Genomic DNA, 115,343 nt, shown 5'->3' on the forward strand with positions numbered 1-115,343 from the left:
ACTTTGTCCGAATAATTACCAATTGGAATTTTATTATGTAAGAAAGGGGTAGTACTATGAAAATAAAATGGGCTCTATTAACTATACTTTTTACTATTGCCACTGTGCTAACCGGTTGCGATAACCCATTAATGGTCTTGGACCCTAAAGGGCCAGTAGCTGCAACACAAGCAGATGTTATTATGATTTCGATATGGACAATGGCCTTTGTCGTCCTTGTCGTTATGGTACTGTATATCTTCATGATAATGAAATATCGTGCTTCCAAACAACGTGATGATTATGAACCGCCTCATATTGAAGGAAGTAAGGTTCTTGAAATAATTTGGGTTGCGATCCCAATTATAATCGTCGCTTTCCTATCCGTTGTTACTGTTAAAACAACAAATGAAGTTGAGGCAACACCTAAAGGATACGGAGATCAAGAACCTTTAGTTATTTACGCTTCATCTTCCAACTGGAAGTGGCATTTTAGTTATCCGGAAGAAGATATCGAAACGGTCAACTATCTGTTTATACCGACTAACCGACCAATCGAATTTAAACTTTACTCATTCGGTCCAATCTCAAGTTTCTGGATTCCGCAACTTGGAGGACAAAAATACGCGATGTCGGACATGGTTAATACGTTGCACTTAGCAGCTGATGTACCAGGTGAGTATATGGGTCGAAATTCAAACTTCAGTGGTTCAGGTTTTGCTCAGCAAACGTTCAACGTTAATGCATTGTCAGCAAAAGATTACGATAAGTGGGTAGATGAAATTAAAGCTACTGCTAAACCGATTACTGAGGAAAAATTCAATGAATTATTAAAACCTGGTCATGTGGGACAATCCACATACACTGGAACTCACTTAGAGTTTTCACCAGCTCCTGAAGGGGAAAATGCTGGTCATGACCACGGATCTTCTGATACTGAAGAACATGATTCCAAGGATTCACACGAGGAACATTCAGAACACAGCAACATGAATCACTAAGAATTAATTTCGTTCGATAAAACAACTAGGTTTACAAGATAAGGAATATTTTCCTGAAAGGAGTCACAAAAGTATGGATTACTTTGATCGATTTGCCGTACCTCATCCAAGTCCTGCGATTTATGCATCCATGGTTGCCATTGGTTTAACCATGATTGCGGTTGTTGCCGGAATTACCTATTTTAAAAAATGGGGTTACTTATGGCGTGAATGGTTAACAACGGTTGACCATAAACGTATTGGTATCATGTACATCTTGGCAGCACTGCTTATGCTTTTCCGCGGTGGCGTCGATGCTCTTATGATGCGTGCTCAAACGGCTATTCCAGATAACGGTCTTTTGGATGGACAGCATTATAATGAGGTATTTACAACACACGGGGTCGTCATGATCCTGTTCATGGCTATGCCATTTATCATTGGGTTAATGAACATTGTTACACCATTACAAATTGGAGCGCGTGACGTAGCATTCCCACGTCTGAACGCAGTAAGCTTCTGGTTATTCTTCATGGGGGCAATGCTGTTTAACATCTCTTTCGTAGTCGGTGGTTCTCCTGATGCAGGTTGGACATCTTACTTCCCGCTGGCAAGTAACGATTTCAGTGAATCAGTCGGTTCGAACTATTACGCGATTTCACTTCAAATCGCAGGTATTGGTACATTAATGACTGGTATCAACTTTATCGTAACCATCTTGAAAATGAGAGCACCTGGCCTGAACTTAATGAAAATGCCAATGTTCACATGGTCTATCTTGATTACAAACTTTATTATCGTTTTCGCTTTCCCTGTATTGACAGTGGCACTTGCGTTGATGACAATGGATCGTCTATTCGGAACTCAATTCTTTACGATGGCCAATGGCGGTAGCGATATGCTTTGGGCAAACTTGTTCTGGGTTTGGGGACATCCTGAAGTTTATATAGTTATTCTTCCAGCTTTCGGTATTTACAGTGAAATCATTTCGACATTTGCACGTCGTAACCTGTACGGGTATAATTCGATGGTTATCTCCATGGTAGCTATTTCTACACTATCTTTCATTGTATGGGCTCACCATTTCTATACAATGGGCCACGGTGCAATGGTTAACGGAATTTTCTCGATTACCACGATGGCAATTGCCGTGCCGACTGGTGTTAAGATCTTCAACTGGTTGTTCACACTTTGGAAAGGTAAAATCGTGTTTACCGTTCCAATGCTATACTCTTTAGCTTTCATTCCGATTTTCACGCTCGGTGGGGTAACAGGGGTTATGCTTGCCATGGCAAGTGCTGACTACCAATACCATAATACAATGTTCCTAGTAGCTCACTTCCATTACGTTTTAATCCCTGGTACTGTATTTGCCGTACTTGCCGGTTTCACGTACTGGTGGCCAAAAATGTTCGGTTTCATGTTGAGCGAAAAAATTGGAAAATGGTCGTTCTGGTTCATTATAGTCGGCTTTAATGTAACATTCTTCCCGATGTTCATCACTGGTTTAGATGGGCAGGCACGTCGTATGTATACGTACTCTGAATCAACAGGATATGGTCCATTGAATATGCTCTCTTTCGTTGGAGCGATTGGTTTAGCAATAGGTTTTGCACTTATTGTGTACAATATCTATTGGAGTACTCGTTATGCATCAAGAAATATCTCAAACGATCCATGGGATGCACGTTCTCTAGAGTGGGCTACACATACACCAATCCCTGAATATAACTTTGCAATTGTGCCAACAGTTGCTTCTACAGAAGCATTCTGGGATGCAAAGAAAAAAGGCTTTAAATTATTTGGCGGTAAAGTAGAAAAGATTCATATGCCAAATAACAGTGGCGTGCCGTTTATCATGAGCTGTATCTTCTTCGTTTGGGGCTTTGCATTGGTATTCAGCATGTGGATCATTGCAATCATTGCAACGATCGGTATCTTTGCTTGTATGATTCACCGTTCATTCGAAAAAGATCACGGACGTTATATCTCTGTTGAAGAGATCGAAGAAACTGAAAATAAATTGCGAGGTGCTAAGTAATGAAAATAGATAACTCGCTGCCACTTGAATATAGCACGGAAGAAAATCGCTTAAAGATTTTTGGATTCTGGATTTTCCTGGGAGCAGAAATAGCTCTTTTCGCTACACTGTTCGCCACTTATTTTGTCTTAGTTGGTGGTACTGGAAATGGTCCAACAGGGGAACATCTTTTTAAAGTCCCAACACTAATGTTTCAAACAATCTTTCTTTTAACTAGTAGTTTTACCATAGGTCTTGGAATCAATGCGATGAGACTTGGCAGGCAGAAAGCGACGATCGGTTTCTTCATTATCACCCTTATTCTTGGTTTAGGCTTTTTAGGAGTCGAAATTTATGAATTCGTGGAGTATGTACATGAAGGAGCAACGATTCAAACAAGTGCTTTCTTATCTAGTTTGTTCACACTACTAGGTACGCATGGAGCTCACGTTACACTTGGTTTATTCTGGGGAACCTTCATCACCATGCAGATTAAAAAACGCGGTATGACTCCACAGACAACAAACAAGGCTTTCATCTTTTCACTTTACTGGCATTTCTTGGACGTTGTCTGGATTTTCATCTTCAGTTTCGTCTACCTGAAAGGAATGATGTAATATGAAAGAATTATTCCCACGGGGCCAAGTTATGGGATTTGCTTTTTCGCTAGTTCTGACTTTGGTCGCATTATCAGTTATTATGTTTGATCTCTCACTTAAAATGGCTATGATCATCCTACTTGTTACAGCTTTCATGCAAGCAGCACTTCAATTTGTTATGTTCATGCATGCAGGAGAGTCTGAAGATAAAGCATCGATTTACACAAACGTTTATTACGGATTGTTCGTTGCATTGGTTACAATTTTCGGTACAATGCTAACAATGATTTGGGGATACCAATAATCGATTCTGGAAAAGCTGGGCGTCTTGATGACGTCCAGTTTTTTTGTATGTTAATTCTTATACCGGCCTATCCATTTCATTCATGGAAGTTTGGTTAACAAGGATGTGGCTATCCATTTGTTTAGTATAACCATTTCACAACATTATATTTATAAATGGGGATTTTCACTTTTGAAGCATTCCCGTGTGTTTAAGTGCAATGTGTTACTGGGGTAAAACGTTAATAGAACGGACACATCAACTAAGAAAACGATCAGCCACTTTTTATATAAAAAGTTATATAAGAATTAATTAATTAATAAATGTAGCGGAGATAATAGTGGGACTCCATTGGTCATTGATACTAGAAGAGGCAAAAAGGATGTTAGGTTATTTGTATATATTTACAGCGACCGCGTGGATGTAGTTAAACGGTACAAGAAGAAGCTCATTTCTTATAGTCTGTTTTCCGATAGCCTCCAAGAACGTTCCATGCCATTAATAAGAAATTTAGTTTAATAGAACATTAAAAAGACGGTCCTTAAAAGACCGTCTTTGAGTTTGTAAACAAAAGGGTTAAAACATAGTTGATTGGAACGGGTGTGCGAGACTCCTGCGGGAAAAGTGAGTCCAAGGGAGACAACGCGCGGGCGCAAAGGCACCGGGGAGACTCCCGGACCGCCCGCGGAAAGCGAGTGCCTGGAGTGGAAATTAACGGTTAAATTGTCTACAGCTGAGACGGGCCTTAAAAATACCTTCTTTTTTATAAGGCTTTTTATATAATTCCATTTCAAAGATATTTTTTCATTATAAAAATTCTGGTACACAAACTGGCATCTTGATTTTAGTGCCTTTTGAAAAAAACAATTAAAAGTGTTATTAAGTAGGAGGGGATTGCAAGAGGGTCGTTAATCGTGCATATGAAAAGTATTTGGGATAGTATTTAAGGGAATAAAAAAGCAGGTATCTATTGCGATGCCTGCTTTTTTATGCTTTCCATTGTTTTTCAACTTGATGAAGGGCTTGTTGTAAAATTACTTCATGATCAGTACCCGGTTTAGCAAGGACGTTAGTTTGATAAGATTTTCCTTGGAAATCAACTGTTACTGTAACTTTTACCATTATGCATCTTTCCTTTCCTAATTCAGAATTAAATGAGGTGGTTGTACCTATTTCTTTTATACCCGTAGCAGAAGGATAATCAAACATTTCAAAAGCTAAAATCGTGAGAGTTAATATTCAAAATTATCTGATATTTTAAGTGAAGTGTCAACACTTTTTTTTTTGACATGCCCCATTTTCAGGTTTTTTAAAAAACGACCTGGCTTGTATACATGACAGCCAGGTTGTTTTTTTAAAAGGAACTATATTCATATTTTAGTTAAAATAATACCGATTAATGCTGCAAGGACACCAGCAATTTGATAGTTTTTTAGTCTTTCCTTGAATATATAACATCCAGCGAATACGACAACCAAACAGTTCAGGCTGACGACAGGGAAAATGATGCTTGCGATGCCAGTGTTCAACGCAAAGAAATAACATCCATAGCCTATCATGCTTAAAAAGCCTACTAAGGAACCGATTTTGACTTCCTTTAGCTTGATTTTTTCTTTTTTAAAGGCTAGAGCCGAAAGAAGATAAAGCATTCCGCCTCCATACATTGATACAAGGATATCAAGGGAGTTTAATTGAAGACGTGTTGATGTCGTCATAAGAATGCCGAGCACACCAAAAGATAAGATGGAGAGTAATGTGTGCATCATCCATGGGACATATTGATGATTACCTTTTGCATTAGGTGTATATTGGATGACTAATGTAGCGATAAACATGCAGGCGATTCCACTCCACTGCAAGGAAGAAATATGTTCGTGAAAAATTAAAGCTGCACAGAGAATGGGGAATATGGCATTCGCTGCGATTAATGGAGATGTCAAGCTTGCCGGACCTTTTTCAAAGGCGCTTGCCATCTGGATGTTACCATTGGCGTTCAGTACACCAATTGCTGCACCAAGCATGATGGACAGCCAGTTCAGCTGCAAACCATCCATTAATACTCCATAAACAATGGACAAAATAAAAGCTGAAAAATAAAAGAAAAATTGGATATGTATCTTGGAATACCCTTTTCCGCTGCTCCATTTAAAAATGCTGTTATTGATTCCGAAACATAAACTCGTGATGAGTGCTGCAAAAATCCACATTGACTTAATCTCTTCCTTCATGTAGGATAAACTTCTTCTACATTTTAAGCTGAATGCCCTTAGGAATCAAACCAAATTTAAAATGTATGATTGACAGATTAGATATTTTTTTCTATATTTACTATGACAATTTTAAAATATTTCCCGATAAACGGGAGAGGTTCATAGCATCACCCTCTTAAAAAAACTATGGCTTTGATATTTTTCGCGAATCAACCATATCTTTGAGGAGATATGGTTTTTGTTATATAGAGGCCCATTTTATGAATCTCCCTGAAATGTGGGATTAGGAGGACTTTTCATGTCTGGAAGAAAAGAAGAAGAATTAAAAAAAGATATCACACTGCTTGGGAATCAAGGAACAAAATATACATTCGACTATGCTCCTGAAATCCTTGAGTCATTCGATAACAAGCATCCGAACCGGGACTATTTCGTCAAATTCAATTGCCCGGAATTCACTAGTTTATGTCCAATCACGGGCCAGCCGGACTTTGCTACCATTTACATCAGCTATATTCCCAGTGTGAAAATGGTGGAAAGTAAGTCTTTGAAACTCTACTTATTCAGCTTCCGTAATCATGGTGATTTCCATGAAGACTGCATGAACATCATCATGAATGATTTAATCGAATTGATGGACCCTAAATATATTGAAGTATGGGGCAAGTTTACACCAAGAGGCGGAATTTCCATCGACCCTTACACGAATTATGGGAAACCAGGTACGAAGTATGAGGAAATGGCGAATTACCGCTTGATGAATCATGACTTATACCCGGAAACCGTGGATAATCGCTAAAGAATAGGAGGGACAATGGGCATATGCCCGTTGTCTTTTTTTAGTTTATAGCTAATTTCGATCAGTGGTTCTGTCATTCTGTCCTTTTTAAAAGTACAAATGTCCTCCTATAATGGAATTTCCACTTGATTGTTTCGAGAAAAAGCGTAATAATAGGGAGAGTTAATTTTGACAGAATATTTACGAAAATAGGGGATGTCGAGATGAAAGTTGCAAAGTTTGGTGGAAGTTCACTTGCGTCAGGTGATCAGTTGAGGAAGGTATTCGAAATTGTTGTTTCTGATCCAGAGAGGAAGATTGTGGTCGTTTCCGCTCCAGGAAAACGCAATTCTGATGATATAAAGGTGACGGATTTATTGATTGAAGCTGCGGAACAGCAGCTGCGCGGGGATAACGGAGAGCATTTGATAGAAGATGTTGTATCCCGCTATGCGAGCATTGCTGAAGAGTTGGATATATCCGAGAGTGTCATCACAGGGATTCATGAAAATTTAATGGCGCTGCTGCATGCAAATCAAACTAACCCAAAGCGCTATCTGGATGCCTTGAAGGCAGGTGGCGAGGATAATAATGCGAAGCTGGTCGCAGGTTATTTCCAAAGCCTTGGAGTGGAGGCACAGTATATCAATCCGAAGAAGGCAGGCTTGATCGTAACGGATGAAGGTGGATTTACCAGGGTGCTGCCAGAGTCTTATGATCGGTTATATGCTCTGCGTGATGAGCCGGGAATCGTTGTATTCCCAGGATTCTTCGGATATACGTTAGATGGTGATGTGTTAACCTTCTCAAGAAGCGGTTCCGATATTACGGGTTCGATTCTTGCTAATGGGGTCAAAGCTGATTTGTATGAGAACTTTACGGACGTGGATGCCGTTTATGCGGTGAATCCAAATGTGGTTTCCAATCCGAAGGGAATCCGGGAACTAACCTATCGTGAGATGCGTGAGCTTTCTTATGCAGGTTTCTCGGTATTTCATGATGAGGCGCTGATTCCTGCATTCCGGGCGGGAATACCTGTCCATATCCAAAATACGAACAATCCGGCGGCACAAGGGACCCGCATTGTGAATACACGGGATAATACGAACGGGCCTGTTATTGGGATTGCAAGTGATAAAGGATTTTGCAGTATTTACATTAGCAAATATTTGATGAACCGGGAAGTTGGTTTTGGCCGGAAACTGCTGCACATCCTCGAGGATTATGGAGTTTCATATGAGCATATTCCATCAGGCATCGATGATGTGACGCTTATTCTAAGGCAGGACCAGATGAAAGGGGATGCCGAAAAGAAAATCATTTCCCGAATCAAGAAAGAGCTTCATGCCGATGAAGTGAATGTGGAACATGATCTTGCCTTGATCATGGTTGTAGGGGAAGGAATGCGCCATAATGTCGGTACAACGGCAAGAGCGTCAAAAGCCTTGGCTGAAGCAAAGGTGAATATTGAGATGATCAATCAAGGCTCTTCGGAGGTAAGCATGATGTTCGGTGTGAAAGGGCACAACGAAGAGACGGCAATTCAGGCATTATATCACGAGTTCTTTTGAGTATGAGCGTTTAGGGACCTCCTTTTAGAAGGGGGTTTTTTGTGATTGATCTTTTAATCACTATACATACGCTGGATTTTTTTCATCTGGTTCTTTATGGTAGTGGCGATGACCGTGGGGATAATCATTCCAAGCTAACAGACGCGCTGTAGGGTTCACAGCGTCTGTTTTCAGGTGGCTAAAGCAATTGGAGGAGAACGGAGTTGACGCTCTTGAAACGGATAAAAAGGGACGTCCAACCCCATACATATCTTACACCAAATTATAAATGAAATAGATGTCAATGGCACATCAAGCTTACGAGCTAAATGATTCACTGGCACCAATTGATTTAAGTAATTACTTCAAGTTGATCTTGCTGAATAGAATCATGTTTAAAAAGCATCCTTATCAGCTGGTTAAATACCTCTATATAATACAAAAAAATGTAGGAATAAGTTCTATCTATATGTGATTGGAGTGTAAGGCACGAGACTCCTGCGGGAAAAACGAGTGCCTGGAGCGGAAATCAACATTCAAATTGTAAAAAGCCATAAAAAAACTGTAGAAAACCCGGTTTTCATCGAGTTTGTCTACAGTCTGAGCCTCCAACTCGAAGATTGGAGGCATTCCTTTTATGTTAGTCCATGACGGTCAGGAGTTGATCGATCGCGTTCCTTGGACGAGGGGCAGGAATCATATCGGGATAGCCAACGTGAAGGCTGCCGACAATCTTCTCGCCTGGTTTCACGCCCAAAGCTTCACGAAACTCCATGCTGTGTATCATGCCGTATGTTTCCCATATCATCCCGATTCCCTGTTCCCAGGCAAGCAGGCTGAAATTCTGGATCAAGGCACTTGTAGCCGCATAATCTTCTTCACGTGTCATGGGATTCGGGTTCTCTTCCATGATCACTGCGACAAACATCGGTACACCTATGAGTTTATTATATCCTCGCTGTCCGGCTGCTTTTTTCTTTTCAGGGTCCTTCTCTTTGCCTTCCATGAATGCACGTGTTGCTTCTGCGAGTTTTAAACGGCTATCACCATGCACCACGACGAAGCGCCATGGCTGGGTCATTTTATGGTTCGGTGCCCATGTCGAAGTTTCCAATAATGATTGGATGGTATCAATAGGAACAGGGATGTCCTTAAATCGTTTGATGCTGCGCCGTTCTTTAATGATATCTTCTAGTTTCATGATCATCCTGCTCCTTTAATCATATATGTAAGTTTAATAGTTGAAAAAAATAATCCCCGGCTGCCTAATATGCTTCCAATGTGAATAAATTACTTGAATAAAGAGGGGGCAATATTCTAGTGACTTGCATTCGCTAATGAGCATATAATTTTACTAGGCACAGAGAAGCCGGGGCGACATTGTATCTATGTACAATATCAAAAGGGTACGATAAGAGAATATCGTAATTGCTTATCAAATTTCAGAGATCGATAATGAAATTGAAAATCATTATCAATTAGAATTTTCGCTTATTTCCTGTTATTTGTCAAGGGTATTTATAAAAAAAATTCAAGATATTTACCAATGCTTTAAAACAGTTAAAATCTTTTAAAAAATCTGTATAAAAATGTATAATGAGAGGATAAAAAAATGCTATTTACATACGGAGAATCGAAGGTGTCATAGATGAAAAAATTGTCCTCATTTCTTAAGCCGTACTGGCTTTTGATCATTCTTGCTTTATCCTTAATGATTGTCGAGCTCGGGGTAGAGCTATTACAACCTCTATTTATAGCAAAAATCATTGATGATGGCATTTTGCAGAAAGATTTATCGGTGGTGATTAAATGGGGAAGTGTCATGGTTGGACTTTCCGTTTTTTCATTTCTTGGCGGGATCGTTAATTCATTTACGGCATCACATGTAAGTCAAAGCTTTGGACATGATGTCAGGACAAGCCTTTTTGGTAAAATACAGGCGTTTTCTTTTGCGAACTTGAATAATATCCCGACTTCCTCGTTGATCACAAGGATGACGAATGATGTGACCCAACTTCAAAATACGGTTTTTATGGGCTTGCGTATCATGGCAAGGGCGCCGTTGATCGTAATCGGCGGAGCCATCATGGCTATTGCGGTCGATTTGAAATTATCCCTTGTATTGGTCATTTCAATTCCGGTTCTTGTTTTCTTCTTGGGATGGGTTATGAAACGGGCGGCTAAGCTGTTTAAGCTCGTCCAGAAAAAACTCGATAATGTCAATGGAGTCATGAGGGAAAACCTGATAGGCATGCGCTTGATCAAAGCTTTTCTTCGTAAGGAGCATGAAATCGGCCGATTTGACGATGCGAATGAAGAGTTGAAAAGAAAGACTGTGTCTTCCCTTCGTTTAATTGAAACGACGATGCCTGTGCTGATGCTTGTCATGAATGTGGCGATTCTGATCATTCTCTGGCTTGGAAGTGAATTTATAACGACGGGAGATATACAGGTAGGGGAAGTTGTGGCGATTGTCAACTATGCCACGAGGATTGCGGCATCCCTTTCCGTTTTTTCATGGCTGATCATGGTCATTTCCCGTGCAAAGGCTTCAGCGGAACGTGTGACGGAAATATTTGAAACCCCGATAGATATTGATGAAGGTAAAGCGGAAAGCAAGAGTGGGGCCGTCAATGGGGGAGGCATTAAGTTTCTGGATGTATCTTTCCGCTATCCTGGAACCGAAACCCCGATATTGAAAAACCTGACCTTCTCCATCGATCCGGGAGAATCGCTTGCCATCATAGGAGCGACAGGATCAGGGAAGACATCACTGTTTCAGCTGATTCCGAGATTATATGAAGTTGAAAGCGGCTCCATTCAAATTGATGGCCAAGATCTGAAAGATATTCCCTTGAATTCGCTGCGGAACAGGATCGGCTATGTACCGCAAGAGGCCCTGCTTTTTTCGGGGACCATAAAAAATAATGTCGCTTGGGGAAAAGAGGGTGCCTCGATGGAGGAAATCATGGTTGCGGCCATGCATGCTCAGGTCCATGAGACCGTAATGAAACTTCCGAAGCAATATGAAACCCAGTTAGGGCAAAAAGGAGTGAATCTGTCTGGAGGGCAAAAACAGCGCTTATCGATTGCAAGAGCATTGGTGCGCAAACCGAGGATTCTCCTTCTGGATGATAGTACAAGTGCGCTGGATTTGAAGACGGAAAGTAAATTGCTTGCCGCTTTAAAGGACTATACATGCACAACGCTCATCATTACACAAAAAATCAGTACAGCCATGGAGGCTGACAAAATCTTGTTGCTGGAAAGCGGTCAAGTCCTTGCGCTGGGGAAACATCAGGATTTGATGCAAACAAGCGATCTTTATCGAAAAATCGTTCGCTCACAGTTTGGGGAGGAGGGGATTTCGCTTGAGTCGAAGAATATCTCCCGATAAGGCAAAGTCTAAACCGGTCAACTCCTGGAATACGGTAAAAAGGATCATTCCCTACTTGGCAACGAATAAAAGCCTGCTATTATGTGTCCTTTTCATGGTACTGATAAGCTCGGTTTTGGGATTGCTTGGCCCCTTTCTTGTTGGGATGGCCATTGATGATTATATTGTCACAAGAGATAGCGGGGGGCTGATCAGCCTTCTTTTAGGGCTTCTCGGAGTCTACATATTTTATTCCCTATCCATGTGGCTTCAGAATTATTGGATGATCGGAATTGCACAGGATACGGTTTATGCGATGCGCAATCAACTATTCAAAAAGCTTCACCAGTTGTCCATTCCCTTTTTTGATCGGCGTCAGCACGGGGAGTTGATGAGCAGGGTCACGAATGATATTGAAAATGTCAGTTCCACTTTGAATAGTTCCGTCATCCAGATCTTTTCAAGTGTGCTGACACTTGTCGGGACGATCGGAGTCATGCTGTATTTGAGCCCTTTATTAACTATTCTAACCTTATTCATCGTTCCTCTCATGTTCTTCGGTCTGAGGTGGATAACGAACAGGACGGGAAAGCTGTTTAAAGCACAGCAGAAGAACCTTGGAGAACTGAATGGGTTTATAGAAGAAACGATTTCCGGACAACGGATCGTAAAGGCTTTTTCACAGGAAGATAAAGTGATCCGTGATTTTATCATCCGGAGTGAAAATTTAAAGAAAGCCGGATTCCTATCACAATCATACTCAGGGCTGATTCCAAAACTGATGAATTTACTGAACAACTTAAGTTTCACGGTAATAGCCGCTGTCGGAGGGTTTTTGGCGCTGAATGGCATAGGTACGGTTTCCATCGGGGTCATTGTCATTTTCACCGAGTACTCAAGGCAATTCACCCGTCCGCTCAATGACCTGGCTAACCAATTCAATACACTTCTCTCAGCTGTTGCCGGTGCTGAAAGGGTTTTCGCCATACTTGATGAAAAAGAAGAAGAAGTGGATGAGAAACAGGCTTCTGAACTTCGTGAAGTCCGCGGTGAGGTGGACTTTGAGGGTGTTTCCTTTTCGTATAATGATGAAGAGCAAACGATATATGATGTTAGTTTCCATGCAAAAAAAGGGGAGACCATCGCGCTTGTAGGTCCCACGGGGGCAGGTAAGACCACGATCATTAATCTTCTTGCCCGTTTTTACGAGCCGAACAGCGGCCGGATATTGATTGACGGCCAGGATATCCAACAGGTGACGAGGTCCAGCCTCCGTAAGCATATGGGCTTCGTTTTACAGGATTCCTTCTTGTTTCAAGGTACGATTCGTGAAAATATCCGCTACGGCCGGCTGGAGGCAGAAGATGAAGAAGTGGTGAATGCAGCCAAGCTTGCCAATGCCCATTCCTTTATCATGAAACTGCCAGATCGATACGATACCATCTTGAATCAAGATGGCAGTGGAATAAGTCAGGGGCAACGCCAGCTATTATCGATTGCCAGGGCTATTTTGGCGGATCCCGTATTATTGATTTTGGATGAAGCGACAAGTAGCATAGATACGATAACCGAGCTTAAAATTCAGGAAGCATTACACCGCTTGATGGAGGGAAGGACAAGTTTTGTCATTGCCCACAGATTGAATACAATTCAGCAAAGTGATCAAATCCTCGTACTTGATGAAGGAAGGATCATTGAAAAAGGATCCCATGATGAATTGTTGAGGCAGAGGGGTTTTTATTACGATCTAAACCGCAGCTCATTAAGGGAAAATCAGATAGGATAAAGAAAAAATGTGTGCCATCCGGCGCACATTTTTTGTGTTGGTCCCATAATGAGCATCATAAACTTGGGGATTGCATCCCGTTCATTTGATGAACCTTATAAAAATGCGTTCACACAATACGATTTTTATAAAGCATTGAAATCATTGATTCCACCAAAGTGGGAAAAGAGGGAATTATCGACAAAATAATGGAAAATACTTTACAAATTGACTAAATTGCTATTGCTAAAAAACCTTACGGTAACATATAATTCAGAATATATATAAAATTCTTTAAATTTAATGGGTACGGGGGGAAATATAGCCCTGGCCCCTAATAAATGAAGGTTTTTTATAGTTGTACACTAGATCGATAGAGAGGAGATGGAAAAAAATGAAAGCGCTTAAGTCTGTTATTCTTTGGGGGATCATATCTGCATTGGGTGCGGTGAGTTTTGGTTTCGTCGCGCTAAACCGGGGGGAAAGCATAAATGCCATGTGGATTGTTACTGCGGCACTCTGTGTTTATTCAATTGCATACCGCTTTTATAGTAAATTCATTGCACGGAAAGTGTTTGAGCTAGATGACAATCGCCAGACTCCATCGGAAGCGAATAATGATGGGAAAGATTATGTACCTACAAACAAATGGGTGTTGTTTGGCCACCACTTTGCAGCAATTGCCGGAGCTGGACCTCTCGTAGGCCCCATCCTTGCAGCTCAGATGGGATATTTGCCAGGGACGCTATGGCTTGTAGTCGGAGTTGTTTTGGCTGGTGCCGTACAGGATTTCATCATTCTTTTCGGTTCGATGCGCCGTAACGGCAAATCTTTGGGAGAAATGATCAAAGAGGAGATTGGACCGATTACAGGCTTGATAGCGATGGTCGGTATCCTCGGTATCATGATCATTTTACTGGCGGTACTTGCCCTGGTTGTCGTAAAAGCGCTGGTGGGCAGTCCGTGGGGAATGTTCACGATTGCCTCTACCATACCGATTGCAGTCCTTATGGGCATTTACATGCGTTATATAAGGCCGGGACGGGTTGGTGAAGGGTCGATTATCGGAATCATACTTTTGATGCTCGCGTTATATTTCGGCCGCTTTGTAGCCGAGAGCGCAACATTGGCGCCGATGTTCACTTTCGACGGGGAAACGATTGCCATCATGTTGATTGTCTATGGTTTCGTTGCTTCCGTTTTGCCAGTATGGATGTTATTGGCACCGCGTGATTATTTAAGTACATTCTTGAAAATCGGTACGATCATCGGACTTGCACTAGGCATCTTTATTGTCATGCCGAGCCTTGAAATGCCTGCCGTCACTCAATTCATCGATGGAACGGGACCTGTATTTTCCGGAAATTTATTCCCGTTCCTATTCATTACAATCGCTTGTGGAGCGGTATCGGGATTCCATGCACTCGTTTCCTCAGGTACGACTCCTAAAATGATTGAACGCGAATCGCATGCACGTCCAATCGGATACGGGGCGATGTTGACTGAATCCTTTGTAGCCATCATGGCGATGATTGCCGCCTGTGTATTGACGCCAGGTATCTATTTTGCCATTAACAGCCCGGGGGCCGTTGTGGGAACGGAACCAGCGCAAGTGGCTGCTACGATATCAGATTGGGGTTTCCTTGTGACACCTGAGATGATTACCGGCCTTGCAGACGATGTTGGGGAAGAGACCATTATATCCCGTACTGGAGGAGCTCCAACATTTGCAATCGGCATGGCCCATATCTTCTCGCAAGTGATTGGGGGGGCGTCCCTGATGGCGTTCTGGTATCATTTCGCGATACTGTTCGAGGCATTGTTCATATTGACCACCATTGATGCAGGAACCAGGGTGGGACGTTTTATGATACAGGATATCATCGGCACCTTTTACAAACCATTTGCCGAAACGAATAGATGGCTGCCCAATATAATTGCGACTGCCATTTGTGTAATCGGTTGGGGCTACTTCCTTTATCAAGGGGTCATTGATCCTCTTGGCGGAATCAATACCCTTTGGCCATTGTTTGGAATCGCGAATCAGATGCTTTCCGCCATTGCGTTGCTGCTTGGGACGACGGTCCTTTTCAAAATGGGCAAAAAAGCGTACACATGGGTCACTCTTGTGCCCACTACATTCTTGTTGATAGTGACCATGACGGCAGGGTGGCAAAAGCTGTTCCACGAAAACCCGGCAATTGGCTTTTTAGCACATAAGGATAAATTTAAAGCGGCTTATGATAGTGGGGAAGTTCTTGCTCCGGCAGCCAATCTGGCCGAGATGAAGCGGGTCATCGTCAATGATTATGTGGATGCTGCCCTATGTGCCATCTTCATGATCGTGGTGATCACGGTCCTGATTTCTGCCATTAGGTTATGGATAAAAGTCTTGAAGAACCAGAAAATAGATTTACATGAAACGCCTTATGTATCAAGGTCGTCATAAGGGAGGGAAAGCGATGTTGAAAAGAATAATGACAATTCTCAGCTACAGAAAGCAATTCGTCAGTTTGCTCGTCGGCGTGCCAAGTTATGATACGTATGTGGCACATATGAAAAAGCATCATCCTGAAGATCCCGTGAAAACCAGGAAAGAATTTTTCTGCGAAGCCCAGGATGAACGGTATAACGCAAAGGGTGGGAAAGTGTCTCGTTGCTGTTAATGAATATTTATTGAAGGGCCCTCAATAGGAGGGCCCTTTTTTTAATGGTTTTTTCGAGGGTGAATAAGTGGAGGGTAAAATGTGACAGACGTGGAGTCGTGAAGATGGAAAAGTAACTATTAAACCAAAAAAATCACATTTGCTGGTTCTTTATTCTTATTGATGTTATTTAATCTAACATTTTTTTCTGAAAAACACAAAAATTAAGTTGAATTATTAGAAAATTAAGTATATGATAAAAAATATAACATAATAGTGTTAATAAACATAACATATATATAAAGGGGGAAAAAACAGTATGCAAATGGCAGATTCGGTATTCATGTTTTTGGCGACGATGATGGTTTGGCTAATGACACCAGGGATTGCCCTATTTTATGGAGGGATGGTAAAAAGTAAAAATGTCTTGAATACGGCAATGCATAGTTATATGCCTCTGGCTGTCATTTCTATTCTTTGGGTGCTGATTGGGTATTCATTATCATTTTCACCTGGTAATTCACTTCTGGGCGGTCTGGACTGGGTTGGTTTAAAGGATGTGGGTTTTGCACCTGGACCTTACAGCAAAACAATTCCCCATAGTTTGTTCATGTTATTCCAAATGACTTTTGCCGTTTTAACGGTCTCGATCATTGCTGGTGGCATTGCCGAGCGGATGAGGTTTTCAGCATTCCTGATTTTTACGATCCTATGGTCTTTATTCGTATATGCTCCCGTTGCACACTGGGTATGGGGTGGAGGCTGGTTAGCGGAACTGGGTACACTTGACTTTGCAGGTGGCAACGTTGTTCATATATCTTCAGGGGTTGCAGGTTTGGTATTGGCAATCATGTTAGGTAAAAGGAAAGAGTCGGGGGACAGTGCGCCGCATAATCTTCCTTTAACATTTCTTGGAGGATCATTAATTTGGTTCGGTTGGTACGGCTTCAACGTCGGAAGCGCACTGACAATCAATGGAGTGGCGATGAATGTATTCGTTAATACAGCTGTTGCAGCAGCTGCTGGTATCATTGGATGGCTGATCGTCGAGTATATGGCTAATAAAAAGGCAACATTGCTGGGTGCAGTATCCGGAGCCATTTCTGGTTTGGTGGCCATTACACCCGCTTGCGGATTCGTAACGCCCGCATCATCAATCATCATCGGTGTCATCGGCGGTGCCGTTTGTTTCTGGGGCGTATTCTTCCTGAAAAATAAACTGGGTTACGACGATGCGCTTGATGCTTTCGGATTACATGGGATCGGCGGGACTTGGGGGGGCATAGCTACAGGTTTGTTCGCGACAACTTCCGTAAACGAAAGCGGTGCAAATGGTTTATTCTATGGAGATTTCAACTTGTTGTGGAAGCAGCTTGTAGCGATCATTGCGACCTATATCTTCGTTGCCGTGGTCACTTATATCGTTGCTAAAGCCATTAACCTTTTCGTACCGTTGCGTGTCAGTGAAGAAGATGAGTCAATGGGGCTTGATCTTACACTTCATGGAGAAAAAGCTTATCACGAATCAATCTAAAAGGGGGTGCCCATATGTCCGAGATTTTAACGAAAATAGAAATCATTACACGTCCTATCCAATTTGAACAATTCAAAGCGGAACTTGCGAAAATAGGGGTAAGCGGAATGACAGTATCGGAAGTAAAAGGAACGGGTCTTCAGAAAAGTTATGTGGAAACATATAGGGGCAGAAATCGTGAAATGTCATTGCATGATCGAATGAAAATCGAAATCGTCGTGTGTGAAGTGCCAGTTCAGGATGTTGTGGATGTAGCAAGGAAATTCTTGAGTACCGGTAAACCGGGTGACGGTAAAATCTTTATATATGAATTGGCGAATGTTGTGAATATCCGTACCGGTAAAGAAGGTCATGATGCGCTAAAGAATGACATCTGATGCTGTGATCAATTCCGCCGGATACAGAAGATTAAAGAAAGGGAGCTGAAAATGGGGAGACTGGTCCGAATTGTTAATGCAAAAAAACAGAAGATCGTTAATACGCTCATTTCAGAGGATGTATATCAACCTGATGACCGACCCTTTTTATTGGAATTGCCACTGAAAAATTTAGAAGAGATGTTATCACTCCGATTAAAATCCCCGTTTCAAAATCCCCCTTCAAAAAAATGACCTTTCAGCCGTTATCCTAGGAGAGCGGCTTTTTTGTTTGATGTCCGCTGGATTTTGATATTTAAATGTTTGTATAATAAGGAAACTTTTTTCTTGAATCCCCCATGGAAATCGGGGAGCATTCCAACTATAATGAATAAGGACATAAATTTAAATACGATTTTTTTGCTTTTTTCGACGCTTTTCGCTTAGTTACTTCAATTTTTCTTTAATTTTCCGAAAAGTGAATTCAAAAAAATGTAAGTTTACCAAAAAACTATGAATTACTTCATGAATGCCCTGCTTAAAAATGGGGGAATTATTAATATGTTCTTTTAAGAGGTGAAAGGAAATGGATCAATTTACGGTCGAATCCGTTTTAAATATCATCAGGGAGTTTGTACCGAAGGATGCTTCAATTTCTGTGGCTGATTCCGAAAAATACATTTATTATCAACCGAGCAAACAAGTGGACTTAAGAATAAAACCAGGTGATTTAATCAGTGAAAATACGGCGACATATAAAGCGCTGAGCATCCGTAAAAAAATAGGGGTGCAAGTTGAAAGTAATGTATTTGGCGTACCTTACTATGGGCTGAGTGTCCCTATCATGGACGAGGGCAACCCTTTAGGGGCGGTAACGGCCATCTTGCCGTCAAAGCCATTGATTTTACCGACATCATTCCTGACCATTAAAACAGATGATCGCTGGATACCGCTTCCATACGATGAAATTATGTATTTGGAAGCTCAAAATAGGAAAACTAAAATTCAGTCCGAACGTGTGAGTGGATTTCATAAAATGAATTTAAGTGAATTGGAATTCATTTTACCTAGTGATTTATTCATTCGTGTGCACCGTTCGTACATCGTCAATATCAACTATATACAAGAGATCCTCCCTGATTTCCATTCTACATTTTTATTGATAATGAAAGACAACTCCAAAATCCAGGTCAGTCAAACATATGCAAGTCAATTCAGGAGGGCTTTGGGGTTTTAGTGATTCTCCTTTGTGTGAAAGAAATGCTGGTTTATGCCCAATTTAAGGCTTTTCATTCGAAAATGAATGTGACGATTACACAGGATTGGTAAAATTAAGTGTAAGAAAAGCGAAAAATGGGGGTCTTTTGTATGAACGAAAGCGTTTTCAAAAAAATTCGCAACGAACAATTTAAGGGGAAAGTAGTTACAGCGGAAGAAGCAGCATCATGGATTAAAAATGGGATGAAACTCGGTATGAGTGGATTTACCCGTGCTGGTGATGCTAAAGTTATTCCGATGGCTCTAGTTGAAAGAGCTAAAACTGAAAAGTTCAAAGTTGACGTTTATACTGGTGCCTCATTAGGACCGGAAGTCGACCAACATATGGCGGAAGCGGGTATCATAAATAAACGTTTGCCATTCCAAGCGGATAAAGGCATTCGCAATAAAATCAATGCTGATGAAGTAACTTATGTGGATCAGCATTTGTCTCATACGGCTGAACAAGTTCGTCAAGGCATTGTCGGACCAATTGATTTTGCAATCATCGAAGCATTGGCGATTACGGAAGATGGATTGATCATCCCGACAACTTCTGTAGGCAACTCAGCCATATTCGTTCAAGAAGCTAAACATGTGATCATTGAATTGAACGTATCCCATCCAGAAGGATTGGAAGGGATGCATGATATATATACACCGGCTAAACAAGGGGAACGCGAACCGATTCCTATGACTAAAGCAAGTGATCGCCTAGGATCGATCGGCATTGCGGTTGATCCCGAAAAAGTAATGGGAATCGTCGTTTCTACAGATCTTGATGCACCTTCCACAATCGTGCCGCCGGATGAAGAAACTGCAACAATCGCCAACCACCTCATTAACTTCCTTCGTGGAGAAATAAAGGCTGGCCGTTTAACTGAAAGCCTTGCTCCGCTTCAGTCGGGTGTAGGTTCAGTGGCAAATGCAGTATTCGCTGGCTTCCTTGATTCTGAATTCAAAGATTTGGAGGTTTATTCAGAAGTGCTGCAAGATGCGGTATTTGATCTGATCGATGCTGGAAAGGTTAAATTCGCTTCAGGGTGTTCGATTACATTAGCTGAAGAAAAAGGGAAACAAGTTTACGGTGAGCTTGAAAAATACCGTGATAAGCTAGTTCTTCGTCCACAAGAAATATCTAATCATCCTGAAATCATCCGTCGTTTGGGCTTGATTTCAATCAATACAGCGTTAGAGTGTGATATCTATGGTAACGTAAACTCGACACATGTTTCTGGGACAAGAATGATGAATGGAATTGGCGGATCAGGAGATTTTGCCCGTAATTCACGCCTAGGAATTTTCGTAACGAAATCATATGCAAAAGGCGGAAAAATTTCCAGTATCGTTCCTTTCGTTTCTCATGTGGATCATACTGAACATGATGTGGACGTATTAGTGACAGAGCAAGGGATCGCTGATTTACGTGGCTTGGCACCAAAAGAGCGCGTAGAGTTAATCATAGAAAACTGTGCTCATCCTGATTACCGACCACAGCTACGTGCATACTTCACTGAAGCTGTTGCGCAAACGGGCGGGCATCAAACTCCGCACATTCTTGAAAAAGCATTTTCATGGCATACGAACCTAGCTAAAAACGGTACGATGCTTGAAGCGGTTCTTCAAGATCAAAAATAAGACTCAAAACCCCGCTGATAAAAAGCGGGGTTTTTTATTGGGTCCGTGTCCGATATAGGTGAAAACCAATGAATCTTTCGTCACATCAATGGAATATTGAAAGGTAAATAGATTATTTCTCCTAAGTAATTTGTATGGTGTTTCCTATTGGGATTCTTTTTCCTGCGACAAATAACAGATTTAAAGTGTAAAATGATGCTTAACCATCAAAAAGTTAGGGAACTGTATCTTTAGGCTTTTTTCTATTATTTTTATATATAATTATTCATCCAAGTTATAGAAATATGGTAAACTGCTAACAATGAATGATTACATACATAGGATTTTTCGCATTTATGATGTTGTTTCCTTAGAAATAGGGAGTTAAATAGAATTGCTTATAGTGGAGGAGATAATTTGTTCAAGCAAAAACTGCATTTTTGGACGTTAGAGTTATTACTATTGTCTTTACTTTTTTATGTTGGTACAAAGATTTCTTTTCTTTTTGAACCAATAGTCATTTTTACATCTACATTGTTCTTTCCAATCTTGATTTCGGGTTTTCTCTACTTCCTGTTCAATCCCACTGTTGATTTCCTCGTTAAAAGGAGAGTGCCTAGGGGATTGGCGATTTTATTGCTTTACGTATTTTTCCTTGGGTTGATTAGTTTACTTGTCGGTCTGGTTGGCCCGTCACTTTCCAAACAGGTTACGGATTTACTCAATAACCTTCCGGATTATTTCAATCAAACAAGGAAGTTCATTGAAGATTCAGCGGAGTCAAAATGGTTTTTATGGACGGTGGAACAAGATTATGTACCTCTGCAAGAAGTAGGGGATTCACTGCAAAAATATTTGACGAACTTACCTAGTAATATAACGAACAGTTTAACTTCCGTTTTCAGCGTGGTGACGAATATCACTTTAGTTGTCGTAACGGTTCCTTTCATCCTGTTTTATATGTTGAAGGATGGGGATAAGCTTCCGGCCGCCATTATGAAATTCGTACCGGTTCGTTATAGAAAACCAGCTTTAACAGTACTTCAGGAAACTGGCGGGACGCTTACTACATACATACAAGGGCAGATGCTTGTTTGCATGTTTGTCGGGATCGGAACGTTCATCGGATATCTAATCATTGGGTTGCCTTATGCGTTCTTATTCGCGCTGATTGGCGCCGTAACCAATATCATTCCATATGTAGGTCCGTTTATCGGAGCCGCTCCTGCCGTCATTGTGGCGTTGATCCATTCACCGACAGAGGCATTATTGGTCATTCTGGTTGTAACGGTCATTCAGCAATTGGATGGTAATTTCATTTCACCGTTAGTCATCGGGAAGAAATTGAACACACATCCGCTTACCATCATCATCCTATTGCTTGTCGCCGGAAACATTGCCGGTATCATCGGCATGATTTTGGCGGTTCCGACTTACTCTGTTGTTAAAACGATCGTATTGAATATCGTAAAATTCATCAGGATCCGAAAAGAGGAAAAGCTTGGAGAAGATATATTGGAATGAAAAAACGGGTCAGACTCAATTGAGTCGGGCCCGTTTTCTTATTGGGGTAAATAGGTCACAAACCTAAGGAAATATATTTTACTTCCAGGAATTCTTCGATGCCCTGGTGTCCGCCTTCACGGCCGAGTCCGCTTTGCTTGAATCCGCCGAATGGAGCTTGCGGAACGGAAGGAAGTCCATCGTTCAAGCCAACAATACCGAATTCAAGTGCCTCGGTGAATTTGATGCCCTTTGTGATGTTTTCAGTGAAGACGTAAGCTGCCAAACCGAAGATGGAGTCATTTGCCCTCTTGATTGCCTCTTCATCAGTCTTAAAGGAGGCAATGGGAGCTAGTGGACCAAATGTTTCTTCCTTCATGCAGAGCATGCTGTCATCAATGTTGGACAATACGGTCGGTTCAAGAAAAAGGCCGCTTATTGATTTACCGCCAGCTTCGAGCTTAGCGCCGCTGCTGATTGCTTCATCAATTTGTTTTTGAACCTTATCCACTGCATTTTGATCGATAAGCGGACCGATATCGACGCCATCTTCCAGTCCATTTCCTACCTTTAGTTCCTTGACCTTGGCAACGAGCTTTTCGATGAAGGCCTCTTGAATGGCTTCGTGGACATAAATGCGATTTGAACAGACGCATGTTTGTCCTGCGTTACGGAATTTTGAACTGATGATGCCATCAACCGCTTTATTAAGGTCGGCATCCTCAAGAACGATTGCTGGTGCGTGACCTCCGAGTTCTAGCGAGATTTTCTTTACCGTGTCTGCGGAGCCCCTCATCAGGGTTTTGCCGACTTCTGTAGAACCGGTAAACGTCAATTTACGAACCCTCGTATCTTGAAGCCAAGTTTCGCCGATTTCTGAGGATTTTCCTGTCACGACGTTGATGACCCCTTTTGGAATGCCAGCTTCTTCGGCTAATTCAGCCATTTTTAAAGCTGTTATGGGAGTCAGGTTTGCCGGTTTAATGACGACTGTGCAGCCGACGGCAAGCGCTGGTGCCACTTTTCTTGTAATCATGGCTGCAGGAAAGTTCCAAGGCGTAATGACAGCTACAACTCCGACAGGCTGTTTAGTAACGAAAAGCCGCTTATTGGACACGGAAGCAGGAATCGTTTCGCCGTACACCCTTTTTCCTTCTTCGGCAAACCAAGATAAAAAGCCATTGGCATATGTCATTTCACCAAGAGCTTCTTTAAGGGGCTTTCCTTGCTCTTCAGTCATGATTTTTGCCAGTTCTTCTTTATGATCATCAATCAATCGATGCCATTTCCAAATTAGTTCAGCACGTTCGTAGACTGAGAGTGCAGCCCAGCCCGTAAAGGCTTCATATGCGGCATCTGCAGCCTTCGCCGCTTCAGTTGCACCGCCTTTAGGAACGGTGGCAACTACTTCATCCGTTGCCGGGTTTCTCACTTCAATTTTATCCAATCCAAAATCCGACCACTCACCGTTAATAAATAATCCGTAATCCTTCATGATAAAACCTCCTAATTTGGTTAAATCCATCAAACTACTAAACTTCTAACTTTATACTTTTACCTGTTACATAAAAGTATAAACACTTTTCAGTGATTCTGAAATTTATTTGTTTGGCTATTTATAGAAAATTGGCTATTCATTGCTAGAAAGGGAGGAATACACACAAAAAAAAGAGGTGCAAGCTGCACACCTCTTCATTCAAGGTTCGATTATTTTTCCGATGAAACAGCCACTTCATTCATATCATCTGAGATGGCTTGGTTTGGATTGAATTCACCTTCTGATTTAGAAATGACCACCGTAGCGACACTGTTACCGATTAGATTGGTGATGGCGCGTGCTTCTGACATGAAGCGGTCGACTCCAAGCAGTAATGCCATTCCTTCAACTGGAATCATTGGGAAGGCAGCTAATGTTGCAGCAAGTGTGATGAAACCGGATCCCGTTACACCGGCAGCACCTTTGGATGTTAACATCAAGATTCCTAGAAGGGTCAATTCCTGCCAGATGCTTAAATCGACACCATAGGCTTGGGCGATGAAAATCGCAGCCATGGATAAGTAGATGGAAGTGCCATCAAGGTTGAAAGAATAACCGGTTGGGACAACCAAACCGACTACCGATTTTGAGCAACCGTATTTTTCGAGTTTTTTCATCACGCTTGGCAGGGCGGATTCCGATGAAGAGGTTCCTAAAACTAAGAGGATCTCTTCTTTTATATAGGCAATGAACTTGAAAATATTAAAGCCATACATTTTTGCAATCGAGCCAAGGATAAGAACGATGAAAAGTGCCATTGTGATATAAACACTGCCCATTAATTGTCCTAACGAGGATAAAGAACCAAGGCCAAACTTACCGATTGTATAAGCCATTGCTCCAAATGCGGCCAATGGAGAAACTTTCATGATCATACCGACGATGCCGAAGAAAATGTCGGCAATATGCTGAAAGAAAGAAACGACTGGCTGCACTCTCGGTCCCATTGCTGCCATCGATAATCCGAATAATACGGCAAAGAATAGAATAGGTAGTAAGTCTCCGCCAGCCAGTGCGGCAACGGCATTATCAGGAATGATATTAGAAATGAAAGCAACGGCGCCATGTTCCGTTTCGGAAGCGGCTGTCGTATATTGTGATACATCTCCGCCCTCGACTGAATCGATGTTAAAGCCTTTACCAGGTCCCAGCAGATTGACCACGATGATTCCGATGGCAAGTGCGAAAGTGGTAACGATTTCAAAATAAAGCAAGGCCTTTCCGCCGATGCGGCCAACCTTTTTCATATCACCCATACCGCCGATTCCGATTACGACGGTTAAGAAGATGATTGGTGCGATGACCATTTTAATCATTTTAATAAATAAATCAGCCAATATCTTTAGTTGTTCACCGAAAGCAGGGAAGAAGAAACCGACTGTTATACCCAGAATGATACCGATGATGACCTGAACTGTTAAATTTTTTAATATTTTCAAGGGGCATTCTCCTTTGTTATATGATAGCGCTTTCTTAACTTGATAATAGTGTAACAGAAGAAAGAATCAGAATATTCTTTTGGTGATATTGTTTTCTTTTTGTTCTTTTTGGTCTTGGGGATTCTGAATAACTGAAGAGGAATTAAAAGTGAAGATTAGGATATAAAGAGATTACTAAGCCGTAAAAAAAAATACCGGTGGAGCACCGGTATTGGCGAAAATCAATTTTCAAATGGTTTTATTAGTGCATATAGGGTTCCGATCACAGGAAGTTTCAAACCGACCTTGTCGGCTAGGCGCAGTGCACCGCCCTGTAAATGTTCCACTTCGAGGGTTAGGCCCTTCCGGCGGTCCTGGTGCATCGAAGAGGTGGATTCATCAGGTAAGCCTGCCATGTTTTCCAACGCTTGAGCAATATTCTCCACAGTAATTCCGACGTCATAAGCATTTGCAAGCTCCTTCATTTCAACAAGGACCTTTTCTAGCAATCCATTGGTTTCCGGGTATCTCCGTATCGTGCCGATAGGGAGGTTCGATGCTGTTGTCACACCGGAAAACGCGGTGATGAACATGTATTTGATCCACATCCTGATCAATATGTTTCCCGTTCTGCTTACCTTCATGATAGCTGATCCCGCCGCCTGTTCGAATTCATCACATATCTTTTTTTGTGACGGATGAAGCGGGCCATAGATTAAATCGTGATTTTCATTGGAGTGAATGACATGCCCTTTTTCATCAAGGGTGGCGATGATGAAGGCACTTCCCCCCAAGACGGCTTCATCGCCCAACGCCTCCTGTAAAATGGATATATGCTCCAATCCATTCAGAAGCGGGAGAACCTTTGCGCCCTTTTCAACAAGCACCTTTAAATCTGTAAGGGTGCCTTGCAGATGCTGGCCTTTTACGGCGAGAATCACGAGGTCGACCTTTTCGATGTCATTTACATTCTCTGTGATATGAAGGTCGTTGAATTGGTAGTTTCCATGTGGGCTGGTTATGCTGATCCCGTTTTCCTTCAATTGTTTGGCGCGGTTTTTTCGGACAAGGTATTGAACCTCCTGTCCGGCCTGCTGCAACCTGCCCCCAAAGTAGGAGCCCAGTGCCCCGGCCCCTATAATGACAATATTCAAAGCGCACACCTCTCTTTTGATTAAGATGTACTAATCATAACATTGACTGAAATTTCAGTAAATATTTCCGTTTGAAGGTCAACTGGTTGTTTAGATGTTTGTAAGAATGGGAAAAACAAAAGACCAGCCTGAAAGGTTTCAGGCTGGTGCTTATCATTATTTATAGATTTTTACTTTAACGGTTTTTCTGCCCCAATTGATAGCTTTTGAATGAGAAGAGTAGAAGACGTCAATTTTATTCCCTTTGATTGCGCCGCCTTTATCTGCCGCAATGGCATCCCCGTATCCTTCTACATGAACTTTTGTTCCTAGTGGAATGACCTTAGGGTCGACCGAGATGGCTTTTACGTTAGGGTTTTTCTTTAAGTTAAGACCAGATGCTGTAATCCCGCTGCAGCCTTTGCAGTTCGCAGTGTAAGCTGTTGCCTTCACCGTGATCGTTTTATATTTCTTGGATGATGATGATGTTTTTGCTTTAGCTTTAGGTTTAGCAGAGGTCGATGTTTTCTTGACCTTTAAAACTTGTTTTGGATGGATGTTATCTTTTTTCAGGTTATTCCAACTTTTGAGTTGATTGACTGTTATATTATGTTTATTGGCGATACCCCATAGTGTGTCGCCGCTTTTAACTTTGTATGTAGTAGTAGCAGCCGATGAAACTCCGGAAAAACTAAATACCAAAAAGAAAGCAGTGAATAGTGGAAGTAGTATTTTTTTCAAAATGAATAGTCTCCTTTGTTTTAAATCGTAGACTTAGAATAACAGGTCTTTATGACAATAATGTTTCGGTGGAATAGTAATTGTGTTACAAAAAGGTTTCCCTTGATAAATAAATGTAATATAAACTAGGTCAAAAGTACTTATCTGTTAAATGTAAATATATTATTTATTATGTCAGTATAAGCGTATTTTTGTTAAATAGTGTTGCTGTAATGGCGTATCCTGTTTAATGAGGTAATATATGGATGTGAAATCCCTGGTTTTAAAGTCCTGTATATTTTGTAAAAAAACAACGTAATATTAGACGATTGAATGCTGTTTATTTTAGTAGGAGAGGATATGCGGAACATGGAAAAAGCCGACATCTATGTGATGCCGGCACAAACTGTAGACAAAATCGATGAAAATCGAGTTTGTCTAATTTTTTTTGAGAGCTTGTTAAAATTCGAACATTGATTTCCATTCCAGGCACTCGCTTTCCGCGGGCGGTCCGGGAGCCTCCGCGGCGCCTTTGCGCCTGTGCGGTCTCCCTTGGATGCGCTTTTCCCGCAGGAGTCTCGCACCTTTTGTTTCAATCAACTTTGTTTTTAAAATGTAGATAGACTTCTTTTTGTCTATATGCAGGCTTTTTTCATGATTTGGATTAATGTAAAACAAATTCAGAAGCGAAATCGACCAGCATTTTTTGATAGACTGCTACTGATTCAAGATTGACGCATTCCCTATCTCCATGCCAGTTCTCGCCTATTGGTCCGAATTCAATCGCTGGGATATCATATGCCGCAAAAAAGACGGTATCTGCAGAGCCATGTTGTCCGAAAATGACAGCGTCTTGCATGGTGTTTCTTTCGATAATCGGTCGGAGCAAAGTGATGAATGGGTCTGACTCTTCGGTTTTTACAGGTTTACTGTACATATTAAGGTGAACATTTTTTCCTGTCACACTTTCGATCTGAGCAATGATATCTTCCATTGTTTGCGTAGGGAGATAACGAATATCAAGACTTAGCAAACAAGCATCCGGTACCTTATTATAGACATCCCCGCCTTTTATTTTTGCTAGGTTAAGTGAAGGGGAAGAGTAAAGGGGGGTATGATCCCGGGTGAATGGAAGTTCCTTTATTTTTTGATAGAGATCATAGGCCTTTTCAATTGCATTCACGCCTTCCCATGGACGGCTTCCGTGTGCAGATTTGCCGGATACTTCAATATCGAGACGAAGGGCACCCTTTGCCTGGAGTCCGATTCCCAATTGCGTCGGTTCAGCACAAATTACAAAGTCCCCCCGATAACCATGTTTCGCTAAATATCCGGAACAGTTCAACCCGCCAATCTCTTCATCCGATACGATCTGTAGCTGGATTTTTAAACCTAAGTCCTTATCTTTCAGTTCGGTAAATGCACACATCATCCCTGCAACCCCAGCTTTCATATCGGCTGTTCCGCGTCCATATAAATTTCCTTCATGAACCTCAGGAAAAAATTGATCCGGCGTACCGCTGACAACATCGACATGGCCATTCCAAATTAGGGTTTTATCTCCGCTGCCAATCTCGCTAACAAGCATTTTATAACCGTTATTTACGATCACATTCACGGTAAGTCCTTGATCTTTAAGCCAGTCCGCACAGTAATCTACCGCTTGGTTGGCTCCTTCTTTCGATGAACTGTCGATGGATACTAAATCTTTAAGTAACTCGATGAGCAAAAAGAAAACCTCCTAAAAATATGCATACTACTATTATATATACCCTTTCTGAGTAAGGGTTAACTCGAAAATATTTTCCTGTTAAATAACGTTTAGCATTTTCATCCCCTGGGGTATGTAAAGGGGGAGCGACAATTTACATTCTTTAAGGAGGATGATAGATATGGATAAACGTATAATTGGTGTATATGAAACTGGAGAAGAAGCCATTAAGGCTGTTGAGTCATTACAGGCCCAAGGGTATAATCGTGAAGATATTTCAGTGGTAGCTAAAGATAAAGAAGAATTAAATGCAGTGAATGAAGAAACGGGTACAAAAGTTGAAGAGGGGCTCGCAGCTGGTGCGGCGACTGGAGGCATTTTGGGCGGTGCTGCCGGATTATTGGCAGGTGTGGGTGCGTTGGCGATTCCGGGAATCGGGCCGGTACTGGCTGCTGGACCGCTTGCTGCAACATTAGCCGGAGCGGCTGTAGGCGCTGGAACAGGAGGATTGGCCGGTACATTAATCGGAATGGGCATACCTGAAGACGAAGCGAATCGTTATGAAGCGGATGTAAAGAGCGGCAAATTGCTTGTGTTAGTCGATTCGGATGCTAGAAAATCCAGTTCTTCTTACTCGGGAATAACCGAAACCGATGAAACGCTGACGAATGGCAGAAGAACTCTATAAGTCGTACTTTTAAAAAGGACGGATCCCTTAGGGGGCCGTCCTTTTTTTGATTAGAATGTGAATTTCTTTATTTCTTTGTGCATTTCCTGGGATAGGGCATCCAATTCACTAGCCAGGGCATTTAATTGTTCCATGGAAGCATTCGTTTGTTCTGCGGAAGCTGATACTTCTTCAGTTCCTGCCGCAGTTTCCTGACTGATTGAATTTAATTTTTCTGCATTGCCCGCCATCCGTGTGACCTCGTTTACCATATCGTTCATCATCTCTTTTATTTCGTCAAAATTGCTGAATGTGGTCGTGATGATGGATGCAATGTGACTGAAAGCATTTTCCGTATCCGTTACAGAAGTATCCTGAAGATGGATTTTTTGATTGACTTGACCAATCAAATGAACGGTATTGGTTGTATCTGTTTGCATGGCTTGAATGATTTCAGAGATTTCTTTCAGTGATTTTTCCGTTTGTTCGGCCAATTTCTTCACTTCATCGGCAACAACAGCAAACCCTTTTCCGTGTTCACCAGCCCTCGCTGCTTCGATGGCAGCATTCAGGGCGAGTAAATTCGTTTGTCCTGCAATCCCGCTTATGGTTTTTACGATCGCACTGATATCATTGGATCGTGCATCCAATGATTTGACTGCCGTGCTCATCTTATTGGATATCTGGGACGTTTCATTGAATTGTTGTTTCAGGCCTTGTACTTGAGTGATTCCGTTTTCGGAAGCCTTGAACATATTTTCGGATTCCGTGGCCATTTTTCTCGTTTGCGCTTCAAGATCATTGATTTTGTCAGCCAATAGCTTTACGGCCATTTCGTTATTCTGCCCGACTTCGATTTGGTCTATGGCACCGGCTGCTATTTGTTCCATCGTCATGGCCACTTCGTTAGCTGCCGCTGAATTTTCATCGGTACTGGCCACTAGCGTCATGGAGGAATCCGATACTTTATCGGAAAGGTTGTTGACAACCCCTAACATATGACTCATATTCCTGGTCATTAAGCTGATGTCTTCTGCAAGTTGGCCAAGCTCATCTTTTCTGGAAATGGAATTCCAGGAGGTGAAATCGCCGTCAGCCATTTTCCGTATGGATTCCTGCAGCTTTTTAATGGGATTCGTTAAAGAACGGGTGATGAAGATGGCAGATAGTGCAGTGACGGTAAAGACAATCAACAGTGTGATGACATTTTCGACTATCATCGGGCTTGCCCGTACTTTCACTTCATTTTCCTCCATTTCCCCTGCTATTCTCCATCCGGTGGTAGGATTTGTGGCGTATCCGACGATCCGGCTCTTCCCTTCAAATTCCTCGATCATTGATCCGGATTCACCTTTCATTTTTTTGAAAATATTTTCCTTTGATATATCCTGTTGAATTTTTTCCTTGTCTGGATGTGTAACGAATGCCCCTTTCTGATCAAGCAAAACCGTATAGCCCGTTTCGCCGAATTTCGTTTGATTGACCATCGTGATCAATGTATCGATCGAGATGTCGACACCTAGCACGCCTATTAATTCATCTCGATCATCATATATGGCCTTTGCTGCCGTAATGACAAGTTCATTCGTAGCCTGATCAGTATAAGGTTCCGTCCAAATGGTCTTATTTTTTTGTTTTAATGCGGATTGATACCATTCCCTTTGTCTCGGATCGAAGTCAGCCGGCAAATCCGCTTTAGGGAATATTAATGTTTTTCCATCTTTCTCGGTGCCAAGGTATAAACCATTTATTTCAGAACTGCTTGACTGTGTATGGGAAAACTCATCCATTATGGATTCGGGGTTCTTATCATAAGTCCTCATGATAGGATACTTACTGATCCTATCCAATTGATTTTACGTTTTATGAAAGAAGGTCTCGAAAGAATCGTTCATTGACTTGACTTGCTCTTCCGTCGATCCGGTAATTTCCTGGGTCGTCAACTCGATACTATTTTTATAGCTCATGTAGGAAATGGCCATTCCGCTTATCATGATCAAAGCTAAAAAGGGAATCAATATTTGTTTTTTCAGCGAATTAAAATACCAGTCTGTCAGTCTTTTCATCTGTAAAATTCTCCTTATATACTTCTAATTAATTTTGACTTCTATTTGATATTTCGGTCTTCTTTCGCTTTTTTTGAAGGGACAAGTTAGAAAATTCCAATATTAATTTTGTCGTGAAGTGCAAAGGTGGGAAGGGGGTGGAATATAGTGGATAAAAAAAGAGCTGACTGCCATGGTCAACTCTTTCATTCATTGAATACTATTCGAATTGGATATTTTTTGTCCTGTCCATATACCATGTGTAAAACTCGTCTGCATATTCAACGGATACATCTTGGAGCTTTGTATGGTGTACAGGCTTGGAGCGGTTGATCGTTTCAATTGTGGCAAGCCCGAAAAACTTTTGCAGCTTCGAACGTTCCACCTCAATTTGAATGACCTTGCTTCTTTTGGTAATGAATAGTGATGTTTCCAAACTTCCGGATTTGAACTGAATGAACTCATCATTTAACAAGTAACGGCTATTTTTGTAATCCATTATTCTCAATGTATAAATGAGGACGAGTAAAATCAGCGAGATATACCATAGGGAGGGTTTGAAATAATAAATCGCCAATGTTGAGAGAATCCAGAAAAAGCTAGGCCGCAGCATTCGGATTTTGAAGGCCTGTTTCGATAGTGACCTCATTGATCGTTCCACTTTGTAAGCTGGTAAAATCTCTTCTACCATCCCGTATGCCCGTTCAATTGATAAAAAAGGATAGAGGGTGTTCGTTTCCAGCTCTTCATCACCGGTGCTTCCTGCACTGATCAGTTTCACTTCTGCCAACCCCAGCACTCTTTTAATGATTGATTGGGTGATTTCGACTGCTTGTACTTTTTCTTTCCGAATGGAAAAAGCGGATTCGTCCAGTACACCTTTCTTGATATATATGCGCTCGTGATCGGATGAAATTTCATATTTTCCATATTTAACGAATGTGGAAACGATTCCGAAGGCAACGGCGACACATATGAGGCCTGCAATAACGATGGTAATGATCCACCATTTATCCAATAACTTGGCAAGTAACCCTTCGGCATTCTCCAAATCAATAAAATCATCGAGTGTATTATATAACGTAGCCAATATCGGGATAAGAGCCAGGAAACTGAGTGATGTAAAGGAAGCTTTCAGCACATCATGTTTGCTAGGAGTGAAATGGATCGTTTTTTCAATGGCTGGTTCCATATCCTCAGCAATTCGTTCTTCGGAAATATCAATAACCGGAAGTTCCTGTTTTGAGGCATATTCCCCCTCAAGCCGTTCGGCTTCTTTTCGGGAAATCATCTCGAAAGGTACGCTACCCTCATCACCAGTCATCCCCGTTTCGAATGTTAAAGAGGTCAATCTGAAAATCTTATGAAATAACGTCGTGCGTTGCTGGACATTCTGAACCTTATGAAGCGGGACAGTTCGATACGATTTCGAGACAAGCCCTGAAGTGATGTATAAGGTACCTTCTTTGATTTGGTATTTGTATGTATACCATCTAAGGATGACAGAAATGACTTTCCAAACCAAATAAACTAGAAAGCCGATTTGGAGTACCTTCATATACATCTTTTCAGAACCGAAATTCAGGACATAAAGCATGATTATGAAAAATACATTTCCCTTCAGCAATTTCCAAAATTCGAAAGGGATTTTGAAAGGGTGTAATCGTTTTGCGTGTTCTTCCATCATTAATCCACTTCCTTAATTTTTGCGAAATGGGCAATTTTATCTCGTAATTCATACGCCTCTTTCTCGGGGATGGCTGGTATGTCATGAGAGTCGCCCATTGTTCCGATGCTTAGGGAATAAAGGTTGTATTTTCGCAAAAACGGTCCTTGGTTCAATTTGACGGATTGAACCTTCGTCATCGGAATGAGTTCATGCGTTTCACTCCAGGCTCCATGTTTTGTTTGAATGAATTCTTCGTTCACGTCGTATCGCCAATACTTTTGCAAAAGTATCGGTTCAATGAAGATGGACCAGATAGCATGGAAAAAAGATAATACGATAAGTCCGTTTAAAATCCATCCAATCCATTCTTTCCAAGTGAAATAATCATCAACAAATAATAGGAGGCCAAGGACGGCGAGGATAATGAGATTGGTAATGGCTTCAGTCATCCGCCACACCTTCACTGATTCTTTGGATATTTTCTTCGTTGGTGGCTGTATCTTGGAATACATATATTCACTCCTTACTATGTCTTTATACTTATACGGATTATCTTGCAAAAAAGTTCCCTATTAAAGGTATATGTATAGAAACTATGCAGCCGCATACCGTGGAGTGGCGGGCGAATAATCCTGCAGTTTCCCGAGTATGTATAAATAAGGAGTTTTCTAGTGGATCTTTTCTTTTTATATGACCGAATAATGGACAAGATAGAAGTGGTGAGTTTCTAGAGTGGGAGTGATAGGTTTGACGTATAAAAGGAAGTTGAGTTTTATATTCTTCCTGTTTTTGATTTGTTTTTTTAATGGAGAATCGATGCAGGCTGCAAATGATGATGGAAACCTAGGGCAGGAAATTCAACGAATATTGGAGCAATCGCCAGGATTGGCTGGGGCGTTGACGGGAATTTCCATCCGTTCAGCTGAAACGGGGGAAATGATTTATGAACGGGGATCGCAAACGAGATTGCGGCCTGCTTCGAATCTTAAGCTTTTGACAGCAGCAGCCGCGCTGGAAACTTTAGGGGAAGATCATACTTTTCAAACGGAACTATACATAAAAGGAGTGCAGGTTGGCCATGTTCTGCAGGGCAATGTATACCTGAAGGGAAAAGGGGATCCCACATTATTGGAAAAGGATTTTGATGAGCTGGCAGCTTCACTGAAGCAAAGGCAAGTTAAGTTCGTTCACGGGGATCTTATAGGGGACGATTCTTGGTATGATGATGTTCGTTATTCTCAAGACTTAGTTTGGGGCGATGAACAGGAATATTACGGTGCAGCCGTTTCGGCTTTAACTGCTTCCCCGAATGAAGATTACGATACCGGTACCATCATCGTGAAGTTAGCTCCTGGGGAAAAGGCTGGAAAGAGGGCAACGGTAAAGCTGGAGCCTGAAACCGATCACGTGAAGGTCATCAACAAAACGAAAACTGTATCGGCAGATGCTAATAATAAGATTGAAATCGAACGGTCTCATGGCACACAAGTCATTACGGTGACCGGGACCATTCCGGAAGATGCCGAGGTGACCAAAGAGTGGGTCTCGGTGGAAGATCCCACAGAATATGCCTTGAGCCTATTTGAAAAATCAATGAAGGAACATGGAATTAAAGTGTTAGGAAAAAGGAAAAAAGGGAAAACGCCAGTAGGAGCGCATATGATTGCCACTCATCAGTCCATGCAGCTTTCACAGCTGCTTATTCCTTTCATGAAATTGAGCAATAACAGCCATGCCGAGGTTTTGGTGAAGGAAATGGGCAAAGAGGCAGATGGGGAGGGAAGCTGGAAGGATGGTTTGAAGGTTGCTCGAAATCAGCTGAAGAGTATGGGTCTCGATATGCAAACGATCATGATGCGTGATGGGTCTGGAATTTCCCAAGTCAATATGATTCCAGCGAATGAAATAACGAAGCTGCTGTATGCCATTCAGGAAAAAACGTGGTTTCCTGCTTACTTGAATGCTTTACCGATTGCAGGCAACGAAAATCGGATGGTGGGCGGTACTCTTAGAAAGAGGATGAAAGGGACACTTGCAGCCGGGAATGTCCGCGCGAAAACAGGGACAATTTCAGGTACGAGCTCCTTATCCGGTTATGTGACGACCAAAAGAGGGGAAAAAATCATATTTTCAATCATCTTGAATAATTTTGTAGAAGAAAAAGGCATTACGGCAATCCAGGATAAGATAGCCGTAATGCTCGCAGAACAGGAAAACCTATTGGGAAGCGGCCATTAGTATCCATGGAGGCTAAGTTGAAGTTCAGGATCTGCGAGAAAGAGGTCGGTATCAGCCAAATCATTTTCTTCGCAAGTCCCAATTGGCAGCATAATGCCGCTAAGCCGTTTTATTTGCTGATCTGATCAGGTTTCAATCGCAGATCCGAATGGCGTATTCAAATCGATGGTCATTATATGACATTGCATCAAGTCGGCATTCGAACATTCGAAGGCCTTTCTCCGGTATATATGTCTATAACAAGAAGTTTTCAAGTCCATTACATGGAAAGTCTAGCCGTTTGATCGTAGACAGTTTCTCCATGAAGTGGAGGGAAAGGGGCCCTTTTCCTCCTCTGTTTCTTTAATCAGACATGAAGCTGGGGGCAAATTGGTTTTTATTCAATATCAGCACCTTCTTCTTATTTTTTAAATTATCCCCCTCAAGGAAGGAGTTTAAGGGAGGATTAATAGAAATAAGTATATAGGGGGGAATGCTTATGAACTTTCCAACACTTAATGGACAGTATACGATCAGCAGTCTTATAGCTGAAATTCACGAAATTTCCAAAAAACGCTCACTCTATATATTGGCTATAGATGGCCGGGGCGGATCTGGAAAAAGTACACTCGCTGCCCGTATCCAAGCAGAATGTCCAGGTAGCGTGGCCGTTCATATGGATGATTTTTATTTGCCGTCATCGGAAAGGGTTCAACTGCCTCCATCCCAAAAGCCTATCGGGGCGGATTATGATTGGAAACGGGTTTGTAACCAAATCCTAAAACCGCTTACAAAGGGGAAGGAAGCAAGATATCAAAGGTATGATTGGGAAACGGACACTATGGCCGAATGGCATGAAGTTGCTGCTGGGGGCCTTGTGATTATAGAAGGAACGTATTCAATCCGTAAAGAATTGGCAGGATACCATGATTTCACGATTTGGGTAGAATGTCCCCGTGATCAGCGTTTGAAACGTGGCCTTGAGCGGGATGGTGAAGATGCGCGTCAAATGTGGGAGGATAATTGGATGGTTCATGAAGATCTCTATGTGGGAGTGCAAAGGCCTCAAGAAAGAGCGGATCTTGTTGTGGACGGAATGAGCTGAGCCAGCGGATATTTTAATTGTAAGGGTTTACCTATAAAATAGGTTGTATGTTTAGATAAATTTCCGGGGAGCCGGAAACAGGGGGGAAACTATGTTTACTAATGAAGAACAAGCTGCCGTATATAAAGCCATTTATAACCGTAGGGATATCAGGAGTTTTTTGCCAAAGCCCATTTCAAAGGATATACTCCGCAGAATTTTGGATGCTGCACATCATGCGCCGTCTGTAGGATTCATGCAGCCTTGGAGTTTCATCGTTATTTCGTCTCAGGAAACCAAGAACAGTTTGGCATGGGCAGCGGATAAAGAAAGAAGGGCCCTCGCCATTCATTATGAAGGAGGTAAAGAAAATAAGTTTCTTAGTTTGAAAGTGGAAGGGTTAAAAGAAGCACCATATACCATTTGTGTTACATGCGACCCGACACGGGGGGGCTCCCATGTTTTAGGGAGGAACTCCATTCCGGAAACCGATATCCTATCCACTGCCTGCGCCATTCAAAATATGTGGCTGGCTGCCTATGCGGAAGGATTGGCAATGGGATGGGTAAGCTTTTATAAGAAAAATGATATTCGTGATATTTTGGAGATTCCGCCGCATATAGAACCTGTTGCACTCCTGTCGATTGGCTATACGGATCAATATCCGGATAAACCGATTCTTGAACTTGCTAATTGGGAAAAAAGAAGGCTGATGGATGAACTTATTTTCGAGGATAAATGGGGGAATAAATAAACCGATATATTATGATTCCAAAACAGTTTATTAAGCCTCTGGTTCAGGGGTGGAAAATATAGAAGACTCTTACAATAGATACTCATTTGTAAGAGTCTTCTTAAAAATTCGGTTTGATTTTAAAATCTGCGCCGTTTTGAAGATCCCGGTATACCGAGGTCTTCACGGTATTTTGCAATAGTGCGGCGGGAAATCTTCGTCCCTTCATTTTCGAATATTTGACAAAGTTTCTGATCTGAAAAAGGCTTTATTTTATCTTCATCGGCAATCAGGACCTTTATTTTTTCTTTGATGGTGGCCGTTGATTCGGTTGCTGGGCTGTTCACGCGGTGTAACCCTCTAGTAAAGAAGTTCCTTAGTTTAAAGAGGCCATGCGGCGTCTGGATATATTTATTGCTCGTCGCCCTGCTGATCGTTGATTCATGAAGCTGAAGTTTTTCCGAAATATCCTTCAGTGTCATAGGTTTTAATCCTGTAATTCCTTTCATGAAAAACTCATGCTGCTCCTCCACGATTGACGCGGTCACTTTGTAAAGCGTCATTTGCCTTTGTTCGAGCCCTTTTAACAGTAATTGGGCATCATTTATGTGCCCTTTTATATAATCTTTAGCTGGATTAACGGAATTGATGGCGACGTGGTTCTTGTAGTAAGGATTGATGGAAAGTTTAGGTGTACAGCTATCGTTGACCGTTATCAGAAAACCTTCTTTATCTTTTTCCACGTAAACGTCCGGAACGATGTAATGAGTCATATCATCGGAAAAGTGACTGACAGGACGCGGGTTTAACGTACGGATGAAATCCGAGGCTTCTTGTACTTCCTGAACGGTCACTTGGTGAAGGGCGGCAATTTTCCTGTAGCGTTTTTCTGCTAAATCTTCTAAGTGCTTTTTAACGATCTTATACGCCAATTCATTGTGATTCTCATGCTCACGCAGCTGAATGAGTAAACAATCGGTCAGATCTTTAGCACCGACTCCAATTGGGTCAAGGGATTGCAATATTTGAATCATATTTTCGATTTCTTCCACGGGTACGGAAAAATGCGAAGCAGTCCAATGGACATCCAATTCTAGAAATCCATAATCATTTAAGTTTCCAATCAAAAATTGGAGAATCTTCTTTTCAAATGCATTCAATGAACTTAGTAAACTCAATTGTTCCAGTAAATGCCTTTCAAGTGTTTCTGTGCTGACTGAATGATTGTTGATAGGGTTGTAATCATTGTCTCCGTTGAAACCTTTACTTTTAGAGGAAGAACCACGTATCTGAGAATTTATTTTATTTGTACGAATACTGTGCGATGAGGGGGGCTCTTTAAAGCTAATTTCGAGAACGGGATTTTCGTAAGCCTGTCGGTTCAGGAAATCTATCAGTTCATGGGTGGAATATTGAAGGATATTGATCGATTGCTGTAATTCAGGGGTTAATGACAACTTCAAGGTTTGTTTTTGGTACAGTTCAAATCCTACCTGCATATATATCAACTTCTTTCATTTAGATTAACATAGCGGCTCAAAAGGAATGAAAAAATATTAACATGATAATAATACAAATCTTCCGAAAATTCAACATTGTGTGTCAGGTTTTGTAACATCAATTAGTAATAAAGAGGGGGATTCGAAAAAATGCTTGTCATTCAGTAGTTAATCAAATAAATGGGAGTTTTTTGATTCGAATATGAATCAAATGATTTATATGTGAATCAACACATGCTCCTATTGATTTATATATGAATCGTTTTAACTTGAATACCTTTAATATCAGGCCCATATAATTTGGCATGCATCTTGCTACATCTATAAATATAAAAATAAACTAGCTTGAAAAAATCCATTACATGAGAAGGGTGTTTTTTACATGATTAAAGAGACTACGAGTATTCAGGAATTAATCGATTTGGATAAAAAGCATTTTATTCATCCGACCACGGCAATCGAACAGCAGCAGGCAGATGGTCCAAGTTTCATCTTTAAGGAAGGGAAGGGAATATATCTTACGGATGTCACGGGCAGGACTGTCATTGATGGCATGGCTTCACTTTGGAATGTGAATATTGGACATGGACAAGAAGAGATGGCTGAAGTCGCGAAGGAACAAATGGCCAAATTAGCTTTCACCTCAAGTTTCGCCACTTTCAGCAATGAGCCGGCAATCCGTTTGGCGGCCAAAATCGCATCCATCGCGCCTGGGGATTTGAATGCAGTTTTCTTCACTTCAGGTGGATCGGAGTCGAATGATACGGCGATCAAACTTGCTCGTCATTACTGGCTTTTGAAAGGGCAGCCTAATCGTCAAAAAATCATTTCCCGCTCGAAATCCTATCATGGAGTGGCAATGGGAGCTACAAGTGCGACTGGCCTGAAGCCGTTCCGGGATTTCACGAATTCAATCGCACCTGATTTTTATCATGTGGACGGTTCCTCCATTGAGGAGTTGCGTAAGGTCATAGAACAGGAAGGACCGGAAACGATTGCGGCATTTATCGCTGAACCGATTCAAGGGGCCGGTGGCGTGAACCTTCCTCCTGAAGGCTATTTTAAGGAAGTAAGGGAAATTTGTGATGAATACGGCATTTTGATGGTGACGGATGAAGTCATTACAGGTTTCGGAAGAACAGGGACTTATTTTGGGATTGAACACTTTGGTGTTGTGCCTGATATGATGTGCTTTGCAAAAGGTGTGACGAGCGGATATGCACAGTTAGGCGGGGTCGTCCTGAATGATAAGATGCATCAGGATTTCATTGCCCTTTCAAAAGGTACGCTTTTACACGGCTACACATACAGTGGCCATCCGATGGCATGTGCGGTTGCTTTGAAAAATATTGAAATAATTGAACGTGAAAACCTTATAGAAAACTCGAAACAGCGTGGTGAAGAGTTGCTTGCCGGCTTTAAGAAGCTCCAAAGCAAACATCCGATTGTTGGTGATGTGAGGGCACTTGGACTAATTGGGGGCATCTCCATCGTAAAGGACAAACAAACAGGTGAAGGCTTTGAGACACAGCTTGCTCCAAGACTTGTTGCTGAAGCTGCGAAGAATGGTTTGATTTGCCGTTCAGTTACGTTTGATCAAGATACACTCGTATTCGCACCGCCTTTAATCATTACTAAAGCAGAAGTCGAAAGAATGATTGAAATCCTTGATGAGACATTTACTGCAGTCGAAAAAGAAATTTTATAAGAGGTGAAAGTGATGGTCATGACGGAAACGCTGAAAAAGAAATTATACATTAATGGTAAATGGCAAGAAGCTGAAAAGTTCACGACACTAAAGTCCCCTTATAGCGGGGAGGTCCTAGCGGAGATTCCCTCGGCAAGCCTTGAAGATGTCGAGTTGGCCATAGAATCAGCCTATCAAGCTAGAAAAACGATGGCAGCTTTACCTAGTCATAAACGCGCTGCCATACTTGAAAAGCTTGCGAGCCTTTTGGAAAGCCGCAAAGATGAGGCAGCTGAAATTATTGCAAAAGAGGCAGCGAAACCGATTAAAACGGCAATGGTTGAAGTATCCCGGACGATTGCCACATATAAATTTGCAGCAGAGGAAGCAAAAAGGATTCATGGAGAAACATTGACGATGGATGCCACAGCTGACGGAGAAGGAAGGATAGGATACACGGTCCGTGAGCCTCTAGGCGTTGTGGGTGCGATTACGCCATTTAATTTTCCGATGAACCTGGTTGCCCATAAAGTGGGCCCGGCCATTGCTGCCGGAAATACACTCGTCCTGAAACCTGCGAGCCAAACACCGCTATCTTCACTATTTCTTGCTGAATTATTGGCCGAAACGGATTTGCCGGCAGGTGCGTTTAATTTAGTTACTGGAAGCGGTTCGGTAATCGGTGATAAATTAGTCACCGATTCACGGGTGAAGAGCATCTCATTTACAGGAAGTCCGGCTGTAGGAATCGGGATCCGTAATAAGGCCGGGTTAAAGAAAGTGAGTCTTGAACTAGGTTCGAATGCGGCTGTCATCGTGGATAAAGGGATCGATATTGATAAAATCATCCAACGCTGTGTATCGGCAGCATTCGCTTTTCAAGGGCAGGTCTGCATTTCCTTACAGCGCGCTTATGTTCATGAAGAGGTGTATGATGAGTTCGTCAAAAAATTCACGGAAGCAACGAATGGCTTGAAACTGGGAGATTCTTTGGACCCGTCTGTGGATATTTCAGCATTGATCAGCGCCGGGGATGTACAGAGAAGCCTGGATTGGATCGGTGAAGCTAAACAACACGGGGCGATAGTTGCAGCAGGAGGTAAATCTGAAGGTAATATCCTGCATCCCACTGTGTTGCTGGAAGTGGATTCCATGCTTAAGGTATCTTGCCAGGAGGTCTTCGCTCCAATAGTTTTGATCAATAAGGTTTCTTCCGTTGAGGAAGCGATTGACTTTGTCAATGATTCCGAATTCGGATTGCAGGCCGGGATTTACACAGAAAATATCAATCTAGCTCTTTCTGCCGCAGAAAAATTGGAAGTCGGCGGTGTTATCATTAATGATATCCCAACTTACCGTGTTGACAACATGCCATATGGCGGAGTCAAAAAAAGCGGGACTGGGCGCGAAGGATTGAAATATGCCATTGAAGAAATGACGGAAATGAAATTGGTCATTATTAATCGGAATTAATCAGAAGAGAGGTGAGCAGCTGCTCATCTCTTTTTTTCTGTGAAACTTGGAAGAAGTTTTGCCTATGAGTTATGCAAAAATGAATAGGTAATTCACGACTGAATTTAAATATGACAGGAAAGGGCAAAAAAACGTGAGTTACCTAAAATTTCAAACTGGCATGAATCTTGCTCATATTTATATATAGGTAGATAACTTAAAACAGAGGAGGAAATTACATGCAGGAAACTTTGCAAAATAATACGAAAAAAGAAGGAACGGGAGCATTGGACTTAAAGATGTTCATCAATGGGGAATGGGTGAATTCGACTTCGGGTGAGAAGAGGGATGTATTGAATCCGGCGACGGGGGAAGTTATTGCCAAAGCAGCGGAAGGAACACAGGAAGATGTGGATGCAGCGGTCGAGGCAGCAAAATATGCTTTCTATGAAGGTGGTTGGTGGGGAACTCCTGCCGTCGAAAGAGCTCGCATTTTATTCAAAATAGCCGACAAAATAGAAGAAAAAGCTGAAGAACTAGCTGCGTTGGAAACATTGGATAATGGGAAACCATTGCGTGAGGCTCGTTTTGATATAGCTGATTCGGCAGCATGTTTTAGATATTATGCAGGATTGGCCACAAAACCGACAGGTCAGACTTTTGAAGTTCCTGACGGCCAGCAAGCGATGGTCGTAAGGGAACCGATCGGTGTATGCGGGCAGATCGTTCCTTGGAATTTCCCACTAATGATGTCAGCCTGGAAACTTGCTCCGGCGCTTGCTGCAGGAAATTCCGTTGTGTTCAAACCATCTGAGATCACTCCGGTGACGGCGGTCAAACTATTTGAAATCATGGATGAGGTAGGATTGCCAAAAGGTGTCGCGAATCTTGTGTTAGGAGCGGGGCCAGTTGTCGGACAAGCCATTGCAGAGCATGAGGAAATCGATAAAGTAGCCTTTACAGGAGGCACGGCAACAGGACGTAAGATCATGGAGGCTTCGCTGGGTAACCTAAAGAAAGTCACATTGGAGCTCGGCGGCAAATCGCCTAATATCGTATTTGCGGATTCTGACTTTGAGACTGCAGTTGATTATGCTCTATACGGGATTTTCTGTAATCAAGGACAAGTGTGCTCAGCAGGCTCCCGTTTACTATTGGAAGAGTCCATTTACGATCAGTTCATTGCAAGTCTTACTGCGAAGGCGAAAAAAATCAAAGTAGGTTCAGGTTCTGATGAAAACAGCCAGATGGGACCTATCGTTTCAGAAGCCCATATGAACAAAATATTATCATATATCCAAATCGGAAAAGAAGAAGGTGCCAAATTAATCGTCGGTGGAAATCGAATTAAAGAAGAAGGCATGGATAAAGGTTACTTTGTCGAACCTACTATTTTTGTTGATACGACACCGGATATGCGGATTGTACAGGAAGAAATTTTTGGACCGGTGCTTGTCGTTCAAAAGTTCAAGGATGAAGCGGAAGCTCTTCGACTTGCCAATGATACGAAATATGGTTTAGCGGGAGCGGTGTTCACGAATGATATCTCAAAAGCGTACCGTGTCATTAAAAAAGTGCGTGCCGGCATCACGTGGATAAACTCATATCATCCGACTTATAACGAAGCTCCTTGGGGAGGGTTCAAGCAAAGTGGAAATGGACGCGAACTGGGAACTTTCGGTTACGAAGCTTACACTGAAGTGAAGCAAATCAATAATAACTTGGATATCCAGCCAACAGGCTGGTTTGATGAAGAGTAAATAGCTTGACGAAAAAAGGCTGTTCCTTGTGGAACAGCCTTTTTTCTATGGAATCGGAGATATAATCCGAGAATCGGAGATATCATCCGAAAATCACAGATATAATTCTAGAACCGCAGTTATATAATCCGGAATCGGAGATAAAATCCTGGAATCGCAGATATATAATCCGGAATCGGAGATAAAAATCCGAAAATCGCAGATATAATTCGAGAATCGCAGATATAGTTATAGATTGCTAAACATTTCTTTACTATTGTTGGACTTTTTCAAGATCAACCCGTCCTGAAAAGAAAACGGCGCCATTACCCATATCCGCGAGGCGATCTGGGGTAAGGGAATTGATGTGTTGCTTTGTTTCGCGCGTATTCTGCCACAAGCCTTGGCTGACAAGAACGCCTGGTAACACATTTTCACCGGGAGCAGCGGTAAGCAAGCATTCACCGCGACCGTTCCAGATTCTAACCATATCTCCGGCGGCTATCCCCATTGTTTTGGCATCAGCGGCATTCATGTGCAGTTTCGGTTCCTTTTCCATGGAGATATGTTTGGCATTATTAGAAAAGGTTGAATTCAAGAAATTGTGATTAGGTGCCGGAATGAATAAAAATGGCAGGTCGCTGTCTTTTATGATAGGCGTATATGTGGGCAATGGCTCGAATCCATCCCGCTTCATCCGTTCGGAATAAAGTTCGATTTTACCGCTTGGTGTCGGGAGTTTGCCTGGGAACATCGGCTGCATTTTGGCTTTGACAAATTGATTCCTTGAAAGGGAGTCATAGGTGATGCCTTCCAAATGCGGGTTGTCGGGAAAATCCAGAGCCTGCCGTATCATATCTTCCTCTGAATCTCCAAATGCTTGTTCCCCAAATCCCATTCCAGCAGCCAACAGTTTGAACAATTCAACATTCGATTTCGATTCGCCATATTTTTCGACTACAGGTTTTTGTATTTGGACGTAATTATGCCAATATGAATTATAAAAATCCTCCGTTTCATAAGATGACGTGGCAGGAAGGACGAGGTCGGCAAACATGGCCGTTTCGGTTAAGAATAGATCATGTACCACTGTGAATAGATCTTCCCGCATTAGACCTTCCTGCACCTTATTTGCATTCGGAGCGACAAGTGCTGGGTTGGAGCCGTATACAAACATAGAGCGAATCGGGTTTTCTTTTTCCATAAGAGCTTGGCCGATTTGGTTCATATTAATGGTCCGGGTAGCTTTATTTCGCAATAAATCAGGACGTCTTAAGGCATTTATATTAAAGGCCAGATATCCTGAATTCCCTTTGATGGCTCCGCCGCCTTCCTCCATCCATTGGCCGGTAAGGGCAGGCAGGCAGGCAATGGTACGTACCGCCATGCCTCCATTGTCATGGTGCTGCAGGCCATTGCCTATCCGAACGAATGATGGGCTTGTGGTGCCATACATCCTGGCAAGTTCATATAAGTCATCAATGGGAACGCCAGTTATCGCGGAGACGGTCGCAGGGTCATATTGGCGGACATGTTCGCGCAATTCAGCAGCACCCACTGTGTATTCATCGAGAAAGGGCTGGTCGACTAGATTCTCGGCATATAGAATATGCATTAATCCGAGGGCAAGTGCACTATCGGTGCCAGGCAGAATCGGAATGAACCAATCTGCCCACTTGCCAGTTTGGTTTTTATGAACGTCAATGACAACTACTTTGGCCCCGTTTTTTCGGGCTTGCTGGGCAAGCGTCACTTGGTGCATATTTGTGCTCACAGCGTTGATGCCCCACATGATGAATAGCTTCGTATGGATCGTTTCTTCTGGATCGATGCCGAATGAACCACCCATTGTATAGCTGTATCCGACTGAGCCTGCCGCATTACAGATGGAACGCTCGAGCATGCTTGCGCCGAGTTTGTGGAAAAAGCGGCGATCCATCCCCTCGGCGCTGAGGTTGCCCATGTTTCCGTAAAAGCTGTAAGGAAGTATGCTTTCCGGTCCATGCACTTCGATCAAGTCTTTCCATTTGGAAGTGATTGTGTCAATGGCCTCTTCCCAGCTGATTGGAACGAAATTCCCTTTTCCTTTCGGACCGATGCGCTTTAATGGCTGTTTTAAGCGATTGGGGTCATATAGGCGGGCAGTCATGTTGCGGACTTTGTTGCAAATATTCCCTTTTGTGACTGGATGATCAGGGTCTCCTTGAACTTTAATGATTTTCCCATCTTTTTTGTGCAGCAGTAAACCGCATTGATCAGGACAGTCAAGAGAACAAACAGAGGGAAAGACTCCATCTGGCTGATTGATATAGGATTGCATGGCGTATTCCTCCTAAATGATTTATTCTAATAAAATGAATTTTCTTACTTATATTGAAAGTGAAATCGTTGAAAGGTGCAAGAACTTCTTAACATATGTTTTTTTTTCTGATAAGCTTACAAGATGAAAATTAACCTATAAATAGGAGGATTCATTTTTGGAATATGGAATTATAATATCAATTGCAATATACATGGCAGGTATGCTTTTAATTGGTTATTTGGCCTATCGGAAAACGGCTAACTTAACCGATTACATGCTTGGCGGCCGGAACTTGGGGCCGGCTGTAACGGCATTGAGTGCAGGGGCTTCCGATATGAGTGGCTGGCTGTTGATGGGTCTTCCTGGTGCGATGTACATAAGCGGGTTGAGTGCTGGCTGGATTGTCATCGGCCTGTGTGCAGGCTCTTATTTAAACTGGTTATTCGTGGCACCAAGGCTTCGGACATATACGGAAATTGCCGGCAATTCGATTACGATTCCCGACTTTTTGGGAAATCGGTTTAAAGATGGCTCCCGCGTCTTAAAAGTGGTATCAGCATCGGTCATTTTAATTTTCTTCACCTTTTATACCTCTTCAGGCATGGTGGCAGGCGGTGAGCTTTTCCGTACGGCTTTCAATTTAGATTACCGGTGGGGTATCTGGCTGACGGCAAGCGTTGTTATTCTTTATACATTATTTGGCGGATTCCTGGCTGTCAGCTGGACGGACTTTGTACAAGGTACAATCATGTTCATTGCCTTAATTCTAGTACCAGTTGTCACGATTGTAAATATTGGGGGCTGGGATCCCACCTTCAATGAAATAAAATCGATTAACCCGAATTTATTGCATGTTTTTGAAGGAACATCAACCATTGGCATCATATCTCTTCTGGCATGGGGGCTTGGTTATTTCGGGCAGCCTCATATAATCGTCCGCTTCATGGCGGTCTCATCTGTTAAAGAATTGAAAAGTGCACGGCGAATCGGCATGGGATGGATGATTTTTGCTATTGTTGGAGCGATGTTCACCGGATTGGTGGGGATAGCATATTTTAACCTGACAAATAGTCCTTTAGGGGATAGGAATGCTGAGTCCGTCTTCATCATATTAGCTAAAGAACTGTTTCCATCTTTAATTACAGGCTTCTTGTTGGCTGCGATTTTAGCAGCGGTCATGAGTACGATTGCATCACAGCTGTTAGTATCTGCAAGTGCTCTGACAGATGATTTCTATAAGCAGTTCATTCGGCCGAACGCATCTGATAAGGAATTAGTGCTGGTAGGTCGGTTTGGCGTATTGGCGATATCTGCCATTGCCCTATTATTGGCTTTTAATCCAAGCGGTACGATCCTTAAATTGGTTGGTTATGCATGGGCTGGTTTTGGAGCGGCATTCGGTCCTGTCATTTTGTTAAGCCTGTACTGGAAACGGATGACGAAATGGGGAGCCTTGGCGGGAATGATTGTCGGTACGGCAACCGTGATCGTCTGGGATATGATCGATAGGTTTGCTGAAATATACGAAATCATTCCTGGTTTCATCGCTGGTTCAATAGCGGTGGTCGTTTTCAGCTTACTATCGGCCAAGCCTACAAAAGATATCGAAGAAGAATTCAATCAAGCCATTAAAGACCTCTCTTGATTTATTGAAAATCCAGTAGTAATGCTGCTGGATTTTTTAACGATATAAAACAATGATTACTATATATATGTTACAATATCGATAGAGTCCTTATGTTGAAAACATGGGGGCTTTTTTTGAGTGATTTGGGAATAATAAACCAAAAAACAATACAAAGGAAAAAATATGAACCAATCTCATAAAATTGCATGTAAAGTGGCTTTTATATATATATTCATTGGGGTCTTATGGATTATCATTACGGATTACATCTCTATGACGCAGGCAAGGTCAGATGTTCAGATATATGCAATGTTTCAACATTCCAAAGGGTGGATGTTCATATTCATAACCGGACTTTTCCTGTACTTCATAATCAGGTATTGGACGGGGAAAATGTTGAGGTCCCAACAGGAATTCATTCTGAAGGATGAACAGTATCGGTCGCTGTTCAAGCATAACCCGGATTGTGTCCTTGAGCTGAATCTCGAAGGAAATGTCGTTTCGATAAACCCGGAAGCAGAAAAACTGTTAGGTCATCATAGTGACAATTTGAAAGGCAAGAATGCGAATCATCTCATCAACTGGAATGAAAGTGATAAAGTAGCTGAATTCTTTCTACAGTCCCTTCAAGGGGATGCTGTAAAATTCGAAACGACCATACAGAATAGCAGTGATGAACAACGGATAATCCGTGTAACTTTTTTACCGATCATCGTCCACTCGGAAATGCTTGGAGTATATGCCATCGTAAGGGATATCACCGAATTGCGGCGCGAAGAGGAATTGATGATCATGTCTGAAAAGCTATCTGTTATCGGACATCTGGCTGCAGCCGTCGCACATGAGATAAGGAATCCGCTGACATCTTTAAAAGGATTCGTACAGTTAATGGATATGACCCAGGAAGTGAACCCGCTGCATTCTGATATCATGTTAAAGGAAATTGACCGAATCAATATTATCTCAAGTGAACTATTGGTTCTCGGGAAGAAACAGGATGTCGCATTCTGCAGGATCGATCTCGCCGACAGTTTACAACAGGTATTCACGTTGATGAAAGCAGAAACGAATTTGAATAATATCGAAATGGGGCTAAGGGTTAAAACCGCCGAACCGATTTATATAATGGCAGATTCAATTGAACTTAAACAGTTGGTAATCAATATCGTCAAGAACAGCATTGAAGCGATTGAAGATAATGGGGAAATTGATATATCGCTGCAAATCATCGATGGACATGCTGTAGTCAGCGTGAGTGACAATGGCATGGGAATGGGACCCGAGCGCCTTGAACGGATTGGTGAACCTTTTTACTCGACGAAGGAAAAAGGTTCAGGGATCGGGCTTGCAATTTGCCGGAAAATCGTTCATCGCCTTCACGGGGAAATGGATTTTGAAAGTGAGATAAACAAAGGGACGACGGTTACAATTCGTATTCCGTTGGCTACTGGACAAGAATAAATGGTACTATGAAAGATAGGAAAAGTTTTATATTAAAGGAGAACGATATGAGCGAATTACCTGCATTAATAAACGATAGAAAACCATATATACAAGAAGCCTGGAAAAAGTCCGGATTCGGACAACTTACCCCGATACAAACGAAAGCGATCCCCGTGATTGTCGAGGGAAAGGATATCATGGCCGAATCACCGACAGGTACAGGAAAAACATTGGCATATTTACTGCCATTGCTGGAAAAGATTGATCCTGAAAAAAAATCGCCCCAAGCTTTGATTCTGGCATCATCACGAGAACTGGTCATGCAAATCAATGAAGAAATTCGCATTTGGTCAGAGGGAAGCGGCATAATGGGTGCAGCATTCATCGGCGGTGCTAATGTGAAAAGGCAGTTGGACAAACTGAAGAAGCGTCCACAGGTGATTGCTGGAACACCGGGGCGGGTTTACGAATTGATTGCCCAAAAGAAACTGAAGATGCATGAAGTTAAGACGATAGTACTTGATGAAGGTGACCAATTGATCATTCCAGAACATATGGGAACGATCAATAATATTATCAAAACAACACTAAAAGATCGGCAAATCATGGTGTTTTCAGCAACCCTGCCAGAGGAAACGGAAAAAGCGGCCAGGGGATTCATGAATGAACCCGAAATGATCAAGGTCGATAAAAATGAAAAAATGGAATCCAAGGTGGACCATCTTTACTTTGTTGTTGAGAGACGGGAGAAGTCCAAGATTCTCGAGAAAATCACAAGACTTAAAGATGTGAAGGCACTTGCCTTCCTGAATGATATTGCGGAGCTTAGCGTCTTACATGAAAAGCTGAGTTATAAAGGTATTGAAATGGGCGTGCTTCACGGTGAATCCAATAAAGTCGACAGGGAGAAAGCACTGCGTAAGCTTCGTTCCGGAAAATCCCCGATGCTGATAGCAACGGATGTAGCGGCCAGGGGGCTGGATATTAAAGGCCTTACTGCGGTCGTTCACATTGATATGGCTGACAATATCGAACAATATATCCATAGATCCGGGAGAACTGGGCGTGCAGGTGCAGATGGCACGGTCATTTCAATCGTAACGGAAAGAGAAGAGCGAGAGTTGAAAAAAATGGCTCGCGAACTGGAGTTACCATTAACGAGAGTAACCTTCTATGGTGGAAACATCGTAGTCGATGAATGATTCGCAAAAAAGGGACGGCCATGGCGGCTGTCCCTTTTTTTGGAATTCACGTAAGAATTAAAAATTAAAAGAGGTGCTCAATTTGCAGGATCCAACTGAACAGAATGAAGCTTATTTTTACTAAGTTCAGTGTTCATTTATGGGTGATAATCATGAATGAAAACGCTTCCTTTATATGGTTTTTTGACATATGATAGCAATAGACATAGGTAAGGGGGAAACGGTATGACAAGAAAGTATAAACAATTTGAAACGGCAGTCATCCATGAAGGATATGACTCGAAGAAGCATTTGGGAAGCTTGGCAACACCTTTATTCCAAACCTCAACATTCACTTTCGAAAATGCCGAGCAAGGGGAGAGGCGTTTTGCCGGTATCGAAGATGGATATATTTATTCTCGCCTTGGAAATCCAACGGTACAAGTGCTTGAAGAAAAGATTGCCGCACTGGAAGGCGGGGAAGCTGGCCTTGCTTTCGGTTCAGGCATGGCTGCCGTTTCAGCAGTACTTTTTGCGTTAACTAAAACAGATGATCACATCCTCTGCTCACAGGGGGTATATGGTTGTACATTTGGCCTTCTGCAGCTAATGAAAAATAAATACCGGATCACTCATGATTTTTGTGAAATGGATACTGAAGAACAGCTTAGGAAAATGATCCGGCCGGAAACGACCTGCATCTATGTAGAAACCCCGATCAATCCGACGATGAAAATGATTGACTTACAGATGGTGGTGAAAGTTGCGAAGGAATATAATGTGACGGTCGTAGTCGATAATACATTTTCGACGCCCTACCTACAGAGACCGCTTGAGTATGGCTGTGATATCGTCCTTCATAGCGCTACGAAATATCTTTGCGGGCATGGGGATGTCGTTGCGGGACTTGTCGTCGGTAAAAAGGAATTCATGAATCATATAGCTGGGACTACACAGAAAGATATCGGTGGAATCATTTCACCATTCGACGCCTGGCTACTATTGCGGGGGTTAAAGACCTTGCCCGTCAGGATGGACCGTCATTCGGCCAATGCAATGGCAATCTTTCATGAACTTAAGAAACATCCAAAGGTGAAAAAGGTATATTATCCAGGTGATGAAGCTTCCCCGGATCATTATATCATGCAAAAACAGATGAAACATGGCGGCGGCCTTATCTCTTTTGAATTGCATGGCACAAAACAGGATGCACAGGAATTCCTCAATAAATTGAATCTAATTAAAATTGCCGTAAGTCTTGGGGATGCCGAAACATTGATCCAGCATCCCGCTACCATGACGCACTCTGCCGTTCCTGAAGATTCACGGGAACAAATGGGCATCAGTGACCAGCTGGTCCGTCTCTCAGTTGGCCTAGAAGCTTGGCAGGATGTATGGCAAGATCTTCAGCAAGCATTTTAGGCTACCATATTCCTTCTACTTTTTATGAAGATGGTTATGGATATGATAAAAGTGATGGCAGCGAGGATATAAGAAATGTCCGTGATTACAGGATAGGCGGAGCTATTTCGTATCCCGATGCCTATGAACGCCCAAACGAATACGAGAGGATAGCACCAATCCCGGTTTTTACCTGCGAAGACAAAGGCCAGGATTGTTGCTGCAATCAGCAGGACGTTCGTCCAGGTTAAACTGGAAACCCCAAAACCGTCCCAATTGATATAGGTTAGGTAATAAGAAATGTCAGCGATCGTTGCAACACTTACCCAGCCTGTATAGACGGAAAATGGAAATAGGTCGAAAGTAGTGTGTTCCACTTTTTTTATGCTTGTATAAATGACCATTAAAGTAGCCAAAAGAGCAATGATGATGAATACGGATAACAAAAAGTGTTCATAGTGCCAAGCTAAAAGCCAAGCGCCATTCAAGACACAGCTTAAAGCGAACCAAGGGAAGGATGCCTTATAAGCAGGGCTGTTTTGATGTTTACTTAAAAACTGCCTGAATACCCAGATGGCGAGCAGGAAATAGATTAAGCCCCATATGGAAAATACATATCCGGCAGGAGTGAAAACGACATGAAGTTTATCGGAAATCTCTCCTGATGTCTGGCCGTTCAATGGCAGGAAATTGGCTAAAAAATTCATCGTGACGACGAACAGATAGAAAATCAGGTTGATGATGGAAATAAGCATTAAGCTTCCTCCTTATATGAAGTTTGATTCTCTAATCCTATTCCACATATTAAGCCTGCCTAACCTTTTTGGAGCACATCGGGGTTAATGGGGATCATTTTTACATAAAGTTAGGAAGTTCCTGTAACAATTGAACCATTTAAGGTTAGAAATTTTACATCTTCACTTTATGGTGATAAAATATTCAAAGATTCATATTATTTTAGTCCTTCGGGGTCGGGTGAAAATCCCAACCGGCGGTGATGAAGAAATTCTAAGCCCGCGAGCCTGTTAAAAGGCAGGATTTGGTGAGATTCCAAAGCCGACAGTACAGTCTGGATGGGAGAAGGACGTGTGGAACCCAAGTGTATACGTACGCCTAATTTTTCGAAAATGAAAATATTAGGCTTTTTAGGTATACAATTTTTTTCACTCATTTCTCCTGCTAACCCTTTAGGCCATCCTAAGGGGTTTTTTATATTTTATAAAAGGGGGAAAAACATGTTTACGGGAATCATTGAGGATATCGGTACTGTACATTCCTTAAAAAAAGGAAAAAGCAGTATGGAGTTATCGATTCGTTCTGAAAAAATCCTTGAAGATGTGCATCTGGGGGATAGTATTTCAGTCAACGGGGTCTGCTTAACGGTAACGTCCTTCACGAAAAGTTTATTTACGGTCGACGTGATGCCGGAAACGGTCAAAGCTTCCTCGATCCGGACGTTAAAATTGGGATCACCTGTTAATCTCGAACGAGCCATGAGTGCACAGGGAAGATTTGGCGGTCATTTTGTTTCAGGTCATATCGACGGAACCGGAACGATCATAAAAAAAGAACGGAAAGAAAATGCCGTATATTATGTAATCCAACTGGAAGAAGGGCTTAGTGCCTTTTGCATTCCAAAAGGTTCCGTGGCCATTGATGGAACAAGCTTGACGATATTTGGGATCGAAAGGAACCTTTTGACGGTATCATTGATTCCATTGACTCATCAGGACACCATATTGGGACAAAAAGCGGCTGGCGATATCGTTAACATCGAAAATGACATGATTGGGAAATATATAATACATCAAATGAAAAATGGCAATCCAAAACCAGGACTGAATTTAGAGTTTTTGGCAGAGCATGGATTCTAATAAAAGGGCGGTGTAATGATGTTCCATACAATAGAAGAAGCAATAGAAGATTTGAAGGCTGGCAAGGTAGTTATCGTGTCCGATGATGAAGACCGTGAAAATGAAGGGGATTTTGTGGTGTTGGCCGAAAAGGCGACACCGGAAACGATTAATTTCATGGCGACTCATGGACGTGGTTTGATTTGTACGACCATCACTGAACAACTGGCAGCAAAATTGAAACTGCATCCTATGGTAGGCGAAAATACCGATCATCATGGCACTGCTTTTACGGTAAGTGTCGATCATAAAAGCACCTCTACAGGAATCAGTGCTTTTGAACGGTCCTTGACCATCCTTGAGCTTCTTAATGAAGATTCGGTCGCAGAAGATTTCCAAAGGCCTGGTCACACTTTTCCGATAGTCGCTAAAGAAGGCGGCGTATTAAGAAGGGCAGGACATACGGAGGCATCGGTGGACTTGGCGAAGTTATGCGGTGCCGCTCCAGCCGGTGTAATTTGTGAGATCATGAATGAAGATGGATCGATGGCCCGCGTATCCGATTTAGAAGTCATCGCTGATAAATTCAACCTGAAGTTCATTACGATAGCCGATTTGGTTCGGTATCTTCAACATAATGATCCAATCGGGAAACAGGAACTTGAAATGAACATCCCGAAAGCTTGAAAGATTTTTAAGGTATGAAATCTTAACATAAAAAAATTATTGTTATTAAAAATTAGGAGGAATTAGACATGGGGAAAACTATTGAAGCACAATTAATCGGATCAGGATTGAAAGTAGGAATCGTGGTAGGAAGATTTAATGAGTTTATCACAAGCAAGCTTTTAGGAGGGGCATTGGATGGTCTTAAGCGTCATGGCGTTGATGAGAATGATGTTGACATCGCGTGGGTCCCGGGAGCTTTTGAACTTCCTTTAATTGCTAAGAAACTTGTGAATACAGGTAAATATGATGCGGTAATCGGTCTTGGAACGGTAATCAGGGGTGCTACTTCACATTATGATTATGTCTGCAATGAAGCAGCTAAAGGCATGGCTTCCGTTTCTTTGGAAACAGGTGTACCGGTTATCTTCGGTTTGCTGACAACTGAGAATATTGAACAAGCCATTGAGCGTGCTGGAACAAAATCAGGTAACAAAGGCTATGAAGCGGCCGTTAGTGCAATTGAAATGGCCAACCTTGGAAAATTGATTGAACAGTGATTTCACATAAGGAAGCCGCGGGGAATAACATTCCTGCGGCTTTTTTTTTGATGTGCCGGATCGTGGTTTGATTGAGTCAACTTTCTTCAACCATCTGGAAATTCTTTAAAGTTCGTAAAGTTAGCCATTGATCGATTAGCTAATGCTGCTCTTCGACACTCACCGAAACTCCTTCACTGGAAATACCCCGATTTCAAAGTAATGTGTTTTTTCATTATTTATCATTATAAATTATGGAGAATAAGGAATCATTAGGTAATTCATCGAAAAAAAAAACGAACAAAAGCGTCACGTAATGGAAGCATGATAAAATATGCAGATATGATTATGCTACAATTGTAAAGATTGCAATTGAAATTCATGTCTTTAGGGAAAAGTAAATTTATTAGTTATTAGGAGGGGTTTGTGTGTACCATCTCTTTACACATAATGATTTGGATGGAGTCGGGTGCGGCATTGTAGCAAAGCTGGCATTCGGAGATGAAGTAGTGGTTAGTTATAATTCAATTGGTCGCCTTAATCAGAATGTAGGTGCATTTCTTGAGCAGGCCAAGATTGAAGATACATTGATCGTTACTGATCTATCGGTTGATGAAGATAATGAAAAAATGATTACTCAGTTTGTGGAAGATGGAGGCAAGGCGCTGCTGATCGATCATCATAAGTCAGCACTGCATTTGAACGAACATGATTGGGCATCTGTAACTGTCGAACAGGAAGATGGTAAACAGACGGCAGCCACATCATTATTCTATCAGTATGCAGTTGAAAATAAATTGCTGGAACCTTCAACCATTGTCGCTGAATTCGTTGAATTGGTCCGTCAATATGATACTTGGGAATGGGAAGTCAATAAAAATACAACGGCAAAGCGATTGAATGACCTGTTTTTCATGATTCCGATAGAGGAATTCGAAATGAAAATCGCAAATAAGCTGTCCACGGCTGAAAGTTTCACTTTTGACGAAGTGGAGCAAACGCTTCTGAATGTTGAAGAGAGTCGAGTGGATCGGTACATAAACAGGAAAAAAAGAGAAGTTTATCAAGCTACGGTCGGTCCCCATACAGCTGGTGTGGTCCATGCAGAGTCATACCACTCGGAATTGGGAAATGAACTGTCGAAAGAGTTCTCACATCTGGATTATATAGCCATCCTGATGGTAGGAAGCAAAAGAATCAGCTTCCGGACAATCCACGATGATATAGATGTTTCTGAGGTTGCTGGCAAGTACGATGGTGGCGGCCACCAAAAAGCCGCCGGTTGTACGATGTCCGAAAAGGCATATAGCCAATATGTCGAAAAGACCTTCTATGCCGAGCCCCTTAAACGAGACGCACATAAGAATCAATTGAATGTAAAAGGATCCCCAGAGGGTTGCCTATATTCAACAAGAGACAAACAGGATATATTCATCTATGAAGATGAAGAAGAGGAATGGATTGTTGAAATCAACGGAAAACAACAGAAAAAAACATTCGATACATTTGCGGAAGCGGAAAAATACATGAAGCGGAAATATGCTGCATGGCTGGCCCATGATGAAAGATATGAAGAGTTTGTCAATAAGGGGTAATTAGAAAGGCGGCTGTCCTCCGAATGGGACAGCCGCTTTTCAATCTTGATTTTATCTTTTAAGCGGTACAGGATGAACGATCGTGCGTGACTGTTTTTTTGGAATGGAATTTTGGCGATGGAGAATTGCATTGATTTCTCCGCCAATCACAAAAATCAGACCACTCAAATACAGCCATAGCATCAAGATGATGACGCCTCCTAAACTGCCGTAAGTGGAAGAGTAGTTGGCAAAGTTACTGACATAGAATGAAAATCCAAGTGATATTCCCAGCCAAAGTACAGTTGCGGTAACTGCGCCAGGGATGACATGTTTAATGGGGAAACTTTTATTCGGTGCAAAGCGATATAAAAAGGCCAGGACAAGTGAGATGACCACAACCGCGATGACCCACCGTAATAAGCTGAATAAGATTTGCGTTTCTTCTGGGATCGGAATGACCTGCTGTAATAATTCGATGATGACCTTTCCAAAGACGGGGAGACCTAACATGACGATGAATGCTACAACCAGGCCTAATGTCAGTATAATGGAAATGAAGCGGGCTTTAATGAAATTCCTTGTTTCTTCCACATCATAGGCGATATTCATGGAATGGATGAACGCGTTCATTCCGTTGGATGCGGACCATATCGTTCCAAGGATACCAAAGGTCAGTAAGCCGCCGTTCCGTTCAGATAATATGTTGATGATATTTTTCTCGATGACTTCCATCGTTTCCGCAGGCATGAAGGTTTTTATCGTGTCGAGGGCTGTCTGAATATCGATATTCAGATAAGGTAATATGGACAGCAGTAATATGAGCAAAGGGAATAGTGCCAGTAAATAGTAATAAGCTTGTTCTGCTGCCAGCCCGGTCACACGATCTTCCTTTATTTCTTTAATAAGTTTCTTTGAAAATTGGATCGACTTATTCATCTGGGCATCACTCCTGAATAGTTACTTAGGTTATCTGCTTCTATTCCCTTTGTTCTTGTAAGTTAATCCTCAAAAGAAAAGAAATTGAAACCTCTAATCCGGGCACTTGTAAAAGCTTGTGACAATGGGAGAGGCAAGTTTTAAATCCTCAGTAAAGAAATATCCCTCAATCTCGAAAGTTTCTAGAATAACTGTGAATAGGTGCTGTTGAAACTTCAAGGACGGCACCAATACTACTACTAGGTATGATTTTATGCCCGCTTTCTTACAAGTATTATCATGTTAGTGAGTTATGAAAGGTAAGCAGAAAAAAGGCCAGAAAGCAATTTCCGGCCTTTTTCTTCTATTGGACTTCTTTTTCCTGTTTCTTTTGAACCTTCGGAGGGGTCCATTTGAATACTTTATTTAGGATATTATAGATGTGTTTGGATTCTTTTGTAAGGATGGGCCCAAGAATCGCTAAGGTTAAAACATAAAGTGCTGCAAACGGGGTTAGTATAGGCATTAAACCTCCTGCAATGCCTAAGTTGGCTAAAATGATGGAGAATTCGCCGCGTGAAACGATCGTTAATCCGATGTTTGCGGAAGCTCTGTGAGATAAACCGGATTTGCGTCCGGCAATCATACCAGCTGCAAAGTTACCGATTATGGTGATGATGACGGCACCAAGAACCATCCAGACAGCTCCGCCAAGGGTCGTCGGATCGATACTCAAGCCAAAGCTGAAGAAAAATATGGCCCCGAAGAAGTCTCTGAAGGGAATGACAAGTTTCTCGATCCTGTCGCTATGCTCCGTTTCAGAAAAGACCAGGCCGAGCAGTAATGCACCAATGGCTTCCGCAACATGAATCGTTTCCGAGAAACCGGCGATGAAGAATAGTAATGCGAACACGACGATGATAAAAATCTCATCGGAGGTTATATTGAATAATTTGTTAAGGACCCCAGATGCTTTCCGGGCGATAACGAAAAATATCAGCATATACCCAATCGCGATAAATGTAGAAAGTAATGTTCCCCAAACGGAACCAGAAGAGCTTAATACCAATCCAGATACGACTGATAAATAAACAGCGAGGAAGATATCTTCAAACATGATGATGCCAAGGATTAACTCCGTTTCATTGTTACCGGTCCTTTTAAGGTCCACAAGTACCTTTGCCACGATGGCACTTGAAGAAAAACTGATGATCCCGGTTAATATCAGGACCTCTTTTAATGGAAGACCTAGCAGGAAGCCATACAGCAAGGCCATTCCCACGTTGATTAAAATGTAATAGGTTCCGCCTGTCACGATATTTTTCCCTGACTTCATAAGCTTTTTGACGGAAAATTCAAGCCCAAGGTAAAACAGAAGGAATAAAATACCGACACGACCGAGGAATGCTATGATTTCATCACTTTCAATGAAACGCAGGTCAATTAATCCGAAGTGCGGGGCATGGGGTCCAACGAGCATCCCGATGATAATTAATAACGGAACATTTGATATTTTGAATTTACCTGCAACGAGAGCGGCTAATGCCACTAGAAGTAGGGCAGTTCCCACTTCAAAGACTAAATGATCCATATGAGCTTAGTCACTCCTTTCGTCGGTCAATAATTCTCTTATCAGGTTACGAATATCTTTTCTTTCACCGGATATTACAAGGGTGTCGCCTGTTTCGATGATGGAGTCTGGACCAGGATTATTCAGTTGTTTTTTGCCTTTTTTAGAATGGGCGATGACGGTCACGTTATAATTGCTCCTGATATCAATCGAACCGATCGTTTGATTGATGGCCTTTGAACCGGGTTCGACTTTGAACCATTCGATCACCAAGTCACCCAAGGACATTTCAATTGTTTCAAGTGCTTGTGGTTTATAGACCATGCCGCCTATGATGGAAGCCAGTTGCCGGGATTCCTGATCATTAAGGGTGATGCTCGATATGACGTCCTCATGTTCATTATCAAAATGGTATAATTCCCGACGGCCATCATCGTGAATGACGATTACTAACTTTTCATCATTTCTCGTTATGATTTCGAATTTTTGGCCAATACCAGGAAGCTCACTTTCTCTAATTTTCACTGGAATTCCTCCTTAAAATGTTGGTTAGAGTTAATAGAAGATAGCAGAATGTTTATAAGTTAACGTCAATATTCGTCTTGAATTTCTTCTCCTTGGATAAACCGATGTATTTTAATGTCTCCGATGGACTGGAATGATGGTAATGCTTCTGTATCAAGGCCAGAGACACTCCCTGTTTATAGGCATGGTAGCCAAAAGTCTTACGCATCGAACTTGCTCCGAATTTGCCTGTAAGCCCTGCACCTTCCACAGCATCATGGATGATTCGGTGCGCCTGTTGACGTGTAATCGGCTTTTTTGTCTTAGGGGAAAGAAATAAAAACTGACCTTCGATAACCTTCGAGCCTTTAAGGTATTCTTGTAGGGCGGTACGGACTTTCAGGTTCAAATAAATTTGGTTGACTTCGTCAGTTTCCGTCCGTTGCTCATAGAACTCCTTGATTTTGCCCGTTTCATCCAGAACGCTGGCGACGGTGATTTCGAGCATTTCATTTATCTTCATACCTGTATTGATGCCGAGTACAAACAATAAATAATCCCGACTGGAGTGAGCGCGTAAGTATGTTTTTATTTTGCTGATTTGATTGATATCCTTAAAGGCTTCTACATATTCCATAGATCTTCTCCTCTTACCAATGTAACATAATTATATTATAACACAAGTTATGTAACATTGCATGCATTTAGTTCTGCACGTGATGCCTACCCAATCAGTAATGCTTGCTTTCGAACGTAAAAAATCCTTTTCCTTATTCTCTGCTCAAACGAGGTAAAATATTTCCGGGAAGTTATTTAATGTGGAGATTGTGTTTGCATCATGGGGGGGGGGATCGGTCTGGAATGATAAAAAAAGAAACCCCAAGTTGGGGTTTCCTAATCTTTTTAGTACACGGCTTTTTGTAATTTGTGAATGACCTCAAGTGAAAGCCCGGTTCCGATGGCAACTGATTCAAGCGGGTTATCCGCAAGTTTGACAGGGACGACGATTTCATTCGTCAGCCATTCCTGTACTCCGTTGAGAAGTGCACCCCCGCCGGATAAGATGACTCCTTGATCGACGATATCGCCGCTCAATTCAGGAGGACAATCTTCCAAAGTGGCCCTTATTGCTTCCAGTATATGAAGAAGCGATTCCTGGATGGCTTCCTGGACGTCAGTGGATGATATTGTAATCGGTTTTGGTAGCCCTGTTACAAGATCGCGGCCCCTGACTTCCATGGTGATCACGGAATGTTCAACGAGTGCGTAGCCGATTTCTTTTTTTATTTCCTCGGCTGTTCTTTCCCCAATCAGCACATTATGTTTTTTCCTGACATATTGGCTGATATCTTCATCCAATTGATCTCCGCCAATTCTGATTGAATTGCAGGAAACGACGCCGCCATAAGAAATGATTGCGACTTCAGTCGTTCCGCCGCCGATATCAACGATGACATTGGCAACGGGCTCTTCGACAGGCAGGCCCGCACCTATTGCTGCCGCTACCGGTTCCTCGATAAGGTGGACCTGTTTCGCTCCGCAGCTTTTGACTGCATCCTGAATGGCCCTTCTCTCAACCGAAGTGGAACCTGATGGTGTACAGACCACTACACTAGGTTTGCGAATCGATAAACCTAGGGCCTTGCTTGCTTTTTTCATGATTTCCTTAAGCATTTGCGCGGTCACATTAAAATCCGCAATGACACCATCCTTAAGCGGACGGATTGCCACGATATTGCCGGGTGTTTTCCCGATCATGTTTTTTGCATCAACACCGACTGCCAATACTTTATTAGTCTCTATATCAATGGCCACCACAGATGGCTCATTAAATACGATTCCTTTATTTTTACTGTAAACTAGCGTATTTGCAGTTCCTAAGTCAATGCCTATTTCTGTATTTGATAACATCTAGTCACCCCTCCATAAGAGTTTGACCCCCTATATATATTATTCTACCTTTTATTGCGAGTTTGTGGGGGTGGGAAATCTAGTAAATGGTGGAAGTGCCATGCTGTTTCTTTTCATGGAGCGAAAACATGATTAAATATAAAAAATTGCACTGGAGAAGGTATCACTGCTGCGCTCCTCGCTCCAGTCGAAAACAAGCGTGGATGACAGCTTTGAACCAACTTATTTTATGTTAAGATATAGATGAAAAACCGCTTAGATAAAGAAGGTAATTTTGTGAGTGCAAATTTAATCGAGAGTAAGAGTTTTAGAATCATTTTTACAGCTTTTCTAGCATTCCTGGGTGGTTACGCGTTTAATAGCCTTGGCATATACCTGCCATGGATGCTAGGACCATTATTCGTCGTGATGATTGCGAAAGTGAAGTTAAGGAAGTACTTATATTGGTCTAAAACCTTTAGAAGTACTGGATTGGTCATTCTAGGTTTACAATTGGGCAGTTCATTCACGAAACAATCGTTAAATGAGATGATTGAATATCTGCCTGTAATGCTTTTTACGACAATCGCAATCATTTCATTTACAGTGTTGACTGGCTGGTTTATCGGAAAACGAATGAACTTATCCTTGGGCACATCCATGCTTGGCAGTTTCCCGGGAGGTCTTTCCCAGATGGTGGTCTTAAGTGAGGAAATGAAGGATAGTGATGAAACGGTTGTAGGTTTCATGCAAACACTGCGGGTCATCCTGGTAATTTCCATTGTCCCTTGGATTGTGACTCATGTAATGTCAGTTGAACCAGGTGCGGTAATGGCCGTAACGGAGCGGCCGTTTTTCTTTTTTGAATATGATGGGAAATTAGCAATCATGATGTTGTTAACCTTGATAGTGTTCATTTTCATCACAAAGAAAGCCAATTTTCCGCTGCCTTTTTTGCTAGGACCTCTCATGGCCGCAGCACTATTCAATTTAGCAGGCCCAGGTGCCCCGCAGATTCCTGACTTTTGGTTGAACCTGTCGCAATTGTTGATCGGCGCACATTTAGGCTACACACTGAAGGTGGATAATCCCCGACTTTTCAGAAAGATGTTCGGAGCCGTATTCGTCAGTAATGTCCTATTGATTGGATTTTGCTATTATCTTTCCATTCAGTTTGCCCCGACCCTATCTTTACAGGCAAATGAACTTTTTTTGAGCATGGCCCCAGGCGGCGTCGCCGAAATGGCAGTCACAGCCATGTCTGTGCATGTGGATTTATCCGTTGTCACAAGCTTTCATTTATTCAGGATCTTATTCATTTTATTTTTTCTGTCCCCCATCATAAAATGGCTGGCCGGAAGAAATCATGGAAAACAAGAACAGGGACAAAGCTGACAGGCTTTGTCCTTTTCTTTCGGAAAAACTGAAGAGTGAGAAAAAATGTCAGCGATATGCGGAATCACGAGTAAAAGCGTGAAAACAACGAGTAAATTCGTATATTCCAGATGTTATGAGAAAATCATGTACGGAACATGCTTGAGGTTCCATTCTTGAAGGAATATTTGTGCTGTTGATAAGCTCATGCAGGCAATAAGGTGGGAAGATTTTGTGATGATTTAATGAAAATTGAAACTGAATAGTAAAATAATCCTCACTTTTTTTGAACTTCATCCGATATAAGGAGGAGACGAGACTTTAAATGAATGGGTGAGTATTATGGATATAACATCAGTTTTGGGCGTAGTTCTTGGTATTGTGGCCATCTTAGTCGGAATGGTGTTGAAAGGTGTTAGTGTAACGGCGCTGATTAATCCGGCGGCTATTTTGATCATCATTGTAGGGACGATAGCTGCTGTCGTAACGGCTTTCCCTTTGTCGGAATTAAAAAGACTGCCAAAAATATTCAAGATTTTATTCTTTGAACAAAAATTGACAAAGCCGGAAGATTTAATAAAGACCTTTTCGGAATGGGCGGTCATTGCCAGGAAGCAAGGCTTATTGGCCTTGGAAAGCATTTCGGATCAGGTGGATAATGCCTTTTTGAAAAATGGCTTGAACCTTGCAGTCGAAGGTCAGAGTGCCGATTATATTCGTGATATTTTAGCAGAGGAAATAGACGCGATGGAAGAACGTCATTTAAGTGCGGCGGCGATTTTCAGTCAAGCCGGTACATACGCACCGACGCTTGGCGTATTGGGTGCCGTAATCGGGCTGATTGCTGCATTGGGGAATATGGCTGACACAGAGGCATTGGGACATGCCATATCTGCAGCGTTCGTCGCGACCTTGATGGGGATTTACACGGAGTATGTGTTATGGCATCCATTTGCCAATAAGCTCAAACGGAAATCGCAGCAGGAAGTCAGGATCAAAGAAATGATGATTGAAGGGATTTTATCGATCATCGAAGGGGAAGCGCCGAGAACGATCGAACAGAAATTAACATCATATTTGCCTGCTGGAGATCGTAAAAAGTGGTTGGAAGGCGATGTGAGAGATAATGGCTAGGCGCAAAAAGAAACAAAGGCATGAAGAGCATATCGATGAATCATGGCTGGTTCCCTATGCCGATATCTTAACATTGCTTCTTGCGCTTTTTATCGTCTTGTTCGCTTCAAGTTCGGTTGATGCAGTAAGGTTCCAGCAGTTGTCCAATGTATTTAACCAGGTTTTTACAAGCGGAACGGGTTTTATGGATTTTCCAAGTGATTCCCCCAGCAATGAGCCGACGTCGCCCGAACAAAGAACAGGTGCAGAAGATCTTGAGAAGCTAGGGAAAAACGAGCAGGAAGAACTTACGGAAGTTCAGGAGCGCGTAAATGCCTATATCGAAAAAAATGATTTAACGGATAAATTGGGAACGAAACTTACGGATGAAGGTATGTTGATTTCAATTAGGGAAAACGTTCTGTTCGAATCGGGTGTGGCCGAGGTGAGGAGTGAAAACCGTAAAATGGCTAAAGAAATCTCGGGGTTACTGGTCATGGACTTACCCAGAAACATCATCGTAAGCGGACATACCGATAATATTCCTATTAAAAATTCCAAGTATGAATCCAACTGGGACCTGAGTGTGATGCGATCCGTGAATTTTATGAAACTTCTCCTCGAAAATAAGGATTTGGATCCCGAAATGTTCAGTGCTAAAGGACATGGGGAATTCAAGCCGGTTGCTTCCAATGAAACGAAAAAAGGAAGGGCGAAAAACCGGAGAGTTGAAATCCTGATTGTTCCACGGACAGTGATAAATGAGTGAAAACCTGTCAGGAATGGATGGGTTTTTCTTTTGGAAGGAGAATATATGGAAAGAGAATACACAAATGTGATGGAAGAAATCGTTGTGACATGGGTGCGGGTTTAATGTCAGGTATAGAATACCAAATATTTTGTTCGTGCAGGAAATGTAAAAATGACATCATCACATTATCATTGAATAACCTGCCTAATTACTATGTAACCACGGAAGTAGGTCGGATTAGGATATTTGGGAATTTGAATACAGAAGAAAACAGGAAATGGATCAATAAAAGAATCATCAATGCGATACACGTTGTTGGCCAGTATCCTAAACATTGATTCGCGGTTTTTTATTCATGGACAAGGGTCAACTATTAATTATGTGTTTTATTTATCGTGTCAGAGGGAACATAAATAAAGTGCAAAGTAGGTTCATTCGATCAAAAATTGAGGAGATGAATGATTATGGGTAAAAAAATCGCATGTGTAGTAACGAATATGTTTGAGGACTCGGAGTATAGTGAACCGGCAAAAGCATTTGAAGAAGCCGGCCATAAGGTAACGACGATTGAAATGGTGAAAGGGAAAACGGTTAAAGGGAAACAAGGGGAGGTGGAAGTCGAGATTGATGAAAGCATTGACTCGGTGAAACCGGAAAGTTTCGATGCGTTATTCATCCCCGGTGGGTTCTCGCCTGATCAACTGCGTGCTGACGAACGCTTCGTATCTTTCGCAAAATCATTCATGGATGATAAAAAGCCTGTATTTGCGATCTGTCATGGACCGCAGTTGCTGATTACGGCCAAAACACTTGAAGGACGCCACGCAACAGGGTATACATCCATTAAAGTCGATATGGAGTATGCAGGTGCCACATATTTGGACAAAGAGGTTGTGGTTTGCGGCAACCAGCTTGTAACCAGCAGGACTCCTGAAGATCTACCGGCATTTAACCGGGAATCGCTCAATCTATTGAAATAATGAAAATTCCCGGCGGCTGCCGGGATTTTTCATTTTAAAGGATTCATATACTTCAATCTTTGCAGTAAAATAAAAGGAGAGACGAATAAAAAAGGAAGTGTCACGATTGATCGTATTAAAATCTGCACGTGAAATTCAAGCGATGCATGAATCGGGTAAAATTTTGGCAGCTTGTCATAGGGAGATTGCAAAGTTGATTGTTCCTGGTGTGACAACATGGGAAATAGAAGAATTTGTTGAAGGATTCTTAAAGAAACATGGTGCGAAGCCGGAACAAAAGGGTTACAAAGGGTATGAGTATGCGACATGTGCCAGCATAAATGAAGAAATCTGTCATGGTTTCCCTCGTAAGACCCCTTTGAAAAACGGAGATATCGTAACGATTGATATGGTCGTCAATTATAATGGGGCCCTTGCTGACTCTGCTTGGACGTATACGGTCGGTAAGGTTTCAAAGGAAACCGAACATTTAGTGAATGTGACGAAGGAATCTTTATATAAGGCAATTGAAGTATGTGTGGAAGGCAATCGGATTGGAGATATAGGTCATGCCATACAAACATATGTCGAAGCGGAAGGCTTCTCTGTCGTTCGTGATTTCATTGGACACGGGATAGGGAATGTCATTCATGAAGAGCCTCAGGTTCCGCATTATGGACTGCCGAATAAAGGTCCGCGTCTTAAGGAAGGAATGGTATTCACCATCGAGCCAATGGTAAACGTAGGTACATATAAAGCAAGCCGGAATCCGAATGGATGGACGGCATCCACAGCAGATGGGAAATACTCGGCTCAGTATGAGCATACGATTGCCATAACGAAAAACGGTCCGTTGATTCTAACCGAACAATGAACATTAAAAAACAGCATCGTTTATGATGCTGTTTTTCATTTTAATCAATGGGGCGTTCCAATGAATACAAATCCTCTTCGATATTTCCTAATCTGTCCTCCATGACTTTTTTAGCATCTTTGATCCCTTCATTGTAAATAAAGGGAGCGATATTTTCGAAAATGAACTGCAAGTGATTTTCAGCAGCAATTTCACCGATTTCCTTCCCATGTTCCTGATAAACATATTCTTGGATACTTTCGATCATTTTACGGCGTTTTTCTATGGGGAATTGAATGAACATTGTCCCACTCCTTTATATTTGTTCTAAAAACCATGTAATGAATTGATCCGAATCCAAAGGGAAGACAGGTACTGAAGCATGATTCCTGGTTCGCTCAAGACATTCGGGCCAAGCCACCGCTGCCTTGACATTGGTAAGCCGTTCCAATAACGGGAGGTCACTTTCTTCCTTGATTAAAATGACCTTGGGAAAATCCTCTTGCTTATACCCTTCAATTAAAATCACATCAGGGAGAAATAGACAAAGTAATTGAATCAGCTCAGTGATAGGGGCGCTCCCCCTGAATTTGCCGAGCAGCTCGATTGTTCCATCTCCTTCAACAAGTGAAGCGGCCGCCCCGGCAAGAAAGTGTTTATTGGAATCCTTCGTGCCTGTAACATCTGGTTTTCCGCCATGTCCATGATGTTTTAAAACGGCTGTCTCTAATTTTGCTTCGCGCAGCTTTTTGATTAAATTCGTTATGAAGGTCGTTTTTCCTCTATTTTGGTAGCCAACCACCTGAAAAATAAAGGGCTTCACCAAGGCCATTTGGAACCTTCCTGATCATCGAGGAGCAGGATGTCCACGAAGTCTCCCGTTTGGAAACCACGTGTCCCCCCAGGTAAGACGGTCAGTGAATTGGCACCTGCCAAGCTTGTTGTAATATTCGATTTATCCACACCGCTTGGAATTACCTTCAACTGGCCGGATTCGTAAAATAATCGGGTGCGAAGCAGACGTGAGAATGGATTGGGTTTTAAGAAGTCCTCTGCCAATTGGGCCGTCTCTTTTCTTAAATGCGGATATTCCGAGAACAGCATGGTGCGGATGATCGGTCTTGCAAATAGTTCAAAGCCGACATAACTGGCGGATGGATTGCCGGATAAACCGAATAAAAATTTGTCATTATATACCGCTACGGTCGTCACGCTGCCGGGGCGCATGGCCACTTTGTTGAATAATACATCGGCGCCAATCTTTTGATAAATATCCGGGAGAAGGTCAAAATCACCGACAGAAACTCCTCCTGTTGTAATGAGCAGATCCACTTCCTCCAACGCAGTTGAAATGGCCTCGTAGCTTAATTCGAATTCGTCCTTAAGCTTTCCATAAAAACGGACTTCCCCCCCGGCCCTCCGAATTTGGGCGGAGATGGCATGTGAGTTGCTGTTGCGGATTTTCCCAGGCTGCAACGGTTCATGAACATCAAGCAGTTCCGATCCCGTAGCGAATAATCCGACGACAGGCTTCCTGGCAACTGGCACTTCGGCATAACCGAATGTTGCCAGCAAGCCGATGATCCCTGGATTGATCGCTGTTCCTTTTTTTACAAGAACATCGCCTTCCTTTGCATCCTCGCCTTGAAAAGAAACGTTTTCGCCTTCCTTAAGTGAGCGTTTAAATGATATGTACTTCTTTCCGTCCTTTTCGAATTCCTTCGTAAGTTCAAGCATGATTACGGCATCACACTCAGCTGGCATTTGGGCTCCAGTCATGATTCTTGCCACTTGATTTTTTTGAACGGGAATAGTCGATACCATACCCGCAGCCAACTCTTCCACCACTTCGAACTCGAGGGGGTTATTTATGGAACCTTCAGAAGTATCCTTGGACCTGAGGGCGAATCCATCATATGGGGAGCGGTTAAAATGCGGAACATCATTTGTAGCTACAATATCCTGAGCCAAAAAGCGGTCTTGGCTGTCCTCGAGGGGAATCAGTTCCACATGTCCTGTTAATTTATGCTTCATCACTTTTTCCACTGCTTCTGCGATGCTGATGGGCGTTCTTCTTTCTACCATGCCTACAACTCCTGTCCGTTTTCAATTTCTATATCAAATGTAGCAGAATTTTTTTGAAAATGAAAAAAATCCTCACCGGTATGGGAGGATTTGAATGTTACTTATTACGCAGTCTTCCAAGTTCTTCAGCGATCGCTTCCATTTCACGGACACTGAAATTCGTTTTTTTCATCACCATTGTATAAATATCGTGCAGTTCTTCGTACATTTCAATATCAAAATGAGTTGATTTGATTGCACCGAAGTTCATTACTTTTAATTTATCCTTGATTGCCTCGATCATAAATTCGACACTTTCGGCTGTGTTTTGTCTTAAATCCATTTCCTTCATCCTTTCATACGTTCCTAAATTATTTTCATCTTTGCATGATTACCGCTGGAAGTCAATGAGTATTCGGGTGGGATATGAAGCTTGACCCCCGATAATCTTGGTGATCTTTGCGTTTTAAAGTGAGAGAGTTTGGGAAAAGATAGGAAAAAACTTTTTTAAACATTGTATAATGGAGAGAGCTACCATTATCCATCAACTAATATATGACGAGGAGGAGAATATATGAGCAACATTCGAGAAGAATATAAGTGTGCCAAGAAAAGTAAGTTTATGCAAGCGGTCTTTATTGGGGCGTTAGCTGGGGCGGCAATAAGCCTTTTTGACAAGCAAACGCGTTATTCTGTATTGGAAAACAGCAAAAGCTGCATGAGTAATATGAAGGAATTCGTGAAGAATCCCAATGGGGTTCTTACACAAGTACGTGAAACATCATCCAAGGTCCGTTCCACTGTTGAAAAAATTTCCGAAGATGTATCCTTCATTTCCCAAAAGGTTGAGGAAATGAAAGATATTCCATCACAAGTTGCCCAAGTGGTGATGGAGACGAAGGAAGTTTTTACTGCAGAGGAAGAAGAGCCGTCTTCTAGAGACCATGAACGAATTTCCTTAAATTAGAAAATGGGGTGGGGGTATGGCCAATAAAAAAGAATGGCTGAAAGGCTCATTCTTCAAGACTTTGGTAAAACGGTTACAGGTCGATGATGTGTCGGGGCTTGCCGCACAGCTGTCTTATTTCTTCTTACTTTCCCTGTTTCCGTTGCTTATTTTTTTATTCACTTTATTGGCCTATCTGCCATTTTCACAAGAAGATATATTAAATACCGTCCGTACATATGCACCTGACGATTCGATGAAAATTATTGAAGCTAACCTATCGGAAGTGTTGGAAGCGAATGGGACTTTATTGTCGTTTGGTGTCATAGGAACGATATGGTCGGCATCGAATGGGATGAATGCAATCATTAAAGCATTTAACCATGCATATGGTGTAAAAGAAAGTCGAACTTTCTTTATTTCCCGGGGAATGTCGATTCTTCTCACTTTAGCGATGATTTTTGTTTTTATTGTCGTTTTATTGCTGCCGGTATTCGGAAAACAGATCGGAGTGTTCCTTTTTGCCGAAATTGGACAATCCGATGAGTTTCTTACGATTTGGAACCAACTTCGCTGGGTGGTCAGTACGCTTGTATTTTTAATTGTGTTCACCATCCTTTATTGGATTGCGCCCAACATTAAGCTAAAGTGCATAACCGTACTGCCTGGTGCAATCTTTGCAACGGCAGGATGGAGCCTGGCTTCTTTTTTGTTTTCATTTTATGTGGAGAACTTCGCTAATTATTCCGCAACATATGGAAGTCTTGGAGGGATAATCGTATTAATGGTCTGGTTTTATTTATCGGGCCTTATCATCATACTGGGCGGGGAAATAAATGCGCTCATTAGTGAAAGGAAAAAGCCAGAATGTGCATGAGCTTCCTGGAGTTTCCGTAATAGCGGATTATCATGTTGCGGATACTATTCAAGAAATGACAACTTTTAAAGAGGAGGAGTTCTTTCATGAGTAAAAAGGATGGCGGCACAAAACAAAAAGGAAAAAATAAAGGATCGAACCATAAAACATCAGGTTCTGCAAACGGTAAGAACGGATATCATTAAATGAACATAAAAAAAGGGAGCCTTGGATGGCTCCTTTTTCATGGTTTAGTTTCTCAAAAGTCTTAAGCTATTCAGTATAACGAGGATTGTGCTTCCTTCATGGCCAATGACGCCATATGGGAGGTCCAGGAATTGAAGGAAATTGGATGCTATCAGGATCATGATGACCGAAATGGAAAAGATAACGTTTTGTTTGATGATCCGATTCATCTTCTTGGATAATTTGACTGCTTCCGCGATGCGCGGCAGGTCATTCTTCATCAGAACGACATCCGCTGTTTCCAAGGCAACATCCGTTCCTTCACCCATTGCAATTCCAACAGATGCTGTTGCCAGAGCAGGTGCATCATTGATGCCATCCCCAACCATCGCTACAGTGCCAAAATGTTCTTTAAGCTTTTTCACTTCAGTCACTTTCGTTTCTGGCAGGCATTCGGCAATATATGCATCAATATGGCTCTCCAAGGCAATCGCTTTAGCCGTTTTTTCACCATCGCCTGTCAGCATGACGGTATGGATGCCCTCATTCCTCAAAGCTTCGATGGCTGTTACGGTTTCATCACGCACGACATCTTTCAAAGTGAGTATACCGGCAATTCCGTGATCATCTTTAGCATACACGATTGTCTTACCTTGTTCAGCCAATGTCAGCGAAATGCCATTTTGGAATCGTTCTGCTTCACTGCGACCGACGAAATCAGCTTTTCCGACTTGCCAAAGCACGCCATTGATGTATGCTTGAACCCCATTACCTGAGATATCTTCCATGTTAACCGGTTTAATGATATCTCTTTGCAATTTCGTTTTGGCATAACGAACGATCGAAGTTGCCAAAGGGTGGTTCGAATAATTTTCAACAGATGCAATGTGAAATAAGAAATCTTCTTCGTTTAAATCTTCGCGGATAATGACATCCGTTACCTCTGGTTTTCCTTTTGTCAATGTACCGGTTTTATCCAAAGCAATTGCCTGCAGGTTACCTAGATTCTCAAGATGGATGCCGCCTTTAAACAAAATGCCATGACGAGCACCATTTGAAATGGCTGAAAGTGTAGCAGGCATAATAGAGGCCACAAGGGCGCAAGGAGAAGCGACAACGAGCAGGATCATCGCTCTGTAGAATGTTTCGGTCCAGCTCCACTCCAATAGGAAATGGGGTACGAACATCATCAAACCGACGACCGTCAATACCACTTTTACATAAGTTCCTTCAAACCGTTCAATGAACAGCTGGGAAGGCGACTTTTCACTTTGTGCGGATTGAACGAGAGTGATTATTTTTTGAAATAAAGTTTCACTTGCCGGTTTGGTGATTTCCACGGTAATCGTACCACGGAGATTAACCGTTCCAGCGAAAACTTCATCATCCAATGATTTACTGACTGGTATGGATTCGCCTGTAATGGCGGCTTCATCGATATTGGTACGTCCGTCCGTGATTTTTCCATCTGAAGGAACTCTTTCTCCTGGTTTCACTAAAATCAGATCCCCGACATGCAGTTGGGAAACGGACACGGTTTCTTCATATCCGTTAGTTACGCGCAGTGCTTCTTCAGGCTGTAAGTCCATAAGTGCCGAAATTTCTTTATGGCTCTTATTCATCGTGTATGTCTCAAGGGCGCCGCTTAAAGCGAAGATGAAAATCAATATGGCACCTTCCGTCCAATATCCGATGACAGCAGAACCGATGGCCGCAAAAATCATCAGCATCTCAACATTCAACTCCCGGTCGGCAATCGTATCTTCTATGCCTTCTTTTGCCTTGGCATATCCGCCAATCAAGAAAGAGGCTAAGTAAATGACGATGGAAGCGGACTCCATTCCGTTCTTTGAAAGGGCCCAGCCCAAAACTATTAATAAACCGCTGAATAATGCAGCAATAAGTTCTAAATGAGGTTTTGCTTTTTCCAACCAAGTGGTTTTGCATGTAGCCAATTGGGTTAAATGTTTAGTATCTGTAGTCATAAGATTCCCTCCCACATTCTTCTCTATTTGTGTAAATGATATAGATTATCATTTACTTTATATATAATTGAGAAAGATAATCAACGTCATTTCTCTGGATAAAATATGAAAGCTGCCACCGTAATTGCGATGACAGCAATGTTTTCAAAGGTTTATTAAGGTGATGTCCCTTTTGTTAATATTATATTACCACATATCCTATTCAGAAATAAAGAAGAATGATTCTAATCTAGTAAAAAATATAAAGTATCGAATCTCCAATATACAGGCACTTTTGATAAATCCGTTCAAATTGAATAATAAAAGAAGTAGTCCAGATAATAAACTATATTACATTACTGAAGCAGGCATTTTCTCCTTAAACATGGCCAATGAAATGAAGACAAGGATAAGCATGATGCTGATCATGTAGAAAAAATTCCCGCCTTTGATATGTTCAATGACCAGACCGCCAAAAAATGGACCGCCGATGCTGCCGAGACTAAAGAAAATACTGCATAATAAATTTCCTGCAGGTAATAGGTTTCGAGGCAAAAGATCTGCCATATAACTGATTCCCAGCGAGAAAGTCGAACCAACCATCATTCCGCCAAACATAAAGCAGATGAATAGACCAAGCACTGAATCGGAATAAATCCCTGCAAGCGTGAATATCGCAAACCCTGAAAAAAGGATCGTCAGCAAGGTCTTTCGCCGGCCAAAACGGTCACTGATCATCCCTAAGGGAATCTGGGTAAGCAGGGTCCCTGCGGAAAATGCCGGAATGATGATGGAAACTGCCGTTAAATCGATTCCGGAGCGCAGGGCGAATACAGGGAAATTGCTATTCAATGATGCCTCAAGCACGCCAAATGTGAACGGAAGTAAAAATGCGACCCAAGCTATGCGGCTTACTTTCGTAAACCTTTGGAGTGTGCCCAGGAATGATGTGCTTTCAGAATCATCCTGTTCAGGAAGTTCATTTCTAATAAGGAAAACAGCAGACCAGGCGAGAAGGCTAAGTATGGATGTGATGATGAAAGGCAAAGACTGATTAATCTCGAGAAGCTTCGTCATCAGCGGGCCTACCATGAAGCCAAGACTGAAGAAAAGTCCATAAATGGCAAGATTCCTTCCGCGCTTCTTTATTGGTGAAATGGCAGTGATCCATGTCTGGGTAGCAAAGTGAAGTGTATGATCCCCGATACCAATGAAGAAACGAAGGACAAACCAAAACCAGAATGATTTCCAAACAGGAAATAAGGCAAGCGATAGAATGACCGTTATCCCGCCAAATATGATCAATGGCTTATATCCGTATTTGCGGAGCGGTGCTTCCATAAAAGGGGAAATCAACAGAATTCCAATATAAAGCGAGGCTGCATGAAACCCGTTCAGTGATGAGCTAATTCCGTCATTTTCAAAAATGATGGCAATGATCGGCAGAAGCATCCCTTGAGAAAACCCCGATATGCCGACAATTAAGATTAAAACGCTAAAAAGCAATTTGTTATTCATAAAATCATGTCTCCTAAGAAATGTATACCTTCTTGATGTTACATCTTAGGAAGAGGATTAAGCAATAGAAATTTGGGTAAATATTGACAAGAAGAGAGAAGATGATAAAATTTTCCTTTGTCATCGCCCGAAGATTTTGTATGATAGTTTTTGTTACATAAAAAGAACTATAGATTGTGAGGAGAAGTATCGTGAATAAAATATTTTTGGGACTTGTCCTGCTGGGCGTCCCTATATCAGTCATCGGGTCATTATTGCATTGGCCGAGTGTGATCATGTTCATCGTATATTGCTTAACAATCGTCGCGCTTGCAGGCTTCATGGGCCGGGCGACTGAAAGCTTAGCGATCGTCATGGGACCAAGGATTGGCGGTCTTTTGAATGCAACCTTTGGGAATGCGGTGGAATTGATCATATCCATCTTTTCATTAAAGGCGGGGCTTGTTGGGGTCGTGTTGGCTTCTTTGACTGGTTCGGTATTAGGGAACTTATTGTTGGTGGCAGGTCTTTCATTCTTTGTCGGAGGGACTAAATACAAACGGCAGAAGTTTAATGTATTCGATGCGAGGCATAATGCCGGTCTATTGATTTTTGCGGTTATTGTAGCCTTTGTCATACCGGAAGTATTCACACAAGACATGAGTGAATCAAGCACGATGTCGTTAAGTGTAGGAATTTCCATTATATTGATCTTATTATACCTTGCTGCATTATTCTTTAAGTTGGTTACTCACCGAGGGGTATATCAGCATACGGAGAAACCCGAGGAACATGAAAAGGAGGTACCGGAGTGGAGCAGGAAAAAGGCAATTATAATACTTGCTGCCGCTACATTGGCCGTTGCGTACGTATCGGAAAAACTCGTCCATACGTTCAGCGAAGTGGGGGAAACCTTCGGATGGTCGGAGTTATTCATCGGTGTCATTATCGTTGCAATCGTAGGTAACGCGGCAGAGCATGCGTCCGCCGTCATGATGGCCTATAAAAACAAAATGGATGTCGCAGTGGAGATAGCCGTCGGTTCCACGCTTCAAGTAGCGATGTTCGTAGCTCCTGTACTCGTACTTATTTCGTTAATGTATCCAACGCATATGCCGCTCGTCTTCACACTGCCAGAACTGATTTCCATGGTTACAGCAGTCTTCTTGATGATCATGATTTCCAATGACGGGGAAACGAACTGGTTTGAAGGCCTTACCTTATTGGCCGCTTACTTCATTATGGGAATTGGATTTTATTTATTATAAGAATGCAGGCCTTCCGATGTGGAAGGTCTTTCTTTTAATAAAATAAAAATGACTCTGCTCAGGTTAGATTTAGCAGAGTCATTTCTATATTAGTAAATTACCATTCATAAGTTATTCCAAAATTTTTCATCATGCTTTTGTAAAAGTTGAGAAAATATTCTAGAGTGTCACACCATCCTTTTACATCAGATTTAAGTATTGGCGAATTCGTTTTCTGTCATCCTTTAAAAGGGTGTCATGGATTGTTCGATAAGCATACCTCCTGAAGGTTTAATAGGTATGAACGATTTCGCCTCCTTTTTATAATGTAAATTAAGTATAACCGATTTGAAAAGAAAAGTAAATATTCTGAACTTTACAAATTCATTACAAAGTTGAAATCTGAATGAAATGTATAGAATGTTGGCTAAAAACAAAATCTATAAACAAATGATTGAACCCCTCAAAAGGAGTGCGACAGCATGAGAAGAACTATTCTTATTACGATGATTGCCCTAATTGCCTTCATACAGGCGAATGTAAGTTTTGCAGCAGATATACCAGAAGTCAAAGCAAATCCGAATAAGGTGAATATTCCTCCTTCCGTATTGAATATTGCAAAGGAGAATACGTATCCGAACCCGACCCAGGATCTTCCGATGCTGCAGCCAAGTAATCTTGCCGAACAATTGATCGAATCGTCGGATATCAAGATTGAAAATCCAGAACTCATCCAAATGTTGAATGAATCCGCAATTGCAAAGGCCCCGCTTGCCTTTGGATACAGGGCGACCATTTACCTTGGTCATTGGGCCTTGAATTATGAGTCTTCGGAAACGGCACCAAACTGGGAATACCAAAAAATCAATACGAATTACTATGATAATCGCGGCGGTGAAGTTCCATATAAGATCCGTTATGTCCAGGAAAGTCAGAAGGCAGTGAGTGGCGGTCTGACGGCGAAAATTCCTAAGGCTGAGGATGTTCAAAAGATGATGCTGTTAAAAGCCACCGAGAAAACGAATTTGCCTTTGGCTTTTGAAACGATCATTGGAGCTGGTACGAAAAAAGATCAAGTATACAATGTTGCGTCAAATAGGATTGGTTACTTATCCAGTTTTGCTTCCGCCGTAAATGAAAAAGGCAAGGTCACATATGGGGAAGTGTATTTGAACCTAAAAGGAAATAAAAGAACCATTACGATAAAGAACATCACTTCCCAAGGCATCGGTGCATGGATACCGGTTCAGGACCATGTTTCCTTCAGTTTTACAGTCTCACAGCAACCCAGGTAAATTGAAAAACTCGCCGGATTGGCGAGTTTTTCTTCATATGGTTGACTTTCTGATCCTGAAGTCCTCTTTCGGGTAGTATGCATTTTTGACGAGTACATTCGGGCCTAGACATTTGACTGCCGGGCAGTGGCAATTCAATTCATTGGCCAGTTTCGAATTCATCCATGTTTCATAGGATTCGGTCAAGGGCTGATCTTTGATATTCCCTAATGTAGGCGCGTCCCCAAAATCGGTCACGATCACTTCCCCGGTGAAAATATTGATGTTCAACCGTGATCGTCCATCAGGATCATTTCGCACAGTCACTTTATGTGAACCATAAAGGCGTTGAAGCAGCTTAATATCCTCTATACTGTTATTGCAAGGATAAAATGGCAGGGTACCGAAAAGCATCCAAACATTTTCATCTCGGATATCAAGCAAATGATGAATCGCTTCACGCATTTTGTCCAGTGATAAAGTTTCAAGTGCCGAAGCGAAATCGCTTGGATACATCGGATGAATTTCATGCCTTTGACATCCCATTTCATCGACGATCTGCCTGTGTATATGCTCAAGATGAGGCAATGTACGTTTATTAAGCATCGTTTCCGCAGATACCAGTACACCAGCCTTTGTCAGGGCACGGGAATTTTCGATCATTTTATCAAATAATTTCTTTCGCTGTTCCCGGGATGGTTTTCGGTCCATCATGGCAAAGCCGATATCAATGAATTCATCGATCGTTCCCCAATTATGGGAAATGTGGAGAACATCCAAATAAGGAATGATTTCCTCATACCGTTCCAAGTCAAGGGTCAAATTGGAATTGATTTGTGTCCGGACCCCGCGACTACGGGCATATTTCAATAGTGGCAAAACATAATTCTTCACTTGTTTTCTTGAAAGCATCGGTTCCCCGCCAGTAATGCTGAGCGAGCGAAGCAAAGGGATCTCATCAAGGCGCTGGATCAGTAATTCCAGAGGCAGTGCATCCGGGTCCTTGGGCTGGAGTGTGTAACCGACGGCACAATGCTCACAACGCATATTGCAAAGGGTGGTGGTGGTGAACTCCACATTGGTAAGGCTGAGTTTTCCATATTGTTCAACGTCCATATATGCTTCCCAAGGATCATACTTGGGTGTAATTGGTGTTAAAAGATCTTGCTTGATTATTGACATATTTAAAACTCCTTACGTAATAATGCACTAACCCATTATGAACAATGGGGACAAAAATTGTCAAATGGCGGAGAGCTGCATTTATAGCTTGCCATTGCACTTTCAAGCAGATTTCGTTACGATGAAAGAAGAACGGAAGGAGAGTGCCTCATGGGAAAATCCATTACAGGTAAAAACGAACAATTAACATACTTAAAAGAACGCCTCACGATGTTCATGGAAGTTCTTGATCATATCGAACCGGAAAATACGGAGTTGGAAGATATAGACCGTTTAATCGGCATGATAGATGATTTGGAAGGCAAAGTGGAACAATTCAAAACCCGCGAAGACTAATATCTGTTTCGATAGTATGATTTTTTCAATGTTAATATTCATGAAGGGATGACGAGAAACTTCGTCGTCCTTTTTTGATGGAAATGTTTGGTGATGAAATTTAACATATGGGCTATTTCTGGCGCTTTACTCATTTCTCTCTAAATTGCTGTTCATTAAGAAAAATAATTACTTGTTTTCGAAAGATTATGTTAGATGTATAATAAAACGGGTGTGAATCATTCACTATTTATAGAGAAGCAGGGAAATGATTAAATCTAATCTAGGGGAAATAAGAGGGGGAAGAGAAATTTGGATATTCAAAAATTCCAAGAAAGTATGTACAGTCTTATCGTTGAAACTTCAACGAATCTTCCAAAGGATGTTCGTCGTGCGGTCAAAAGTGCAAAACAACGTGAAAATGCAGGTACTCGTTCTGCATTGAGCCTGACCACCATCACGAATAATATTACAATGGCTGACGACAATGTATCACCGATTTGCCAGGATACTGGTCTGCCGACTTTCAAAATAAAAACTCCAGTTGGCGTGAACCAACTTGAAATAAAAAAAGCAATTCGAAATGCAATCATTTTAGCGACAAAAGGCGGAAAACTTCGTCCAAACGCAGTTGATTCTTTATCGGGTGAAAATAGCGGGGATAACCTTGGGGAAGGTCTTCCTGTCATTAAATTCGATCAATGGGAAAAAGACTATATTGATGTTCGTCTCATCTTAAAAGGCGGCGGCTGTGAAAATAAAAACATTCAATACAGTCTGCCTATGGAACTTGAAGGATTGGGAAAAGCGGGCCGTGATTTGGACGGAATCCGTAAATGTATCCTTCACTCTGTCTACCAAGCACAAGGACAAGGCTGCAGTGCCGGCTTCATCGGCGTGGGTATCGGAGGGGACCGTTCATCCGGATATGATCTGGCTAAGGCTCAACTTTTCCGCAGTAATGAAGATGTGAATCCGAATGAAGACCTTCGTCAACTTGAAGATTACATCATGAAGACTGCTAATGAATTGGGCATCGGCACGATGGGCTTTGGCGGCGAAACTACACTGCTTGGATGTAAAATCGGTGTCATGCACCGTATTCCGGCAAGCTTTTTCGTATCCGTTGCTTACAACTGCTGGGCGTTCCGCCGTTTAGGAGTGAAAGTCAATCCTGAAACAGGCGAAATCAATGAGTGGTTGTATCAAGAAGGCGAGAAAATCGACTTTGCTCTGGAAGCAGAAAAAGCAGCGAAGGATGAAGTGGCAGCCGCTGCAGAATCGGACGTTGAAGCTTCCCGTGAAATCACCCTGCAAGCACCAATCACGGAAGAACAAATCCGTGAATTAAAAGTGGGTGACGTAGTTCATATTAATGGCAGAATGTATACAGGCCGTGACGCTATCCACAAGCACTTATCTGAAAATCCTGCACCAATCGACCTGGATGGACAAATCATCTATCACTGTGGACCAGTTATGCTGAAGGATGAAGAGGGCAAATGGCATGTGAAGGCCGCCGGACCAACAACAAGTATTCGTGAAGAACCATACCAAGGCGATATCATGAAGCGATTCGGCATCCGTGCAGTTATCGGTAAAGGCGGAATGGGACCAAAAACACTAGAGGCATTAAGTGAACACGGCGGCGTTTATCTAAATGCAATCGGCGGGGCTGCTCAATATTATGCAGACTGCATCAAATCCGTCGAGGGTGTGAACTTCACTGAATTTGGTATTCCAGAAGCAATGTGGCATCTGAATGTTGAAGGATTCACTGCAGTAGTTACCATGGATTCACATGGAAACAGCCTGCATAAAGACGTTCAGCAATCTTCATTGGAAAAATTGGCACAATTCAAAGAACCGGTATTTAAATAAATGTTTGGCAAAAGACGCTCACCAAAAGGTTGAGCGTCTTTTGCATATCTTACTCTTTGATTTCCGGCAGTGGATCGATCCTTGATGAATCCTCCAAATTCAATCCGCTTTTCACAAAATGAACAAACACTCCACCACTTAAACCAAGACAACCAACAAAGCCAAGAGTGATAACCCATTCCAGCATTACATTCCCCCCTTGGTACATGTATATGAAAAAAAAGGCGAAAATTACCTCAGAAAAGTACAATCTTTTGGAATGGTCGCACATACATTAGAAGAGAAAGGAGGGATTTTCATGCAGAATAACTACATCTTATTCTTTTTCGCCATGATAACTGGTTTTGCTTTCATCCAACTTCCTGTGGCAAACACGATTTTCTCCGGTCTTGAAACATTCCTTGACGTAGTCGGAATTGTAATCGTTCTCATTTTCGCTATCGCCATTATTTGGAAGGCGGCACAAGCGTTATTTAAAGGATAAACAGAACATGGAGGCCTATCCTTTTCGGAGGAAGGGCCTTTTTTTGTTTTGCGGAAGGAATTCGACCTTCACAATATCATGCATATAAATCTCCATGTTCCAAACAATAAGAAAAAAGACATGGGGGATGTTCCAATGAAAAAAATGGTGATTTTATCCGCTTTTATATGCTTGATATGCTCTTTGGCCAGTCCAGCTTTTGCAGAATCCTATAATTGGGGATTCAATAAAGGGAAAAATGGTACACCTGCCGATGCCGGAAAAAAATTCAATGAAATGCTGCCTGAATATGAAGCGATTTATAAGGGGGATACAAAGAAAAAAGTCGTTTATTTAACCTTTGATAACGGTTATGAAAATGGCTATACGGCCCAGATTTTAGATGTTCTGAAGAAACATGGTGCTCCTGGAGCTTTTTTTGTCACGGGTCATTACTTAAAAACGGCACCTGAGCTTGTTGTCCGTATGGCCAATGAGGGGCATATCGTAGGAAACCATTCATGGAACCATCCGGATATGACCAGCGTGACGGACGATGTGATCCGCACCGAACTTGAGCGGGTAAAAGAAGCAACGGAAAAATTAACGGGGCAAAAGGGAATGAACTATTTAAGGCCGCCTCGTGGCGTATTTAATGAGAGAACAATGAGGGTCGCAAAAAAAGAAGGGTATTTCCACATCTTCTGGTCACTGGCATATAGGGACTGGATTGTAGATCAACAAAAGGGTGCCGCTTTTGCACATGATGAAGTGCTTAAGCAGATTCATCCCGGCGCGATTTTATTATTGCATACCGTATCGAAGGATAATGCGGAAGCATTGGACTCGATTCTGACGGATCTTGAAAAACAGGGGTACACTTTTGGTAGCCTTGATGAATTAATGATTGAGAAACAGTTGCCGAACCGAATGCTTTATTAAAATGAGAAGCGGGTCCTGTCGTGATATTTCAGGTCCCGCTTTTATCCATTCTTCTCGATTTCAAGTAATATTTCAGGAAACATGCTATAATACGTGGAAAACTGCTAAAGGATGGATCGCTTGTGTGGACAGAAAAATTACAGGTTCAAGGACCCTATAATTTCGATCTTGTTCTCGAACGATTATCGTTAGACCCACTTCAGATAGTTGATTTTACTAACAGGACGGTAAAAGTTCCGCTATATATAGAAAAAGAACCGATCGTTTTGCAGGTTCAGGCAATAGGAAATATCGATGAACCATCTTTTATCATCAAAGGTCAATCAGAGGTGTACAAGTCAAAAGCAATCGAACGGTTAAAAAAGGTTTTTCATTGGCATCAGCCATTGGAAGGCGTTTCCCGGCACTTCCGGGAATCCGATTTGCGGGAAATCTTCGAAGAGCACCGCGGTACTGCCATCGTCTTGGACTTCGATTACTACAGTTGCCTCGTGAAATGCATCATACATCAGCAATTGAACTTATCTTTTGCCCATACGCTCACGGAACGATTCGTTAAAACCTTCGGCTTCCAGATGGAAGGCGCCTGGTTTTATCCGACACCGGAAACAACCGCCCAACTACAAATCGAGCAATTAAGAGCCATTCAATTCAGTGGCCGGAAAGCGGAATACGTCATCGGACTTTCCGAGCAGATCATTCAGGGCCATCTCAACCTTGATATAATGGAAAAGCTATCCGATCAAGAGGTTATGGATACACTAATAAAAATACGCGGTATCGGTAGATGGACGGCTGAAAACTTCCTGCTTTTTGGACTTGGCCGGCCGAACCTATTTCCTAAAGCCGACATTGGCATTCAAAATGCCTTGAAAATATTATATGGCTTACCGCAAAAGCCAACCCAAGAAGAAATGGAGTCCTATAGTGTGAAATGGGCTCCATATCTAAGCTACGCTTCCCTCTATTTGTGGAGAAGCATTGAAAAACGGAGTGAAAAGAAATGACAAACATTCAAGATACAAAACTAGAAGTGAATCAAACCCTTCCCCTTACGATTAAACGGCTGGGAATTAACGGAGAGGGAGTCGGTTATTTCAAAAAGAAAGTCGTCTTCGTCCCAGGAGCATTACCTGGTGAGGAAATTGTAGCTTTGGTTACAAAAGTTCAGCCAAACTTCACCGAGGCGAAAATAAAAACCATCCGTAAAGAATCACCGCATCGCATTGCTGCGCCATGTCCGGTTTACGCTGAATGCGGTGGTTGTCAGTTGCAGCATTTGAGCTATGACCAGCAGCTTGTTGAAAAACGCGATATCGTCATTCAAGCGATGGAACGTCATTCAAAATTCCCAGTTTCTTCATTAAATATAAAAGAAACGATCGGCATGGAAGATCCTTGGAATTATCGCAATAAAAGTCAGTACCAAGTTGGCCAAAAAGATGGCAAGTTGATTGCAGGCCTTTATGGCATGAATTCCCATACACTGATCGATATCCCGAATTGCCTTGTACAGCATAAGGCAACGAATAAGGTAACACGTACAGTGAAAAAGATACTGAAGAACCTGAACATCTCGATTTATAACGAAAGAAAAAGAAAAGGTGTCATCCGTACTGTCATTACACGGGTAGGATTTGAAACAGGTGAAGTCCAGGTTGTCCTTGTTACGGGAGCGGAGGAAATTCCACAAAAAGATCAGTTGCTAAAACAAATTCGTGACCAATTGCCAGAAGTGAAATCGGTCGTACAAAACATCAACAACCGGGACACATCACTGATCTTTGGCGAAAAAACGATTCACCTGGCAGGCGAAAAAGTCATCAACGAAACATTGGGTGACCTATCATACGAACTATCGGCCCGTACATTCTTCCAGCTTAACCCGGTTCAAACTGTTCGCTTATATGATGAAGTGAAAAAAGCAGCAGCCTTAACCGGCACGGAAAAAGTGGTTGACGCTTATTGCGGTGTTGGAACCATTGGGCTATGGCTATCTGAAAACGCCAAGGAAGTCAGAGGAATGGACGTCATCAAAGAATCCATTGAGGACGCCAAGAAAAATGCCAAAAAACATAAACGCAACAATGTATACTATGAAACAGGCAAAGCCGAGAATATCCTTCCACGCTGGACCAAAGAAGGCTGGAAACCGGACGTACTGGTCGTCGACCCGCCAAGATCCGGCTGTGACCAATCTTTACTGCAGACAATCTTGAAAGTTAAACCGAAAACCATAGTGTACGTATCATGCAACCCGTCCACATTGGCGAAGGACTTACAAGAACTGGGTTCATCATATCGAGTGGAGGCCATGCAGCCCGTGGACATGTTCCCGCAAACGAGCCATGTGGAAGTAGTAACGTCATTGAAGCTGATTAAAGAATAAGCAGAGTGATCCGGGAATCTGTAAAAGGTTCTCGGATTTTAATCTGCGTTTATTTCCAACCATTTGTGAAATAATGAAAGTACTGTGAAAATCGAGAAATACATAGGAGGGTTTTGGATGCATAATCATGATATATTAATTCGATTAAGATATGCGTTGGATATTAAAAATAAAGATATGGTTGAGATATTTAAACTTGGGGAGATCGAAGTGACAATGGAAGAAGTCATGCAGATGCTCACAAAACCAAAAGATGATTATTATGATGAATATGAAGAATATGATGATTTGGATGAAGCTGATGATGGGGTAAATTGCAATAACATGATGCTAGAGTCCTTTTTAAATGGTTTGATCATTTTTAAAAGAGGGAGACAAGAGCCAAAACCTGGTCAGCCTCAAAGTCAGGCACCGGCTGTAAAGCATAAGGAAAGTGTAAATAATATCCTTCTGAAGAAACTGAAAATAGCATTATCATTAACCAGTGAGGATATGATTGATATTTTGGAAGAAGCAGGAGTCATGATAACCAAAGGGGAATTAAGCGCTATATTAAGAAAAGTGGGTCATAGGAATTATAAAGAGTGCGGAGATCGATACGCCAGGAATTTCTTAAAAGGATTAACTTTGAGATATAGGGGATAAGGGTTCGGTACTGTTTTTATCGTGCACATCATGATATTTAGGCCTTGATTTCGTGAAAAGTACTTTTCCGATTTCAGGGTCTTTTTCTATTCGAAGACATTAGGAAGTGAGAATTCATTTAAAAACAGAAGGCACCCCCAGGACACCCTCTGCATAGTAAATACGAGTTCATTAGCCTCTTAAAAAGTCTGGTTTTGCGAAATTGGGGTTAGGATATTTATAGAAGCCTGCTCCTGCTTCTCTTCCGATTTTCCCTTTATCGACATACTCCGTTTTCAATAAGTTAGCCAGCTTTTCAACTTCTGGATCACCTGTCGCTTTCGCTTTTGCAAGTGAAATATTATAAGCGGTATTGATTCCTACCACATCTAAAATGGCGAAAGGTCCAAGAGGTGCTCCTGTTGCGACCATCCACGTTTTATCGATGGTTTCCGTATCAGCCACTCCTTTTAATAAGAGCATTTGGGCAGCATCCAAAAGAGGAACCAATAAGGAATTCAATATATAGCCTGGCTGCTCTTTATGTAAAGGCAGAGGAACCATTCCAATCGCTTTTGCAAATTCAATCACTTCCTCGAACACTTCATCATCCGTTCCAGGATGTTTCATGATTTCTGCGGTATTGTTTTTCCAGATTTCATTAGCGAAGTGTAAAGCCAGGAATTTTTTTTGGCGGCCTGACGCTTCGGCAAATTGGCTTGGTAATAATGTAGAAGAGTTTGTAGCGAAAATTGTTTTTTCAGGAGCGACTTTTCCTAACTCTGTGTAAAAATCCGTTTTGATTTGAACCACTTCCGGAATCGCTTCAATCACAAGGTCAGCTTTGGCAACTGCCGCAGATAAATCACTGTGGAAAGATATGCGGGCATAAGCAGCATTAAGATCTTCCTCCGCAGCTCCAAGGTCTTCTTTATAGTAGGGCTTCAAATTAATGATCCTATCTTTTGCACGTTCTAATGCTTCATCATTGATGTCATAAACTGACACGTTGAACCCTTTGACTGCAGTTTGAAATGCGATCTGACTACCTAAAACGCCGCTGCCGGCAATCGTGATATTCTGATAATTCATAGTCATTCTCCTTTATTTCTTTGGATATCTCTACTTGTTAATTATGCGCTTAACTTGAATATAGATGCAGGAATAAACTTGATATAGTTTTTTTCCTTTTAAAAGAATGGATAAACACGCAGACCATTTTAAAGGGTTTTTACCATTCGTTTATGGGAAGAAGAGACATAGAGAAGCTTGATGAATGAAAGATGGGTAAAACAATTTTCATTACTGGAGCGGGCAGCGGGCTTGGAAGAGGAGTTGCACTCGGGTTAGCAAAGCAGGGGCACCGTGTAATTGCCACAACGGAAATCACTTCCCAGAAAACGGATCTTATGAGGGAGGCGCGGGAACGGGGCTTGGATATAGAAGTCTTCAAATTGGATATTACAAATGAACGTGATCGAGCAAGAATTGATATTCATGATTTTGATTTATTTGTTGCAAATGCGGCGATCAATGAAGGAGGACCGCTCGGAGAAATGCCGACCGACCGATTCAGGGCGATCTTCGAAGTGAATGTTTTCGCTACACTAGAATCCGTTCAGTTTACTGCAAGAAAGCTGGTCAAAAAAGGAAAAGGGGAAATCGTGTTCTTAAGTTCAATGGCTGGGATCATAACGACACTATACGGCGGCCCGTATGCAGCAACCAAACATGCATCGAGGGAATGGCATTAACCTTAAAGGATGAGCTGGAGGAGTTTGGGGTGCAGGTTGCGAACATCAATCCGGGAGCATACAATACCGGTTTTAACGACAGGGCAGCAAGGATTTTACAAGAGCAGATGATATGAAAAAGCAACAAAAGGGATTAAAAAACCAATTCGATCCGGAAGATATGATAGAAAAGATGATCGAAATCATCCCGGCTGACCACCATAAATTCCGTACTGTTCATCCCGAGAAAACGGAAAAACAGATGAAGAAGACCGAAAAGAAACGGTGGGACATGGAAATCTGATTTATGGGAAGCATTATTGTCATAGGATTAGTGCAGTAGAGGAGTAATTTTGTTAGTTATGCATCGATTGTGGACAAGGAAGAGAAATAGGGAAAATCCTTATTCTTAGCCCCTTTATCCCATTCTTTTGCATGACTTTTTTGTTTTTTGGACGTGAGATTCAATTCAATATCCGAGCTGATCATCAGCTCATTTTGTATTGTTGTAATGGACTTAAGCGTCCATTAGTACAATGTAAAACAGACAAAAAAGAGGATAATTAATCCCTTTGCTGACTATGGACGAATTGGAAGAACTCGGGTTTGCCTGCGGTTTTTATCTTTAAAAAACAATCCAGTTGATTGGAGCGGGTGAACGGGAAGCCTGCTTAAAAAAGCGACCCCTCAGGCGCAAAGCCCCCGAGGAAAGCGATTGCCTGGAGAGGGAAATAAGCCCCAAAAACAGTTCATGATCAGGAATGAACCATTCTGAACTTCCTTTTGTCAACAAACTGAAAGTGGATTTCTCCCCTTGGCTTACTTGTCTTCATTTGTTTGTTCATCAGGTTTTTGGATGATTTCTTTTAATTCTCCAATGTCACCTTTTGCATTGATAATCTCAAAAATCTCATTTAGGCCTTCTGAGGTTTTTTCATCTTCCGTTTTCACTATACCCCTCCTTAATTAGGTTAATGGTTAAGGTCTCCAAAAAACCAGTAGATATAACATCGTTTGCCTTGGAAAATTGATGAAATTCTCTTCGTGTTTTCATTGATATAAACGCATTTTAGGCGGATGTTGATTGTAAGAACTACAAAAATTCAAATTTTTTTGTCCACACAATATGGACAACATTAAAATTATCCATTATTATGAGTGTTATAACACTTAGTATAAAGGGATTTGCGCTAATACTGTGTGTGTTTTTGGAGAAGACACGTGTATTTTTGGAAAAAAGGGAAAAAATACAATATTTTTAAAATAGGTGTAAAACATAAAAAAATCCTGCATTTATTCCAACCATCAATAAGGGGGTATATTAAATGTCAAGTGAAATATTAAATGAATTTTTGAAAGAAAATTTGGAAGATTTAAAAGAAAAGGGACTTTACAACGTTATTGATCCAGTGGAAGGTGCTAATGGTCCGGTTATCACGATTGCGGGCAGGGAGCTAATTAATTTATCATCCAATAATTATTTAGGTTTAGCAACAGATAGACGATTAATAGAGGCTTGCATAGAAGCGACGAAAACATATGGCGTCGGTGCAGGTGCCGTTCGTACGATCAACGGAACGTTAGATATTCATGTCAAATTAGAAGAAAAGCTCGCCGAGTTTAAGCATACAGAAGCAGCCATTGCTTATCAATCTGGATTTAACTGTAATATGGCAGCGATTTCAGGAGTGATGGATAAAAATGATGCCATTCTTTCAGATGAACTGAATCATGCTTCAATCATTGATGGATGCCGACTTTCCAAGGCAAAAATCATTCCCTTTATCCATTCCGACATGGATGATTTACGGACAAAAGCACGTCAAGCAAAGGAGTCCGGATTGTATAACAAGATCATGATCATCACCGACGGAGTGTTCTCGATGGATGGGGATATAGCCAAACTTCCTGAAATTGTGAAGATTGCCGAAGAGTTCGACTTAATTACGTATGTTGATGATGCGCATGGTTCGGGTGTATTAGGTAATGGTGCAGGAACGGTTAAGCATTTTGGGTTATCGGATAAAGTGGATTTCCAAATTGGAACATTATCCAAAGCCATTGGTGTTGTGGGGGGCTATGTAGCAGGAAAGAAAGATTTGATTGATTGGTTAAAGGTGAGAAGCCGTCCATTTTTATTTTCAACGGCTGCCACACCGGGAGCAGTTGCAGCTAGCATAGAAGCCATCAATATTTTGATGAATAGCTCAGAACTTCAAAATAAGCTTTGGGAAAATAGCGATTACTTGAAAAAAGGCCTAAAAGAAATAGGGTTTGATATCGGGGAGAGCGAAACACCGATCACGCCTTGCATTATAGGTGATGAAGCAAAAACGCAGCAATTCAGCAAGAGGCTGAATGAAGAAGGTGTGTATGCTAAATCCATCGTATTCCCTACCGTTCCAAAAGGTACAGGAAGAGTGAGGAATATGCCTACTGCGGCTCATACAAAAGAGATGTTGGATAGCGCATTGGCCATTTATGAAAAAGTGGGAAAAGAGATGTCGATCATATAAGTAGATTGCTTGTTTCAGAGTTTAAAACATGGGGAGGGATTTTTGATGAAAAAGGTCTTGGTAACGGGAGCTTTAGGTCAAATTGGTTCAGAACTGACGCTAAAAATGAGAGAGGTTTATGGAGCTGACAATATCATTGCGACAGATATCCGAAAAACGGACAGCGATGTTGCTCAATCAGGTCCATTTGAAGTTTTGGATGTTACGGATGAAAAAGCGATGTTTAACATGGCAAAAAAACATGAAGTGGATACGATTATACATTTGGCCGCTTTATTGTCGGCAACAGCTGAAAAGAAGCCGCTTTTAGCTTGGCACTTAAACATGGGCGGATTGGTCAATGCTTTGGAAACAGCACGAGAACTCGATTGCCAATTATTCACACCTAGTTCCATTGGTGCGTTTGGTCCAACCACTCCTAAAGATTGGACACCGCAAGACATCATTCAACGGCCGAATACGATGTACGGCGTGAATAAAGTATCCGGAGAGTTATTATGTGATTATTATCATCATAAATTTGGGGTTGATACGAGGGGGCTTCGATTCCCGGGACTGATTTCGTATGTCACACCTCCTGGCGGCGGAACTACCGACTATGCAGTTGAAATTTACTATGAAGCGATTAAAAACAAGCGATATACTTCTTACATTGATAAGGGAACGTATATGGACATGATGTATATGCCGGACGCTTTAGCTGCCATCATTGCTTTAATGGAGGCAGATGCTTCAAAATTGAAACATCGGAATTCTTTCAATGTTTCTGCCATGAGCTTTGATCCGGAGCAAATTGCTGCCGAAATTAAAAAGCATATACCGGAATTTGTCATGAATTATGAAGTCGATCCTGTAAGACAATCCATTGCAGACAGTTGGCCAAATACAATTGATTCAACATGTGCAAAGGAAGAGTGGGGATTCAAGGCGGAATATGATTTGGAGAAAATGACCAATGATATGTTGTTAAAGCTGAGATTAAAGTCCCTTTTGGTAACAGCGTAATAAACCTGCCAGCCGAATAAAAGAGTTGCAAAACTCTTTTATTCGAGTTATTTTATACAGGGGAATTTTTACGTTTAAGGGGTGAACTTGTTATAACCGGTAAAAAGTAAGCGCTTTCTATGGCATCTCGGACAGAATAAAGAATTAACATGAAAATGGATAGTAATCTTTCCAACTGTCAGGAATGCTTAAAAGTGAAGAGTGATTTTATGAGGCGGCTTTAAGAAAGATTAAATAAAGTGGTGCCTGCTATATCATTTCTATACTAAATAGGGAGTGTAATAAGCATCTTGCATAAAATTTCGACTATTAGTAGTATAGGGGGAAATGGAATGGCAAACAAAGATTTGAATAGGGACTTGAAAGGTCGTCATATTCAGATGATCGCTTTGGGCGGAACGATTGGTGTCGGTTTATTCATGGGTTCAGCCAGCACGATTCAATGGACAGGTCCGTCTGTAATGTTAGCTTATGCGATCTCTGGTTTATTTATATTCTTGATCATGCGCGCAATGGGGGAAATGTTGTACTTAGAGCCAAGTACAGGTTCATTTGCAACATTTGGTTATAAGTACATTCATCCATTGGCAGGGTATATGACAGCTTGGAGTAACTGGTTCCAGTGGGTTATCGTCGGGATGGCAGAAATTATTGCAGTGGGGACGTACATGCAGTATTGGTACCCTGATCTCCCTGCTTGGATTCCAGGTTTAATTGCAATGGTGATTCTTGGAGCAGCGAACTTAATTTCCGTTAAGTCCTTTGGGGAAATTGAATTTTGGTTTGCACTGATTAAAATCGTAACGATTATTTTAATGATTGTTGCAGGGTTTGGACTGATTTTCTTTGGGATCGGTAACGGTGGGGAAGCCTTAGGGTTATCGAATCTTTGGGAACATGGCGGTTTATTTACAGGCGGCTGGAAGGGCTTCTTCTTTGCTCTCTCACTTGTGGTTGCCGCTTATCAAGGTGTAGAATTAATCGGGATTACGGCTGGTGAAGCAAAAGATCCGCAAAAAACGATAACCAAAGCGATTCAAAGTACCATTTGGCGTATTTTAATCTTCTATATCGGTGCGATCTTCATTATTGTAACCGTTTACCCTTGGGATCAATTAAGTTCGATTGGCAGTCCATTTGTTGCGACCTTTGCGAAGGTTGGTATCACGGCAGCAGCCGGAATCATTAATTTTGTCGTAATTACGGCTGCAATGTCTGGCTGCAATAGTGGTATTTACAGTGCAGGACGCATGCTTTACACATTAGGGGTGAATGGGCAAGCGCCAAAGTTCTTTGCAAAAGTATCTAATAGCGGTGTCCCTTTATTCGGTACGTTCGGAGTGATCGTCGGTTTAGCGATTGGGGTTGTTTTAAGTTATATTGCACCAGAAAATTTATTTGTGCATGTATACAGTGCGAGTGTACTTCCTGGAATGATTCCATGGTTTGTCATTCTGATCAGTCAAATTAAATTCAGGAAGGTCAAAAAAGCTGAAATGCACAATCATCCATTCAAGATGCCGTTTGCACCTGTTACAAACTACCTGACCATCGCTTTTTTGATCATGGTATTGATCGGTATGTGGTTTAATGATGACACACGTATATCTCTTATGGTTGGAATAGGTTTTCTGGCTATCGTAGCAATCAGTTATTTCGCTTTTGGAATAGACAAGCGTGTACAAGCAAATGCTCAAACAGAGGCTAAGAAGGAGGACAAAGTGGGTTAATCCATCATTCACTTTGCGTTTTGCAAAGGGTTGCTGCGGCAGCCCTTTTCCAATGTAATTAATGATAAAATGGATTAAAATGGTTGCTTCATTGTGAAGGGTGAACTTTTTATGTTTGGACTTAAAATTCAGAAGAAAAGGAGAAATTGACAATGACCACTTCAAAGAAGAATTTGAGGACTTGCGAAAAGGGACACAAATACTATAAATCCAGCGACTGTCCGACCTGCCCTGAATGTGAGCAGGAACGAAAACCTGATACAGGATTCCTTTCAGTGCTCTCGGCACCTGCCAGACGTGCATTGGAAAGCAATGGGGTAACCTCTTTACAACAGCTATCAGCATATAGTGAAAAAGAGGTTTTGAAATTCCACGGTATGGGACCAGCTTCTTTACCGAAACTTAGGGAAGCTTTGGAGACAGGTGGGTTATCATTCAAAGCTTAATCAATTTAGTGAATAAGGGATCAGGAACTTCTTTTTTATGGACATCATCCTTGTTAAACTGATAGTAACTCTAAAAAGTGAGGTAACGAAAAATCATGAGTTCCTATACTCCCTATTTTGAATTCAATCGAAAAAAGTGGGCATCTTTGCGAAACCATACCCCTCTTCCTTTAACAGAAGAAGAATTGGATAACTTAAAAGGAATAAATGAAGAAATATCCATTCAGGAAGTGGAAGAGGTTTATTTGCCCTTGACCCGTTTGATCAATTTACATGTTGAGGCATCTCAGCAGCTTAACACAGCCACTTCTTCATTTCTAAAAACTGATGCTAAAAAAGTACCTTATATCATTGGGATTGCAGGGAGTGTTGCTGTAGGAAAGAGTACGACTGCAAGGTTGCTTCAGACTTTATTATCCAGATGGGATAATCACAGAAACGTAGGTCTTGTCACTACCGACGGTTTTTTGTACCCAAATGATCTTTTGGAAGAAAAAGGATTGATGAAAAGAAAAGGGTTTCCTGAAAGTTATGATACCCAAAAATTAATCAATCTTATCGGAGATGTAAAAGCGGGAAAAAATAAAGTGGAAGTTCCAATCTACTCACATTTGAAGTATGACATTTTGCCAAATGAAGTGCAGACTATCTGTAATCCGGATATTTTAATAGTGGAAGGTGTTAATGTTCTTCAAGTTGACAAGGAAAATCAAGTATTCGTCAGTGACTTTTTTGATTTCTCACTCTATGTAGATGCAGATGTTAACGACATAGAGCGGTGGTATGTCGAAAGGTTCCTTTTACTTCAAAAGACTGCATTTCAAAGTCCCGAATCCTATTTCCATCGTTATATTGACTTTTCTAAAGAACAGGCCATAAAAAAAGCGACTCAAATTTGGGAAGAAATTAATTTGAAAAATTTACATGAAAATATACTGCCGACAAAAGGACGGGCAAAACTCATCTTGAAAAAAGGGTCGGAACATAAAGTTGAAAATATCTTTTTGCGAAAATAAGAGAAATAATGTTTTTTTGTAATAGTAATAAGTTAAGAAATTATATTAATGAGGGACTATGAGATAAGTCTTAAAATTAAGAATATTACCGGTGATATTACCTTATACTGGTTTAATTTTCAGTAATTATTGGTATTGTTATAATATCTAATAATTGGGTGGAATTTATGATACTAGTTAAAAAGTTAAGAGTTTAGCAATTTCAGGAAGGTCCTAGTTTTTTAGGGAAATGGTTACAGAAAGTTCTAATTTTCCTTCTGTTTTTGTCAATAAATGTGTATTTTCCTGGCTTATTCGAATCTGTCAATATTATTTCACTAACAGTTTCTTCCTTCAATGATGGGGAGTTGCTGAAGAAATCTTTTAATGCGACTATCGGGGCGATAAGTTTAAGCTAATTTCTTTTCAAAATCAACATTTTAACAAAAAAAGTAATAGTAGAATATTTTAATCTATGAAATAATAATAATAGATTATGATATAGTTATAAGGAGACAGAAAAGGTGTGTTCCTAGTTCGTGCCGGGCTTTTTTTGACACCTAAGCAGGAGCGCCTACATCTTTTTTGCAAATATAGGGGATAAGGAAGGTTATAATGAGCAACATACAGAAACAAACAGACGTTATCTTAATTGGCGGCGGAGTCATGAGCGCGACTTTGGGATCATTACTGAAAGAGTTAGCACCGGAATGGGAAATCAAAGTATTTGAGAAGCTTGCAAACGCAGGAGAAGAAAGCTCTAACGAATGGAATAATGCGGGTACGGGACATTCTGCACTGTGCGAGCTTAACTATACATCCGAAAAAGCTGACGGATCTATAGATATTAGCAAAGCAATTAAAATAAATGAACAGTTCCAAGTTTCATTGCAGTTTTGGTCGTATCTTGTAAACTGTAAGCTGATTGATAATCCGCAAGACTTTATCATGCCATTGCCTCATATGAGTATGGTGCAAGGGGATAACAATGTAGCGTTCTTAAAGAAACGTTTTGAAGCGCTGTCCAAAAATCCTCTGTTCCAAGGTATGGAGTATTCCGATGACCCAGCAAAACTGATGGAATGGATTCCACTTATTATGCAAGACCGTCCATCGAATGAATCTATAGCGGCAACAAAAATTGATTACGGTACAGACGTTAACTTCGGTGCTCTGACACGCATGTTGTTTAACCACTTAAAGGCTCAAAACGTCGATATCAAATATAAACATAGTGTTGATAATGTTAAACGTGCCAGTGATGGCTCATGGGAATTAAAAGTGCGTAATGTCGATACCGGTAGCGTAGAAAGTCATAATGCTAAATTCGTCTTTATCGGAGGCGGGGGCGGAAGCTTGCATTTACTGCAAAAATCCGGCATTCCTGAAGGGAAACATATCGGAGGATTCCCTGTAAGTGGATACTTCATGGTATGTAATAATCCGGAAGTTGTTGCACAGCATCATGGGAAAGTATACGGAAAAGCTAAAGTTGGTGCACCACCAATGTCTGTTCCGCATCTTGATACACGTTTTATCGACAATAAAAAATCGTTGCTATTTGGACCATTTGCGGGCTTCTCACCGAAGTTCTTAAAAACAGGTTCAATGTTCGATTTAATAACTTCCGTAAAACCGAATAATGTTTTAACTATGTTGGCGGCAGGTGCAAAAGAGATGCCATTGACAAAATACTTGATCCAGCAAGTTATGTTATCGAAAGAACAGCGCATGGAAGAGTTACGAGAGTTCATCCCGAACGCTAAGAGCGAGGATTGGGATTTAGTAGTAGCTGGCCAACGTGTACAAGTTATCAAAGATACTGCTGAAGGCGGCAAAGGTACACTTCAATTTGGTACGGAAGTTGTAAGTGCATCCGATGGCTCTATTGCAGCATTGCTAGGTGCTTCTCCAGGGGCTTCCACTGCTGTTCACGTTATGCTTGAGGTAATTAATAAATGCTTCCCGCAACGCATGAAAGAGTGGGAACCGAAAATTAAAGAAATGATTCCTTCTTATGGAGAATCACTAATGGAAAATACAAAGCTTTTGCACGAAATTCAAACTTCAACATCAGAGACGCTTGGTCTGAGCAAAAAAAAAGAGCTAGTTTATAGTTAATTTTTGGATATCGAAGCATCATTGAAATTAAAAACAACAGAACCTTTAATCGATCTTTGATTGAAGGTTCTTTTTTTGTTTTGGCTCTTTTCGTAAAGATTGTTGTTTTTAAAACGAAACTATTTTAGGTTGATTGGAGCGGAAGTGCGAGACTCCTGCGGGAGCAGCGGGACAGGTGAGACCCCACAGGCGTTTACGCCGAGGAGGCTCACCGCCCGCACCAAGGAAAGCGAGCACCTGGAGGGGAAATCACCCACACTGCACTACTTCGTAAATAGCAACAAAGTATGCGAAAACAGCCTTTGTTTTAAAGCTTATTCATTTAAGGATGCATATTTGCAGGCAAGTTGATTGGGAACGAGATGCACTCGCTTTTCTAAGCAGGAGGCCCGAACACCGGCTCCAATCAACTTAGTTTTAACTTAAATAAAAACCCTTTTGCCTACAAACTGAGGGATGCTATTATAGCATCCCTAAAGATTTCTGATTCTAATGTATTTTTGAATTTATTTTGGAAATGGTCTCTTTATCGCAAATAATGAAAAGCTGTGCATCATCAGGAATTCGTGCATCTAATTTTTGGTTTATGTTAAGATCACCACGATCTGCTACCAGTGTGGCCCCTTTATTAAGAAGGTCCATGAATGCATCACGATAGGTTCGCCATTCATCTTGTTTAGAAATCTCATACATCGCCTCTTCATACTTTGAGCTCATGAGTTCTGAATACATGTGAGTGACTCCATGAGAAAATAATGATCGTACTGCTGCGTGGGAGATCATTTCTTGTGTAGGAATAAACTCATCCACCTTTACACGCTCAAATAAACGAATATGCTTTTGATTGATTACCTCAGCGGTGACGTGTATTGGCGTATTGGTTTTTTCTTCAATGGACGTTATGGCAGTAGTGGCAACTAATAATGTCTTTCCATCGACAAGTAACGGATCCTTTGTAGCATAATTATCTTGTGTTATTTGGTCAGCGAAAATGATAACGCCTTTTGCTTTAGGCAGATTTGCACGGAGTAATGTTTCTTCATCGGTGGCATCCCCGCGAACATAAAACAGACGCCCCTCCATCATGGGTGATTTTTCCAGGTTATCAATGATAACAATATCAATGGTTTCATCAGATTTAAAAATTTCTTGAATTGCTGATTTTGACTTTTCACTCCATCCAATCAGAATGATATGATTTTTACCTGTATATTTCATTTTTCCACCAACTTTACGTTTTTCGATAAGATATACAGATTTAATGATTTTTCCAATAAAAAGACTAACAAGCCCAATACCCGTTATGTATAGACCGATGGTAAATGCTTTTCCAAGATCGGTGACCGGTGCATAGTCACCAAAACCAACCGTAGCAAGCGTTGTAAGAACCCAGTAAACTGAAGTTAAATATGATTCGAACGTCTGTGGCTCTATAGAAAAAGCAATATATGCTGCAACTAATATGTATAAAATGGCAAATGGTATAAAGATTTTCCCTCTTAATTTAATCAGGTAATATATTATTTTTTTTTACCTTAATTCTCATCATACCCATCCTAGTTATAAAGTCATCGTCGATTGAATTATATTTCCCCAATTTAACAGATAATTAAACGTAAGTGTATGAACTATTTATTCCCAAGTTGGGAGCAAAAAAGCATATAAAAGAAAGTTTGGTTGGATGTGTGACGTTTAGCTCTGTTTCTTATGCACAAAAGGGGCAGGAACACTCCTGCTAAATCAGCAATCATATCAACAGCTGAACGCCCTGGCGTTTTAAATATCGGCCTCATGATCGGCAGCATCAGTACACCTAAAAATTCGAGAAGCCCGTATCCAATGGGCAGCGCCAAAAGGAACGACAAGACCTACAGGTATAAGCTATTCCATTGGTATGCTTATTACGAATCGACTATATAAAGAAGGAAAATACACCCTTGAAGAAGCAGCTATTATTGCAACTGGCTTTTCAACGGTTTCAGCAACGTTTATGATCGTTGTAGCAAAAACCCTCGGGCTTATGGACCTATGGTCGCTTTTCTTTTGGGTTTCTTTAGCGATCACGTACCTTGCCATTACCGTACGTTTTTGTCCAATAAATAAAATGAGCGACGAATATTATTCGGATAATGCGGACCCAGAAGAAGTTTTCAAACAAGGACTTTTCCGAAGTGTCTGGAACAGTGCGATGGTAGGAGCAAATAATTAGGTAAGTCTTGGTGTAAATTTGTGGAAAAACTTAAAGGGCGGTTTTCTTATGACAATGAGCATTCTGCCGTCCATTTTATCCGTTGGTCTCATCAGCATTGTAGTAGCGGAGTACACTTCAGTATTTAATTTACTTGGCTATCTTTTTTACCCATTTACCTGGGCATTGCAAATACCTGAACCATTTTTGGCTGCAAAAGCTTCAGCTATAGGAATTGCAGAAATGTTCCTGCCGGCGCTTCTTGTAGTTGATGCACCACTGGTAACTAAGTTCATCATTGCCGTGGTTTCTGTTTCATCAATATTGTTCTTTTCAGCGGCGATACCTTGTATCCTATCAACCGAAATCCCGATCAGCATTACGTAGTTGATTGTTATCTGGTTTGAACGGACACTCATCACGTTAATTATTACGGCACCCATCGCAATATTGCTGCTTTAGTGCAAATCAATGAATCTTAATTCGATCACAAATCGAACGGATGCGTTCGTATTATAAGGTCGACCAGTAAAAATTACTGGTTGGCCTTTTTGATAGAAGTAGACATGGTAGGACTCACGGTTGTGCGGGACATTTGAATCAGGGGGAGTGGAGGCGAAAAAAAACAATTCCTATATTCTAGTTTAAAAGGATTCAAAAGTTAATTGATTTAGTTTTTTTCTTATCCAACTAATGGGGCATCTCCTATTAGGAATGACCAAAGGAACCCTGGTGAGTACCACCCTACAATGGTCTTGTTTTACAGGTATTGATGACATGATTGGCTACTTTTATCGAGAAGGATCCTATAGCCTTTTTGTGTTTTCCATTACTGTAACAATATAAGGAAAAACGTCCATAAAAATTATTTAAAGAAAATAATATTTATTCTAAAAATTCATATTATAATACTTTATTCTTATGCTATATTATAGGGAGAATTATTTATTATCACGTATAATTAAGAATTGGAGTGATTTAAATGAAGAAACTTGGTTTATTGAGTATGTTTTTGATTTTAACTATCTTTATCTCGGCTTGTGGAACCAATGAAGGAAAAAATGCAGGTGGGGAAAAGAAACCTGAAAAGGTATATAAAGTTGGTGTGGATACGACTTATCCTCCTTTTGAATTTAAAGAGGGGAACGACTATAAAGGTATCGATATCGAATTGATCAATGCAATCGCGAAAGACCAGGATTTCAAAATCAAATTGTCTCCAATGGATTTCGGTGGAATCATTCCGGCTATGCAAGCCAATCAGCTTGATGTGGCCATTGCAGGAATGAGCATTACAGAGGAAAGAAAAAAGGTAGTGGATTTCTCAACACCGTATTTTGATGCAGGGTTAACAATAGTTGTTAAGAAAGATAATACAAGCACTAAAACCGTTAAGGATCTTAAAGGAAAAACCATAGCAGTGAAAAAAGGAACAACAGGTGCTAAATATGCACAGGATAATGCTACGAAACTAGGAATCAAAGTTGTTCAATTCAATGATAGTCCAGCGATGTTCCAGGAAGTGGCCAACGGTAATGCGGATGCCCTTATAGAAGATTATCCTGTCATCTCATATGCAATCGCCCAAAAAGATCTTGGGTTGAAAATCGTAGGTGACCGTTTGAATGGTGACCAATATGGAATTGCTGTATTGAAAGGGCAAAACGGGGATTTATTGAAAAAAATAAATGATGGTCTTGCCAATCTTAAAAAAGACGGCACATATGATGAAATTATAAAAACGTATCTTGGTGAATAAGGTTAATAATCAATAGATTAAAGCTCATTAGGCGCGCTTATGGCGCGCTTTCTTTTTCAAAGGGGTGAAAGAAATGGATATAATTGTTGCGGCGTTGCCACTTTTATTAAAAGGACTTCAGGTGACACTTTATATCTTTGTGATTGCCATTATCCTAGGTTTTTTGATTGGTTTACTTGTCGCATTGCTGCGACTTGCCCCCATCAAAATCTTGAATTGGATTGCAAAGGTTTATGTGGATGCAATACGAGGGACACCGTTCATCGTTCAGTTATTTTTTATCTATTTTGGTGTGAATTCATTGAATTTGATTTCTTTGGACAGTACAACAGCTGGAATAATCACCGTTGCAATCAATGCAGGGGCATATTTTGCTGAAATAATAAGGGCGGGGATACAATCCATAGATAAAGGGCAAACGGAGGCGGCAAGATCCATCGGGTTCACTGGAGCTCAAACAATGAGATATGTCGTGCTTCCGCAAGCCTTTAGAAGGATGCTCCCTACCATTACGAATCAATCGATCATCAGCTTGAAGGACACTTCTCTATTATCCGTAATTGGTATAGCCGATTTAACCCAGCAAGGTCAGATTCAAGCTTCGGCAACCTTTGAAGCATTCAAGGTTTGGCTGGCCGTGGGTGTAATTTACTTTATCATCATCTATTTGTTAACCCTAATTGCTAATTTCATAGAAAGGAGGGTACAAGTTCGATGAGCATCATTACAGTAAAAAACCTAAGAAAATCATTTGGAACTGTCGAGGTTTTAAAAGATATAAATGCAGAAGTGCAGGAAAAGGAAGTAATTTGCGTAATAGGCCCTTCTGGATCTGGAAAGAGTACATTCCTGCGTTGCCTGAACCTCCTTGAGGAAGTTACCGGCGGCGAGGTGGTCATTAACGGACATGATATTACCGATCCTAAAAGGAAAATCAATATAAACAAAGTCCGGCAAGAAGTTGGAATGGTTTTTCAACATTTCAATCTATTTCCACATAAGACCGTTTTGGAGAACATAACCTTGGGCCCTATTAAAATTCGTGCCACCGATAAAGCGGAAGCAGGAAGATTAGCGCTTGAGTTATTGGATAAGGTTGGTCTAAAGGAAAAAGCAAATAGCTATCCGGGGGAACTTTCCGGCGGACAAAAACAGCGGGTCGCCATCGCAAGGGCATTGGCGATGAATCCGAAGATCATGCTATTTGATGAACCGACTTCTGCCCTTGACCCTGAAATGGTCGGTGATGTTTTGGAGGTAATGAAACAACTTGCTAAAGAAGGAATGACAATGGTCGTCGTTACGCATGAAATGGGCTTTGCCCGGGAAGTCGGGGACCGGGTGATATTCATGGATGGAGGGTATATCGTGGAAGAAAATGAGCCGAATGAATTATTCGGTAACCCTCAGCACGAAAGAACCAAAGCATTCTTGAGCAAAGTGCTTTAACGGGATTTTTTTAAGATCGTAAATCATGAATGAAGTTGTGCATAAAGTGTGGACAAAGCAATGCGGGAAATGAGGGGAAACCCCAAACGCATGAGCCTTTCCCTCATCTTTGTGCATAACTTTTTTTGTTTTTAGAGCAGGAACCTATCAGTCAGGAGATGTTTTTATTCATATCAGCTTCAATCGGGCAAACGTCACAGAAAAGAAACCTATGCATTTAACACATGCATAGGTTTCTTTTTATTTATTTGGCACCGTAACTAATCAAGTTCGTCATGATTCGATATCCGCCTGGAACCTGGCCTTGAATTTGCCTGTATAGGACAAGGTTGGTATAGAGGTAGGTACCATTACCGTATTTAGCCATAAGGATACCGCCATCAAATGGTTCTTCATTCGGATCAGCCATGGAAATGAATGTTTCATACCGTTCATCCCATTCCATTGGGAAATACAATCCTCTTTCTTGGACCCAATTGCTCCAGTCATCACTTGTTATTTTATTTGGATAGGTAAAAAGCGCCGATTCTGGTTTCGACACGTTTACTGTGGCTCTTTCATCGGTTACCCGCCAGCGAATCGAAGGATTCCCGAGGGTAAGAGGATATGGAGCCGTCTTCAAGGCATCCCATCCATCACCCGGTTTATGGTATTGCACGACGAGATGTCCGCCGTTTTCCACATACTCAAGTAAGCGCGCGTTATTTGCCTTTAAATCTTCCCTCGATAGATAGGCACGGATGCCTGTAACGATCGTGTCATATTGACTTAAATCACCTTCAGCTAAATCAGCTGCAGTTAACTTCGTAATGTTCAGCCCTGCATTGCTTAAATAATCTGCCACTTTATCGAATCCGCTTTCAATGTACCCCACTTTTAATGAAGCTGGCTTCAAAAGCTCAAATGCAACGGTATTGATAGCTGCTGGGTATTGGTAATAGAATGTTCCGATATGGTCATAGGAAATCTCCTGAATGGTCGAATCAAAGGTTTTCCCATTGACAGTGGCAGCAGCCTTCACCTGATATTCGCCTTTTTGGATGGCCTTTGGCGGTCTGAGGGTGAACTTCACTTGTTTTTCTTCTGATTTTTCATTAAATGATACAGTGGCATTTTGGGGATGGACTCCCCAATTTTCAGGGACTTTTAAAGCGACCTTTGCAGATGCTTTTCCTTCTGTATAGTTTTTCAAGGTCACCGCCACTGGGATTTCCTCTTTTACATCTGCTGTATTTACGACGATATCTTCAGGAGATAAGGTAAGGGCAACGTCGGGAAGGACGGCAATCGTTCCATCCAATTCTTCCTTGATGGAAGTTTTTGTGCTCCCGTATTTATAAGAAATGCTGGTCGTAATGGTTGATTCATCATAGGCATGGTAATAAGCTGCATCTTCAGGGACTTCAACCAGGTAGGTCATTGTCGCAGATTTATTAGGTGCCAGATTGACATCTTTTGATTTTATTTTTGTCTTCCATCCTTTAGGCACGTTCAATGCAGCAGCGACTTTTTTCAATGTTTGTTTCCCGTTATTCTTCATGGTTATGGTTACGTACGTATTTTGACCTTTAGTAAGAATCTTTGAAGCTGCTTCAGCTTGAACCTCGAGCCCTGAGGAGACATAACTGACGTTTTGCAATTGCTCTTCTTTTAATGAGAGCTTATGAAGCAAGTCGTTTTTGATGGCAGGGCTTAGCTTTGCCTTTTTGACTTGCGCAGTCATTGAACGAACATTGGAAAGAGCTTTTTGGGATGTTGAAAAAACACGTTTAGCATGGGGATAAGACTCAATAACAGCGTCCAGATTCCGTTGCAGGTACCTAAATTCACCTTTTAATTTTGAAGCTGAGCGAGGGAGTTTTTCAGCCCATTCAGTAAAATTGTAAGGTACACCTGCAAAAAGGTCCGACTCGCTTTTTGTATCAACCGAGCTTTGCTTCAAATCCAAATGGATCTGGCGCGGTGCTGCAGGGATATCAGAACCCATGCCTTGGCTTTTGTGCAGATAGCGGGATTGTTCTCCAAGCTGTGGGTAAGTCATTTTGTATATTGGGTCATATTTACCGATTTCTATCGAAGTGGTTGCTTGATCTGCCGAGGAAACGGGCAAATATAACTTTTTCACTTGCCATACCGATAGACCTTGTTCCAATTGTTGTGGAAACACAGTTGGGTCGGCGGCATCCGTAAAGGCACGTTCACTTAGGATTGTCATTGTTCGATGATGTCCATGCTGGGTATCATCATTTTGAAAGGATGGCATCAATATATCTGGCTGATACGTCCGAATAAAGCGGATAAGCCGTTCATATGTGAGTTCCTCGCCCCATTTTTGTAATGTCTCCTCTGGTGTTTTAGAGAAACCGAAATCATAAATGGGATCAGAGGTGGTTTCGCTTAGATGATAGGCTTTAACCCCGGTGATTTTTGCAGCTTCTATCATTTCCCTCGAACGGATGATTCCAAGAGCGTTGTCCAGTTCATCCCCAATTTCATTTTGTCCTCCCTCACCACGGTTTGCAATCAGGCTGGATGTTTTCACCCCTAACCCTCTCGATAGATAAGCGAGAAAGTCACTGCGTTCATCATCGGGATGGGCACCGCTGTTCAAGAATGTCACAGTCGTTTCGAGCGGCTTGACCGCATTCCATAATTCGACGTTGGTATCATCAGGATTTGCAGCGCTGCCTCCAAGCGGCAATGATGCAAGAACCAACAAAAGGGAAAACAATGATAACAAAGCTTTTTTCATTCTTCTTTTAACCCCCTTCAACTTTTATAAAAAAAATGTAGGTTAGTAATGTTTTCTAACTAACCAGATAAAAAAACCTATCTAATAAATAGCACCAATGGTTATAAATGTAAATAATTCGAAGTAACTATTAAAAGTTGAACATTTTAAATGTTCCGAAAAAAACTTGTGCGTTGAAATTATTTAAGTTATATTTTTACTTAATTAGGAAGATTTACTAACTAAATAATGTAAGGCCGTGATGTGATGAGTTTTAAAAGGACACCCAGTCATCAAAAATATGTAAATAAAAAAAGGATCATTCAATGCATCCAAGAATGTTCACCCATTTCAAGAGCTGAAATCGCCGTTAAGCTTCAGCTAAGTAAACCAACTGTTTCTCAGGCTGTGGATGAACTTATACAGGAGAAATGGGTATTCGAGAAAGGAATAGGAGTATCCTCATCTCAAGGCGGGAGGAGGCCCATCCAGCTCTTTTTTAATGAAAAGGCTGCCTATATCATCGGTGTCGATATAGGCGGGACGAAAGTGAAAATCGTTTTAAGCGATTTAAGCGGCAACATCCTTGCTGACACTAGTTTTTCAACAAACACTTATTTAAATTCAGGGCTGCTTAAACAAATGGCGATTGAAACGGAGCGGTTAATTGCAAAGAATCAGATTGCGAAGGAAAGGATATTGGGGATGGGAGTCGGGATCCCTGGCATTACGCAAACGGCAAGCGGATTAGTAATAGAGGCACCGAGTTTAGGCTGGGTACAATATCCATTTGTAGCAGAAGCGAAGCGTTATTTTGATTTCCCCATCTTTCTGGACAATGATGTAAACGCGGCTGCACTAGGTGAACAGTGGCTGGGTAATGCACAAAATAAGCGGAATTTACTGTTCATTGCAGTTGGCACGGGAATCGGAAGCGGCATCATCTTGAATAACCAGTTATACAGAGGAGCTTCCAGTGCCGCTGGGGAAATGGGATATATGGTGACGGACAAAGAGGATATAAAACGTGAATTCAAGCCGATTTTCCATAGATACGGCTATTTGGAAAGTGTCGCAGGAGGCAAGTCGATTGGCGGTCACTTCACCAGGGAGGTCCTCAAGGATCCTCACCATTTTTTATTCGAACGGGCCAAATCTTCCGAACTATCGGGGGAGGATGCTTTTTTGGCAGCAAAAAAAGGAGACACTGCAGCTATGGCCATCATAAATGAAGCCATCGAACATTTAGCCTGCGGCATTGTCAATGCGGCTAGTTTGCTAAATCCGGAGGTGATCATTTTAGGAGGTGGTGTATTAAATTCTGCTGAATACATTTTACCTAGAATTCGGGAGGTCGTTGATCGATATCTTCCAAGTTTAGTAGAAATGAAAACTTCACAACTGGGAGAAAACGCAGGGGTGCTTGGAGCGGTTTCCCTATTTTTAAGGGAACATGATGGCATTTTGAATTTTTGTGATGAGGGGGAATATTAATGCAAAATAGGAAAAAGTCGCTTGTTTCAGTACTGACCTTATCGGCAGCACTATTAATTTCGGGATGTAACGGTACAGATACGAAAACGAATTCGGATGCAGGCGAAAAGGGTGAGCTCGAAGATAAAATCGTTGTTTATTCACCGCATGGCAAAGATATTTTATCAAAATTCGAAAAGCAGTTCGAAGATAAGTATGGTATTGATGTTGAGTGGCTTGATATGGGGTCTCAGGAAATCCTTGACCGTGTTCGTTCAGAGAAAAGTAATCCGCAGGCAGACGTTTGGTGGGGTGCACCTTCCACGAACTTCAATCAAGCAAAGGATGATGGGCTGCTGGCCGCTTATAAGCCTAGCTATTCCGATAGTCTCGATGAAGGATTCCGCGATCCGGAATGGTATTGGACAGGAACGAGCCAGACACCGGAAGTCATCATGTATAACAGCAAAGAATTATCAAAAGACGAGGTACCGAAAGATTGGGATGAGCTGCTTGATCCGAAATGGAAAGACGAAATCATCATCCGCTATCCGTTAGCCTCCGGAACGATGAGGACAATTTTTTCTGCGATGATCTATCGTACGTATAAGGATACAAATGATCCAAAAGAAGGGTATGACTGGTTAAAGAAGCTCGACCAAAACACGAAGGAATATTCAGCGAATCCGGAAATGATGTATAACAAGGTAGCCAAAGGAGAGGGCTCACTTTCCGTTTGGGCAATGCCGGATGTCGTCATGCTGAAAGAAAATAAAAATTATCCATTTGAGTTCGTCATTCCAGAAAGCGGAACGCCAGTATTGACAGAAGGTATCGCCATCGTTGAAGGTGCCAAGCATCCAAAAGCGGCTGAAGCCTTTTATGAGTTCGTGAATTCACAAGAAGCCGCAAAAACATTAGCAGAAGAATTTTACAGGATTCCGACCAGAAGTGATGTGAAGGGTTTACCTGAATGGATCACGGAAACGGAAATTAAAGCGATGGATATTGATTGGAATGCATTCCAGGAAAAAGGTGACGAGTGGATGAAATACTGGGACGAAAATATTAAAAGCGGAGATAAAGAAATTAAAGAATAAGGAAGTGTCGTTTGGATGGCGTCAATAAAAATAGAGAATGTCCAAAAAGCCTTCGGGAAAACGATAGCTGTTGACCAGTTAAACCTGGACATCAAAGAAGGTGAGTTTTTTACCTTTCTTGGTCCAAGCGGCTGCGGTAAAACGACAACACTTCGGATGATTGCCGGTTTTTATTATCCAACTAAAGGTGTCGTCCGATTTGGCGACAAAGATATGACGCGTGTACCTCCGGAGAAAAGAAATACAGGCATGGTTTTTCAAAACTATGCCCTCTTTCCCCATATGACTGTTTTTGAAAATGTAGCGTTTGGCTTGCGTGTGAGAAAGGTTTCTTCTGCTGAATTAAAGAAGAGAGTGCTGGATGCCCTCCAAAAGGTCAGGCTGGAGAGCTACTCGGATCGTCAAGTGAGCCAGTTAAGCGGAGGACAGCAGCAGCGGGTGGCCCTTGCGAGAGCACTGGTCATTGAACCGGAAATATTACTGCTGGATGAACCATTAAGTAATCTGGATGCCAAGCTTCGTGATGAAATGAGAGTGGAAATCTTAAGGCTGCAGCGTGATTATAAGATTACCACCATTTATGTCACTCATGATCAGGCTGAGGCATTATCCATGAGTGATCGAATCGCTGTGTTCAATTATGGTGTATGTCACCAGGTCGGGACGCCCACAGAAATTTATAATCGGCCGGCCAATGATTTTGTGGCGAGTTTTATAGGCGAGATTAATCTTTTGCCCGTTCAAGTTGAAATAGTTCAACAAGATAATATAGAGATTGTCCTTAAGAATAGTGAAAAACCGATTAAATTGAAGGTGGAAAATCAAGCTAGGGACGGAATTTCAATCATACAGAGTGATGCTGACCTTGCTGTTTCGATTCGTCCTGAAGCAATCAGGATTCTGGATGTGATCGAAGAAGGAACGAATATCTTTAAAGGTAAAATAAATTCCGTCCAATTCTTTGGATCTGTTGTGAATGTCATGGTGGATGTTCAAGACGTGTTACTAAGGGTCGACGTATTTAACACCCATGATTTTGGATACTTTTATCAAGGAAAGGAAGTGTATGTCCAGCTTCCCGAGAAACAGCTGCGTCTTATCCCTGTCATAAGCGGTGATGCGCCATGATTAAAAATCGTGATACGAGATTGACGGTTTGGCTCCTTATACCAGTTGTATTGGTGCTCATAGCATATGTACTCTACCCGTCATTGAGGACCTTTATTGAAAGTCTGCAAAAAGACGGAACGATATCCCTTGGAAATTATCAGGACTTCTTCGTACAGGAATCGAAAACGAACTTAGAGGCTCTTTGGAATTCTGTTTATATATCCTTTTTGAGTGTATTGGTCAGTGCCTTGATTGGCATTCCGCTCGCATTCATTTTTAACCGTTACGATTTTCCCGGCAGAAGCTTCTTTTCATCAGCAGCGATTTTGCCGATTGTCCTTCCATCATTGGTAGGGGTAATGGCCTTTATGTTTTTATATGGAGAATCGGGATTGATTCCAAATGCCATCAAGGACCTGTTCGGTCTCGATAAGGTTCCATTCAAGATTGGCGGGGTACCGGGAATTCTTATCGTGCATGCCTATACGATGTATGTTTATTTTTATATGACCGTATCCGCTGCAATCAATAAAATAGATCCATCACTTGAAGAAGCCGCTTATAACTTAGGAGCAAATAAATTAAAGGTTTTTTGGAAGGTGACATTTCCATTATTGACACCTGCAATCGTTGCCGCCTCTTTACTTGTTTTCATGATATCGATGGCTTCTTTCAGTGCCCCGTTTTTATTAGCTGGCGGATACAGGGTGTTGAGCCTGCAAATTTATTTTTCAAAAATCAATGGTGATATGGAAATTGCCGCTACCCAATCGGTCATTCTATCCATCGTTTCGATTTCATTTCTATTATTCATGCGTTGGTATCAGAATAGGAAGGATTATCGAATGGCCTCGAAAGGGCTTGGGGCACACAGGAGTGAAGTGAAGAACCCGGTTATGAAATGGGTGATGGTCGTAACGGGGGTCATCGGCGTAATTATTCTGCTTTTACCGCACTTTACGATTCTTTTGCTTTCACTTGTGCCGGATGGAACCTGGACATTTCAAACGTATCCCACAGTATTTAATGTTGAAAATTACAGGCTTTTGTTTGAAGACCCTAATATCTTCAAGCCGTTAAGAAATAGTTTACTGATGGCGTTTATTGCAACGTTGGCAAATCTGGTGTTTGGCGTCATTGCGTCCTATGTACTTGTCAAACGGAAATTCGTCGGGAAAAGCTTTGTCGATATTCTAGTCATGATTCCTTGGGCGTTGCCTGCAACGGTCATAGGGATGAACTTGATATTCGCATTCAATGAACCTAGCGTTTTTTCTTTCGGTCAAATCTTGGTAGGCACATTTTGGATTTTGCCGCTTGCCTATTTCATCAGGCATATTCCACTCGTTGTCCGGTCGACTAATGCCGTTCTGGAGCAGCTGGATGATTCGATTGAGGAAGCAGCCAGAAACTTGGGGGCTAAGTGGTTTTATACCTTCAGAAGGGTAATATTTCCGATTATTATGCCTGGTGTTTTATCAGGGACATTATTGGCATTTATCGAATCTGTGGGGGAATTCCCGACCTCGGTCCTGTTGTACACGATTTCAAACAGGCCCATATCCATTGAAATCATGAATCAGCTTCGGATGTTCAATATGGGGCAGGCCGCTGCCTATGGGATGATTCAAATCACGCTGATTGTAATCGTTCTCTTTATTTCGAACAAGTTTTTTGGAATCAAAGCGGAAAAAGCTTTATAAATCGGAGGTTCAAAGATGAGCAGGCTTGAACAATTTATCAAAAATGAAGGTAGTGTCTTTCCCGGAAAAACCTATGTTAGAGAGCTTCTGATGCCTGTTTTTAATGATCAAAGAGATTACTTATTTGATGCAATGTTCGATATTCATCGGGCACATGTCATCATGCTTTCGAAACAAAAGATCATTAAAGATGAAGAGGCGAAAACCATGCTTGATGGGATTCGGAAAGTGGCCCAAACAGATCTCGCTCAGTTGACCTATCAGCCCCAATTCGAAGACTTATTCTTCATGATGGAGGCAAAGATCGGTGAGGAAATCGGCCATGAACTTGCAGGGAAGATTCATATCGGCCGCAGTCGTAATGATATGGGGGTTGCGATGTACCGGCTTGTTTTGAGAGGTCATCTGCTCCAATTGGTTGGCTATGCAAACCAATTGAGTGAAGCATTCTTGGTGCAGGCTGAAAAACATACAGAAACCTATATTACAGGTTACACACATACCCAACCGGCTCAGCCTACTACAATAGGACATTACTTTTTAGCCATTTATGATGTGCTTCAAAGGGATATTGGCCGGTTATGGGCAGCCTATGAAACGGTTAACCAATCCCCTTTGGGTGCAGCCGCGTTAACGACCACCGGTTTTCCGATCAGTCGGAACCGTACGGCTGAACTGCTTGGGTTTGATTCGGTGATTGAAAATTCCTATGACTCAATTGGCGGGGCAGATTATTTATTGGAAACCGCAACTGCCATCATGACGTGCATGGTCAATACCGGAAGGTGGATCCAAGATTTCCTGCAGCATGTGACAAGGGAGTTTGGTACATTTCACGTGGCGGACCCTTATGTTCAAGTGAGCAGCATCATGCCGCAAAAAAGGAATCCTGTCTCCATTGAACATTCCCGTTCGATTGCAAGCAGTGCGTATGGTGATGCACTTGCTGCAATGAATATGATTCACAATACACCATTTGGTGATATCGTCGATACGGAAGATGATTTACAGCCACATTTATATCGGGCTTTTTCGAATGCAGGCCGTGTCATGAAACTAATGTATGCCGTCATGTCGACTTTGAAAGTAAATGAAGAACATACAAAGAAAATGGCCGCAAAATCCAGTATAACGATTACTGAATTAGCGGATACCCTTTCAAGAGATTACGACATATCCTTTAGAAAAGCCCATTCCATAGCAAGTACAATTGCAAAAAAGTCGATTAGTGAAGGGAAAGAGCTATATGATTGGGACACACAAGAAATCAATAAGATCATCAATGAATTCGTATCAGTGAACATAGCAGAAGATGAATGGAAAAAAATAATCTCTCCCGAATATTTTGTGGAAATCAGAAGCATTCAAGGCGGGCCCTCCCCGAAAGAGGTTACGAGAATGATTTTAAATAGAAAACAAAAACTGGAACAAGAGTTGCAGAAATATAAGAAAGTGATCAAAGAATTGAATGATGGCAGGAAGGCTTTAGTGGATTACTGAAATGAGCTTTAACGGGCATGAAACTCACGATTATTTGCTTCATGGACACGAGTAAAAGCATGAAATTCCCGAGTATTTGCTTCAAACTCACGAATAAAAGCATGAAATTCCCGAGTATTTGCTCCAAACTCACGAGTAAAACATGAAATTCCCGAGTATTTGCTCCAAGCTCACGAGTAAAAGCATGAAATTCCCGAGTATTTGCTCCAAGCTCACGAGTAAAAGCATGAAAATCCCGAGTATTTGCTCCAAACTCACGAATAAAAGCCCGAACCTTCTGAAGAGAGTATTTTTTGTTGGCTCGGAAGCAATACGATGCATTTTACTAAGAAAGCTTCATATTTTATGATACATAGTCATTCTTTATCAGGGTGGCTATTTATTTTGGATTTTTAATGCAACTGAGTCATCCCCAGTGACCATGAATGTAGATTATTCCTAAAAACAATTCTATTATTTGGAAAAAATATAATGTGAGGCGGAATGTTAATGTCAAATAGATCTCAGTTCGGTGTTATCCTGATTTTAATAGCTTTCGTAATATCGATTACTTTTTGTTTGAATCCGGAAGTCTTATTAAGAGGTGGATATGATTTAGCTATGGATGGCCTGGTAGTATCCAGAACCTTGATGATTATTTTTTCGTTGTATTTATTAGTTAAAATAGGGGATTTGTTTATAAACAGAAAAGATTAATAGTCTAAAATGAGGTTTCCCATCAACAATATTGAGATAAAGGACATCATGCTTGGAAGCCGAGAATAAGGAAGGCTCAGTCTTTTGACTGAGCCTCCAATGTTATTGATCCATAACCAGTTTCAAAATTTGCTTCATATATCGTTAACGGATTTAGGTTCCAACTGAACCGCGTGCTTTCTGAAAGCAATACTCACCGTGATCATCACAATGAAATTGACTGCCAATGCAATGATTCCCACATTCAAATCTTTTGCTGCTTGCGGTAAGGATGGAAACAAGGTCCCTATTGTCGATTGACTGAGTGTAATGCAGATTACGATGGCCAATCCGGTAATGATGCCGGCGATTGCGCCAAATTTATTGATCGGATTATTCCTTTTCAGACTAAAGAGAAGGGATGGGAAGAGCTGTGTAATGAGACTGTATCCCATAAGAATTAATGCCGACATCGTTTCGCCGCCGTTTAAGGTGAAGTAGACGGCTATAAGGGCAATGATTGGCACAAGGAACTTTGCCAATCGTACAATATGGCGATCGGACACGTCAGGTGCAAATTCCTTATAAACGTTTTTCGCGAGCAGTGTAGCGACGCTCATCAAAAGCATGGATCCCGGCACCAATGCGGTCAACAATCCAGCGCCGCCGATTATGCCTATAAACCATGGATCAAAGGTCTCGATCGACAGGCGCAGCAATGAGAGGTCCGCATCTGCACCAACGAGTCCGGGCACTTTCAATATAGCTGTAAACCCAACGAAAAAGACGAATAACAGCATGAGTGTATATAAAGGACTGATGATGGCGTTCTTTCGAAATACCTTGCCGCTGCGTGCTGAATAAACAGCGCTGAAAACTTGCGGCCACATATAGAAACCGAATACGAGCAATATTACCGTGGAGATGAACCATGATACGCTAAGCCCCTGATCAGGGAACTTTAGAAAACCAGGCTTGGCGGCATCAACCGCTTCAAACATCGGCTGAAATCCGCCAAAGTAATGAATCGGCAGATAAATCCCCAAAAATCCTATTATGGCGACCATCATGATATCTTTAATGACCGCGGTCCAAACTGAACCGTGGATACCGGAGATCATCACATAAATGGTAAGGCTGATCGCCCCCATCCAAACTGCCTCAGACATTGAGATGGCACCATAAGATGCTTCTGAGACAATGATCCCCAATCCTTTCAGCTGCACGACGATCACTGGGATCATCGACACCACACCGACAAGTGCAGCCAAAATTCCTAAACTGGGACTCTTATATTTGCTTACAAAGAAATCGGATTGAGACATCAGTTTATTTTCTTTGGCATATCTCCATATTTCCGGCAGGAGCCAATAGGATAATACGTAAGACAAAGTAATGTAAATTAGAACATATAGAGCGGGTGCGCCCTTGCCATAAGCCCAGCCGCTGCCGCCAAGGAAGGAGAAGGTCGTATAGATTTCCCCGGCCATCAGCAGAAAGACGAATATCGCACCAAAACCGCGTCCGCCCACCGTCCATTGTTCCAAGTCCATATCTTTTCCTTTTGAAGAGCGTATTCCTAAAAATATCGATAGAAGTAAAAATGCTAAAATGATTAAGAGAGCAATATTCATTCCTGGTCACCTTCCCGATTCCTGGGATCCAGCTTATACATGATGCCGAGTATGGCAGAGGTAAGGACCACCCACATAGCCATCCAGAACATATTGAAAGGCATCCCTAATACATATGGTTCTATTTTATTAACAAAAGGTAGAAATCCCAGTATGCCTATAAAAGGAACTAGTGTAAGAATATATATAATCTTCATTAAACAACCCCCTCCGTTTTAAATAAAGTGAAACGCCCACCAATGGGGGTTCATTCTTCAATGCCACTGATGGATGGGTGAACCAAACCGGATGGAAAATTCATACATGACGGAAAAGGTACGATAATATATATTAGCTTACACTATTTTGATATAAAATTTAATGCAGTTGCCTGATATATTTTAGCAAAAGTGTGCAGAAAGCCGAAGGCCTAATATGTTCATATGCAGATAAAGCCTTGAATTCATATTGAGTTCAAGGCTTTATTTCCTTTAGCTATCTTTTTTTTCGATAATTATATAGTATCACCAAGAGGATGAACCAGATTGGGGTCAAGAGCAGTGATAGCCGTGTAGCTTCAGCGAATAGCATAACAATAAGGATGAACAGGAATAAGCCTAAAATGACGTAATTGACAAAAGGTGTAAAAGGAGCCTTGAAAGTCGATTCGGCTCTTAGGTCGGGCCTTGTTTTCGAATATTTGATATGGGAGATCAAGATAATGCTCCATACCCAAATGAAACAGATGGCACTGATGGTAGTCACGACAGTAAATGCCTGTTCCGGTATCAGCTTGCTTAATAATGCCCCTATTGATACAACGATTGTGGATGTGAATAAGGCATTGCTCGGAACAGCCTGTTTATTTAATTTTTCCAGCTTAGCTGGGGCTTCACCATTCCTGCTTAACGTATAAAGTATTCGGCTCGTTGAAAATAAACCGCTGTTGCATGCAGAAGCAGCGGATGTCAAAACGACGAAGTTGATGATCCCTGCAGCGACTGGAATGCCGATTAACGCAAAGACCTCTACAAATGGACTGCTTGTGGCATTCAGTTGTGTCCATGGGTTGACGCAGAGAATGACGAATAGTGCACCAACGTAGAAAAGCAAAATCCGGACAGGGATTTTATTGATGGCAGATGGAATGTTCTTTCGCGGGTTCGCCGTTTCTGCTGCAGAAACCCCGACCAATTCGACACCGACAAATGAGAAGACGACCAACTGTAAAGATAACAGGAATCCGGAAATGCCATTGGGGAACATGCCGCCATGATTCCAAAGGTTCGTTAGGGAAACCGTTCCGGTATTGGTATTGAAGCCGAGGATCAGAAGGAAAATTCCTACGATGATCAAGGCGATGATCGTGATTACTTTAATGATGGCAAACCAGAATTCCAATTCGCCAAATATCTTAACGGTCAATAGGTTCAATCCTAACAGAATGACCAGACAAAGCAGAGCCGGAATCCATTGAGGGACATCAAACCAATATTGCATATAAACACCGACAGCTATGATATCGGCCATTGCGGTCATGATCCAACAAAACCAATATGTCCAACCGGTCACGAAGCCGGCCCATGGACCGACATATTCAGTTGCGAATTCAGTGAATGATGTGTACCCTGCATTGGATAAAAGCAATTCCCCCAGGGCCCTCATCACAAAAAACAAGGCAATCCCTATTATCATATAAGAGAATAATATGGAAGGACCTGCTAATTGTATGGCTTTTCCGGAACCTAAAAATAAACCGGTGCCAATGGTTCCTCCTATTGCAATCAGTTGTACATGTCGATTTTTTAAATCTCTTTTTAATTCTTGTTTAGCCAATTCGTACGCCCCCGTTTTTATAGTCTGGTAGTGAATGTTTACCTGCATGGTCTTGGAGAGAGGGACGTGATTGTCGTCCAGCTTGCCTTTCCCATTTGTTGTTTTAGTCCAATCACAATATGGACAATAAAAAAAGAGATTGGATAATACCAATCTCTTAAAGGGCTCAGAATAACAATATATCATTCGTTACTCTTCTGTCCTTTTGCCTGAGATTGTGAATCCTTCGGCGCTGCATCTTGTACAGTCTCTCCAGAAGCTGCTCCTGCTATAGTGTCATCCATAGCATTCATCGCTTGCTTGTATGCGGTTGTGAAGAAATGTCAGTCAGTGATGATTTTCCACTGCTTGATCATTTCATTATGCTTATAAAATAATATTGGAATTCTATCATCTATTTTTCGGTAGGTCAACAATTTTTTTTGAAATGAAACAGGCATTTTCTGTAGTTTAATAGTGGTCTGTATTTAACTTAAGGTCTAAGCAGAAGTGATTGTTTTCTACTCATTATGAACGATCACTATAATAAAATACTGAACATCATTTTTTTAAAATGATATTTTTAGATTAGAAAAATCAACAAGATATTATTGGCAACTGTTTATTTCAAAAATACAATTGTATTTTTACAGAATATTTACTATTATAAGATAAGAAAACATAAATGAAGTGTTATTGGTATTTTTTCGATAGAGCATTTCTAACTGCAATAATTAATAAGTTCGTGGTAAGGATAGAAAAGCATTACCGATATTGCATCTGGAGGAGTTAATCATGTCGAACAAGGAATTAAAGAGAGGGCTGGAAGCACGTCACATTCAAATGATAGCTTTGGGCGGAACCATCGGAGTCGGCTTATTCATGGGATCTGCGAGCACGATCAAATGGACCGGGCCCTCTGTAATGCTTGCTTATGCCATTGCAGGTATTTTTATATTTTTCATCATGCGTTCCATGGGTGAGATGCTTTATTTAGAACCGACTACAGGTTCTTTTGCAACCTTTGCGAGCAGCTATATACATCCTTTGGCAGGTTATATGACTGCTTGGAGCAATTGGTTTCAATGGGTAATCGTCGGAATGTCCGAAATCATTGCGGTTGGCTTGTATATGCAATATTGGTTCCCGGAGTTACCGGCCTGGATACCAGGTGTGGTCGCCATGATCATCTTGGGAGCGGCCAACCTCATTTCCGTTAAATCCTTCGGGGAATTTGAATTCTGGTTTGCACTTATAAAAATCATAACGATTATATTGATGATCGTTGCCGGCCTGGGCCTTATCTTCTTTGGAATAGGGAATGGCGGGGATGCGATTGGATTATCGAATCTTTGGGAAAATGGCGGCTTCTTTACGGGAGGCTGGACAGGATTCTTCTTTGCGCTTTCACTTGTCGTGGCTTCCTATCAAGGCGTTGAGCTTATCGGCATCACAGCAGGGGAAGCGAAAGACCCAACGAAGACCGTAACAAAAGCGATTCAATCAATTATATGGCGCATTTTAATTTTCTATATTGGTGCCATTTTCGTCATCGTGACAGTATTCCCTT

Annotated in this window: 97 protein-coding genes, 5 pseudogenes and 3 riboswitches (1 of these 105 only partly in view); of the genes and pseudogenes, 66 read left to right on the forward strand and 36 right to left on the reverse strand. The window is 41.6% G+C overall.

Features of this window, described 5'->3' with window-relative positions; translation table 11 throughout:
• Positions 1-56: 56 nt before the first annotated feature.
• The 5 genes and pseudogenes from qoxA to AC2YHV_RS04860 form a co-directional block, all read left to right on the forward strand.
• Positions 57-980 (forward strand): cytochrome aa3 quinol oxidase subunit II, encoded by a 924-nt coding sequence (qoxA, locus tag AC2YHV_RS04840; RefSeq protein WP_034305893.1) that lies wholly within the window; start codon positions 57-59, stop codon positions 978-980.
• Between the two features lie 73 nt (positions 981-1,053).
• Complete coding sequence (gene qoxB, locus AC2YHV_RS04845) at positions 1,054-3,000, forward strand: cytochrome aa3 quinol oxidase subunit I (RefSeq protein ID WP_057278577.1); 1,947 nt, start codon at positions 1,054-1,056, stop codon at positions 2,998-3,000.
• Positions 3,000-3,596 (forward strand): cytochrome aa3 quinol oxidase subunit III, encoded by a 597-nt coding sequence (gene qoxC / locus AC2YHV_RS04850; RefSeq protein WP_057278578.1) that lies wholly within the window; start codon positions 3,000-3,002, stop codon positions 3,594-3,596. The genes qoxB and qoxC overlap by 1 nt, the downstream gene beginning before the upstream one ends.
• A gap of 1 nt (position 3,597) precedes the next feature.
• Positions 3,598-3,882 (forward strand): cytochrome aa3 quinol oxidase subunit IV, encoded by a 285-nt coding sequence (qoxD, locus tag AC2YHV_RS04855; RefSeq protein WP_057278579.1) that lies wholly within the window; start codon positions 3,598-3,600, stop codon positions 3,880-3,882.
• 312 nt (positions 3,883-4,194) lie between these two features.
• Positions 4,195-4,380, forward strand: a pseudogene (locus AC2YHV_RS04860) (YfmQ family protein); the annotation flags it as partial.
• A 468-nt stretch (positions 4,381-4,848) separates the two neighbouring features.
• On the opposite strand, the gene AC2YHV_RS04865 reads toward AC2YHV_RS04860, so the two are convergent.
• Both AC2YHV_RS04865 and AC2YHV_RS04870 read right to left on the reverse strand, forming a co-directional pair.
• Positions 4,849-4,983, reverse strand: a complete 135-nt coding sequence (locus tag AC2YHV_RS04865) for a BA3454 family stress response protein (RefSeq protein ID WP_034305885.1) — start codon at positions 4,981-4,983, stop codon at positions 4,849-4,851.
• Between the two features lie 248 nt (positions 4,984-5,231).
• Entirely contained in the window at positions 5,232-6,089 is an 858-nt protein-coding gene (locus AC2YHV_RS04870; RefSeq protein WP_222620073.1) for an EamA family transporter, read from the reverse strand.
• Between the two features lie 130 nt (positions 6,090-6,219).
• Positions 6,220-6,265, forward strand: a riboswitch (PreQ1 riboswitch).
• 104 nt (positions 6,266-6,369) lie between these two features.
• Here AC2YHV_RS04870 and queF point away from each other — a divergent pair.
• Together queF and AC2YHV_RS04880 are read left to right on the forward strand one after the other, a co-directional pair.
• Entirely contained in the window at positions 6,370-6,870 is a 501-nt protein-coding gene (queF, locus tag AC2YHV_RS04875; protein WP_034305880.1) for a preQ(1) synthase, read from the forward strand.
• A 203-nt stretch (positions 6,871-7,073) separates the two neighbouring features.
• A complete protein-coding gene (locus AC2YHV_RS04880) occupies positions 7,074-8,420 on the forward strand; it encodes an aspartate kinase (protein WP_430755652.1) in 1,347 nt (448 codons plus the stop codon).
• 619 nt (positions 8,421-9,039) lie between these two features.
• Here the strand turns inward: AC2YHV_RS04880 and AC2YHV_RS04885 are convergent.
• Positions 9,040-9,600, reverse strand: a complete 561-nt coding sequence (locus AC2YHV_RS04885) for a nitroreductase family protein (RefSeq protein ID WP_054397999.1) — start codon at positions 9,598-9,600, stop codon at positions 9,040-9,042.
• Positions 9,601-10,047: 447 nt separating this feature from the next.
• On the opposite strand from AC2YHV_RS04885, the gene AC2YHV_RS04890 reads away from it, so the two are divergent.
• The 9 genes from AC2YHV_RS04890 (at position 10,048) to AC2YHV_RS04930 (ending at position 22,473) form a co-directional block, all read left to right on the forward strand.
• The gene (locus AC2YHV_RS04890) at positions 10,048-11,796 is read left to right on the forward strand and encodes an ABC transporter ATP-binding protein (RefSeq protein WP_487372724.1); all 1,749 of its coding nucleotides are present in this window, start codon (positions 10,048-10,050) and stop codon (positions 11,794-11,796) included.
• Positions 11,771-13,561 (forward strand): ABC transporter ATP-binding protein, encoded by a 1,791-nt coding sequence (locus AC2YHV_RS04895; RefSeq protein WP_223255899.1) that lies wholly within the window; start codon positions 11,771-11,773, stop codon positions 13,559-13,561. The genes AC2YHV_RS04890 and AC2YHV_RS04895 overlap by 26 nt, the downstream gene beginning before the upstream one ends.
• A gap of 373 nt (positions 13,562-13,934) precedes the next feature.
• Positions 13,935-15,989: a carbon starvation CstA family protein gene (locus AC2YHV_RS04900; protein WP_063577456.1), complete on the forward strand. Its 2,055-nt coding sequence runs from the start codon at positions 13,935-13,937 to the stop codon at positions 15,987-15,989.
• Positions 15,990-16,002: 13 nt separating this feature from the next.
• Positions 16,003-16,206: a YbdD/YjiX family protein gene (locus AC2YHV_RS04905; RefSeq protein ID WP_258249794.1), complete on the forward strand. Its 204-nt coding sequence runs from the start codon at positions 16,003-16,005 to the stop codon at positions 16,204-16,206.
• Positions 16,207-16,504: 298 nt separating this feature from the next.
• Complete coding sequence (locus AC2YHV_RS04910) at positions 16,505-17,719, forward strand: ammonium transporter (RefSeq protein ID WP_268564028.1); 1,215 nt, start codon at positions 16,505-16,507, stop codon at positions 17,717-17,719.
• A 14-nt stretch (positions 17,720-17,733) separates the two neighbouring features.
• Entirely contained in the window at positions 17,734-18,096 is a 363-nt protein-coding gene (locus AC2YHV_RS04915; RefSeq protein ID WP_048685015.1) for a P-II family nitrogen regulator, read from the forward strand.
• 565 nt (positions 18,097-18,661) lie between these two features.
• Positions 18,662-19,312 carry a LytTR family DNA-binding domain-containing protein gene (locus AC2YHV_RS04920; RefSeq protein ID WP_057278591.1) on the forward strand — a complete coding sequence of 217 codons (651 nt, stop codon included), beginning with the start codon at positions 18,662-18,664 and terminating at the stop codon, positions 19,310-19,312.
• Between the two features lie 131 nt (positions 19,313-19,443).
• Positions 19,444-20,970 (forward strand): succinyl-CoA:acetate CoA-transferase ScpC, encoded by a 1,527-nt coding sequence (gene scpC, locus AC2YHV_RS04925; RefSeq protein WP_034305854.1) that lies wholly within the window; start codon positions 19,444-19,446, stop codon positions 20,968-20,970.
• Positions 20,971-21,366: 396 nt separating this feature from the next.
• A complete protein-coding gene (locus AC2YHV_RS04930; RefSeq protein ID WP_487372725.1) occupies positions 21,367-22,473 on the forward strand; it encodes an AI-2E family transporter in 1,107 nt (368 codons plus the stop codon).
• Between the two features lie 55 nt (positions 22,474-22,528).
• On the opposite strand, the gene AC2YHV_RS04935 is transcribed toward AC2YHV_RS04930, so the two are convergent.
• The 5 genes from AC2YHV_RS04935 to AC2YHV_RS04955 all read right to left on the reverse strand — a co-directional run bounded on the left by AC2YHV_RS04935 (position 22,529) and on the right by AC2YHV_RS04955 (position 28,989).
• Positions 22,529-23,947: an NAD-dependent succinate-semialdehyde dehydrogenase gene (locus tag AC2YHV_RS04935; protein ID WP_048685027.1), complete on the reverse strand. Its 1,419-nt coding sequence runs from the start codon at positions 23,945-23,947 to the stop codon at positions 22,529-22,531.
• Between the two features lie 212 nt (positions 23,948-24,159).
• Positions 24,160-25,428, reverse strand: a complete 1,269-nt coding sequence (locus tag AC2YHV_RS04940) for a dicarboxylate/amino acid:cation symporter (RefSeq protein WP_057278594.1) — start codon at positions 25,426-25,428, stop codon at positions 24,160-24,162.
• A gap of 221 nt (positions 25,429-25,649) precedes the next feature.
• Positions 25,650-26,570: a ketopantoate reductase family protein gene (locus AC2YHV_RS04945; protein ID WP_487372726.1), complete on the reverse strand. Its 921-nt coding sequence runs from the start codon at positions 26,568-26,570 to the stop codon at positions 25,650-25,652.
• A gap of 147 nt (positions 26,571-26,717) precedes the next feature.
• Positions 26,718-27,281 (reverse strand): 3D domain-containing protein, encoded by a 564-nt coding sequence (locus AC2YHV_RS04950; protein WP_063577450.1) that lies wholly within the window; start codon positions 27,279-27,281, stop codon positions 26,718-26,720.
• A gap of 643 nt (positions 27,282-27,924) precedes the next feature.
• Positions 27,925-28,989: a M20 family metallopeptidase gene (locus AC2YHV_RS04955; protein WP_369315970.1), complete on the reverse strand. Its 1,065-nt coding sequence runs from the start codon at positions 28,987-28,989 to the stop codon at positions 27,925-27,927.
• A 163-nt stretch (positions 28,990-29,152) separates the two neighbouring features.
• On the opposite strand from AC2YHV_RS04955, the gene AC2YHV_RS04960 reads away from it, so the two are divergent.
• Positions 29,153-29,659 carry a general stress protein gene (locus AC2YHV_RS04960; protein WP_048685038.1) on the forward strand — a complete coding sequence of 169 codons (507 nt, stop codon included), beginning with the start codon at positions 29,153-29,155 and terminating at the stop codon, positions 29,657-29,659.
• Positions 29,660-29,709: 50 nt separating this feature from the next.
• On the opposite strand, the gene AC2YHV_RS04965 is transcribed toward AC2YHV_RS04960, so the two are convergent.
• The 4 genes from AC2YHV_RS04965 to AC2YHV_RS04980 all read right to left on the reverse strand — a co-directional run bounded on the left by AC2YHV_RS04965 (position 29,710) and on the right by AC2YHV_RS04980 (position 33,864).
• Positions 29,710-31,461, reverse strand: a complete 1,752-nt coding sequence (locus AC2YHV_RS04965) for a methyl-accepting chemotaxis protein (protein ID WP_487372727.1) — start codon at positions 31,459-31,461, stop codon at positions 29,710-29,712.
• 33 nt (positions 31,462-31,494) lie between these two features.
• Positions 31,495-31,704 carry a hypothetical protein gene (locus tag AC2YHV_RS04970; RefSeq protein ID WP_487372728.1) on the reverse strand — a complete coding sequence of 70 codons (210 nt, stop codon included), beginning with the start codon at positions 31,702-31,704 and terminating at the stop codon, positions 31,495-31,497.
• Between the two features lie 199 nt (positions 31,705-31,903).
• Positions 31,904-33,370 carry a PH domain-containing protein gene (locus tag AC2YHV_RS04975; protein ID WP_487372729.1) on the reverse strand — a complete coding sequence of 489 codons (1,467 nt, stop codon included), beginning with the start codon at positions 33,368-33,370 and terminating at the stop codon, positions 31,904-31,906.
• On the reverse strand, positions 33,370-33,864 hold the full coding sequence (locus AC2YHV_RS04980) for a PH domain-containing protein (RefSeq protein WP_487372730.1): 495 nt from the start codon (positions 33,862-33,864) through the stop codon (positions 33,370-33,372). The genes AC2YHV_RS04975 and AC2YHV_RS04980 overlap by 1 nt, the downstream gene beginning before the upstream one ends.
• 304 nt (positions 33,865-34,168) lie before the next feature.
• Here AC2YHV_RS04980 and dacB point away from each other — a divergent pair, with 304 nt between their 5' ends.
• The 3 genes from dacB (at position 34,169) to bluB (ending at position 37,407) form a co-directional block, all read left to right on the forward strand.
• Entirely contained in the window at positions 34,169-35,590 is a 1,422-nt protein-coding gene (dacB, locus tag AC2YHV_RS04985) for a D-alanyl-D-alanine carboxypeptidase/D-alanyl-D-alanine endopeptidase (protein ID WP_487372804.1), read from the forward strand.
• A gap of 478 nt (positions 35,591-36,068) precedes the next feature.
• Entirely contained in the window at positions 36,069-36,674 is a 606-nt protein-coding gene (locus AC2YHV_RS04990; RefSeq protein ID WP_098865687.1) for a uridine kinase family protein, read from the forward strand.
• 91 nt (positions 36,675-36,765) lie between these two features.
• On the forward strand, positions 36,766-37,407 hold the full coding sequence (bluB, locus tag AC2YHV_RS04995; protein ID WP_063577443.1) for a 5,6-dimethylbenzimidazole synthase: 642 nt from the start codon (positions 36,766-36,768) through the stop codon (positions 37,405-37,407).
• Between the two features lie 119 nt (positions 37,408-37,526).
• Here bluB and rpoN read toward each other — a convergent pair whose 3' ends face one another.
• On the reverse strand, positions 37,527-38,885 hold the full coding sequence (gene rpoN / locus AC2YHV_RS05000) for an RNA polymerase factor sigma-54 (RefSeq protein WP_262869731.1): 1,359 nt from the start codon (positions 38,883-38,885) through the stop codon (positions 37,527-37,529).
• 382 nt (positions 38,886-39,267) lie between these two features.
• Between rpoN and AC2YHV_RS05005 the strand changes: the two genes are divergently transcribed.
• The 3 genes from AC2YHV_RS05005 to AC2YHV_RS05015 all read left to right on the forward strand — a co-directional run bounded on the left by AC2YHV_RS05005 (position 39,268) and on the right by AC2YHV_RS05015 (position 43,784).
• Positions 39,268-40,593, forward strand: coding sequence for an aminotransferase family protein (locus tag AC2YHV_RS05005; protein WP_048685056.1), 1,326 nt, complete (start codon positions 39,268-39,270; stop codon positions 40,591-40,593).
• Positions 40,594-40,611: 18 nt separating this feature from the next.
• Entirely contained in the window at positions 40,612-42,045 is a 1,434-nt protein-coding gene (locus tag AC2YHV_RS05010) for an aldehyde dehydrogenase family protein (protein ID WP_191929837.1), read from the forward strand.
• Between the two features lie 218 nt (positions 42,046-42,263).
• Positions 42,264-43,784: an aldehyde dehydrogenase family protein gene (locus AC2YHV_RS05015; RefSeq protein ID WP_063592217.1), complete on the forward strand. Its 1,521-nt coding sequence runs from the start codon at positions 42,264-42,266 to the stop codon at positions 43,782-43,784.
• A gap of 253 nt (positions 43,785-44,037) precedes the next feature.
• Here the strand turns inward: AC2YHV_RS05015 and AC2YHV_RS05020 are convergent, their stop codons facing one another.
• The gene (locus tag AC2YHV_RS05020) at positions 44,038-46,083 is read right to left on the reverse strand and encodes a molybdopterin oxidoreductase family protein (protein ID WP_487372731.1); all 2,046 of its coding nucleotides are present in this window, start codon (positions 46,081-46,083) and stop codon (positions 44,038-44,040) included.
• Between the two features lie 157 nt (positions 46,084-46,240).
• Here AC2YHV_RS05020 and putP point away from each other — a divergent pair, with 157 nt between their 5' ends.
• From putP to megL, 4 genes are all read left to right on the forward strand, one after another.
• The gene (putP, locus tag AC2YHV_RS05025) at positions 46,241-47,710 is read left to right on the forward strand and encodes a sodium/proline symporter PutP (RefSeq protein WP_034305814.1); all 1,470 of its coding nucleotides are present in this window, start codon (positions 46,241-46,243) and stop codon (positions 47,708-47,710) included.
• A gap of 375 nt (positions 47,711-48,085) precedes the next feature.
• Positions 48,086-49,153, forward strand: a complete 1,068-nt coding sequence (locus AC2YHV_RS05030) for an ATP-binding protein (RefSeq protein ID WP_187050449.1) — start codon at positions 48,086-48,088, stop codon at positions 49,151-49,153.
• 47 nt (positions 49,154-49,200) lie between these two features.
• Positions 49,201-50,337: a DEAD/DEAH box helicase gene (locus tag AC2YHV_RS05035; protein WP_487372732.1), complete on the forward strand. Its 1,137-nt coding sequence runs from the start codon at positions 49,201-49,203 to the stop codon at positions 50,335-50,337.
• Positions 50,338-50,562: 225 nt separating this feature from the next.
• Positions 50,563-51,738 (forward strand): methionine gamma-lyase, encoded by a 1,176-nt coding sequence (gene megL / locus AC2YHV_RS05040; RefSeq protein ID WP_063577437.1) that lies wholly within the window; start codon positions 50,563-50,565, stop codon positions 51,736-51,738.
• On the opposite strand, the gene AC2YHV_RS05045 is transcribed toward megL, so the two are convergent.
• Entirely contained in the window at positions 51,735-52,472 is a 738-nt protein-coding gene (locus AC2YHV_RS05045) for a TspO/MBR family protein (protein WP_487372733.1), read from the reverse strand. The two genes, megL and AC2YHV_RS05045, sit on opposite strands and share 4 nt — an antisense overlap.
• A gap of 202 nt (positions 52,473-52,674) precedes the next feature.
• Positions 52,675-52,806, forward strand: a riboswitch (FMN riboswitch).
• A gap of 146 nt (positions 52,807-52,952) precedes the next feature.
• On the opposite strand from AC2YHV_RS05045, the gene ribE reads away from it, so the two are divergent.
• The 4 genes and pseudogenes from ribE (at position 52,953) to AC2YHV_RS05065 (ending at position 56,370) form a co-directional block, all read left to right on the forward strand.
• Positions 52,953-53,591 carry a riboflavin synthase gene (gene ribE / locus AC2YHV_RS05050; protein WP_034305702.1) on the forward strand — a complete coding sequence of 213 codons (639 nt, stop codon included), beginning with the start codon at positions 52,953-52,955 and terminating at the stop codon, positions 53,589-53,591.
• An 18-nt stretch (positions 53,592-53,609) separates the two neighbouring features.
• Positions 53,610-54,248, forward strand: a pseudogene (ribB, locus tag AC2YHV_RS05055) (3,4-dihydroxy-2-butanone-4-phosphate synthase); the annotation flags it as partial.
• 77 nt (positions 54,249-54,325) lie between these two features.
• Positions 54,326-54,796, forward strand: a complete 471-nt coding sequence (gene ribH / locus AC2YHV_RS05060; protein WP_048685088.1) for a 6,7-dimethyl-8-ribityllumazine synthase — start codon at positions 54,326-54,328, stop codon at positions 54,794-54,796.
• Between the two features lie 407 nt (positions 54,797-55,203).
• A complete protein-coding gene (locus tag AC2YHV_RS05065; protein WP_034305698.1) occupies positions 55,204-56,370 on the forward strand; it encodes a DHH family phosphoesterase in 1,167 nt (388 codons plus the stop codon).
• 51 nt (positions 56,371-56,421) lie between these two features.
• Here AC2YHV_RS05065 and AC2YHV_RS05070 read toward each other — a convergent pair whose 3' ends face one another.
• The 5 genes from AC2YHV_RS05070 to mreBH form a co-directional block, all read right to left on the reverse strand.
• Positions 56,422-57,288, reverse strand: coding sequence for a YihY/virulence factor BrkB family protein (locus AC2YHV_RS05070; protein WP_057278615.1), 867 nt, complete (start codon positions 57,286-57,288; stop codon positions 56,422-56,424).
• Positions 57,289-57,631: 343 nt separating this feature from the next.
• The gene (locus AC2YHV_RS05075) at positions 57,632-58,858 is read right to left on the reverse strand and encodes a cation:proton antiporter (protein ID WP_063577434.1); all 1,227 of its coding nucleotides are present in this window, start codon (positions 58,856-58,858) and stop codon (positions 57,632-57,634) included.
• Positions 58,859-58,864: 6 nt separating this feature from the next.
• Complete coding sequence (locus tag AC2YHV_RS05080) at positions 58,865-59,362, reverse strand: cation:proton antiporter regulatory subunit (RefSeq protein ID WP_034305691.1); 498 nt, start codon at positions 59,360-59,362, stop codon at positions 58,865-58,867.
• A gap of 52 nt (positions 59,363-59,414) precedes the next feature.
• Positions 59,415-59,978, reverse strand: coding sequence for a tyrosine-type recombinase/integrase (locus AC2YHV_RS05085; protein WP_063577433.1), 564 nt, complete (start codon positions 59,976-59,978; stop codon positions 59,415-59,417).
• A 266-nt stretch (positions 59,979-60,244) separates the two neighbouring features.
• A complete protein-coding gene (gene mreBH, locus AC2YHV_RS05090) occupies positions 60,245-61,252 on the reverse strand; it encodes a rod-share determining protein MreBH (protein WP_057278618.1) in 1,008 nt (335 codons plus the stop codon).
• Positions 61,253-61,528: 276 nt separating this feature from the next.
• Here mreBH and AC2YHV_RS05095 point away from each other — a divergent pair, with 276 nt between their 5' ends.
• From AC2YHV_RS05095 to map, 6 genes are all read left to right on the forward strand, one after another.
• The gene (locus AC2YHV_RS05095; protein ID WP_057278619.1) at positions 61,529-62,626 is read left to right on the forward strand and encodes an AbrB family transcriptional regulator; all 1,098 of its coding nucleotides are present in this window, start codon (positions 61,529-61,531) and stop codon (positions 62,624-62,626) included.
• A gap of 321 nt (positions 62,627-62,947) precedes the next feature.
• Positions 62,948-63,739: a flagellar motor stator protein MotA gene (motA, locus tag AC2YHV_RS05100; protein ID WP_487372734.1), complete on the forward strand. Its 792-nt coding sequence runs from the start codon at positions 62,948-62,950 to the stop codon at positions 63,737-63,739.
• Positions 63,732-64,487, forward strand: coding sequence for a flagellar motor protein MotB (gene motB, locus AC2YHV_RS05105; RefSeq protein ID WP_487372735.1), 756 nt, complete (start codon positions 63,732-63,734; stop codon positions 64,485-64,487). The genes motA and motB overlap by 8 nt, the downstream gene beginning before the upstream one ends.
• A 104-nt stretch (positions 64,488-64,591) precedes the next feature.
• The gene (locus AC2YHV_RS05110) at positions 64,592-64,807 is read left to right on the forward strand and encodes a late competence development ComFB family protein (RefSeq protein WP_487372736.1); all 216 of its coding nucleotides are present in this window, start codon (positions 64,592-64,594) and stop codon (positions 64,805-64,807) included.
• Positions 64,808-64,933: 126 nt separating this feature from the next.
• Positions 64,934-65,449, forward strand: a complete 516-nt coding sequence (locus AC2YHV_RS05115) for a type 1 glutamine amidotransferase domain-containing protein (protein ID WP_034305681.1) — start codon at positions 64,934-64,936, stop codon at positions 65,447-65,449.
• Between the two features lie 106 nt (positions 65,450-65,555).
• The gene (map, locus tag AC2YHV_RS05120) at positions 65,556-66,302 is read left to right on the forward strand and encodes a type I methionyl aminopeptidase (RefSeq protein WP_034305678.1); all 747 of its coding nucleotides are present in this window, start codon (positions 65,556-65,558) and stop codon (positions 66,300-66,302) included.
• A 40-nt stretch (positions 66,303-66,342) separates the two neighbouring features.
• Here the strand turns inward: map and AC2YHV_RS05125 are convergent, their stop codons facing one another.
• The 4 genes from AC2YHV_RS05125 to AC2YHV_RS05140 form a co-directional block, all read right to left on the reverse strand.
• Complete coding sequence (locus AC2YHV_RS05125) at positions 66,343-66,585, reverse strand: DUF2164 domain-containing protein (protein WP_034305676.1); 243 nt, start codon at positions 66,583-66,585, stop codon at positions 66,343-66,345.
• A 12-nt stretch (positions 66,586-66,597) separates the two neighbouring features.
• On the reverse strand, positions 66,598-67,113 hold the full coding sequence (mobB, locus tag AC2YHV_RS05130) for a molybdopterin-guanine dinucleotide biosynthesis protein B (RefSeq protein WP_057278621.1): 516 nt from the start codon (positions 67,111-67,113) through the stop codon (positions 66,598-66,600).
• Entirely contained in the window at positions 67,101-68,366 is a 1,266-nt protein-coding gene (locus AC2YHV_RS05135; RefSeq protein ID WP_328176656.1) for a molybdopterin molybdotransferase MoeA, read from the reverse strand. Before AC2YHV_RS05135 ends, mobB begins: the two co-directional genes overlap by 13 nt.
• Positions 68,367-68,463: 97 nt before the next feature.
• Positions 68,464-68,688: a DUF1128 domain-containing protein gene (locus tag AC2YHV_RS05140; protein ID WP_057278623.1), complete on the reverse strand. Its 225-nt coding sequence runs from the start codon at positions 68,686-68,688 to the stop codon at positions 68,464-68,466.
• Between the two features lie 231 nt (positions 68,689-68,919).
• Here AC2YHV_RS05140 and AC2YHV_RS05145 point away from each other — a divergent pair, with 231 nt between their 5' ends.
• Together AC2YHV_RS05145 and AC2YHV_RS05150 are read left to right on the forward strand one after the other, a co-directional pair.
• Positions 68,920-69,312, forward strand: a complete 393-nt coding sequence (locus AC2YHV_RS05145) for a hypothetical protein (protein ID WP_048685126.1) — start codon at positions 68,920-68,922, stop codon at positions 69,310-69,312.
• A gap of 16 nt (positions 69,313-69,328) precedes the next feature.
• Positions 69,329-70,168, forward strand: a complete 840-nt coding sequence (locus AC2YHV_RS05150) for a YihY/virulence factor BrkB family protein (RefSeq protein WP_063577426.1) — start codon at positions 69,329-69,331, stop codon at positions 70,166-70,168.
• Positions 70,169-70,398: 230 nt separating this feature from the next.
• Here AC2YHV_RS05150 and AC2YHV_RS05155 read toward each other — a convergent pair whose 3' ends face one another.
• A complete protein-coding gene (locus AC2YHV_RS05155) occupies positions 70,399-72,318 on the reverse strand; it encodes a heavy metal translocating P-type ATPase (protein ID WP_063577425.1) in 1,920 nt (639 codons plus the stop codon).
• Positions 72,319-72,648: 330 nt separating this feature from the next.
• Entirely contained in the window at positions 72,649-73,815 is a 1,167-nt protein-coding gene (locus AC2YHV_RS05160; protein ID WP_057278627.1) for an MFS transporter, read from the reverse strand.
• 188 nt (positions 73,816-74,003) lie between these two features.
• Between AC2YHV_RS05160 and cax the strand changes: the two genes are divergently transcribed.
• Both cax and AC2YHV_RS05170 read left to right on the forward strand, forming a co-directional pair.
• On the forward strand, positions 74,004-75,062 hold the full coding sequence (gene cax / locus AC2YHV_RS05165; protein ID WP_057278739.1) for a calcium/proton exchanger: 1,059 nt from the start codon (positions 74,004-74,006) through the stop codon (positions 75,060-75,062).
• 461 nt (positions 75,063-75,523) lie between these two features.
• Entirely contained in the window at positions 75,524-76,336 is an 813-nt protein-coding gene (locus AC2YHV_RS05170) for a YfkD famly protein (RefSeq protein ID WP_034305665.1), read from the forward strand.
• 33 nt (positions 76,337-76,369) lie between these two features.
• On the opposite strand, the gene yfkAB is transcribed toward AC2YHV_RS05170, so the two are convergent.
• Positions 76,370-77,497, reverse strand: a complete 1,128-nt coding sequence (yfkAB, locus tag AC2YHV_RS05175) for a radical SAM/CxCxxxxC motif protein YfkAB (RefSeq protein ID WP_057278629.1) — start codon at positions 77,495-77,497, stop codon at positions 76,370-76,372.
• Between the two features lie 150 nt (positions 77,498-77,647).
• Between yfkAB and AC2YHV_RS05180 the strand changes: the two genes are divergently transcribed.
• Both AC2YHV_RS05180 and AC2YHV_RS05185 read left to right on the forward strand, forming a co-directional pair.
• Positions 77,648-77,833 carry an SE1561 family protein gene (locus AC2YHV_RS05180; protein ID WP_034305661.1) on the forward strand — a complete coding sequence of 62 codons (186 nt, stop codon included), beginning with the start codon at positions 77,648-77,650 and terminating at the stop codon, positions 77,831-77,833.
• A gap of 291 nt (positions 77,834-78,124) precedes the next feature.
• A complete protein-coding gene (locus AC2YHV_RS05185) occupies positions 78,125-79,693 on the forward strand; it encodes a fumarate hydratase (protein WP_034305659.1) in 1,569 nt (522 codons plus the stop codon).
• Between the two features lie 49 nt (positions 79,694-79,742).
• Here AC2YHV_RS05185 and AC2YHV_RS05190 read toward each other — a convergent pair whose 3' ends face one another.
• Positions 79,743-79,880, reverse strand: a complete 138-nt coding sequence (locus tag AC2YHV_RS05190; RefSeq protein ID WP_164468808.1) for a hypothetical protein — start codon at positions 79,878-79,880, stop codon at positions 79,743-79,745.
• A gap of 111 nt (positions 79,881-79,991) precedes the next feature.
• Here AC2YHV_RS05190 and AC2YHV_RS05195 point away from each other — a divergent pair, with 111 nt between their 5' ends.
• From AC2YHV_RS05195 to AC2YHV_RS05215, 5 genes are all read left to right on the forward strand, one after another.
• A complete protein-coding gene (locus AC2YHV_RS05195) occupies positions 79,992-80,177 on the forward strand; it encodes a hypothetical protein (RefSeq protein ID WP_034306471.1) in 186 nt (61 codons plus the stop codon).
• Between the two features lie 135 nt (positions 80,178-80,312).
• Positions 80,313-81,098: a delta-lactam-biosynthetic de-N-acetylase gene (gene pdaA, locus AC2YHV_RS05200; protein WP_412760496.1), complete on the forward strand. Its 786-nt coding sequence runs from the start codon at positions 80,313-80,315 to the stop codon at positions 81,096-81,098.
• A 122-nt stretch (positions 81,099-81,220) separates the two neighbouring features.
• Positions 81,221-82,105 (forward strand): DNA-3-methyladenine glycosylase family protein, encoded by an 885-nt coding sequence (locus AC2YHV_RS05205; RefSeq protein ID WP_487372737.1) that lies wholly within the window; start codon positions 81,221-81,223, stop codon positions 82,103-82,105.
• Positions 82,102-83,487, forward strand: coding sequence for a 23S rRNA (uracil(1939)-C(5))-methyltransferase RlmD (gene rlmD / locus AC2YHV_RS05210; protein WP_057278632.1), 1,386 nt, complete (start codon positions 82,102-82,104; stop codon positions 83,485-83,487). Before AC2YHV_RS05205 ends, rlmD begins: the two co-directional genes overlap by 4 nt.
• Positions 83,488-83,604: 117 nt before the next feature.
• On the forward strand, positions 83,605-84,132 hold the full coding sequence (locus tag AC2YHV_RS05215; protein WP_034305651.1) for a YehS family protein: 528 nt from the start codon (positions 83,605-83,607) through the stop codon (positions 84,130-84,132).
• Between the two features lie 171 nt (positions 84,133-84,303).
• Here AC2YHV_RS05215 and AC2YHV_RS05220 read toward each other — a convergent pair whose 3' ends face one another.
• Positions 84,304-85,203: a 3-hydroxyacyl-CoA dehydrogenase gene (locus tag AC2YHV_RS05220; protein WP_487372738.1), complete on the reverse strand. Its 900-nt coding sequence runs from the start codon at positions 85,201-85,203 to the stop codon at positions 84,304-84,306.
• Between the two features lie 191 nt (positions 85,204-85,394).
• Here AC2YHV_RS05220 and AC2YHV_RS05225 point away from each other — a divergent pair.
• Positions 85,395-86,148 (forward strand): annotated as a pseudogene (locus AC2YHV_RS05225) (SDR family oxidoreductase).
• Positions 86,149-86,663: 515 nt separating this feature from the next.
• Here the strand turns inward: AC2YHV_RS05225 and AC2YHV_RS05230 are convergent.
• Positions 86,664-86,795 (reverse strand): hypothetical protein, encoded by a 132-nt coding sequence (locus AC2YHV_RS05230; protein WP_255256744.1) that lies wholly within the window; start codon positions 86,793-86,795, stop codon positions 86,664-86,666.
• 374 nt (positions 86,796-87,169) lie between these two features.
• Here AC2YHV_RS05230 and AC2YHV_RS05235 point away from each other — a divergent pair, with 374 nt between their 5' ends.
• The 6 genes from AC2YHV_RS05235 to AC2YHV_RS05260 all read left to right on the forward strand — a co-directional run bounded on the left by AC2YHV_RS05235 (position 87,170) and on the right by AC2YHV_RS05260 (position 94,657).
• On the forward strand, positions 87,170-88,360 hold the full coding sequence (locus tag AC2YHV_RS05235; RefSeq protein WP_098864650.1) for a glycine C-acetyltransferase: 1,191 nt from the start codon (positions 87,170-87,172) through the stop codon (positions 88,358-88,360).
• 45 nt (positions 88,361-88,405) lie between these two features.
• On the forward strand, positions 88,406-89,365 hold the full coding sequence (locus AC2YHV_RS05240; RefSeq protein ID WP_053533708.1) for an L-threonine 3-dehydrogenase: 960 nt from the start codon (positions 88,406-88,408) through the stop codon (positions 89,363-89,365).
• Between the two features lie 332 nt (positions 89,366-89,697).
• Entirely contained in the window at positions 89,698-91,095 is a 1,398-nt protein-coding gene (locus AC2YHV_RS05245; RefSeq protein WP_057278635.1) for an amino acid permease, read from the forward strand.
• Positions 91,096-91,247: 152 nt separating this feature from the next.
• On the forward strand, positions 91,248-91,541 hold the full coding sequence (locus AC2YHV_RS05250) for an RNA polymerase alpha subunit C-terminal domain-containing protein (RefSeq protein ID WP_412994005.1): 294 nt from the start codon (positions 91,248-91,250) through the stop codon (positions 91,539-91,541).
• A 95-nt stretch (positions 91,542-91,636) separates the two neighbouring features.
• Positions 91,637-92,557 (forward strand): type I pantothenate kinase, encoded by a 921-nt coding sequence (gene coaA / locus AC2YHV_RS05255; protein ID WP_034305636.1) that lies wholly within the window; start codon positions 91,637-91,639, stop codon positions 92,555-92,557.
• Positions 92,558-93,151: 594 nt separating this feature from the next.
• Complete coding sequence (locus AC2YHV_RS05260) at positions 93,152-94,657, forward strand: malate:quinone oxidoreductase (protein WP_487372739.1); 1,506 nt, start codon at positions 93,152-93,154, stop codon at positions 94,655-94,657.
• A 489-nt stretch (positions 94,658-95,146) separates the two neighbouring features.
• Here AC2YHV_RS05260 and AC2YHV_RS05265 read toward each other — a convergent pair whose 3' ends face one another.
• Complete coding sequence (locus AC2YHV_RS05265) at positions 95,147-95,875, reverse strand: NAD-binding protein (RefSeq protein WP_487372740.1); 729 nt, start codon at positions 95,873-95,875, stop codon at positions 95,147-95,149.
• Positions 95,876-95,902: 27 nt separating this feature from the next.
• Positions 95,903-96,181 (reverse strand): annotated as a pseudogene (locus AC2YHV_RS05270) (potassium channel family protein); the annotation flags it as partial.
• Positions 96,182-96,536: 355 nt separating this feature from the next.
• Here AC2YHV_RS05270 and AC2YHV_RS05275 point away from each other — a divergent pair.
• The 4 genes and pseudogenes from AC2YHV_RS05275 to AC2YHV_RS05290 form a co-directional block, all read left to right on the forward strand.
• Positions 96,537-97,307 (forward strand): annotated as a pseudogene (locus tag AC2YHV_RS05275) (YjiH family protein); the annotation flags it as partial.
• A gap of 520 nt (positions 97,308-97,827) precedes the next feature.
• A complete protein-coding gene (locus tag AC2YHV_RS05280; protein ID WP_487372741.1) occupies positions 97,828-98,604 on the forward strand; it encodes a transporter substrate-binding domain-containing protein in 777 nt (258 codons plus the stop codon).
• A gap of 73 nt (positions 98,605-98,677) precedes the next feature.
• A complete protein-coding gene (locus tag AC2YHV_RS05285; protein WP_034305627.1) occupies positions 98,678-99,322 on the forward strand; it encodes an amino acid ABC transporter permease in 645 nt (214 codons plus the stop codon).
• Positions 99,319-100,053: an amino acid ABC transporter ATP-binding protein gene (locus tag AC2YHV_RS05290; protein WP_048685183.1), complete on the forward strand. Its 735-nt coding sequence runs from the start codon at positions 99,319-99,321 to the stop codon at positions 100,051-100,053. The genes AC2YHV_RS05285 and AC2YHV_RS05290 overlap by 4 nt, the downstream gene beginning before the upstream one ends.
• Positions 100,054-100,297: 244 nt before the next feature.
• On the opposite strand, the gene AC2YHV_RS05295 is transcribed toward AC2YHV_RS05290, so the two are convergent.
• Positions 100,298-102,805: an NEW3 domain-containing protein gene (locus AC2YHV_RS05295; protein WP_487372742.1), complete on the reverse strand. Its 2,508-nt coding sequence runs from the start codon at positions 102,803-102,805 to the stop codon at positions 100,298-100,300.
• 246 nt (positions 102,806-103,051) lie between these two features.
• Here AC2YHV_RS05295 and AC2YHV_RS05300 point away from each other — a divergent pair, with 246 nt between their 5' ends.
• From AC2YHV_RS05300 to AC2YHV_RS05325, 6 genes are all read left to right on the forward strand, one after another.
• Positions 103,052-104,278, forward strand: a complete 1,227-nt coding sequence (locus AC2YHV_RS05300; protein WP_487372743.1) for an ROK family transcriptional regulator — start codon at positions 103,052-103,054, stop codon at positions 104,276-104,278.
• Complete coding sequence (locus tag AC2YHV_RS05305) at positions 104,278-105,357, forward strand: extracellular solute-binding protein (protein ID WP_230134806.1); 1,080 nt, start codon at positions 104,278-104,280, stop codon at positions 105,355-105,357. Before AC2YHV_RS05300 ends, AC2YHV_RS05305 begins: the two co-directional genes overlap by 1 nt.
• Before the next feature lie 15 nt (positions 105,358-105,372).
• Positions 105,373-106,485, forward strand: coding sequence for an ABC transporter ATP-binding protein (locus tag AC2YHV_RS05310; protein ID WP_487372744.1), 1,113 nt, complete (start codon positions 105,373-105,375; stop codon positions 106,483-106,485).
• A complete protein-coding gene (locus AC2YHV_RS05315; RefSeq protein ID WP_427526182.1) occupies positions 106,482-108,170 on the forward strand; it encodes an ABC transporter permease in 1,689 nt (562 codons plus the stop codon). Before AC2YHV_RS05310 ends, AC2YHV_RS05315 begins: the two co-directional genes overlap by 4 nt.
• A gap of 15 nt (positions 108,171-108,185) precedes the next feature.
• Positions 108,186-109,670: an argininosuccinate lyase gene (gene argH, locus AC2YHV_RS05320; protein WP_487372745.1), complete on the forward strand. Its 1,485-nt coding sequence runs from the start codon at positions 108,186-108,188 to the stop codon at positions 109,668-109,670.
• A 489-nt stretch (positions 109,671-110,159) separates the two neighbouring features.
• Entirely contained in the window at positions 110,160-110,366 is a 207-nt protein-coding gene (locus tag AC2YHV_RS05325) for a hypothetical protein (protein ID WP_250161119.1), read from the forward strand.
• Positions 110,367-110,500: 134 nt separating this feature from the next.
• On the opposite strand, the gene AC2YHV_RS05330 is transcribed toward AC2YHV_RS05325, so the two are convergent.
• The 3 genes from AC2YHV_RS05330 to AC2YHV_RS05340 all read right to left on the reverse strand — a co-directional run bounded on the left by AC2YHV_RS05330 (position 110,501) and on the right by AC2YHV_RS05340 (position 113,794).
• Positions 110,501-111,979 (reverse strand): sodium:solute symporter family protein, encoded by a 1,479-nt coding sequence (locus AC2YHV_RS05330; RefSeq protein ID WP_096338936.1) that lies wholly within the window; start codon positions 111,977-111,979, stop codon positions 110,501-110,503.
• Entirely contained in the window at positions 111,976-112,176 is a 201-nt protein-coding gene (locus AC2YHV_RS05335; protein ID WP_048685209.1) for a DUF3311 domain-containing protein, read from the reverse strand. The genes AC2YHV_RS05330 and AC2YHV_RS05335 overlap by 4 nt, the downstream gene beginning before the upstream one ends.
• A gap of 277 nt (positions 112,177-112,453) precedes the next feature.
• Entirely contained in the window at positions 112,454-113,794 is a 1,341-nt protein-coding gene (locus AC2YHV_RS05340) for an amino acid permease (protein ID WP_328144598.1), read from the reverse strand.
• Between the two features lie 187 nt (positions 113,795-113,981).
• Positions 113,982-114,060: riboswitch (glycine riboswitch) on the reverse strand.
• Between the two features lie 508 nt (positions 114,061-114,568).
• Between AC2YHV_RS05340 and AC2YHV_RS05345 the strand changes: the two genes are divergently transcribed.
• Positions 114,569-115,343, forward strand: partial view of an amino acid permease gene (locus AC2YHV_RS05345; protein ID WP_063577410.1) — the 5' portion only. The gene runs 614 nt beyond the window's last position; the window shows 775 of its 1,389 coding nt (coding positions 1-775); it begins with the start codon at positions 114,569-114,571; its stop codon lies beyond the right edge, outside the window.

The organism is Peribacillus sp. SRI_006 (assembly GCF_057586375.1).

Coding starts and splice junctions, on each gene's coding strand:
- qoxA (WP_034305893.1), top strand. CDS start 57: ATGAAAATAAAATGGGCTCTATTAACTATACTTTTTACTATTGCCACT.
- qoxB (WP_057278577.1), top strand. CDS start 1,054: ATGGATTACTTTGATCGATTTGCCGTACCTCATCCAAGTCCTGCGATT.
- qoxC (WP_057278578.1), top strand. CDS start 3,000: ATGAAAATAGATAACTCGCTGCCACTTGAATATAGCACGGAAGAAAAT.
- qoxD (WP_057278579.1), top strand. CDS start 3,598: ATGAAAGAATTATTCCCACGGGGCCAAGTTATGGGATTTGCTTTTTCG.
- AC2YHV_RS04865 (WP_034305885.1), bottom strand. CDS start 4,983: ATGGTAAAAGTTACAGTAACAGTTGATTTCCAAGGAAAATCTTATCAA.
- AC2YHV_RS04870 (WP_222620073.1), bottom strand. CDS start 6,089: ATGAAGGAAGAGATTAAGTCAATGTGGATTTTTGCAGCACTCATCACG.
- queF (WP_034305880.1), top strand. CDS start 6,370: ATGTCTGGAAGAAAAGAAGAAGAATTAAAAAAAGATATCACACTGCTT.
- AC2YHV_RS04880 (WP_430755652.1), top strand. CDS start 7,074: ATGAAAGTTGCAAAGTTTGGTGGAAGTTCACTTGCGTCAGGTGATCAG.
- AC2YHV_RS04885 (WP_054397999.1), bottom strand. CDS start 9,600: ATGAAACTAGAAGATATCATTAAAGAACGGCGCAGCATCAAACGATTT.
- AC2YHV_RS04890 (WP_487372724.1), top strand. CDS start 10,048: ATGAAAAAATTGTCCTCATTTCTTAAGCCGTACTGGCTTTTGATCATT.
- AC2YHV_RS04900 (WP_063577456.1), top strand. CDS start 13,935: ATGAAAGCGCTTAAGTCTGTTATTCTTTGGGGGATCATATCTGCATTG.
- AC2YHV_RS04905 (WP_258249794.1), top strand. CDS start 16,003: ATGTTGAAAAGAATAATGACAATTCTCAGCTACAGAAAGCAATTCGTC.
- AC2YHV_RS04910 (WP_268564028.1), top strand. CDS start 16,505: ATGCAAATGGCAGATTCGGTATTCATGTTTTTGGCGACGATGATGGTT.
- AC2YHV_RS04915 (WP_048685015.1), top strand. CDS start 17,734: ATGTCCGAGATTTTAACGAAAATAGAAATCATTACACGTCCTATCCAA.
- AC2YHV_RS04920 (WP_057278591.1), top strand. CDS start 18,662: ATGGATCAATTTACGGTCGAATCCGTTTTAAATATCATCAGGGAGTTT.
- scpC (WP_034305854.1), top strand. CDS start 19,444: ATGAACGAAAGCGTTTTCAAAAAAATTCGCAACGAACAATTTAAGGGG.
- AC2YHV_RS04935 (WP_048685027.1), bottom strand. CDS start 23,947: ATGAAGGATTACGGATTATTTATTAACGGTGAGTGGTCGGATTTTGGA.
- AC2YHV_RS04960 (WP_048685038.1), top strand. CDS start 29,153: ATGGATAAACGTATAATTGGTGTATATGAAACTGGAGAAGAAGCCATT.
- AC2YHV_RS04965 (WP_487372727.1), bottom strand. CDS start 31,461: ATGAGGACTTATGATAAGAACCCCGAATCCATAATGGATGAGTTTTCC.
- AC2YHV_RS04970 (WP_487372728.1), bottom strand. CDS start 31,704: ATGAAAAGACTGACAGACTGGTATTTTAATTCGCTGAAAAAACAAATA.
- AC2YHV_RS04975 (WP_487372729.1), bottom strand. CDS start 33,370: ATGATGGAAGAACACGCAAAACGATTACACCCTTTCAAAATCCCTTTC.
- AC2YHV_RS04980 (WP_487372730.1), bottom strand. CDS start 33,864: ATGTATTCCAAGATACAGCCACCAACGAAGAAAATATCCAAAGAATCA.
- dacB (WP_487372804.1), top strand. CDS start 34,169: ATGCAGGCTGCAAATGATGATGGAAACCTAGGGCAGGAAATTCAACGA.
- AC2YHV_RS04990 (WP_098865687.1), top strand. CDS start 36,069: ATGAACTTTCCAACACTTAATGGACAGTATACGATCAGCAGTCTTATA.
- bluB (WP_063577443.1), top strand. CDS start 36,766: ATGTTTACTAATGAAGAACAAGCTGCCGTATATAAAGCCATTTATAAC.
- rpoN (WP_262869731.1), bottom strand. CDS start 38,885: ATGCAGGTAGGATTTGAACTGTACCAAAAACAAACCTTGAAGTTGTCA.
- AC2YHV_RS05005 (WP_048685056.1), top strand. CDS start 39,268: ATGATTAAAGAGACTACGAGTATTCAGGAATTAATCGATTTGGATAAA.
- AC2YHV_RS05010 (WP_191929837.1), top strand. CDS start 40,612: ATGACGGAAACGCTGAAAAAGAAATTATACATTAATGGTAAATGGCAA.
- AC2YHV_RS05015 (WP_063592217.1), top strand. CDS start 42,264: ATGCAGGAAACTTTGCAAAATAATACGAAAAAAGAAGGAACGGGAGCA.
- AC2YHV_RS05020 (WP_487372731.1), bottom strand. CDS start 46,083: ATGCAATCCTATATCAATCAGCCAGATGGAGTCTTTCCCTCTGTTTGT.
- AC2YHV_RS05030 (WP_187050449.1), top strand. CDS start 48,086: ATGTTGAGGTCCCAACAGGAATTCATTCTGAAGGATGAACAGTATCGG.
- AC2YHV_RS05035 (WP_487372732.1), top strand. CDS start 49,201: ATGAGCGAATTACCTGCATTAATAAACGATAGAAAACCATATATACAA.
- megL (WP_063577437.1), top strand. CDS start 50,563: ATGACAAGAAAGTATAAACAATTTGAAACGGCAGTCATCCATGAAGGA.
- AC2YHV_RS05045 (WP_487372733.1), bottom strand. CDS start 52,472: ATGCTTATTTCCATCATCAACCTGATTTTCTATCTGTTCGTCGTCACG.
- ribE (WP_034305702.1), top strand. CDS start 52,953: ATGTTTACGGGAATCATTGAGGATATCGGTACTGTACATTCCTTAAAA.
- ribH (WP_048685088.1), top strand. CDS start 54,326: ATGGGGAAAACTATTGAAGCACAATTAATCGGATCAGGATTGAAAGTA.
- AC2YHV_RS05070 (WP_057278615.1), bottom strand. CDS start 57,288: ATGAATAAGTCGATCCAATTTTCAAAGAAACTTATTAAAGAAATAAAG.
- AC2YHV_RS05075 (WP_063577434.1), bottom strand. CDS start 58,858: ATGGATCATTTAGTCTTTGAAGTGGGAACTGCCCTACTTCTAGTGGCA.
- AC2YHV_RS05085 (WP_063577433.1), bottom strand. CDS start 59,978: ATGGAATATGTAGAAGCCTTTAAGGATATCAATCAAATCAGCAAAATA.
- mreBH (WP_057278618.1), bottom strand. CDS start 61,252: ATGTTATCAAATACAGAAATAGGCATTGACTTAGGAACTGCAAATACG.
- motA (WP_487372734.1), top strand. CDS start 62,948: ATGGATATAACATCAGTTTTGGGCGTAGTTCTTGGTATTGTGGCCATC.
- motB (WP_487372735.1), top strand. CDS start 63,732: ATGGCTAGGCGCAAAAAGAAACAAAGGCATGAAGAGCATATCGATGAA.
- AC2YHV_RS05110 (WP_487372736.1), top strand. CDS start 64,592: ATGTCAGGTATAGAATACCAAATATTTTGTTCGTGCAGGAAATGTAAA.
- AC2YHV_RS05115 (WP_034305681.1), top strand. CDS start 64,934: ATGGGTAAAAAAATCGCATGTGTAGTAACGAATATGTTTGAGGACTCG.
- AC2YHV_RS05125 (WP_034305676.1), bottom strand. CDS start 66,585: ATGTTCATTCAATTCCCCATAGAAAAACGCCGTAAAATGATCGAAAGT.
- mobB (WP_057278621.1), bottom strand. CDS start 67,113: ATGGCCTTGGTGAAGCCCTTTATTTTTCAGGTGGTTGGCTACCAAAAT.
- AC2YHV_RS05135 (WP_328176656.1), bottom strand. CDS start 68,366: ATGGTAGAAAGAAGAACGCCCATCAGCATCGCAGAAGCAGTGGAAAAA.
- AC2YHV_RS05140 (WP_057278623.1), bottom strand. CDS start 68,688: ATGGATTTAAGACAAAACACAGCCGAAAGTGTCGAATTTATGATCGAG.
- AC2YHV_RS05145 (WP_048685126.1), top strand. CDS start 68,920: ATGAGCAACATTCGAGAAGAATATAAGTGTGCCAAGAAAAGTAAGTTT.
- AC2YHV_RS05150 (WP_063577426.1), top strand. CDS start 69,329: ATGGCCAATAAAAAAGAATGGCTGAAAGGCTCATTCTTCAAGACTTTG.
- AC2YHV_RS05155 (WP_063577425.1), bottom strand. CDS start 72,318: ATGACTACAGATACTAAACATTTAACCCAATTGGCTACATGCAAAACC.
- AC2YHV_RS05160 (WP_057278627.1), bottom strand. CDS start 73,815: ATGAATAACAAATTGCTTTTTAGCGTTTTAATCTTAATTGTCGGCATA.
- AC2YHV_RS05170 (WP_034305665.1), top strand. CDS start 75,524: ATGAGAAGAACTATTCTTATTACGATGATTGCCCTAATTGCCTTCATA.
- yfkAB (WP_057278629.1), bottom strand. CDS start 77,497: ATGTCAATAATCAAGCAAGATCTTTTAACACCAATTACACCCAAGTAT.
- AC2YHV_RS05180 (WP_034305661.1), top strand. CDS start 77,648: ATGGGAAAATCCATTACAGGTAAAAACGAACAATTAACATACTTAAAA.
- AC2YHV_RS05190 (WP_164468808.1), bottom strand. CDS start 79,880: ATGCTGGAATGGGTTATCACTCTTGGCTTTGTTGGTTGTCTTGGTTTA.
- AC2YHV_RS05195 (WP_034306471.1), top strand. CDS start 79,992: ATGCAGAATAACTACATCTTATTCTTTTTCGCCATGATAACTGGTTTT.
- pdaA (WP_412760496.1), top strand. CDS start 80,313: ATGAAAAAAATGGTGATTTTATCCGCTTTTATATGCTTGATATGCTCT.
- rlmD (WP_057278632.1), top strand. CDS start 82,102: ATGACAAACATTCAAGATACAAAACTAGAAGTGAATCAAACCCTTCCC.
- AC2YHV_RS05215 (WP_034305651.1), top strand. CDS start 83,605: ATGCATAATCATGATATATTAATTCGATTAAGATATGCGTTGGATATT.
- AC2YHV_RS05220 (WP_487372738.1), bottom strand. CDS start 85,203: ATGAATTATCAGAATATCACGATTGCCGGCAGCGGCGTTTTAGGTAGT.
- AC2YHV_RS05235 (WP_098864650.1), top strand. CDS start 87,170: ATGTCAAGTGAAATATTAAATGAATTTTTGAAAGAAAATTTGGAAGAT.
- AC2YHV_RS05240 (WP_053533708.1), top strand. CDS start 88,406: ATGAAAAAGGTCTTGGTAACGGGAGCTTTAGGTCAAATTGGTTCAGAA.
- AC2YHV_RS05245 (WP_057278635.1), top strand. CDS start 89,698: ATGGCAAACAAAGATTTGAATAGGGACTTGAAAGGTCGTCATATTCAG.
- AC2YHV_RS05250 (WP_412994005.1), top strand. CDS start 91,248: ATGACCACTTCAAAGAAGAATTTGAGGACTTGCGAAAAGGGACACAAA.
- coaA (WP_034305636.1), top strand. CDS start 91,637: ATGAGTTCCTATACTCCCTATTTTGAATTCAATCGAAAAAAGTGGGCA.
- AC2YHV_RS05260 (WP_487372739.1), top strand. CDS start 93,152: ATGAGCAACATACAGAAACAAACAGACGTTATCTTAATTGGCGGCGGA.
- AC2YHV_RS05265 (WP_487372740.1), bottom strand. CDS start 95,875: ATGAAATATACAGGTAAAAATCATATCATTCTGATTGGATGGAGTGAA.
- AC2YHV_RS05280 (WP_487372741.1), top strand. CDS start 97,828: ATGAAGAAACTTGGTTTATTGAGTATGTTTTTGATTTTAACTATCTTT.
- AC2YHV_RS05285 (WP_034305627.1), top strand. CDS start 98,678: ATGGATATAATTGTTGCGGCGTTGCCACTTTTATTAAAAGGACTTCAG.
- AC2YHV_RS05290 (WP_048685183.1), top strand. CDS start 99,319: ATGAGCATCATTACAGTAAAAAACCTAAGAAAATCATTTGGAACTGTC.
- AC2YHV_RS05295 (WP_487372742.1), bottom strand. CDS start 102,805: ATGAAAAAAGCTTTGTTATCATTGTTTTCCCTTTTGTTGGTTCTTGCA.
- AC2YHV_RS05300 (WP_487372743.1), top strand. CDS start 103,052: ATGAGTTTTAAAAGGACACCCAGTCATCAAAAATATGTAAATAAAAAA.
- AC2YHV_RS05305 (WP_230134806.1), top strand. CDS start 104,278: ATGCAAAATAGGAAAAAGTCGCTTGTTTCAGTACTGACCTTATCGGCA.
- AC2YHV_RS05310 (WP_487372744.1), top strand. CDS start 105,373: ATGGCGTCAATAAAAATAGAGAATGTCCAAAAAGCCTTCGGGAAAACG.
- AC2YHV_RS05315 (WP_427526182.1), top strand. CDS start 106,482: ATGATTAAAAATCGTGATACGAGATTGACGGTTTGGCTCCTTATACCA.
- argH (WP_487372745.1), top strand. CDS start 108,186: ATGAGCAGGCTTGAACAATTTATCAAAAATGAAGGTAGTGTCTTTCCC.
- AC2YHV_RS05325 (WP_250161119.1), top strand. CDS start 110,160: ATGTCAAATAGATCTCAGTTCGGTGTTATCCTGATTTTAATAGCTTTC.
- AC2YHV_RS05330 (WP_096338936.1), bottom strand. CDS start 111,979: ATGAATATTGCTCTCTTAATCATTTTAGCATTTTTACTTCTATCGATA.
- AC2YHV_RS05335 (WP_048685209.1), bottom strand. CDS start 112,176: ATGAAGATTATATATATTCTTACACTAGTTCCTTTTATAGGCATACTG.